This is a genomic window from Thermus sp. FJN-A, assembly GCF_054655095.1.
The window spans coordinates 1-105,533 of record NZ_BAAHSC010000215.1; the positions used below are offsets into that span (position 1 = coordinate 1).

Annotated in this window: 105 protein-coding genes, 4 tRNA genes, 1 rRNA gene and 1 pseudogene; 59 read left to right on the forward strand and 52 right to left on the reverse strand. The window is 68.6% G+C overall.

Annotated elements, in window-relative coordinates; translation table 11 throughout:
• Both ACYQ0J_RS12525 and ACYQ0J_RS12530 read left to right on the forward strand, forming a co-directional pair.
• Positions 1-225 (forward strand): 16S ribosomal RNA (locus ACYQ0J_RS12525); the annotation flags it as partial.
• A gap of 92 nt (positions 226-317) precedes the next feature.
• Positions 318-791, forward strand: a complete 474-nt coding sequence (locus ACYQ0J_RS12530) for an NUDIX hydrolase (RefSeq protein ID WP_460172443.1) — start codon at positions 318-320, stop codon at positions 789-791.
• 205 nt (positions 792-996) lie between these two features.
• Here ACYQ0J_RS12530 and ACYQ0J_RS12535 read toward each other — a convergent pair whose 3' ends face one another.
• The 8 genes from ACYQ0J_RS12535 to ACYQ0J_RS12570 form a co-directional block, all read right to left on the reverse strand.
• On the reverse strand, positions 997-4,335 hold the full coding sequence (locus tag ACYQ0J_RS12535; RefSeq protein ID WP_460172444.1) for an ATP-binding protein: 3,339 nt from the start codon (positions 4,333-4,335) through the stop codon (positions 997-999).
• A gap of 325 nt (positions 4,336-4,660) precedes the next feature.
• Positions 4,661-5,032 (reverse strand): cupin domain-containing protein, encoded by a 372-nt coding sequence (locus tag ACYQ0J_RS12540; protein ID WP_460172445.1) that lies wholly within the window; start codon positions 5,030-5,032, stop codon positions 4,661-4,663.
• A gap of 45 nt (positions 5,033-5,077) precedes the next feature.
• The gene (locus tag ACYQ0J_RS12545; protein ID WP_460172446.1) at positions 5,078-5,818 is read right to left on the reverse strand and encodes a cupin domain-containing protein; all 741 of its coding nucleotides are present in this window, start codon (positions 5,816-5,818) and stop codon (positions 5,078-5,080) included.
• 12 nt (positions 5,819-5,830) lie between these two features.
• Positions 5,831-6,349, reverse strand: coding sequence for an OsmC family protein (locus tag ACYQ0J_RS12550; protein ID WP_460172447.1), 519 nt, complete (start codon positions 6,347-6,349; stop codon positions 5,831-5,833).
• A gap of 135 nt (positions 6,350-6,484) precedes the next feature.
• Positions 6,485-7,435, reverse strand: coding sequence for a methylmalonyl Co-A mutase-associated GTPase MeaB (gene meaB, locus ACYQ0J_RS12555; protein ID WP_460172448.1), 951 nt, complete (start codon positions 7,433-7,435; stop codon positions 6,485-6,487).
• A gap of 32 nt (positions 7,436-7,467) precedes the next feature.
• Positions 7,468-7,842, reverse strand: a complete 375-nt coding sequence (locus ACYQ0J_RS12560) for a RidA family protein (RefSeq protein ID WP_460172449.1) — start codon at positions 7,840-7,842, stop codon at positions 7,468-7,470.
• A gap of 4 nt (positions 7,843-7,846) precedes the next feature.
• Positions 7,847-9,664, reverse strand: coding sequence for a protein kinase domain-containing protein (locus ACYQ0J_RS12565; RefSeq protein WP_460172450.1), 1,818 nt, complete (start codon positions 9,662-9,664; stop codon positions 7,847-7,849).
• A gap of 10 nt (positions 9,665-9,674) precedes the next feature.
• Positions 9,675-9,887 carry a transcriptional regulator gene (locus tag ACYQ0J_RS12570; RefSeq protein WP_460172451.1) on the reverse strand — a complete coding sequence of 71 codons (213 nt, stop codon included), beginning with the start codon at positions 9,885-9,887 and terminating at the stop codon, positions 9,675-9,677.
• Positions 9,888-9,975: 88 nt separating this feature from the next.
• On the opposite strand from ACYQ0J_RS12570, the gene murA reads away from it, so the two are divergent.
• Complete coding sequence (gene murA, locus ACYQ0J_RS12575) at positions 9,976-11,268, forward strand: UDP-N-acetylglucosamine 1-carboxyvinyltransferase (protein WP_460172452.1); 1,293 nt, start codon at positions 9,976-9,978, stop codon at positions 11,266-11,268.
• Positions 11,269-11,320: 52 nt separating this feature from the next.
• Here murA and ACYQ0J_RS12580 read toward each other — a convergent pair whose 3' ends face one another.
• Positions 11,321-11,764: a hypothetical protein gene (locus tag ACYQ0J_RS12580; RefSeq protein WP_460172453.1), complete on the reverse strand. Its 444-nt coding sequence runs from the start codon at positions 11,762-11,764 to the stop codon at positions 11,321-11,323.
• 92 nt (positions 11,765-11,856) lie between these two features.
• Between ACYQ0J_RS12580 and prfB the strand changes: the two genes are divergently transcribed.
• A protein-coding gene (gene prfB, locus ACYQ0J_RS12585; protein ID WP_460172454.1) for a peptide chain release factor 2 occupies positions 11,857-12,952 on the forward strand; the annotation gives its coding sequence in 2 pieces (ribosomal slippage) (positions 11,857-11,907 and positions 11,909-12,952; 1,095 coding nt in all).
• Between the two features lie 292 nt (positions 12,953-13,244).
• Here prfB and phoU read toward each other — a convergent pair.
• From phoU to ACYQ0J_RS12600, 3 genes are read right to left on the reverse strand one after another with little or no spacing between them, the layout of a single operon-like run.
• Complete coding sequence (gene phoU / locus ACYQ0J_RS12590) at positions 13,245-13,907, reverse strand: phosphate signaling complex protein PhoU (RefSeq protein ID WP_460172455.1); 663 nt, start codon at positions 13,905-13,907, stop codon at positions 13,245-13,247.
• A gap of 14 nt (positions 13,908-13,921) precedes the next feature.
• The gene (locus ACYQ0J_RS12595; protein ID WP_460172456.1) at positions 13,922-14,815 is read right to left on the reverse strand and encodes a sensor histidine kinase; all 894 of its coding nucleotides are present in this window, start codon (positions 14,813-14,815) and stop codon (positions 13,922-13,924) included.
• The gene (locus ACYQ0J_RS12600) at positions 14,812-15,483 is read right to left on the reverse strand and encodes a response regulator transcription factor (protein WP_460172457.1); all 672 of its coding nucleotides are present in this window, start codon (positions 15,481-15,483) and stop codon (positions 14,812-14,814) included. The genes ACYQ0J_RS12595 and ACYQ0J_RS12600 overlap by 4 nt, the downstream gene beginning before the upstream one ends.
• Before the next feature lie 89 nt (positions 15,484-15,572).
• Between ACYQ0J_RS12600 and ACYQ0J_RS12605 the strand changes: the two genes are divergently transcribed.
• Together ACYQ0J_RS12605 and guaB are read left to right on the forward strand one after the other, a co-directional pair.
• Positions 15,573-15,647 (forward strand) — tRNA-Val (locus ACYQ0J_RS12605).
• A 65-nt stretch (positions 15,648-15,712) separates the two neighbouring features.
• Positions 15,713-17,197, forward strand: a complete 1,485-nt coding sequence (gene guaB, locus ACYQ0J_RS12610) for an IMP dehydrogenase (RefSeq protein WP_460172458.1) — start codon at positions 15,713-15,715, stop codon at positions 17,195-17,197.
• Positions 17,198-17,229: 32 nt separating this feature from the next.
• Here the strand turns inward: guaB and ACYQ0J_RS12615 are convergent, their stop codons facing one another.
• Positions 17,230-17,460, reverse strand: coding sequence for a hypothetical protein (locus ACYQ0J_RS12615; RefSeq protein WP_460172459.1), 231 nt, complete (start codon positions 17,458-17,460; stop codon positions 17,230-17,232).
• 40 nt (positions 17,461-17,500) lie between these two features.
• Here ACYQ0J_RS12615 and ACYQ0J_RS12620 point away from each other — a divergent pair, with 40 nt between their 5' ends.
• The 3 genes from ACYQ0J_RS12620 to ACYQ0J_RS12630 all read left to right on the forward strand — a co-directional run bounded on the left by ACYQ0J_RS12620 (position 17,501) and on the right by ACYQ0J_RS12630 (position 23,150).
• Positions 17,501-17,962: a hypothetical protein gene (locus ACYQ0J_RS12620; protein WP_460172460.1), complete on the forward strand. Its 462-nt coding sequence runs from the start codon at positions 17,501-17,503 to the stop codon at positions 17,960-17,962.
• 113 nt (positions 17,963-18,075) lie between these two features.
• Complete coding sequence (locus ACYQ0J_RS12625; RefSeq protein WP_460172461.1) at positions 18,076-22,554, forward strand: glutamate synthase-related protein; 4,479 nt, start codon at positions 18,076-18,078, stop codon at positions 22,552-22,554.
• 44 nt (positions 22,555-22,598) lie between these two features.
• Positions 22,599-23,150 (forward strand): protoglobin domain-containing protein, encoded by a 552-nt coding sequence (locus ACYQ0J_RS12630; protein WP_460172462.1) that lies wholly within the window; start codon positions 22,599-22,601, stop codon positions 23,148-23,150.
• On the opposite strand, the gene dnaB is transcribed toward ACYQ0J_RS12630, so the two are convergent.
• Positions 23,147-24,499: a replicative DNA helicase gene (dnaB, locus tag ACYQ0J_RS12635; RefSeq protein ID WP_460172463.1), complete on the reverse strand. Its 1,353-nt coding sequence runs from the start codon at positions 24,497-24,499 to the stop codon at positions 23,147-23,149. The genes ACYQ0J_RS12630 and dnaB overlap by 4 nt on opposite strands.
• 108 nt (positions 24,500-24,607) lie before the next feature.
• Here dnaB and ACYQ0J_RS12640 point away from each other — a divergent pair, with 108 nt between their 5' ends.
• A complete protein-coding gene (locus ACYQ0J_RS12640; protein ID WP_460172464.1) occupies positions 24,608-26,212 on the forward strand; it encodes a lytic transglycosylase domain-containing protein in 1,605 nt (534 codons plus the stop codon).
• On the opposite strand, the gene ACYQ0J_RS12645 is transcribed toward ACYQ0J_RS12640, so the two are convergent.
• The 18 genes from ACYQ0J_RS12645 to dnaK form a co-directional block, all read right to left on the reverse strand.
• On the reverse strand, positions 26,202-27,365 hold the full coding sequence (locus tag ACYQ0J_RS12645; RefSeq protein WP_460172465.1) for a cation:proton antiporter: 1,164 nt from the start codon (positions 27,363-27,365) through the stop codon (positions 26,202-26,204). The two genes, ACYQ0J_RS12640 and ACYQ0J_RS12645, sit on opposite strands and share 11 nt — an antisense overlap.
• Positions 27,365-27,817 (reverse strand): CBS domain-containing protein, encoded by a 453-nt coding sequence (locus ACYQ0J_RS12650; RefSeq protein WP_460172466.1) that lies wholly within the window; start codon positions 27,815-27,817, stop codon positions 27,365-27,367. Before ACYQ0J_RS12650 ends, ACYQ0J_RS12645 begins: the two co-directional genes overlap by 1 nt.
• A 10-nt stretch (positions 27,818-27,827) precedes the next feature.
• Positions 27,828-28,460, reverse strand: coding sequence for a rhomboid family intramembrane serine protease (locus tag ACYQ0J_RS12655; protein ID WP_460172467.1), 633 nt, complete (start codon positions 28,458-28,460; stop codon positions 27,828-27,830).
• Positions 28,461-29,291: an SDH family Clp fold serine proteinase gene (locus tag ACYQ0J_RS12660; RefSeq protein WP_460172468.1), complete on the reverse strand. Its 831-nt coding sequence runs from the start codon at positions 29,289-29,291 to the stop codon at positions 28,461-28,463.
• A gap of 19 nt (positions 29,292-29,310) precedes the next feature.
• The gene (locus tag ACYQ0J_RS12665) at positions 29,311-30,459 is read right to left on the reverse strand and encodes a cation:proton antiporter (RefSeq protein ID WP_460172547.1); all 1,149 of its coding nucleotides are present in this window, start codon (positions 30,457-30,459) and stop codon (positions 29,311-29,313) included.
• A complete protein-coding gene (locus ACYQ0J_RS12670; protein WP_460172469.1) occupies positions 30,459-30,932 on the reverse strand; it encodes a cation:proton antiporter regulatory subunit in 474 nt (157 codons plus the stop codon). Before ACYQ0J_RS12670 ends, ACYQ0J_RS12665 begins: the two co-directional genes overlap by 1 nt.
• Positions 30,929-31,348, reverse strand: coding sequence for a phosphate-starvation-inducible PsiE family protein (locus tag ACYQ0J_RS12675; protein WP_460172470.1), 420 nt, complete (start codon positions 31,346-31,348; stop codon positions 30,929-30,931). Before ACYQ0J_RS12675 ends, ACYQ0J_RS12670 begins: the two co-directional genes overlap by 4 nt.
• A gap of 1 nt (position 31,349) precedes the next feature.
• The gene (locus tag ACYQ0J_RS12680; protein WP_460172471.1) at positions 31,350-31,796 is read right to left on the reverse strand and encodes a DUF1931 family protein; all 447 of its coding nucleotides are present in this window, start codon (positions 31,794-31,796) and stop codon (positions 31,350-31,352) included.
• Between the two features lie 43 nt (positions 31,797-31,839).
• Complete coding sequence (locus ACYQ0J_RS12685) at positions 31,840-32,253, reverse strand: Hsp20/alpha crystallin family protein (protein WP_460172472.1); 414 nt, start codon at positions 32,251-32,253, stop codon at positions 31,840-31,842.
• Positions 32,254-32,338: 85 nt separating this feature from the next.
• Entirely contained in the window at positions 32,339-33,025 is a 687-nt protein-coding gene (locus ACYQ0J_RS12690) for a heat-stable protein (RefSeq protein ID WP_460172473.1), read from the reverse strand.
• A gap of 11 nt (positions 33,026-33,036) precedes the next feature.
• Positions 33,037-33,453, reverse strand: a complete 417-nt coding sequence (locus ACYQ0J_RS12695; RefSeq protein WP_460172474.1) for an Hsp20/alpha crystallin family protein — start codon at positions 33,451-33,453, stop codon at positions 33,037-33,039.
• Between the two features lie 15 nt (positions 33,454-33,468).
• Positions 33,469-34,653, reverse strand: coding sequence for a VLRF1 family aeRF1-type release factor (locus ACYQ0J_RS12700; RefSeq protein WP_460172475.1), 1,185 nt, complete (start codon positions 34,651-34,653; stop codon positions 33,469-33,471).
• Entirely contained in the window at positions 34,650-35,039 is a 390-nt protein-coding gene (locus ACYQ0J_RS12705) for a ferritin family protein (RefSeq protein ID WP_460172476.1), read from the reverse strand. The genes ACYQ0J_RS12700 and ACYQ0J_RS12705 overlap by 4 nt, the downstream gene beginning before the upstream one ends.
• A gap of 12 nt (positions 35,040-35,051) precedes the next feature.
• A complete protein-coding gene (gene clpB, locus ACYQ0J_RS12710; protein ID WP_460172477.1) occupies positions 35,052-37,616 on the reverse strand; it encodes an ATP-dependent chaperone ClpB in 2,565 nt (854 codons plus the stop codon).
• A 160-nt stretch (positions 37,617-37,776) separates the two neighbouring features.
• Complete coding sequence (locus ACYQ0J_RS12715) at positions 37,777-38,013, reverse strand: chaperone modulator CbpM (RefSeq protein ID WP_460172478.1); 237 nt, start codon at positions 38,011-38,013, stop codon at positions 37,777-37,779.
• Positions 38,000-38,839 (reverse strand): DnaJ C-terminal domain-containing protein, encoded by an 840-nt coding sequence (locus tag ACYQ0J_RS12720; protein ID WP_460172479.1) that lies wholly within the window; start codon positions 38,837-38,839, stop codon positions 38,000-38,002. Before ACYQ0J_RS12720 ends, ACYQ0J_RS12715 begins: the two co-directional genes overlap by 14 nt.
• Before the next feature lie 3 nt (positions 38,840-38,842).
• Positions 38,843-39,385 (reverse strand): nucleotide exchange factor GrpE, encoded by a 543-nt coding sequence (gprE, locus tag ACYQ0J_RS12725; RefSeq protein WP_460172480.1) that lies wholly within the window; start codon positions 39,383-39,385, stop codon positions 38,843-38,845.
• A gap of 20 nt (positions 39,386-39,405) precedes the next feature.
• Positions 39,406-41,256, reverse strand: coding sequence for a molecular chaperone DnaK (dnaK, locus tag ACYQ0J_RS12730; RefSeq protein ID WP_460172481.1), 1,851 nt, complete (start codon positions 41,254-41,256; stop codon positions 39,406-39,408).
• Between the two features lie 125 nt (positions 41,257-41,381).
• On the opposite strand from dnaK, the gene ftsH reads away from it, so the two are divergent.
• Positions 41,382-43,259: an ATP-dependent zinc metalloprotease FtsH gene (ftsH, locus tag ACYQ0J_RS12735; RefSeq protein ID WP_460172482.1), complete on the forward strand. Its 1,878-nt coding sequence runs from the start codon at positions 41,382-41,384 to the stop codon at positions 43,257-43,259.
• Positions 43,260-43,312: 53 nt separating this feature from the next.
• Here the strand turns inward: ftsH and ACYQ0J_RS12740 are convergent, their stop codons facing one another.
• The 4 genes from ACYQ0J_RS12740 to ACYQ0J_RS12755 all read right to left on the reverse strand — a co-directional run bounded on the left by ACYQ0J_RS12740 (position 43,313) and on the right by ACYQ0J_RS12755 (position 46,055).
• Positions 43,313-43,606 carry an HU family DNA-binding protein gene (locus ACYQ0J_RS12740; protein WP_460172483.1) on the reverse strand — a complete coding sequence of 98 codons (294 nt, stop codon included), beginning with the start codon at positions 43,604-43,606 and terminating at the stop codon, positions 43,313-43,315.
• Positions 43,607-43,728: 122 nt separating this feature from the next.
• Complete coding sequence (locus ACYQ0J_RS12745) at positions 43,729-44,364, reverse strand: lysophospholipid acyltransferase family protein (protein ID WP_460172484.1); 636 nt, start codon at positions 44,362-44,364, stop codon at positions 43,729-43,731.
• A 10-nt stretch (positions 44,365-44,374) separates the two neighbouring features.
• On the reverse strand, positions 44,375-45,058 hold the full coding sequence (locus ACYQ0J_RS12750; protein WP_460172485.1) for an endonuclease V: 684 nt from the start codon (positions 45,056-45,058) through the stop codon (positions 44,375-44,377).
• A gap of 127 nt (positions 45,059-45,185) precedes the next feature.
• The gene (locus ACYQ0J_RS12755; RefSeq protein WP_460172486.1) at positions 45,186-46,055 is read right to left on the reverse strand and encodes an SIS domain-containing protein; all 870 of its coding nucleotides are present in this window, start codon (positions 46,053-46,055) and stop codon (positions 45,186-45,188) included.
• A gap of 19 nt (positions 46,056-46,074) precedes the next feature.
• On the opposite strand from ACYQ0J_RS12755, the gene ACYQ0J_RS12760 reads away from it, so the two are divergent.
• From ACYQ0J_RS12760 to ACYQ0J_RS12805, 10 genes are all read left to right on the forward strand, one after another.
• A complete protein-coding gene (locus ACYQ0J_RS12760) occupies positions 46,075-46,875 on the forward strand; it encodes a class I mannose-6-phosphate isomerase (protein ID WP_460172487.1) in 801 nt (266 codons plus the stop codon).
• A gap of 126 nt (positions 46,876-47,001) precedes the next feature.
• Positions 47,002-49,140, forward strand: a complete 2,139-nt coding sequence (locus ACYQ0J_RS12765) for an alpha-amylase family glycosyl hydrolase (RefSeq protein WP_460172488.1) — start codon at positions 47,002-47,004, stop codon at positions 49,138-49,140.
• A 33-nt stretch (positions 49,141-49,173) separates the two neighbouring features.
• Positions 49,174-50,463, forward strand: a complete 1,290-nt coding sequence (gene aroA, locus ACYQ0J_RS12770; protein ID WP_460172489.1) for a 3-phosphoshikimate 1-carboxyvinyltransferase — start codon at positions 49,174-49,176, stop codon at positions 50,461-50,463.
• Entirely contained in the window at positions 50,448-51,074 is a 627-nt protein-coding gene (cmk, locus tag ACYQ0J_RS12775) for a (d)CMP kinase (RefSeq protein WP_460172490.1), read from the forward strand. Before aroA ends, cmk begins: the two co-directional genes overlap by 16 nt.
• A 2-nt stretch (positions 51,075-51,076) precedes the next feature.
• Complete coding sequence (locus tag ACYQ0J_RS12780) at positions 51,077-51,850, forward strand: CDP-alcohol phosphatidyltransferase family protein (protein WP_460172491.1); 774 nt, start codon at positions 51,077-51,079, stop codon at positions 51,848-51,850.
• Positions 51,814-52,224, forward strand: coding sequence for an NUDIX domain-containing protein (locus ACYQ0J_RS12785; protein ID WP_460172492.1), 411 nt, complete (start codon positions 51,814-51,816; stop codon positions 52,222-52,224). Before ACYQ0J_RS12780 ends, ACYQ0J_RS12785 begins: the two co-directional genes overlap by 37 nt.
• Complete coding sequence (gene tmpR, locus ACYQ0J_RS12790; RefSeq protein WP_460172493.1) at positions 52,221-52,925, forward strand: bifunctional dihydropteridine reductase/dihydrofolate reductase TmpR; 705 nt, start codon at positions 52,221-52,223, stop codon at positions 52,923-52,925. The genes ACYQ0J_RS12785 and tmpR overlap by 4 nt, the downstream gene beginning before the upstream one ends.
• A 27-nt stretch (positions 52,926-52,952) precedes the next feature.
• Positions 52,953-53,189 (forward strand): YlcI/YnfO family protein, encoded by a 237-nt coding sequence (locus ACYQ0J_RS12795; protein WP_460172494.1) that lies wholly within the window; start codon positions 52,953-52,955, stop codon positions 53,187-53,189.
• Entirely contained in the window at positions 53,173-53,592 is a 420-nt protein-coding gene (locus ACYQ0J_RS12800) for a PIN domain-containing protein (protein WP_460172495.1), read from the forward strand. The genes ACYQ0J_RS12795 and ACYQ0J_RS12800 overlap by 17 nt, the downstream gene beginning before the upstream one ends.
• A 12-nt stretch (positions 53,593-53,604) precedes the next feature.
• Positions 53,605-54,582: a DHH family phosphoesterase gene (locus ACYQ0J_RS12805; protein ID WP_460172496.1), complete on the forward strand. Its 978-nt coding sequence runs from the start codon at positions 53,605-53,607 to the stop codon at positions 54,580-54,582.
• Positions 54,583-54,673: 91 nt separating this feature from the next.
• Here ACYQ0J_RS12805 and ACYQ0J_RS12810 read toward each other — a convergent pair whose 3' ends face one another.
• Together ACYQ0J_RS12810 and ACYQ0J_RS12815 are read right to left on the reverse strand one after the other, a co-directional pair.
• The gene (locus ACYQ0J_RS12810) at positions 54,674-55,894 is read right to left on the reverse strand and encodes a 2,3-bisphosphoglycerate-independent phosphoglycerate mutase (protein ID WP_460172497.1); all 1,221 of its coding nucleotides are present in this window, start codon (positions 55,892-55,894) and stop codon (positions 54,674-54,676) included.
• 48 nt (positions 55,895-55,942) lie between these two features.
• Entirely contained in the window at positions 55,943-57,460 is a 1,518-nt protein-coding gene (locus ACYQ0J_RS12815; protein ID WP_460172498.1) for a S8 family serine peptidase, read from the reverse strand.
• Positions 57,461-57,533: 73 nt separating this feature from the next.
• Between ACYQ0J_RS12815 and proS the strand changes: the two genes are divergently transcribed.
• Together proS and ACYQ0J_RS12825 are read left to right on the forward strand one after the other, a co-directional pair.
• Positions 57,534-58,967 (forward strand): proline--tRNA ligase, encoded by a 1,434-nt coding sequence (gene proS, locus ACYQ0J_RS12820; protein WP_460172499.1) that lies wholly within the window; start codon positions 57,534-57,536, stop codon positions 58,965-58,967.
• A 120-nt stretch (positions 58,968-59,087) separates the two neighbouring features.
• Positions 59,088-60,824 carry a GNAT family N-acetyltransferase gene (locus ACYQ0J_RS12825; protein WP_460172500.1) on the forward strand — a complete coding sequence of 579 codons (1,737 nt, stop codon included), beginning with the start codon at positions 59,088-59,090 and terminating at the stop codon, positions 60,822-60,824.
• Here the strand turns inward: ACYQ0J_RS12825 and ACYQ0J_RS12830 are convergent.
• A complete protein-coding gene (locus ACYQ0J_RS12830) occupies positions 60,790-61,155 on the reverse strand; it encodes an ASCH domain-containing protein (RefSeq protein ID WP_460172501.1) in 366 nt (121 codons plus the stop codon). The two genes, ACYQ0J_RS12825 and ACYQ0J_RS12830, sit on opposite strands and share 35 nt — an antisense overlap.
• Positions 61,156-61,170: 15 nt before the next feature.
• Here ACYQ0J_RS12830 and nth point away from each other — a divergent pair, with 15 nt between their 5' ends.
• From nth to ACYQ0J_RS12850, 4 genes are all read left to right on the forward strand, one after another.
• Positions 61,171-61,833 (forward strand): endonuclease III, encoded by a 663-nt coding sequence (nth, locus tag ACYQ0J_RS12835; RefSeq protein ID WP_460172502.1) that lies wholly within the window; start codon positions 61,171-61,173, stop codon positions 61,831-61,833.
• A 27-nt stretch (positions 61,834-61,860) separates the two neighbouring features.
• A complete protein-coding gene (locus ACYQ0J_RS12840; RefSeq protein WP_460172503.1) occupies positions 61,861-63,018 on the forward strand; it encodes an MFS transporter in 1,158 nt (385 codons plus the stop codon).
• A 29-nt stretch (positions 63,019-63,047) separates the two neighbouring features.
• A complete protein-coding gene (locus ACYQ0J_RS12845) occupies positions 63,048-64,262 on the forward strand; it encodes a molybdopterin molybdotransferase MoeA (protein WP_460172504.1) in 1,215 nt (404 codons plus the stop codon).
• A gap of 74 nt (positions 64,263-64,336) precedes the next feature.
• A complete protein-coding gene (locus ACYQ0J_RS12850; protein ID WP_460172505.1) occupies positions 64,337-65,875 on the forward strand; it encodes a DEAD/DEAH box helicase in 1,539 nt (512 codons plus the stop codon).
• Positions 65,876-65,898: 23 nt separating this feature from the next.
• On the opposite strand, the gene ACYQ0J_RS12855 is transcribed toward ACYQ0J_RS12850, so the two are convergent.
• Positions 65,899-66,108 carry a type II toxin-antitoxin system HicB family antitoxin gene (locus ACYQ0J_RS12855; RefSeq protein WP_460172506.1) on the reverse strand — a complete coding sequence of 70 codons (210 nt, stop codon included), beginning with the start codon at positions 66,106-66,108 and terminating at the stop codon, positions 65,899-65,901.
• Between the two features lie 170 nt (positions 66,109-66,278).
• A tRNA-Arg gene (locus tag ACYQ0J_RS12860) sits at positions 66,279-66,355 on the reverse strand.
• A gap of 166 nt (positions 66,356-66,521) precedes the next feature.
• Between ACYQ0J_RS12860 and tkt the strand changes: the two genes are divergently transcribed.
• From tkt to ACYQ0J_RS12900, 8 genes are read left to right on the forward strand one after another with little or no spacing between them, the layout of a single operon-like run.
• Complete coding sequence (tkt, locus tag ACYQ0J_RS12865) at positions 66,522-68,477, forward strand: transketolase (RefSeq protein WP_460172507.1); 1,956 nt, start codon at positions 66,522-66,524, stop codon at positions 68,475-68,477.
• Positions 68,474-69,163, forward strand: coding sequence for a 2-phosphosulfolactate phosphatase (locus tag ACYQ0J_RS12870; RefSeq protein ID WP_460172508.1), 690 nt, complete (start codon positions 68,474-68,476; stop codon positions 69,161-69,163). The genes tkt and ACYQ0J_RS12870 overlap by 4 nt, the downstream gene beginning before the upstream one ends.
• Before the next feature lie 9 nt (positions 69,164-69,172).
• A complete protein-coding gene (locus tag ACYQ0J_RS12875; protein WP_460172509.1) occupies positions 69,173-69,982 on the forward strand; it encodes a class II fructose-bisphosphate aldolase in 810 nt (269 codons plus the stop codon).
• Positions 69,967-70,722: an HAD-IA family hydrolase gene (locus tag ACYQ0J_RS12880; RefSeq protein WP_460172510.1), complete on the forward strand. Its 756-nt coding sequence runs from the start codon at positions 69,967-69,969 to the stop codon at positions 70,720-70,722. Before ACYQ0J_RS12875 ends, ACYQ0J_RS12880 begins: the two co-directional genes overlap by 16 nt.
• The gene (locus tag ACYQ0J_RS12885; protein ID WP_460172511.1) at positions 70,707-71,015 is read left to right on the forward strand and encodes a Dabb family protein; all 309 of its coding nucleotides are present in this window, start codon (positions 70,707-70,709) and stop codon (positions 71,013-71,015) included. The genes ACYQ0J_RS12880 and ACYQ0J_RS12885 overlap by 16 nt, the downstream gene beginning before the upstream one ends.
• Positions 71,003-71,275 carry an annexin VII gene (locus tag ACYQ0J_RS12890; protein ID WP_460172512.1) on the forward strand — a complete coding sequence of 91 codons (273 nt, stop codon included), beginning with the start codon at positions 71,003-71,005 and terminating at the stop codon, positions 71,273-71,275. The genes ACYQ0J_RS12885 and ACYQ0J_RS12890 overlap by 13 nt, the downstream gene beginning before the upstream one ends.
• 9 nt (positions 71,276-71,284) lie before the next feature.
• Positions 71,285-71,554: a hypothetical protein gene (locus ACYQ0J_RS12895; protein ID WP_460172513.1), complete on the forward strand. Its 270-nt coding sequence runs from the start codon at positions 71,285-71,287 to the stop codon at positions 71,552-71,554.
• A gap of 4 nt (positions 71,555-71,558) precedes the next feature.
• The gene (locus ACYQ0J_RS12900) at positions 71,559-71,999 is read left to right on the forward strand and encodes a phosphate-starvation-inducible PsiE family protein (RefSeq protein ID WP_460172514.1); all 441 of its coding nucleotides are present in this window, start codon (positions 71,559-71,561) and stop codon (positions 71,997-71,999) included.
• Here the strand turns inward: ACYQ0J_RS12900 and ACYQ0J_RS12905 are convergent.
• A complete protein-coding gene (locus ACYQ0J_RS12905) occupies positions 71,977-72,882 on the reverse strand; it encodes a LysR family transcriptional regulator (RefSeq protein ID WP_460172515.1) in 906 nt (301 codons plus the stop codon). The genes ACYQ0J_RS12900 and ACYQ0J_RS12905 overlap by 23 nt on opposite strands.
• 70 nt (positions 72,883-72,952) lie before the next feature.
• On the opposite strand from ACYQ0J_RS12905, the gene glpX reads away from it, so the two are divergent.
• From glpX to fba, 7 genes are read left to right on the forward strand one after another with little or no spacing between them, the layout of a single operon-like run.
• Positions 72,953-73,927 (forward strand): class II fructose-bisphosphatase, encoded by a 975-nt coding sequence (glpX, locus tag ACYQ0J_RS12910; RefSeq protein ID WP_460172516.1) that lies wholly within the window; start codon positions 72,953-72,955, stop codon positions 73,925-73,927.
• 14 nt (positions 73,928-73,941) lie between these two features.
• The gene (locus tag ACYQ0J_RS12915; RefSeq protein WP_460172517.1) at positions 73,942-75,387 is read left to right on the forward strand and encodes a form I ribulose bisphosphate carboxylase large subunit; all 1,446 of its coding nucleotides are present in this window, start codon (positions 73,942-73,944) and stop codon (positions 75,385-75,387) included.
• A gap of 13 nt (positions 75,388-75,400) precedes the next feature.
• Positions 75,401-75,832 carry a ribulose bisphosphate carboxylase small subunit gene (locus ACYQ0J_RS12920; RefSeq protein ID WP_460172518.1) on the forward strand — a complete coding sequence of 144 codons (432 nt, stop codon included), beginning with the start codon at positions 75,401-75,403 and terminating at the stop codon, positions 75,830-75,832.
• A 59-nt stretch (positions 75,833-75,891) separates the two neighbouring features.
• Complete coding sequence (locus ACYQ0J_RS12925) at positions 75,892-76,785, forward strand: AAA family ATPase (RefSeq protein WP_460172519.1); 894 nt, start codon at positions 75,892-75,894, stop codon at positions 76,783-76,785.
• 7 nt (positions 76,786-76,792) lie between these two features.
• A complete protein-coding gene (locus tag ACYQ0J_RS12930) occupies positions 76,793-77,740 on the forward strand; it encodes a phosphoribulokinase (RefSeq protein WP_460172520.1) in 948 nt (315 codons plus the stop codon).
• A 9-nt stretch (positions 77,741-77,749) separates the two neighbouring features.
• Positions 77,750-78,418 carry a ribulose-phosphate 3-epimerase gene (gene rpe / locus ACYQ0J_RS12935; RefSeq protein ID WP_460172521.1) on the forward strand — a complete coding sequence of 223 codons (669 nt, stop codon included), beginning with the start codon at positions 77,750-77,752 and terminating at the stop codon, positions 78,416-78,418.
• Positions 78,399-79,322, forward strand: a complete 924-nt coding sequence (gene fba / locus ACYQ0J_RS12940) for a class II fructose-1,6-bisphosphate aldolase (protein ID WP_460172522.1) — start codon at positions 78,399-78,401, stop codon at positions 79,320-79,322. The genes rpe and fba overlap by 20 nt, the downstream gene beginning before the upstream one ends.
• A 43-nt stretch (positions 79,323-79,365) precedes the next feature.
• On the opposite strand, the gene ACYQ0J_RS12945 is transcribed toward fba, so the two are convergent.
• Positions 79,366-79,442, reverse strand: a tRNA-Pro gene (locus tag ACYQ0J_RS12945).
• Between the two features lie 56 nt (positions 79,443-79,498).
• Between ACYQ0J_RS12945 and ACYQ0J_RS12950 the strand changes: the two genes are divergently transcribed.
• Genes ACYQ0J_RS12950 through ACYQ0J_RS12970 form a run of 5 tightly spaced genes read left to right on the forward strand, consistent with a single transcriptional unit; the run spans position 79,499 to position 84,945 of the window.
• On the forward strand, positions 79,499-79,816 hold the full coding sequence (locus ACYQ0J_RS12950; protein ID WP_460172523.1) for a cupin domain-containing protein: 318 nt from the start codon (positions 79,499-79,501) through the stop codon (positions 79,814-79,816).
• A gap of 42 nt (positions 79,817-79,858) precedes the next feature.
• Positions 79,859-82,024 carry an ATP-binding protein gene (locus ACYQ0J_RS12955; RefSeq protein WP_460172524.1) on the forward strand — a complete coding sequence of 722 codons (2,166 nt, stop codon included), beginning with the start codon at positions 79,859-79,861 and terminating at the stop codon, positions 82,022-82,024.
• Positions 82,025-82,029: 5 nt separating this feature from the next.
• Positions 82,030-82,395 (forward strand): response regulator transcription factor, encoded by a 366-nt coding sequence (locus ACYQ0J_RS12960; protein ID WP_460172525.1) that lies wholly within the window; start codon positions 82,030-82,032, stop codon positions 82,393-82,395.
• Positions 82,379-83,518, forward strand: a complete 1,140-nt coding sequence (locus tag ACYQ0J_RS12965) for a HEAT repeat domain-containing protein (RefSeq protein ID WP_460172526.1) — start codon at positions 82,379-82,381, stop codon at positions 83,516-83,518. Before ACYQ0J_RS12960 ends, ACYQ0J_RS12965 begins: the two co-directional genes overlap by 17 nt.
• Positions 83,515-84,945 carry a glycosyltransferase family 2 protein gene (locus tag ACYQ0J_RS12970; RefSeq protein ID WP_460172527.1) on the forward strand — a complete coding sequence of 477 codons (1,431 nt, stop codon included), beginning with the start codon at positions 83,515-83,517 and terminating at the stop codon, positions 84,943-84,945. Before ACYQ0J_RS12965 ends, ACYQ0J_RS12970 begins: the two co-directional genes overlap by 4 nt.
• On the opposite strand, the gene ACYQ0J_RS12975 is transcribed toward ACYQ0J_RS12970, so the two are convergent.
• On the reverse strand, positions 84,907-86,079 hold the full coding sequence (locus ACYQ0J_RS12975; protein ID WP_460172528.1) for an MFS transporter: 1,173 nt from the start codon (positions 86,077-86,079) through the stop codon (positions 84,907-84,909). The two genes, ACYQ0J_RS12970 and ACYQ0J_RS12975, sit on opposite strands and share 39 nt — an antisense overlap.
• 36 nt (positions 86,080-86,115) lie before the next feature.
• Here ACYQ0J_RS12975 and ACYQ0J_RS12980 point away from each other — a divergent pair, with 36 nt between their 5' ends.
• The 4 genes from ACYQ0J_RS12980 to ACYQ0J_RS12995 are packed head-to-tail and all read left to right on the forward strand — an operon-like array spanning position 86,116 to position 89,881.
• A complete protein-coding gene (locus ACYQ0J_RS12980; RefSeq protein ID WP_460172529.1) occupies positions 86,116-86,970 on the forward strand; it encodes an NAD(P)H-dependent flavin oxidoreductase in 855 nt (284 codons plus the stop codon).
• Positions 86,971-87,027: 57 nt separating this feature from the next.
• Positions 87,028-88,731: an FAD-dependent oxidoreductase gene (locus ACYQ0J_RS12985; RefSeq protein WP_460172530.1), complete on the forward strand. Its 1,704-nt coding sequence runs from the start codon at positions 87,028-87,030 to the stop codon at positions 88,729-88,731.
• Between the two features lie 9 nt (positions 88,732-88,740).
• The gene (locus tag ACYQ0J_RS12990; protein ID WP_460172531.1) at positions 88,741-89,235 is read left to right on the forward strand and encodes a type 1 glutamine amidotransferase family protein; all 495 of its coding nucleotides are present in this window, start codon (positions 88,741-88,743) and stop codon (positions 89,233-89,235) included.
• A gap of 25 nt (positions 89,236-89,260) precedes the next feature.
• The gene (locus ACYQ0J_RS12995) at positions 89,261-89,881 is read left to right on the forward strand and encodes a TetR/AcrR family transcriptional regulator (protein WP_460172532.1); all 621 of its coding nucleotides are present in this window, start codon (positions 89,261-89,263) and stop codon (positions 89,879-89,881) included.
• On the opposite strand, the gene uvrA is transcribed toward ACYQ0J_RS12995, so the two are convergent.
• A complete protein-coding gene (gene uvrA / locus ACYQ0J_RS13000; RefSeq protein WP_460172533.1) occupies positions 89,878-92,736 on the reverse strand; it encodes an excinuclease ABC subunit UvrA in 2,859 nt (952 codons plus the stop codon). The genes ACYQ0J_RS12995 and uvrA overlap by 4 nt on opposite strands.
• A 78-nt stretch (positions 92,737-92,814) precedes the next feature.
• Between uvrA and ACYQ0J_RS13005 the strand changes: the two genes are divergently transcribed.
• Complete coding sequence (locus ACYQ0J_RS13005; RefSeq protein WP_460172534.1) at positions 92,815-93,846, forward strand: SIS domain-containing protein; 1,032 nt, start codon at positions 92,815-92,817, stop codon at positions 93,844-93,846.
• A gap of 70 nt (positions 93,847-93,916) precedes the next feature.
• Here the strand turns inward: ACYQ0J_RS13005 and ACYQ0J_RS13010 are convergent, their stop codons facing one another.
• Together ACYQ0J_RS13010 and ACYQ0J_RS13015 are read right to left on the reverse strand one after the other, a co-directional pair.
• Positions 93,917-94,246 (reverse strand): tRNA-binding protein, encoded by a 330-nt coding sequence (locus ACYQ0J_RS13010; protein WP_460172535.1) that lies wholly within the window; start codon positions 94,244-94,246, stop codon positions 93,917-93,919.
• 46 nt (positions 94,247-94,292) lie between these two features.
• A tRNA-Ile gene (locus ACYQ0J_RS13015) sits at positions 94,293-94,369 on the reverse strand.
• Positions 94,370-94,456: 87 nt separating this feature from the next.
• Between ACYQ0J_RS13015 and ACYQ0J_RS13020 the strand changes: the two genes are divergently transcribed.
• Both ACYQ0J_RS13020 and ACYQ0J_RS13025 read left to right on the forward strand, forming a co-directional pair.
• Positions 94,457-94,648, forward strand: a complete 192-nt coding sequence (locus ACYQ0J_RS13020) for a YgaP family membrane protein (protein WP_460172536.1) — start codon at positions 94,457-94,459, stop codon at positions 94,646-94,648.
• Complete coding sequence (locus ACYQ0J_RS13025; RefSeq protein ID WP_460172537.1) at positions 94,645-95,169, forward strand: DUF402 domain-containing protein; 525 nt, start codon at positions 94,645-94,647, stop codon at positions 95,167-95,169. The genes ACYQ0J_RS13020 and ACYQ0J_RS13025 overlap by 4 nt, the downstream gene beginning before the upstream one ends.
• Here ACYQ0J_RS13025 and ACYQ0J_RS13030 read toward each other — a convergent pair.
• The 4 genes from ACYQ0J_RS13030 to ACYQ0J_RS13045 form a co-directional block, all read right to left on the reverse strand.
• Positions 95,166-96,185 (reverse strand): hypothetical protein, encoded by a 1,020-nt coding sequence (locus ACYQ0J_RS13030; protein WP_460172538.1) that lies wholly within the window; start codon positions 96,183-96,185, stop codon positions 95,166-95,168. The genes ACYQ0J_RS13025 and ACYQ0J_RS13030 overlap by 4 nt on opposite strands.
• A 7-nt stretch (positions 96,186-96,192) precedes the next feature.
• Positions 96,193-96,741 (reverse strand): LabA-like NYN domain-containing protein, encoded by a 549-nt coding sequence (locus ACYQ0J_RS13035; protein WP_460172539.1) that lies wholly within the window; start codon positions 96,739-96,741, stop codon positions 96,193-96,195.
• Positions 96,742-96,789: 48 nt separating this feature from the next.
• Positions 96,790-97,797, reverse strand: coding sequence for an NAD(P)/FAD-dependent oxidoreductase (locus ACYQ0J_RS13040; protein WP_460172540.1), 1,008 nt, complete (start codon positions 97,795-97,797; stop codon positions 96,790-96,792).
• Positions 97,798-97,876: 79 nt separating this feature from the next.
• Complete coding sequence (locus ACYQ0J_RS13045) at positions 97,877-98,908, reverse strand: zinc-binding dehydrogenase (RefSeq protein WP_460172541.1); 1,032 nt, start codon at positions 98,906-98,908, stop codon at positions 97,877-97,879.
• A 131-nt stretch (positions 98,909-99,039) separates the two neighbouring features.
• Between ACYQ0J_RS13045 and ACYQ0J_RS13050 the strand changes: the two genes are divergently transcribed.
• From ACYQ0J_RS13050 to ACYQ0J_RS13070, 5 genes are all read left to right on the forward strand, one after another.
• A complete protein-coding gene (locus ACYQ0J_RS13050) occupies positions 99,040-100,788 on the forward strand; it encodes an ABC transporter substrate-binding protein (RefSeq protein WP_460172542.1) in 1,749 nt (582 codons plus the stop codon).
• A 53-nt stretch (positions 100,789-100,841) separates the two neighbouring features.
• Positions 100,842-101,825: an ABC transporter permease gene (locus tag ACYQ0J_RS13055; protein WP_460172543.1), complete on the forward strand. Its 984-nt coding sequence runs from the start codon at positions 100,842-100,844 to the stop codon at positions 101,823-101,825.
• Positions 101,826-101,835: 10 nt separating this feature from the next.
• Positions 101,836-103,188, forward strand: coding sequence for an ABC transporter permease (locus tag ACYQ0J_RS13060; RefSeq protein WP_460172544.1), 1,353 nt, complete (start codon positions 101,836-101,838; stop codon positions 103,186-103,188).
• Between the two features lie 72 nt (positions 103,189-103,260).
• On the forward strand, positions 103,261-104,280 hold the full coding sequence (locus ACYQ0J_RS13065; protein ID WP_460172545.1) for an ABC transporter ATP-binding protein: 1,020 nt from the start codon (positions 103,261-103,263) through the stop codon (positions 104,278-104,280).
• Entirely contained in the window at positions 104,277-105,260 is a 984-nt protein-coding gene (locus ACYQ0J_RS13070; RefSeq protein WP_460172546.1) for an ABC transporter ATP-binding protein, read from the forward strand. Before ACYQ0J_RS13065 ends, ACYQ0J_RS13070 begins: the two co-directional genes overlap by 4 nt.
• A 50-nt stretch (positions 105,261-105,310) precedes the next feature.
• Here the strand turns inward: ACYQ0J_RS13070 and ACYQ0J_RS13075 are convergent.
• Positions 105,311-105,533 (reverse strand): annotated as a pseudogene (locus ACYQ0J_RS13075) (transposase); the annotation flags it as partial.

The window sequence follows — 105,533 nt, forward strand, 5'->3', positions numbered from 1 at the left end:
CTGCAACCCGACCCCATGAAGCCGGAATCGCTAGTAATCGCGGATCAGCCATGCCGCGGTGAATACGTTCCCGGGCCTTGTACACACCGCCCGTCACGCCATGGGAGCGGGTTCTACCCGAAGTCGCCGGGAGCCTTTGGGCAGGCGCCGAGGGTAGGGCTCGTGACTGGGGCGAAGTCGTAACAAGGTAGCTGTACCGGAAGGTGCGGCTGGATCACCTCCTTTCTAAGGAGCTGAAAGCCCTGCTCTCCCCTTTTCAGGTCCTTGGGGGCGCCTTCGGGCGCCCTTTTTTGTTGCCGGGGGGTGAACCGGGCCAGGTGCGGAGGAAGCGGCAGGTTCGTGTGGCGAGGAAACGGGTGGTCTCCGCGGGGGGTGTGGTCTTGCGCGGGGAGGCCCCTGAGGTGCTGGTGGTTTCCCTGAAGGGGGGGCGGGTGGTCACCCTGCCCAAGGGCCAGGTGGAGCCCGGGGAGCGCTACCCCGAGACCGCGGTGCGGGAGGTGCGGGAGGAAACCGGGGTGGAGGCGGCGGTGCTCTCCCCTTTGGGCAAGGTGCGCTACTACTTCACGGTGCGGGACGAGGACGGGCCCGTGACCGTGAGCAAGGAAGTGCACTACTTCCTCATGGCCTACCGCGGGGGTGAGCCCAAACCCCAGCTCTCCGAGGTGGAGGCCGCTTTCTTCCTCCCTGCTCCCGAGGCCTTGGAGCGCCTTTCCTATGCCAACGAGCGGGAGATGCTCCTGAAGGCCCTGGCCCGCTGGCGGCCGCCTCGGATGGGGTCGGCATCACCCTGAGCCCACACGCCCGGTAGAGCATCGCCGGGGTCGACCTCCCCGCAGGGCTTGCTAGGAGGGCGGGGGCCAAAGCGTCAACGCCCGGAGCGAAGCTAACCGCGAGCGGTTCCAGCTCAATCCTGGCGACAGGGTTCAGGGCTGTATCTTTCGGGATATTGGGTTGGATGTCGCCTCGGATCTCGGGTTGCTCGCTGAGCCCATTTATTCATCCCGGCCGCAGGGCGGCCAGCAGGCGCTGAGCTTTCTGGCGGCAGGCCTGCCTCCCGGGGAGCTCGGATTGACTCAAGAGCACCAGCGCCAGGTCATAAGCGTGCCCCAGCGACTGAAAGACGACCTCGGCTTGAGCGTAAGCAGAATGCGCTTCTGCAAGCTCACCTCGGGCAGCCCATACCCGGCCCTCCACCCACCTCGCCTGGGCCAGACCGGGTTGGTTCCCGAAGGCTTCGGCGAGCTTTTGAGCCTTCTGTGCGTAGGCCATGGCGTTCTCGTGCTCGCCCTTCTCGAGCAGGAAGGCAGCCAGGGCGGGGTAAAACTGCACGCTGCAGACCGGGCAGAGGGCGCCCTCGGCCTCCAGGCCTAGGCCCGCTTGGGCCAGGCGCGCGGCCCGCGGGCGGTCCCGGGCTTCCAGCCGGTTCCACAACCCGGCGGCATAAAGGCGCATTAGGCAATGGTCGCGCACAGCGGCTTCTCGGGCGGCCTCGAGACCCCGCTCCACCGCATGCCAGCCGGCTTCCAACTCCCCCCGTGCGGTGTGCAATAGGGCTTTGCGGGCCAAGGTGTAGGCTTCTCCAGCCGGGGAACCGATCTTGTGGTGAAGCTCGAGGGCGTGCTCCAGGTGTCGCGTAGCCTCCTGGAGGTTGGTGCGCAGAAACTCCATGCTCCCCAGTGCGTAGTGGCATACCGCCAGGCAGCGCAGGTTGCCCATGGCTTGGGCTTGCTCCTGCACCTGGCCGATGAAGCGTTGGGCTTGCTGATAGGGGTCTTCGCCATAGAGGTGGTACTCCCACAAGCACAGGTGGGCATCGGTGGCCAAGGCCACGTCAGGCGACCAGCCAGCCAGCCCGCGCTTGAGCTCGTAGCGCAAGCCTTCCTCCCAGCGGCCAAGGGGCAGGTAAGAGAGGGCGAGTAGCTCGTAGGCCTGCTGGACCTCCACCATGGAGCCCTGGGCCTCGGCGAGATGCAAAGCCTCGTGGGCTTCGGCGGCAGCCTGCTCGAGTTCGTGCCCGTGCCAGTGGTAGAGGGCCTGCACCAGCAGGAGCCGGGCGCGCTCCAGCGGGTCGGGGCCGGTGCGGGCCTGGGCCTGCCCCAGGTAGCCGGCGGCGCCGTCCATGTCGGTGGCAAGGATAGCGGTGAGGGCCAACTTGCGGTAGAGCGCGGCTGGGGCCGGTGCGCCCACGAGGGCTTCGCGGTAGGCGGCCAGGGCCTGCTTCACGTCGCCAGTAGCCCGGTGCGCGTCGCCAATCCGCTCCCACGCCTGCGCCTGTACTTGGCCGGTGGGCCCCAGCTGCAGCGCTTCGCGGTAGCGCTCGATGGCAGCGGGGTGATCGTAGACCGCAGCAGCCCGCTCGCCCGCTTTAAAGAGGTACGCCAGCGCCTGCTCGGCCTGGCCAGCCTGGCGGTAGTGGTGGGCCAGGGCCTCGGTGTGGGGCGCAAGGTCAGCGCGGTAGGCGGCCTCGAGCGCCCGTGCCACCTCCCCGTGCAACGCCGCCCGGCGGGCCAACGAGAGCCCTTGGTAAAGGGCCTCGCGGTAGAGGGGGTGCCGGAAGCGATAGATTGAGCCCTGCTCGAGGAACAACTTGGCGGCCAGCGCTTCGTCCAGGAGGTCGGCCAGCCCCGACCCTACCGCCGCCTCAAGCACGGCGCATGTGACCTCTCGGCCTACCACCGCAGCTAGTTGGAGTAAATGCAAGGTCGGAGGGCTTAGGCGCAGGAGCCGCCCGGAGAGCAGCGTGGTCAGCGAGGGGGGTAGGGGTAGTGGCCCCGGAATGGCCAGCTCCCAGTCCCCCCCGGTGCGGCTCAACTGGCCCCCTTGCTCGAGCTGGTGAACGATTTCAAGGGCGAACAACGGGTTGCCTTCTGAAAGCCGGTAGACCTCCTGTGCCAGGGCGGGAGCCACGTTTGCGCCGAGCCGGTGGGCCAGGAGCTCGCGGTGTTCGCCCTCGGCTAGGGGGGTCAGGCACAGGTGCACCAGGCCGTGGCGTTCGAGGCTTTGGACGAGTTCGAGCAGGGCGTGGGGCGGCTCGGGCTCGCTGCGCCAGATGCCCAGCAGCAGCACGGGGCAGTTGGCGGTCTGCCGGGCTAGGTAGTGAAACAGGCGCAGGGTACCCTCATCGGCGTCGTGCAGATCGTCAAAGGCCAACACCATCGGGCTGTGCACCGCCCGCTGGGCCAGGAAGCGCCAGATGGCGGCGAAAAGCATCCCCTGGGCGGCTAGGGGGTCGCTGGATAAGATGGGGGCGGTGTCGGGTGGTAGCTCAGGAATGTGAGCACGCAGCTCGGCGGGAAGAAGCTCTGCGTCCTGGGGATATAGGCGCACCATCTGCCGTAAAATCTCCACGAAGGGACCGTAAGGAAGTTGGCTTTCGGCAGCGTATGCGTTGGCCAGAAAAGCCTGGTAACCCTTCTGGCGGGCCAACTTGAGGACCTCCTGGCCCAGCCGCGTCTTGCCTATGCCAGGGGGTCCTTCGAGGCCTACCACGGTCCCCCGCCCTAGGGAGAGCTGGCCCAGGGCTTGTTTCACTTGGGCCAGCTCGCCTTCTCTTCCCACCAAGGGTTGGAGCGGCCAGAGGGGGGCTGGAAACTCCTGGGGGGGAGGGGCTGGAGGGACTGCTAAGAGCCGCCTGTACAGGGCCTCAGTTTCCCGGGAAGGCTCCGCGCCCAATTCCTCGCCAAGGGCCTGTCGGCATCGGCGGTACTGGCGTTCTAGCCCGGTTCGGCTACCTTGGAGCGCATATGCCTGCATTAACCCTCGGTGGGCCTCCTCCTGGGCGGGGTCCAGTTCCAGCGCTGCGCGGAAAGCCTCGGTGGCTTCTTGGGCTTGGCCCTGGGCCAGACGCCCTTGCCCCAGGGCTAGGAGCAGGGAGATCTGGAGTTCTTGCAGGGCTTCCCGGCGTTCCTGGGTCCAATCCTCGTAGCGGTCTGTGGGGAGCAACTCGCTGTAAGCGGCGACGGCTTGTTCCACCAGGTCAATCCGTCCCAGGGCCAACGCTTCCTTGGCCTGGGTTACGAAGGCCTCGAGGTCGGTGCTCACCCCACCTGGGGCTTGCAGGACCAGGACTTCGTCTCGGAATGCCAGAAGTTCCTCGGGGGGAAGGCCGGGGTTCACCGAGGCTAAAGCGGCCCGGACTTGGTGTACGGCTTTGTAGAGCTGGCTGAGGGCGGCAGGTGGGGACAGGTCGGGCCAGAGGATCTCCAAGGCCTGGTCTCGTGGCATGCGGTGGTCCTTCTGCAGGGCCAAGAGCTTCATGAGGCTGCGGGCCTTGCGCCGCTCAAAGGCCCCTTCGGCCAGCTGGAGCCCCCCGACCCGGACCGCAAACCCCCCCAACAGCTGCAACTCTATCGCCACTGGCGACGGGGTCATGAGCCTGACCTTCCTCTTAGGCTAGCCCCTGCATTCCCCTCCGCCCGGGTGTAGGTCACAAAGGAGGCTGAGTGGCCCTCAGAGCAACCCCTAGGCTACGCGGGGCCGGCCCTGGCGAGTGCCTTTCCATGGCTTTCGGTTTTCCGCCTACCTGTTCATGGGGGCCGATAACCGGAACTGCCTGGAGTAGAAGCGGCAAGGGGATAACCTACTTGCCGCGGGAAGATCGCGCAACTGAGGCCCTATCGCGTGCGTAGGGCCTCAGGCGACCGGGTTACGTAACGAACACCTATTCCTCGGGTCGCAGGACGGCATCTGCGAGCTCGATCAAGACGTTTGCTTCCTCGCCGACAACCCAAGCATCGTGTCCAGGCTGGATGATCGCCACATCTCCGGGACCGAATTCCATCTCGGTGCCGTCATCCATGCGGACCCGCTGACGCCCGGCGAGAAAGATCTTCACGTGGAAGCGCTGGCAGCTTTCTCCCCCAACGATCGGCTTGACGTGCTTGGACCATTGCCAGCCGGGCTCGAGGGTTAAGCGGTAGAAGGTCAGCCCCCCGACCCTGACCACCTCGATCTTGCCCTTCTCAAATGGCCGCCGCGTTTCGTCTGGGGTATCGAAGCTCTTGCCGGTAATCTTTTCCGCTTGGTATGGCATGGGCCTCCTCCCAGGTTTTACCCAAGCAACCCCCCGTGGGGGCGGCTAGCGGGTGATGGTGAGTACAGCGCCCTTGGGCAGCAGGAAGGTCACCGCGATTACCGCCCTGCTGGAACCGGGGTTGCCCACCACGGCGTACTCGCCAGGGAACTCCGCCCAACTCTCTCCGGGTTTGTAGGCCTTCTCGCCCCCCTTCTCCCGCACCACCATGCTGCCCTCCACCACCGTGGCGTAGCCCACGCCGCCGTGGGTGTGCTCGGGGGTCCAGGCCCCAGGGGCGAACTCCAGCACCACCTGGATCACATCGAACTCGGCGGGGAGCTTTACGTTCTCAAAGCGGCTCTGGTAGAGCGCGGTCGGCCCAGGCGGAAGGGTTTGTCCGGCGGTGGCGGTGGGCACCACCAGGGTGAGGGCGGCGCCTTTGGGGAGCAGGAAGGAGACGAAGAGCCGGGCCTTGGCCTGGGTGGCGTTGCCCACCTCGGCGGCGGTGCCAGGGTGCTCGGTCCAGGTCTCCCCGGCCCTGTAGGTGGTGGCCTTGCCCTGCTCCCTCACGGTCATGGTGCCCTCCAGCACGCTGATATAGCCCACGCCCCCGTGGGTGTGCAGGGGGGTCCAGGCCCCGGGCGCGAAGTCCAGGAAGAACTGCACCAGGTCAAAGCGGTGGGCGTCGGCGAAGGTGTGGGAGGCCAGCGCCTTGGGCCCCGGCGGGAGCTGCTGCGCCTGGGCCAGGACCAGGACTAGGCCGAAGAGCCCGCCCCAGAGCGCCTTGCTGAGTTTTCCTACCATAGAACCCCTCCTTTAGCCCTCGAGGATCACCTTCACCGGCACCGGGTTGCGGATGATGTCCAGCACCGGCGAGGTCTTCTGCACGTAGTCGCACAGCTCAACGAGCTTCTCCCTGGGGGCATCGGCCTTGCACCGGTAGCGCACCGTTATGCCCTCGTAGCCGGGGCGAACCTTGTCGGAGAGTCCCAAGAAGCCCCGCAGATCCACATCGCCTTCCAGGTCGAACTCCAAGGCCTCCACCCGGATTCCCTGCGCGGCGGCGTTGTAGATGAAGCCCACCGCCAGGCAGGAGGCCAGGGCGTGCAGCACCGCCTCCACCGCGTTGGGGCCCTTGTTGGTCCCCAGCAGCACGGGGGGCTCATCGCCCTCGAGGGTGAAAGGGGTGGTCCTCGAGATGTCCTCCTGCGCCGCGCCGTAGAAGCCCTGGATGCGGGTCTTGGCGTGGCCCCCGGAGACCCAGTCGGTGTGGGCACGGAAGCGGAAACGGGCCAGGTCAGGGTCGGCCTGGATGGCCTGAACGGTGGCCACCATTTGGTCTACATCTACCCCGTTGAGCATCTGCATGTTCTCCTCCTCCGGTGGGGCCAGCCTTTCTACCCCACCGGGTGTAGTGTGCAAAAGACATCCTTCCCGGGGCCTTCCCGCGATCTTCCCAGGGCTTGGGGTCTAGGGGGAGAAGGGCTCCCGGGTCAGGAGGGAGAGGGCGGCCTCCTCCGGGGAAAGCTCGCCCCGGGCTACCCGGGCCACCAGGTCGCCGGCGGCCTGGGTTCGCCTGCGCCCCCATTCCTGGATGACGCTTTCCACCTCAAACCTGGCCCGTTCCAGGCGGTGGGCCTCCAGGAGGCCGTGCTTCAGGAGATGTTCGTGGTGGGCCTCGAGGCCCGCAAAAAGCGCCTCCACCCCTTCCCCCGTGGCCGCCACCGTGGGGTAGATGGGGGGGCGCCAGCCCCCCGGGCGAGGAGGGGAGAGCTCCAGGGCGCTCTTCAGCTCCTGGACGATCCTCTCCCCGCCCGGGAGGTCAAACTTGTTGACGGCGAAGAGGTCGGCGATCTCCATGACCCCGGCCTTGAAGGCCTGGACGGCATCCCCCGCAGCCGGGGTGAGGACGAGGAGGGTGGTGTCCGCCACCCGGGCGATGTCCACCTCGCTTTGGCCCACCCCCACGGTCTCCACGAAGATGCGGTGGAAGCCGAAGGCTTCCAGAAGGCTTAAGGCGGCCACCGTGGCCCCGGCGAGCCCTCCCAGAGCCCCCCTGGAGGCCAGGGAGCGGATGTAGACCCCGGGGTCCTGGTGGTGGCGCATCATGCGGATGCGGTCCCCCAGGATGGCCCCGCCCGTGAAGGGGCTCGAGGGGTCCACGGCCAAAACCCCCACCCGCTCCCCCCGCCTCCTCGCCTCCAGGATCAGGCGGTCGGTGAGGGTGCTTTTGCCCGCCCCCGGGCTTCCCGTGACGCCCACCACCTTGGCTTGGCCGCGGCCTCTCACCCGCTGCAAGAGCGCCTGGCCCAGGGGGTGGCCCGACTCCACCAGGGTTAAGGCGCGGGCCAGGGCCCGAACATCCCCTTCCCAAAAGCGGGCCTCCAGGTCCTTGAGGGTGCTTTCCGCCACCTCGGCCATGGGGGTATTCTACGCTTTTTCGCCCCCCTGCCTTAATCCGCCAGGGCGATGCAGGCCACCTCCACCCCCACGCCCCGGGGCAGGGCCTTCACCGCCACCGTGGCCCGGGCGGGGTAGGGGGGGTGGAAGTAGCGGGCATACACCTCGTTGAAGGCGGAGAAGTCCCCCATGTCCGCGAGAAAGCAGGTGGTCTGCACCACGCGGTGGAGGCCGGAGCCCGCGGCCTCGAGGACGGCCTTTAGATTTTCCATCACCTGCTCCGTCTGGGCGCGGATATCCCCTTCCACCAGGGTGCCGTCGGGGCGCAGGGGGATCTGCCCGGAGACGAAGACCAACCCCCCCGCCCGCACCGCCTGGGCGTAGGGGCCCACGGCCTTGGGGGCCTTTTCCGTGTGGATGGCTTCCATGGCCTCATCCTACGCCAAAGCGGAAGAGCTTCCCCGAGAGGTTCACCACCAGAACCTCCCCCGGCAGGGGCAAGGGGGGTACCTGCACCGCCCCCAGGCCCGTGGCCTCAAAAACCACCTGGCCCCGCCGGTCCACGGCCAGGAAGCGGCCTTCCTCCGTGGCCACGTACACGTGCCCCGCCGCGTAGGAGAGCCCCGCGGTCACCTTCCCCACCTCGAGGCTCCAAACCTCCTCCCCCGTGGCCTGGTCCAGGGCCCGCAGGACCCCGTCCCAGCCCGCCACGTAGACCCGCTCCTCGTCCAGGGCCAGCCCTCCCCAGACCTCCCCCTCCAGGGCGGTGTTCCAGAGGGTGTCCCGGCCAAGGGGGTCAAAGGCGTAGACCTCCCCCTCCCAGGTGGGGATGAAGAGCACCCCCCGGTAGGCGGCCACGGGGGCGTGCACGGGGCCTGTCTTGACCTTGTAGCGCAGGGCGCCCGAATCCGGGTCCAGGGCGTAAAGCCAGCCGTCCTCCGAGCCCAGGAAGAGGAGGCCCCGGTAAAAGGTGGGGCTGGCGGAGAGGTGCCCCCCGGCGCGGAACTGGAAGAGGGGCCTATCCCCCGCGAAGGCGTAGAGGACCCCGTTCCGGCTGGCCACGTAGACCCGGTGGCCCAGCACCAGGGGGCTCGCGGTGATCTCGGCCCCGGTCTCGGCGCTCCACTCCAAGAAGCGGCCCCGGAAGCGGCGCACCTTGCCGTCCCAGCTTCCCACGTACACCCCGCCCCGCGCCACCGGGGGGGCCGTCACCTCGTCGGGGAGGCTTTCCCGGCGCACCTCCCCCGAGAGGAGGTCCACCTCCACCAGGCTCCGCCCCACCCCCAGGTAGACCCGCCCCCCCGCGTAGACCATCTCCCCGGGCCAGGCCGCCTCCCCCTCGAGGTCCAGCCGCCCCTTCAGGGCGAGCCGCCTGGGATCCGGGGCCAGGGGGTAGTGGCCGCTGCGGCTGTTCCCCGCCCTGGGGGTGGCCAGGCGCAGGGTCCGAACCTCCTCTAGGGTGGCCTTGAAGAGGCCTGGATGGGAGGGCCGTTCCTCGGGGTGCTTGGCCAAAAGCCCCATCACGGCTTCCCCTACGCTTTTGGGGACGGCGGGGTTCAGGGCCTCGGGGGGCTTGGGGGGTTCGTAGACGTGCTGGAAGAGGACCGCCTGGTCGTTTTCCCCCTCGAAGGGGGGTCTGCCGGTGAGGGTGCGGTAGAGGACCGCCCCCAGGCTGTAGAGGTCGGCCTTGGGGGTCAAGGGGAGGCCCTTGGCCTGCTCCGGGGCCATGTAGGTGGGGGTGCCTAGGGTGTAGCCCGTGCGGGTGAGGTGGCGGCTCTCCTGCAGGAGGTAGGCCAGGCCGAAGTCCATCACCTTGGGGTATCCCTCCTTGGTGAGGAGGATGTTCTTGGGGGTGAGGTCCCGGTGGAGGATGCCCTGGGCGTGCAGGTGGGCCAAGGCCTCCATCACCTGGATGGCGGCCTCCAGGATGCGCTCCCCCTCGGGGCCCTCCTCGTAGGGGCCCAGGCGGTCAAAGGTCCCTCCCTCCACCAGCTCCATGACGAAGTAGGGCCGCCCCTCCTCCTCCCCCAGGTCCAGCACCTGAACGATGCCCGGGTGGGAGAGGCGGGAGAGGGCCCGCACCTCCAGGAAGAACCGCTCCCTCTCGGGGGGTAAGGCCCGGGGGTGGAGGAGCTTCACCGCCACCTTGCGCCCCAGGCGCTCGTCCACCGCCCGCCACACCTCCGCCGTGCCCCCTGAGCCCAGGAGGGCCTCGAGGCGGTACCGCCCGGCCAGGACCACGCCGGCCATTCTAAGCCGCTCAGGCTTCCGGCTCCAGCTGCTTCAGGAGTTCGGCCAACTCCTCCTTGCCCGTCTCCAGCTCGCGCACGATCTTGGCGATGGCCAGGCGCACCACCTCCGACTTGGACACCAGCCGCTCGGGGCTGGAGAGGGCGTAGGCCGCCCGGGTGAGGAGGGCGTCCTGTTCCTCGGAGATGACCACCTGTAGCCGCTTTTTTTCCTTCTTGGGCATACCGCTCCTTGGCAGGTAGTGTAGCAGAGGGCGCATCGCCTTGACAATGTGAATTCTACTGGATATCCTCACCTTGAGTAAGGTGTGTATGATGCTCACGGACTCGGGGAAGGGGAGGAGGATCCTGCGGATTGAAGGGGGCTTCCCCTTGTCCGGGGAACTCCGGGTCTACCCGGCCAAGAACGCCGCCTTGCCCATCCTGGCGGCAAGCCTCCTCACCCCTGAGCCCATCACCCTCCTGGAGGTGCCGAGGCTTAGGGACGTGGAGGTGATGCTGGAACTCCTCGCCCACCTGGGCACCCTCTACGCCTGGGAGGGCCGGGCCTTGCACCTCCACACCCCCGAGATCAAGAGCACCCACGCCCCCTACGAGCTGGTGGGGCAGATGCGGGCCAGCTTCATCGTCTGGGGAGCCCTCCTCGCCCGGGTGGGGGAGGGGCGGATCTCCTTGCCCGGGGGGTGTGCCTTTGGGGCCCGGCCCGTGGACCAGCACGTGAAGGCCCTGAGGGCCCTGGGGGCCGAGGTGGTGGAGGAGGAGGGCACCTTCTACGCGAGGAGGACGCGCCCCTTGGCGGGCCGGGTGGTCTTTGACCTGCCCACGGTGGGGGGAACGGAACAGGCCATGCTGGCCGTGGCCCTGGGGGGGGAGGCCACCTTGGTCCAGGCGGCCATGGAGCCCGAGGTGGAGGACCTGGGCCGCTTCCTGCAGATGCTGGGGGTAGAGGTCCGGGGTCTGGGCGGCGCTGTTCTGCACGTGCGGGGGGCCAAGCGGCTGGGCGGGGGCACCTACCGCATCATCCCCGACCGCATAGAGGCGGGCACGTACCTCCTGGCGGCGGCGGCCACCCGGGGGGCCATCACCCTCCGGGAGGTGCGCCCGGACCACTTGGACGCCCTCTTGGACAAGTTGCGGCAGTCGGGGCACCGCCTCGAGGTGGGCGAGGACTGGGTGCGCTTCACCGCAACCCCGCGTCCCGAGCCCGTCCAGGTGGAGGCCCGGGAGTACCCGGGGTTTCCCACGGACCTGCAGCCCATCGTCAGCGCCTACCTGGCCACGGTGCCGGGGCAGAGCGCCGTCAGCGACCGGGTCTACCCCGACCGCTTTACCCACGTGGGGGAACTGGCCCGCATGGGGGCCGAACTCTACCTGCGGGACCGCACCCTCCTCATCCACGGCAAGCCCCTCCGCGGGGCCCAGGTGAAGGCCCTGGACATCCGCGCCGGGGGGGCCTTGGTGGTGGCCGCCCTGAGCGCCGAGGGGGTTACGGAGATTGAGGGCGTCTACTTCCTGGAGCGGGGGTACGAGCACCTGGAAGAGCGCCTCGCCCTGCTGGGGGCTAGGGTGGGCGTGGAGGAGGTCCAGCTGGCCGCCGCCGACTGAGTACCCCATTGGCCGAAGCCCCCATGCTGGCTTGGGCCAGCATGGGGCGGCGTTAGAAGGGGCGCAAGGCCTCGGGGAAGCGGAAGTAGAGGCGGTTCCGGGCAAGCTCGGGGCTATAGAGGCTTTCCACGTACCCCGCAAGCTGCAAAGCCTCCAGCACTTCTTGGGCCGCCTCCCGGTCTCCTCCCAAGCGGGCGGCGAGGAAGGCCAGGGCCTCCTCCTCCTCGTCCCCTTCGCCCACGAACTCCCGGTACTCCTGGTCCAGGGCCCGCATCAGGGCCCTGAGGTCCAAAGGCCTGGCCGTGAAGTACCAAAGGCCCTTCTCCCCGGGGAGGAAGTGGGCGTAGCCCTGGGCCTCCAAGGCCTGGGCGAGGCGCACGGCCTCGGGGGGATCGTAGCCCTGCTTCTGCAAAAGGGTCACCAGGTCTTCCCGTTTCCCGGGAAGGCCCTGGGGGTGAGCCGCCCGCAGGTTCTGGGCCAGTTCCTTGGGATCCATAGCCACCTCCCATATACAATCATAAAAGATGAGCGTATTGATATCAAGTTCGCTTGCTTTTCCCTTGGCGGGTGGGGTACACTAAAAGCGGTATGGACCTGGACCTGCTCGTGAAGCGATTGGAAAGCCTCCGGGGGTATCTTTGACATCCCCGGTAAGGAAGCCCGTTTAGAGGAACTGGACAAGCGCCTGGAAAACCCCGCCCTCTGGCAGAACCCGGAGGAGGCCAAGAGGGTGAGCCAGGAGGCCACCCGCCTCCGGCGCACCGTGACCACCTTCCGCTCCTTGGAGGGCGACCTCCAGGGCCTTTTGGAGCTCTGGCAGGAGTTTCCTGCCGAGGCGCGGGAGGCCCTTCGCCCCGAGCTGGAGGAGGCCGCCCGGAAGCTGGAGGAACTCTACCACGAGACCCTCCTTTCCTTCCCCCACGCGGAGAAGAACGCTATCCTCACCATTCAGCCCGGGGCTGGGGGCACGGAGGCCTGCGACTGGGCGGAGATGCTCCTCCGCATGTACACCCGCTTCGCCGAGCGCCAGGGCTTCCAGGTGGAGGTGGTGGACATCACCCCCGGTGCGGAAGCCGGCATTGACTACGCCCAGATCCTCGTTCGGGGGGAGAACGCCTACGGCCTCCTCTCCCCCGAGGCGGGGGTCCACCGCCTGGTGCGCCCCTCCCCCTTTGATGCCTCCGGCAGGCGCCACACCTCCTTCGCCGGGGTGGAGGTGATGCCCGAGGTGGACGACACCGTGGAGGTGGTCATCCGCCCCGAGGATCTGCGCGTTGACGTGTTCCGCTCCCAGGGGCACGGGGGGCAGGGGGTGAACACCACCGACTCGGCGGTGCGCATCGTCCACTTGCCCACGGGCATCACCGTCACCTGCCAGACCACCCGGAGCCAGATCAAGAACAAGGAACTGGCCATGAAGGTGCTCCGCTCCAGGCTCTTTGAGCTGGAGTGGAAGAAGAAGCAGGAGGAGCTGCAGAAGCTCCGGGGGGAGGTGCGGCCCATCGAGTGGGGAAGCCAGATCCGTAGCTACGTCCTGGACAAGCAGTACGTAAAGGACCACCGCACGGGCCTCATGCGCTTTGACCCCCAGAACGTTTTGGACGGGGACCTGCTGGACCTCATCTGGGCTGGGCTGGAATGGAAGGCGGGCCGCCGCCAGGCGGTGGAGGCGGAGGCGGAGTAGGCCGTGAGGCCCTCCCGGGTCTGGTTTGTTCAGGCCGCGCTGGGCCCGTCCAAGGCGCGGCGCACAAGGGCCCGTATCCTTGTCCCTTCCTCAAGGGTGAGCTGGGTGAGGGCAAAGGCCACGGGCCAGAGGACCCCCTGCCTTAGCGTAAGCTCCGAAGCCTCAGCCCGGACCAAAGCGTGGAGCCCTAGGAAAAGGGAGCGGTCTGGCTCGGGCCATGCCTCTACTTCCGCCAGAACGGCGTCCTCCCCCTGGGCTGTCTTTCCCTCTTGGGTGGGCCTGGGGCGCCCCATCAGTAGACGTCCTCCGGGGCCTTATAGGTTTCCCCGGTGAGCCAGTAGATGACCCGTTCGGCCACGTTCTCCAGGTGGTCCCCAAGCCTTTCGTAGCTCCGGGCCACCCGCATGAGGGTGAGGGCCTTGGTGATGGTCCTTGGGTCTTCCATCATGTAGGTGATGAGCTCCCGGGTGACCTCCTCGTAGAGGCCGTCCACCTGGTCGTCCATCTCCAGGACCTTGCGGGCCAAGGCGGCGTCCCGCTCCGCAACGGCCTTGGCCAGGGTGTCCATCATTTCCAGAAGCCTGCGGCCCATCTCCGGCAGGGTCACGTAGCGCTTCAAGGGGGGTTCCTTGGCCAGGAGGAGGGCGTCCTCGGCCACGTGCATGGCGTAGTCCCCCGCGCGCTCCAGGTCGGTGAGGGCCTTGATGACGGTGAAGATGAGGCGGAGGTCGGAGGCCACGGGCTGGTGGCGGGCGATGAGGGCGATGGCCTCGTTCTCCACCTTGAGCTCCAGGGCGTCCACCTCCTTGTCCTTGGCGATAACCCCTTCGGCCTTGGCGCCGTTGCTGCCCACCAGGGCCTCCGTGGCCTCCTGGGTCATCTCCCGCACCAGGGAGAGCATGCGCAGGCTTTCTTCCACCAGGTGGTTTAGGGCTCGGTCCAGGGCTTCGCGCATAAACGCCTCCTCGTTCAGTCTAGGGGAAAGTGGACGCCGAAAACGTTCTCCGGCGCCTCCCGCCGGGCGTAGGCCTCCCCCCCCAGGCCCCGGGCCAGGCGGCGCACCAGGTAGAGGCCCAGGCCCTGCCCGGTTCCCCCTTGGAATCCCCGGTGTCGGGGGAGGAAGAGGGCCTGGTAGTCGGGGAGTTCTGGCCCCCGGTCCCGCACCTCCAGGTGGAGCCGGTTGGCCTCCGTCCGGGAGAGGAGGCGGATGGGGTCGTGACCGTACTTGAGAGCGTTGTCCAGGAGGTTGAGGAGGATTTGGAAGAGGGCCTCGGGGTCGGTGTGGAGGGTGTGGGGGAGGTGGACCTCCACCTTTCGGCCCTGGAGCCTTTCCTGGAGGAGGCGCTCCAGGCGAGGCCAGAGATCTTCCAGGGCCAGGGTGCGCCGGGGGCCCGGCTGGGTGAGGGAGAGGTCCTTCACCAGGCGGGCCAGGCGGGCCACCTCCCCCTTGAGGAGGTCCAGGACCTCCTTTTCCTGCGGCGTCCTGGGGGTGAGGGCCTCGAGGAGGGGGGCCATGCCGGCAAGGGGGGTGCGGAACTCGTGGGCCAGGACCTGGGTGGCCTCCTCCAGGGCCTCGAGGCGCCGGTGGGTTTCCGTCTCGTCCCACAGGTAGAGCCTTCCGGGGAGGGCCCGGGCCCGGAGGAGGCGGCCCCGCACCTCCAGGGTGCGCTCCCCCCCGTGGAGGGCCAGGGCCTCGAGGCGGTGGTCCCTGAGGGCCAGAAGCAGGGGGCGGCCCACCACCTTTTCCCGGCTCACCTCCAAAAGCTCCGCCGCCTTGGGGTTCAGGTAGACCACCCGCCTATCCTGGTGGCACACCAAGCCCTCCAGGGCCTCCTCCCAGGCTTCGGCCAAAACCTCCTTCACCCCTCCCCCTTGAAGCGGTACCCCAGGCCCCGTACGGTTTCCAGGAAGCGGGGGGCCTTGGGGTCCTCCCCAAGTTTCTCCCTGAGTTGCAGTACGTGCTGGTCCACGGTCCTGGGGGTGCCCAGGTAGTCCTGGCCCCAGACGGCCTCCAGGAGTTCCTCCCGGGTGTAGACCCGCCCCGGGCGGGCCGCCAGGAAGGCCAGGAGTTCAAACTCCCGCCGGGTTAAGGGGAGGGGCTTGCCCTCCAGGACGGCCTCCATGCGCTCCAGGTCCAGGAGGAGGGGGCCCCTTTTCAGCACCTTGCGCTTGCCCGCCCGGCGCAGGAGGGCCTCGAGGCGGGCCAGGAGTTCCTCGGTGGCGAAGGGCTTCACCAGGTAGTCGTCGGCTCCCCGGGCCAGGCCCTCCACCCGGTCGCGGACCTCGGCCCTGGCGGTGAGCATGAGGACGGGAAGCTCGGCGTAGGGGCCTTGGCGTAAGCGCTCCAGAAAACTTGTCCCGGGCTCGCCGGGGAGCATCCAGTCCAGGAGGACCACCTCGGCCTCCTGGAGGAGGGGCCAGGCCTCCTCGGCCGTGGGGGCCTCGAGGACCCGGTGCCCGGCCCGCTCCAGGGCCAGCCGCACCCCGAGCCGCACCGCGGGTTCGTCTTCCACCAGGAGCACCGTGGCCACGCCTTCAGTCTAGCCTGGGGCCTGTCAGAGAACGGTCAAGCCTTTGCTTGACAGGCTTCCTCCGGGCGTGCTACCCTTCAAAAGGCCGGGGGCGGCTAGCTCAGCGGAAGAGCGCTCGCCTCACACGCGAGAGGTCGTAGGTTCAAGTCCTACGCCGCCCACCAGAAAGGCCCCCACCCCTAGGGGTGGGGGTTTCCTTTTCCCCCCTGGACCGTATACCCTGGGGAACATGTACGAGGGGAAGATCCTCTACGAAGGCCTCACCTTTGACGACGTCCTCCTGCTACCCGGCTACTCCGAGGTCCTGCCCAAGGAGGTTTCCGTCAAGACCCGGCTCACCAAGCGCCTCACCCTGAACATCCCCATCCTCTCCGCGGCCATGGACACGGTCACCGAGGCGGATATGGCCATCGCCATGGCCCGGGAGGGGGGCCTTGGGGTCATCCACAAGAACCTTTCCATAGAGGCCCAGGCGGCCATGGTGCGCAAGGTGAAGCGCTCCGAGGCGGGGATGATCCAAGACCCCGTGACCTTGCCCCCCACGGCTACCCTGGAGGACGCGGAGCGGCTCATGCGGGAGTACCGCATCGGGGGCCTGCCCGTGGTGGACCTCTACGGGCGGCTGCTGGGCCTGGTGACGAACCGCGACCTGCGCTTTGAGCGGGACCTCAAGCGCCCCGTCACCGAGGTCATGACCCCCTTCGCCCGCCTGATCACCGCTCCCCCGGGCACCACCCTCGAGGAGGCCGAGGAGATCCTGCGCCGCCACAAGGTGGAGAAGCTCCCCCTGGTGGACGAATCGGGAAGGCTCCGGGGGCTTCTCACCCTGAAGGACATCGTCAAGCGCAAGCAGTACCCCAACGCGGCCAAGGACTCCCTGGGGCGCCTCCTGGTGGGGGCGGCGGTGGGGGCGAGCAAGGATCTCCCCGAAAGGGCCCAGGCCCTGGCGGAGGCCGGGGTGGACGTCTTGGTCCTGGACTCGGCCCACGGCCACTCCAAGGGAATTCTGGAGGCCCTCACCTACCTGAAGGAGACCTTCGCCGAGAAGGTGGAGGTCATCGCCGGGAACGTGGCCACCCGGGAGGGGGCCAGGGCCCTGGCGGAGCGGGGGGCGGATGCGGTGAAGGTGGGGATCGGCCCCGGCTCCATCTGCACCACCCGGGTGGTGACGGGGGTGGGGGTGCCGCAGATCTCCGCCATCCTGGAGGCGGTGGCCGGGGTCCAGGACCTGGACGTGCCCGTCATCGCCGACGGGGGGGTGAAGTACACCGGGGACGTGGCCAAGGCCTTGGCCGCCGGGGCCCACACGGTGATGCTGGGGAGCATGCTGGCGGGCACCGACGAGGCTCCAGGGGAGGAGGTGCTCAAGGACGGGCGCCGGTACAAGCTCTACCGGGGGATGGGCTCCCTGGGGGCCATGAAGCAGGGCTCCGCCGACCGCTACTTCCAAGACCCCGGCAAGGGCGGGGAGACCGAGGCCAAGAAGCTGGTGCCCGAGGGCATAGAGGGCATGGTGCCCTACAAGGGCCCCGTGGCCGACGTCCTCTACCAGATCGTGGGGGGCTTGAGGAGCGCCATGGGCTACGTGGGGGCCCGGGACATCGAGGAGTTCCGCCGGAAGGCCCGCTTCGTGCGCATGACCATGGCCGGGCTCATTGAGAGCCACCCCCACGACGTGGTGGTCATCAAGGAGGCCCCCAACTACTCCCGCTGAGGGCTTGGCCGCCCGGCGGGTTCCCGGGGCCCTCAGTCTTCAAAGAGCTTGGCGAAGGCCTCCCCGCCCCCCCGCTTGCGGGCTAGGCGGTAGGTGCCTTCCTTTTCCTCCAGCTTCCCCTCCTGCACCAGGGCCTTCAGGGTGTCCTCCAGCTCCTTCTTGGAGAAGGCCTCGCCCTCCTCGTCCAGGTAGCGCTGGATGTCCTTGAAGGTGGCGAAGCGCAGGGCCTCCACGGCCCGCATGACCCAGCCCTTCCGATCCATGGCACCATCCTACCCCGCTTCCCGTGGCATCCTCGTACCCGTGGACCCCTACCGGGAGTACCAGGACTATGTGGTGGCCTCGAGGCTCCTCATCGCCCTCGGCCTTTCCCGGGAAATCCTTTCCCTGGCCCAGTACGCCAGGCTCCGCCTCCGCCGCCTGGACTTGGTGCGGCAAGGGCGCTTCGCCTTCCTGGAAAGCCTGGACGAGCGCCTGCGCTTGGGCTTTTGGACCAACCCCTTGCGGATGTGGGACTTCCTGCGGCGGGCGGGTAGCACCCCCTACCTGGACTCCCCCCTGGCCTTCGAGGCCCTCCTCTTCTCCGAGGAAAGGGCCCGCCTCCGCTACCCCGGGCAGGCGGGGGAGTACTACCTGGGCTTTCTCCCCCTGCCCACCCTCCTCATGGACCCCGTGGCCTTTGAGGAGGTCTTGAGGGCCCAGGAGCGGAGGGCGGAGGCCCTGCCCCTTTTCCTCAACGCCTTCCACCGGGTTCCCGGGCCCTAAGTGCCTTTCTTCCCGAGCTCCTTGACCCTATCCCCCGGGGGGTGTATAATCCGGGGAACGACGCGCATATCTTTGCCTACACCAAACCCCGAGTGCCAAGAAGGAGCCCCGAGATGACCTGGAAGGAAGCCTACCCGGATATCCCCCTAGGCCAGGATGCCTGCGGCATCATCGCCATGGCGGAAAAGAGCGGCAAGCCCTCCCACCGCATCGTGCGGAGAACCCTGGAGAGCCTGTACCGCATGGCCCACCGGGCGGGGGCCATCCGGGGAGAGGGGGACGGGACGGGAATCCAGACCGACATCCCCCGGGAGCTATGGGCCCGTTTTCTGGAGGAGGCGGGGCTTGAGCCGGAATTGGCCTTTAACCCCCGCTTCTTCGTGGGCCACTTCTTCCTGCCCAAAAGCGAGGAGGGGCGCCTGGAGGAGTTCTTCGCCTTCCTGAAGGGGGAGGGGCAGCGCTTAGGGGTGCGGCCCGTCCACTTCCGCCGGGGAGAGGTGGTGAGCGAGGTCCTGGGCCCGGTGGGGCGCCGCACCGAGCCCATCTTTCTCCAGGTGGCGGGCCTCGCCCCGGACGGGGATGGCCCCCTCTGGGAGCTGGGCCTGCGCCTGGAGGCGAGGTTCCCCGTTCACGTGGTCTCCCTCTCCACCTCCAGCGTGGTCTACAAGGTGCGGGGCGCGGCGGAACTCCTCAAGCGCTACTACCCCGAGCTCTCCCGCCCGGAGTTTAAAAGCACCATCGCCTTGGGCCACAACCGCTACTCCACCAACACCCTTTCCACCTTCGAACAGGTCCAACCCTTCGGCCTCCTGGGCCATAACGGCGAAATCAACACCATTGAGCGCCTGCGGCGGGAGATGGATTACCTGGGCATCCCCCGCACCGGGGGCTCGGACTCCCAGGACCTGAACCGCATGCTGGAGGGGCTCATCTACCGCTACGGCCTCACCCTGCCCGAGGCCATGGACCTGGTCTTTCCCCCGGTCCTGGGGGAGGTGAAGGGGCTTTCCCCTGAACTCCAGGACCTCTACCTGGCCCTGCGCCAGCGCTTCGGGCCCCTGGCCCAGGGGCCTGCCGCCATCGTGAGCCGCCACCGGGACGAGGCGGTCTTCGCCACGGACGCCATGGGCTTAAGGCCCCTCTGGCAGTTTGAGACCCCTTACGAGATCGTCTTCTCCTCGGAGCGGGGGGTCTTCAGCGCCGAGGAGTTCGTCTCCGAGCCCAAGCCCCTCGCCCCGGGGGAGAAGGTCTACCTGCGCCTCACCCCGGAAGGGGCCCGGGTGCTTCCCTTTGACCGGCACCAGCGCCTGGTCTTGGAGCGGGTGGCCGCCCGCACCCCCGTGGAGGGGTACCGGGTGCACCTCCAGGGCCCCATCCGCCAGGCCCCGCCCCCGGTGGCCGGGGGCGGGGAGGTGGAGGTGGAGGAGCGCCCCGCCCCGCCCCCCTTGGGGCTGGAGCGGGCCTACGGTTGGGACCGCTGGGATGCCGCCTACCTCGAGGCCCTGGCCAAGACCGGGAACGAGCCCATCGGCTCCCTGGGCTACGACGGCCCCCTGGCCGCCCTCAACCCGGAGAAGCCCAACCTCTCCGAGTTCTTCAAGGAGACGGTGGCCGTGGTGACCAACCCGGCCATTGACCGGGAGCGGGAGGTGGAGCACTTCTCCACCCGCACCCTCCTGGGCCGCCGCCCCCTGCCCGATGGCCGGGGCGGGGGGAGGGTGGAGGAACTCCTCCTGCCCCTCGTCCTGGAGGGCGACCGGGGCTTGGCGGAAAGCTTCGGCACCCTCACCCTCGCCGAGGTGCGGGAGCGCTTCAAAACGGAGACCCTCATCCCCCAGTTCACGGTGGAGGAGGGGCTTTTAGCGGGGCTCAAGCGCCTGGAGGAGGAGGCGGTGCGGGCGGTGGAGGAGGGGGCGGAGGTCCTCATCCTCTCCGACCGGGAGGCCTTCCACGGGGGGGTTTGGATTGACATCGGCCTGGCGGTGGCCGCGGTGAACCGGGCCCTCCTGAAGCGGGACGCCGAGGGGGTGGCCCTCAGGCGGCGCACCTCGGTCCTGGTCCACTCGGGGGGCGTGCGGAACCTCCACGACGTGGCCTTCCTCCTGGGCCTGGGGGTGGAGGCGGTGGCCCCCTGGCTTTTGGAGGAGAAGGCCCGCGCCCTGGAGGGGAGGAAGGGGGTGGCGGGGGTCCTCGAGGCCCTGCGGAAGGGCCTGGAAAAGGTCATCTCCACCATGGGCATCCACGAGCTCCGGGGCTACGGCAAAATCTTCAGCGCCATCGGCCTCAAGCCCGAGCTCGCCGATTACTTCGGCACCCGAAACTTCCTGGGCTCCGAGCAAGGGGGCTATGGCTTTTTGGAGCTGGAGCGCACCCTCTTGGAGCGGGAGGGGTTCCTCAGGGCCGAAAAGGTGCTGCCCGCCAAGGACTTCCGCTTTAACCCCCGGATCTACAAGGCGGCCCAGGAGGTGGCCGGGGGCCAGGCCCCCTACGCCCACTTCCAGGAGAAGGTGCGCTCCTTGGAGCGGGAAAGCCCCGTGGCGGCCAGGCAGCTTTTGGAGGTCCGCTTCCCCGAGCGGAGCGGGGTCTTGCCGGAAGAGGTGGACCTCTCCGTGGGGGCCCACTCCCTCCCCTTCGTCATCAGCGCCATGAGCTTCGGCTCCCAAGGGGAGGCCTCTTTTAGGGCCTACGTGGAGGCGGCCAAGCGGCTCAACATGCTCTGCATCAACGGGGAAGGCGGGGAGATCCCCGACATGCTGGGCAAGTACACCCACTGGCGGGGCCAGCAGGTGGCCTCGGGCCGCTTCGGGGTCCACGCCTACATGCTGAACTCCGCCAGCGTCATTGAGATCAAGATCGGCCAGGGGGCCAAGCCCGGGGAGGGGGGGCACCTGCCGGGGAAGAAGGTCTCCCCCAAGGTGGCGGCCGCCCGGAACGCGGTGCCCGGGGTGGACCTCATCAGCCCCTCCAACAACCACGACCTCTACTCCATCGAGGACCTGGCCCAGCTCATTGAGGAGCTGAAGACGGTGAACCCCAAGGCCCTGGTGTCGGTGAAGGTTCCCGTGATCCCCGGCATCGGCACCATCGCCGTGGGCATCGCCAAGGCGGGGGCGGACGTCATCACCCTTTCCGGCTTTGAGGGGGGGACGGGGGCGGCCAGGCTCCACGCCCTCAAGTACGCGGGGCTTCCCGTGGAGATCGGGGTGCGCCGGGCCCACCGGGCCTTGGTGCGGGCGGGGCTTCGGGACAAGGTGGAGATCTGGGCCGACGGCGGCCTCAAGACCGCCTACGACGTGCTCCGCATGGTGCTTTTGGGGGCGGACCGGGTAGGGATGGCCACCATGGCCATGGTGGCCATCGGCTGCACCATCTGCCGGGGGTGCCAGCTGGACACCTGCCACGTGGGCATCACCACCCAGATAGAGACCCTGGAGGAGGCCTTGGCCCACGGCCTGAAGCGCTTCGTACCCCAGGATGTGGACCGGGCGGTGGAGCACCTCACCCGGTTCTTCGAGGCCAAGGCCGAGGCCTTGCGGGAGCTGGTGGCCGCCCTCGGGGCCCGCTCGCTCCGGGAGCTCCGCGGCCGTTCCGACCTCCTTTACCAGCGGGACCACCTGGAGGCCTTGGACCTGGCCTACTTCTTCCAGCCCGTGGAGGAGCCGGACTGGCTTAAGGACACCGCGGCCCACGTGCTGAGGAAGCCCCTAAACCAGCTCACCCGCACCATCACCGAGGTGGTGATGGGCGCCTATGCGGAAGGGGGGAGGAGGCTCCTCTTCCAGGAGGGCCCCGTGGACTCCACCGACCGGGCCCTGGGGGCCCACCTGGCGGGGGAGATCGCAAGGAGGCGGCTCTACGGCAAGGGGTTTGACGCGGAGGTGGAGCTCCGCTTTGACGCGGGGAGCGTGGCCGGGAATGGCCTCGCCGCCTTCAACCTGGAGGGCATGAAGGTGGTGGTGGAAGGGGGCGCCCAGGACGGGGTGGCCAAGAGTGCCTTTGGCGGCATGGTGGCCGTGCTCAAGGGCCGGAACCCCTACGGGGCCTATGTGGACGGCTCCGTGGGCAAGAGCTTCGCCTACGGGGCTATCGGCGGCCTCCTCATCGTGGAGGGCATGGCGGACAGCCGCTTCTGCATCCGCCTCTCCGGGGCCGACGTGGTCCTGGGCGGGGAGCCCGAGCGCCCCCTCAGGGACGACCTCGGCAACCTGGCCGCCCGGGCCCAGGCCAAGGGCTTCGCCTTTGAGTACATGACGAGGGGGCGGGCCCTGGTCCTGGGGGACCCCGGGCCTTGGATCTGCTCCGGCATGACCGGGGGACGGGTCTACCTGCGCCACTGGCCGGAGATGGGCCTCACCGAGGAGGCCATGCGCCGCCGCCTGGCCAAGGGGGCCAAGGTGGCGGTGAAGCCCCTGGACGCCCGGGGGGTGGAGGACGTGCGGGAGCTCCTTTCCGCCTACGTGCAGGTCCTTCGGGAGGCCAAGCGGGAGGAGAAGGCGAGGAGGCTGGAGGGGCTCTTGGAGAACCCGGTGGAGCACTTCCGCATGGTGGAGCCCGTGAACCAGCAGGTGGACCAAGGGGTGAGCACGGAGTAAGGGCCTTCTAGACGGCCCCGGGGTTTCGGCGGTACATTTGTCCCGTGGACCCCGGGGCTTTGCTCTCCCTCCTCAAGCGGCGTACCGGTTTCACCGAGACCCATGCCCTGCTCCTTAAGAGGCTGGGGGAGGTCATGGTGCCCATCGCCCCCGAGGTGGCCTTGGCCTTTTACGACTACCTGGGGCGGGATCCGGAGCTGGCGGAGATCCTCCATGCGGTGCCGGGGAGGGTGGAGCGGCTTTACGGGACCTTCGCCCGGTGGTACGGGGAGCTCTTCGCCGGCACCTACGACCGCGCCTACGCGGAGAGGCGCCGGCGCATCGGCCTGGTGCACGCCAGGCTCGGCATCGGCCCCCGGGCCATGATCCCCGCCATGGGCATCGTCCAGGAGCTTTCCCTGGAGCACCTGCGCACCGCCTTGCGGGGCTCGGAGGTCTTCAGCGCGGTGGAGGCCTTTGAGAAGATCGTGGCCCTAGAGATCGGCCTCATTGAGGAGAGCTACCTCGAGGCCCTCTCCCTGGGCCTCTCCTTGGGCCACCAGGACCTGGGGCGGGCGCTTGCCGAGGGGGCGGCGGCCCTCCTTTCCCAGACCTAGGGCTCCTTGGCCAGGTCGTTGAAGCGCACGTGCTGGGCGTGGAACTGGAGCTCCACGGTGCCCGTGGGCCCGTTCCTCTGCTTGCCCACGATGATCTCCGCGATCCCGGCCTTTTCCGAGTGGGGGTTATAGTACTCGTCCCGGTAGATGAACATGACCAGGTCAGCGTCCTGCTCGATGGAGCCCGACTCCCTTAAGTCCGAGAGCATGGGGCGCTTGTTGGGCCGGGCCTCCACCGCCCGGGAAAGCTGGCTCAAGGCCACCACCGGGACCTCCAGCTCTCGGGCCAGGGCCTTGAGCCCTCGGGAGATGGCGGCGATCTCCTGCTGCCGGTTTTCCCCCTGTCTGCCCCCCCCGGGCCCGGACATGAGCTGCAGGTAGTCTATGATAATGAGCCCCACGCGGTTTTGGTTTTTGAGCCTGCGGGCCCGAGCCCTGAGCTCTAAAAGGGTCAGGTCGGGGGTGTCGTCGATGAAGATGGGGGCCTCGGAGAGGCGTCCCGCCACGTCCACCAGCCGGGAAAAGTCCCGGTCCGTGAGCTGGCCCAGGCGCACCCGGTTCATGTCGATGCGGGCCTCGGAGCACATCAGGCGCAGGGTGAGCTGGGCCGCGGGCATCTCCAGGGAGTAGATGCCCACCCCCACCCCCTCCTTCAGGGCCGCGTGCTGGGCGATGGTGAGGGCGAAGGCGGTCTTGCCCATGGCGGGGCGGGCGGCGATGATGTTCAAGGAGCCCGGGGACAAGGTGCCGATGAGCTGGTCCAGCTCCCTAAACCCCGTGCGCACCCCGGCCACCTCTCCCTTTTTCTGGAAGAGGGCCTCGATGTGCTCGAAGGTCTCCTGGACCAGATCCCGCATGGCCCGGGCCTCGGCCTCCGTTTGGGTGAGGGCCACCTCCAGGATCTTCTTGCCCGCCGTGTCCAGGATCTCGTCCAGGCTCCCCGCCTCCTCGTAGGCGAGGCGCATGGCCTCCCCGGCGGCCTGGATGAGCCTGCGCAGGGTCCACTTCTCCGCCACGATGCGGGCGTAGTGCTCCGCGTAGGCGGCGGTGGGGGTGGCTTCGGAAAGCTGGACCAGGTAGCTCACCCCCCCCACCACCTCCAGCTCCCCCCGGCGGGAAAGCTCCTCGGCGAGGGTCACCAGGTCCACGGGGCGCCCCCCAGCCCTCAGGGCCTGCATGGCGGTGTAGATCTTGCGGTGGGCCTCGGCGTAGAAGGCCTCGGGGGTGGGAAGAAGGCCTTCCAAGTCGTCCAGGACGTCGGAGTCCAGGAGAACGGACCCCAGCACGCTCTGTTCCGCCTCGAGGCTGTGGGGGGGAATACGGCCTTCCGGATACCCAAGGGAACCCATAAGCCCTACCAGGCTACGCCCAACCCCCCTCCCGGCGCCAGGGGACTTTCCTCGAGGGAAGCTTTGTCTTCTTGGGGAGTTCTCAGGGGGCTCTGGTAGGGTAGGGCTGTGCGCTGGCTCCTCCTTTTCCTGCTGGTGGGCTGCCGGGCGCAACCCCTGGCCGAGCCTTACGCCCACCTGGAAGGGGGCCCCCTGGAGGCGGTGCGCCAGGTGGCCTTGGGGGGCGAGGGGTACGCGAGGCTCCTCGCGGGCTGGCTCCTGGTGGACAAGGAGGAAATCCCCTTGGCGGAGCGGGCGGAGTACGCCTGGCGCTACGCCCTCTTCCTGGAGGGGGTGAGGGCCTTTGAGCCGGGCTGGGGGGCGGAGACGGCCTGGCGGGTGGCGGCCCCCCTTCTGGAGGCGGCCGGGGACCCCAGGGCCTTCTCCTCCTGGGCTAGGCTCCTCCCCGGGGAGGAGGCCGTCCAAGCCCTCCTCCGCCTGGGCCAGGGGGAAAGGCTTTGGGAGGCCCTCTTCCGGGGCCGGGCTTACGAGGCCCTCCTAAAGGCCCTTCCCGAGGGGGAAAGGCCCGACCTCCGCGCCCAGGCCCTTTTCCGCCTGGGGCGGCACGGGGAGGCCCTTCCCCACTACCGGGCCTGGGCCGAGGGGGACCCCAGGGGGTTTCTGGGCCTGGGCTACGCCCTTTGGCGGCTGGGGCGGCGGGAGGAGGCCCTGCAAGCCTTTGCCCGCTACGACCACCCGGAAAGCCGCCTCGCCCAAGGCCGCCTCCTGGAGGCCATGGGGAGGCTGGAGGAAGCCCTTTCCCGCTACCTGGAGAGCACCCCGGAGGGGCTCTGGCGGGCCACGGGGCTTCTGGAGCGCCTAGGGCGGAAGCGGGAGGCCCTGGGGCTTTACCTGAGGCTGGCCCGCACGGATAGCCCCCAGGCGGACGACGCCGCCCTGAGGGCCTACGGGCTGGCGGGGGAGCTGGGTTTGGCGGAGGCGCGGGAGGAGGCCTACCGCCTCCTCCAGGGAGGGCTTGGCCTCCTCGTGGGGAAAACCCCGCCCCCTCCGGCCCCGGCCCCCCCGGCCTCCCTACCCCCCGAGGCCTCCCTGGTGGAGGCCCTGGTGGGGGCGGGCAAGGAGGCCTGGGCCCGGGGGGAGGTGCGTTACGCCCTCTGGACCCGTCCCCAGGACTGGCCCGCCCTGGTGCCTTTCCTCTACCGCCTGGGGGCCTATAGGGAGGGGATCCGGGCCGCCTGGCCCAGCGCCCTCGCCTACCCGAGGGCCTACCGGGCGTGGGTGGAGGCTTACGCCAGGGGAGAGGGCCTGGACCCCGACCTGCTCTTCGCCCTCCTCCACGTGGAAAGCCGCTTTGACCCCCTGGCGGTGAGCCCCACCGGGGCCTTGGGCCTGGCCCAGTTCCTCAGGAGCACCTGGGCGGACGTGGCCCGGATGCTGGGGGAGCCCCCCGCCGACCCCTTTGACCCCGAGGCCAGCATCCGCTACGCCGCCCGCTACCTCGCCTGGCTTACGGAGCGGTGCGCCGCCTTTTCCGGGATGGAGCAACTGGCCTGTGCCCTCACCGCCTACAACGGGGGCATCGGCTATACCCTGCGGGGGGTGGAGCGGAAGGGGGGGCTTTACCCCTTCCTCCGCTTCCAGGAGCGGGACGAGCCGCGGGAATACCTGAGCAAGGTGCTTTCCGCCTACGCCGCCTACAAGGCTATCCCTTAGCCGGCCTCGAGCCCTTCTCCGTCCAGGCGATGAGGGGTTTGAGGGCGAAGGGGGCGAAGAGGGTGGTGAAGACCACCATGAAGAGGACGATGGCGTACTCCTCCTCGTTCACCGCCCCCGCGGCCAGGCCCAGGGCGGCCACGATGAGCCCCACCTCCCCCCGGGGGGCCATGCCCGTGCCCACGGTGAGGGCGCTCCGCACCCCCTGGGTGAGGGCGCCCAGGAAGCCGCCCAGCACCTTGCCCAGGATGGCGATGACCGTCACCACGCTACCCGCGAGGAGCACCGCAGGGCTCGCCAGGGCCGCAAGCTCCAGCCTGACCCCCACCATGGCGAAGAAAATGGGGGCGAGGAAGCTCTCAATGGCGAAGACGGGCTCCTCGAGGCGGTACTTCTCCCGCACCTCGGAGAGGAGCATCCCCCCCAAGAAGGCCCCCACGATGGGGGCGAGGCCGATGCTGGCCGCCAGGGCGGCCATGCCCACTCCCAGGGCCAGGGCGAAGCCCAGGGGGCTTCCCACCGGGAGCCTTTCCAAGGGCAGGCGGGCCACCAGGGTGGAGAGGAGGACGGCCGCGGCCACGAAGGCCACGGAGAGGAGGACGAGCTGGAGGATGGCCCCCGTCTCCACCTGGCCCGTCTTGGCCACGCCGTTGACCACCGCCAGGACGATGAGGCCCAGCACGTCGTCGATGACCGCGGCCCCCAGGATGATGCGGGCGTAGGGCCGGGAGAGGACGCCTAGCTCCTGCAATACCCGGGCGGTGATGCCCACGCTGGTGGCCACGAGGGCGGTGCCCAAGAAGAGGGCGGGCAGGGTGGCGAAGCCGATCTGAAGCCCGTAGAAGTACCCCCCGAGGAAGGGGAAGGCCACCCCTAGGACCGCCACCAAGAAGGCCTCCTTGCCCACGGCCAGGATGTCCCTAAGCCGGGTTTCCAGGCCCACCATGAAGAGGAGGAAGATGGCTCCGAGCTCCGCCAAGAACTCCAGGATCTCCCCCTCGTGCACCAGGCCCAGGAGGGCGGGCCCCATCAGGATCCCGGCCAGGACCTCCCCGATGACCACGGGCTGGTTGAGGCGCTTGAAGAGGTAGGCCATCACCTGGGCGGCCAGGAGGAGGTAGAAGACCTCGAGGATGTGCCCGGCCCCGTGCATCAACCCCTCCTTAGGATGAGTTTTAGGAAATCGCTCCGGGTGAGGATGCCCACCACGCGGTTGCCCTGGTCCACCACGGGCAGGTGGCGGACCTCGGAGGTGAGGAGGGCTTCCAGGGCCTTGCCCACGGGGTCCTCCGGGTGCAGGCGGGGGATATCCGTGCGCATGACGGCCTTGACCGGGGTCTTTTGGTAACGGCGATAGATGCTTTCCAGGAAATCCCCGTCCACCCACTCTCCGAAGAGCTGCAGAGCCTCCACGTCCGAGAAGGGCACGTTCTCCGGGTGGGGTAGGAGTTCCTCCACCTGGAGAAGCCCGAGGAGGCAACCCTCCTTGTCCACCACGGGAAGGCTACCGTAGCGCTTTTCCAATATGCGCTGGGCGGCTTCCTCCAAGGTGGCCTCGGGCCCAATGGTGTCGGGGTTCTTGGTCATCAGATCGGCTACCTTCATGGGCCAAAGTCTACCAGCGCCGCCATCTTGGGGCCAAGCGGGGGGCCAGGAGAACCCCGAAGAGGAAACCCCCCAGGTGGGCCCACCAGGCCACGCCGGGTAGCCCCAGGAGCCCCTGCAGGAGCTGGAGCAAGGCCCAGTAGCCCAGGTAAACGGCGGCGGGGAAGGTGAGGAAGAGGGGGAAGACGAGAAAGACCACGGAGACCACGTAGGCCCGGGGGAAGAAGGCGTAGTAGGCTCCTAAGACCGCGGAGACCGCCCCGCTTGCCCCGATCATGGGCGTAAAGGAGGAGGGCATGAAAAACCCTTGGGCCAGGGCCGCGGCCACCCCTCCCAGAAGGTAGAAGAGGAGGAAGCGCCCGTGGCCCATGCGGTCCTCCACGTTGTCCCCGAAGACCCATAGGAACCACATATTAGAAAGCAAATGAAAAAGACCCCCGTGGAGGAACATGCTGGTGAGGAGGCGGTGCGCCTGGCCCACGGGGTCCTGGAAGAAGAGGGCAGGGACGAAGCCGTAGGCCTGGACCACCTCCTCGGGGCCGGCGGCGAACTCCAAGAAGAAGGCCAAGGCATTGGCCAGGACCAGGCCCTTGACCACGTAGGCGGGCCGCCTGGCCCGGTTCAGGTCGTAAAGGGGGAACACCTAGCGCCCTCCGGGTTCCTGGCGGTAGGGCAGGGGAACGTACTGCACGCTGGGTTTCCCGCCCTGGGCTTGCGGGTAGAGGTCCATGAGCTCGTAGACCTCGAGGGGCATGTCGGTGCTCACGGGCAGGCCCATCTCCCGGGCCTGGGCCACGTCGATGGGGTAGTCGTGGGTCCAGGTGCCCTGGGAGAGGAGGGTGGCCACCTCCTCCGCCTTCTCCTCGGGCATGCGCTTCTTGAGGAGGTTCTTGACCGTGGCCTTCACCTGCCTGAGGGCCTTTTCCGCCACGTCGGCGAGGATGAGGGTCTGGTCGTCGATCTCCGAAAGGGGCTTCCTCTCCAGGACCTTGAGGATGCTCGCCGCCGGGTACTGGCCGAGCTGGGGGTCCACGGGGCCAAGGACGGCGTTTTCGTCCATGACGATCTCGTCCGCGGCCAAGGCGATGAGGGTGCCCCCCGACATGGCGTAGTGGGGCACGAAGACCGTGACCTTGGCCGGGTGGCGGAGGAGGGCCTCGGCGATCTGCTCCGCCGCCAGCACCAGCCCGCCGGGGGTGTGGAGGATGAGGTCTATGGGCACGCTCTTGTCCGTGAGGCGGATGGCCCGGAGCACCTGCTCGGAGTCGTCGATGTTGATGTAGCGGCTGATGGGGATCCCCAGGAAGCTTACCGCCTCTTGCCGGTGGATGAGGGTGATGACCCGGCTCTTCCGTTTCCTTTCCAGCTCCGCCATCTTTCGGGCCCGGGCCCCCAGGAGCATCTGTTGCTGGAGGTAAGGGGTCAGGGCCGAGAGGATGAAGAAGAGCCAGAAGAGTTGGAAAAAGATCTCCATACTACCACCTCCTCCAGGGTCATTCTATAGTGCTCCTCCCGGTCCGCCTCGCCCTCTTCCCTGGGTGCTTCTCCGGGAAGAGGGTCTGGGCGATCTCGGGGGCGTAGCGGATGAGGAGCGCTCCCAAAGGGATGGAGACCAGAACCAAGAGGACGGCTACCTGGGCCACCAGGGGGTACCCCTGGTCCAGGGCCAAGGCCCCAAGGACCAGGTTGAACTCCCCCCGGGGCACCAGGTAAAGGGCGCTGTAGAGCCGCCGCTTCCGGCTGAGGCCGGCCCTCGCTCCGCCCAGGTGGTTCAGGGGAAGCTTCAAGAGGAGGCCAAAAAGGACAAGCCCTACCGCCAAGGGAGAGAGCCCCTGAAGCAGGCCCAAGGCCTTTGCGCCAACTACGAGGAAGAAGAGGGCCATTCCCAGGTCCCGCACCGGGGCGAGGAGGCGCTCAAACCGCTCCCTCAGGCCGAGCCCTCCTGCAATGACCCCGGCGAGGAAGGCCCCCACGGCCGCGGAGGCCTCCAAGCTCTGGAAGAGGAGGGCAGAGCCCATGGCGAAGGCGGCCCCAAGGAGGAGGATGATCTCGTCGGAGAAACCCTCCATGAAGCGGGCGAGCCCCGGGCCTAGGAAGCGGGCGAAGAGGAGGTAGGCGAGGGCCAGGGCCACCCCCCCGAGGAAGCCCGTGGGTCCCTGGCCCCCCAGGAGGGCCAGGAGGAGGGCCACCAGGAAGTCCTGTAGCACCGAGACCCCCAGCACCACCTCGCTTTCCGGGTTGGCCGCCCGGCGCAGGTCGATGATGAGCTTGGCGATGACGGTGGTGGAGCTCCCGTAGATGACCCCCGCAAGCAGGAGGGCCCCCCTCCAGTCCAGCCCGGCGAGGAGGCCCAGGAGAAAGCCCAAGGGCAAGGCCAGGGCGTCGTAGAAACCCGCCCTTAGGGCTTTCCCCGAGAGGCCCCGGAGCCGGTCGGGACCGAACTCCAACCCCACGGAAAAGAGGAGGAGGAGGAGGCCCAAGGAGGGGAGGGGTTCCAGCGCCTCCACGGGGAGCCACCCTCCCACCAGAAGCCCCGCGAGGAGGTAAACGGGTAGTGGCGGGAAGCCCAGGCGGTGCACCAGGGCCGCTCCCAGGGCTAGAACCCCTGCGGCCAGGGCCAAAGCCTCCATCGAGGGGTGTATCACAGGCTCCTCTCCAAGGCTTCCACCGCCTCCCGCGTTCCCGCCACCACCAGGGTGTCCCCCACCTCCAGGACCACGTCCGGGCCGGGATGGGGGATGAGGGGGGCCCCGGGCCGGTCCACCGCGAGGAGGTGGGCTCCCGGGGGCAGGGCCAGGTCCCCGACCCTCTTCCCTACAAGCCTGGAGCCGGGGAGGACCTTGACCCACTCGATCACCTTGGCCCCCAGCTTGCTCCGCGTGTCCCCCACCGCCTCAGGGTGGAAGAGGACCCCGGCCAGGATGGCCCCAAGCTCCCGGGCCTCCTCGTCGGTGAGGTCCAGGGCTGCGGTGGGCTCGTCCTCTTCCCCGGCCTCAAAGTACTGGAGTTCCCGCTTTCCCGAGCTGTGGACCACGATCACGATGCGGTCCCCGCTCCCCATCGTGATGGTGAACTTCCGCCCCACGCCCGGCAGCACCACCTCCTCTACCTTCATCTCTGCCTCCTGGGAGAAAACTGCACGGCCAGGGTGCGGCCCGCCACCAGGGCCAGGATGCCCAGGGTCCAGAAGAAGAGGTCCAGCCCCGAGAGTTTCTCCGCGAAGAGGAGGAGGAGAAGCTCCCGTAGGGCCAGGGCCACCCCGATCTCCAGCAGGACCTCGAGCCGCACCCGTTCCAGCTCAAAGTACTCCACGAACACCCGCACCAGCTCCAGGACGATCACCAGACTGAGGACGTTGGTGACGAGCTCCTTGAGGCCCAGGCGCACCGTGGGCTCGGTGAGGGTGAGGCCGAGCTCCAAGAAGGTCCGCCCCGCCCCCACGAAGAGCCCCACGAGCAGGGCCACCACCACCAGGTTGAAGACCAGGCGGGTGGCCCTCCGGTATAGGGACAGGAGAAGGTCCTGGGTCATGCTAAAGGAGGAGGTTGAAGACCCGCTCGGCCCGCTCGTGGTGCTCGGTCTGGGGGTTTTTAAGGGCGGGGTCTAGCTCCTTGAGCACCCGGGCGTAGGCCACCACCAAGGCCCCAGCCAGCTCGGGCAGGAGGTTCTGTACGTCTTCCGTGACCTCCAGATCCAGAGGGGGCAGGGCGGCTAGGGCTTCCAGCACGGGTTTAAGCTCCAGGGCCACGTCCATCTTGCGGAACTCTTGCAGGGTTTCCTGCAGGCCCTTGGGGATGGGCAGGTCCGGCTCCATGATGAGGTCCCGGCCGTTGTACTTGGCATGGCGCTCGGCCACCACCAGGAGGTCGTAGAGCTTGCCCCGGAGGAAGTCCGAAAGGCGTTTGAGGTCGTCTTTGTCCACGTCCAGCCCCGCCGCCAGGCGGAAGAGCCTTTCAAACTCGGCGATTTTCATGAGCATAGCCGCTCACCTCCCCTTAGGGCCAAAGGGGTGCGGGGGGCACCTAGCCCTCTTGCACGGGGATTTTGACCGGGGGCTCCTGGGGGCGCGCCTCCCGCAGGATCTTGACCTCCAACACCCCTTTGACCAGGCGGGCCTCTATCCCTTCCTTCTTGGCGTCCTTGGGCAGGAGGTAGGCCCTGTAGACCCTGCCGTAGACGATTTCCGCCAGGTGCTTGGTCCGCTTCTCCTCCCGCTTTTCCCCTTCGATGACGAGCTGGTCCCCCTCCAGGCGCACCTCCAGGTTTTCCGGCCCCAGGCCGGGCACCTCCACCCGGAGGAGGTAGTGGTCCTCGCGCTCCTGGAGTTCGGAAAGGGGCTCCAAAACCTCGCCCGTGTCCTTGAAGGCCTTCTCCAGAGCCTCCTCAAAGGCCTTGCGCACCCGGTTTTTGCCAAAAGGCCAGAGTTTCTCCAGCATATTTCGCCTCCTTCCAAGGTTCAGCCCTTCGGGCTTGGGGCTGTCTCGGACCCCGGGTAGCCCCAGGGGGGCTACCCGGGGGCGCTTAGCGTACGTTCCCCGTCTCCAGCTTCCTGGCCCTCAGGTCCAGGAGGCTGTATTCGCCCTCGGAGAGGTCCCCCGGGACCACCACCCAGCTCGCCCCCAGCATCTCGTGCTTCTGGCCCTTGCCGGCCACGAGGGCCAGGAGGGGGTTGTGGGTCTTGATGAGGTGGGCCACCTCGTGGGAGCCCTGCTCGTTCAGGCCCTTGTGGTAGGGCATGGTGTGGAAGAGGAAGATCTTGGGGTAGTCCTTGAGGTCCCAAAGGGCCTTCAGGTGGTACTCCGCCACCCAGGCGGGGTAGCGGAGGGCTTCGTGCTCCTCGGGCTCGCCGTCATCGGTGATCTCCCCGCCCATGCCCGCCACCAGGTAAGGGCCCCTCCAGAAGGTGAAGGTCTCGTGGACGTTCCGCATGGCGGGGTGGACCAGCTCCACGTTGGCCGCTTCCCTTAGGTACTCCCAGATGGGGGCATCCTGGGGCCCGGGGATGTAGGCGGTGGGCAGATGCGCCTCGGCGAGGATGCGGAAGAAGGCGGCATAGTCCCGGCTTTTCGCCGTCTTGGGCATGAGGTTGCCGATGAGGGCCATGGCGTCCGCCCCGGTGTCGGGGGCCACCTTGACCAGCTTCTCCAGGGCCTCGAGGTCCCCCATGGGGTTGGAAGTGGCCAGGATGTACCGCACCGTGCGCCGCATACCTCACCTCCTCATCCTTCCACCTGCACCTGGATCCGCTTGGGCTTGGTCTCCTCCGCCCGCGGGATCAGGAGGTGCAAGACCCCGTGGCGGAAGCGGGCCTGCACCCGGGAAAGGTCAAAGGTGCTGGGCACGTTGAAGCTCCGGGCGAAGGCGCCGTAGGAACCTTCCAGGCGGTGGTAGACCACCCCCTCCTTCTTCTCCAAGGGGCGCTCCGCCTTCAGGGAGAGCACTCCCTCCTCGGCCACCACCTCCACCTTCGCGGGCTCCACCCCGGGCAGGTAGACCAGGATGTGGAGCCCCTCCCCGTCCTCCATCACGTCCACCGGGGGCGCATACACCCTGGGCCCCTGCTGCGGGGTGGCGAAGGCCCGCGAAAGCCTTTCCTGCAACTCCTCCAGCTCCTTGAAGGGGTCAAACCGGATCACGCTGCCTCACCTCCTTTACCACCTCAAGAGCGCGGCCATCCCCCCGCGCTCTAGAAGCCTTCTTTCCGCCTCCCCCCGGACGAACTCCAGCTTGGTGGCGTAGCCCTCGGCGAGCTCGGGGAGAACGATGGCCAAAGGCTTGCTCTCCGGCCTCTCGCAGGCGGCCAGGGCCTGGGCCTCTTCGGCAAAGTAGAACTCCTGGCAGGCGTAGACCCCCTGGTCCAGGTGCCACGGGAGGACCCAGAGTTCCACCCGGCCCTCCTGGACCCGGGAGAGCACCTCGGGGCCGAAGGCCGCCTTGGGGTAGGCCTCCTCCAGCTCTTTGAGGAGCTTCACCTCCTCCTGCCGCTCCACCTCCTCCAGGACCGGCTCCAGGCGCTTCAGCACCTCGCCGGGTGTAACCCCGGGGTGGGGGAGGGAGGGCAGGAGGGCCACCACCCTTTCCTTCAGGCGCATGGGCAGGTAGCCCTGGAAGAGCTTGGTGTGCTCCTCGGGGCCCATGAGGATAACCCGGGTGAACCCCCTGGTCTCCCAAAGCCTTTCCAACTCGTGGGCCAGGGTCTTGTAGAACCGCTCCTCCCAGGCGGCCAGGCGCTTGGCGAAGAGGTCCTGGCCTGCCCCGCCCCGGGAGATCCCGGCCAGGTTGAAGCGGCGGCCGGGGGCGTCCAGGCTGAGGCGGCGCCAGGCCTCGGTGTCCAGGGCCAGGAAGGCGTCCTGCACCTCCTGGGCTTCTCCCATAAAGATCTCAAAGACCCGCCAGCGCTCCTGGTCCACGTAGACCACCCCGTAGCGCTCGTACTCGTCCAGGGCGTAGACCAAGGGGAGGAGGAAGGGTTCCCCGTAATGGGCCAAGACCCCGTCGGTGAGGAGGCGGCTTTCCCTCTCGTCCAGGAAGGCGGTCTTCACCGCGCTCACCAGGGGGAGCTCCACCTGCAGGGGGTAAAGCTCCAGGTGCTTGGCGTCGGCGAAGAGGGCCAGGGTTTTGGCCTGGACGACCTCGTGCTTCAAAAGCTCCAGGACCCTTTCCGCCAGGGCCTCGGGCACCTCGAGGGCCTTCATGGCGTCCTTGGCCCGGAGGGCGTAGGCCCGGTTGGCGTTTTCCGGCTTGGCGGGGTTTACGTCCAGGTAAAGGGAAAGCGTGGGGACGGAAAGGTGGGCCAGACTTTCCTTGATGCGCCGGACCTCTTCCTTGCCGATCATAGGTTACCTCCCGTAAGGGCCACCACCTTGCGCACCGCCTCTTGGTTGAGCCTTTCCTCCTGGCCAATACGGGTGAAGAGGGCCTCGAGCTCGGGGTCGGGGAAAGTGCTCTCCAGGTAGTAGGCCCGGTCAAACCCCTCCTCGGAGAGGAGCCGGACCAGGGCCTCCCAACCCTCCTCCTCCGCCTTGGGGGAGGAGGGGAGGGGGGCCTTGAGGCGGCGGAGGGCCTCGGCGATGGCCTCCGCGTGGGCCCGCTCCCTTTGGGCCACCTCCTGGAGGAGGGCCTTCAGGTGCGGGTAGGGCACCTTTTCTGCCGCCCGCTCGGCCCGTAGGGCGTCCAGAAGCTCGTCCTGGTAGGCCTTCTTGAGCACCTCCACCACGTCCATACCTCCTCCTCTCTAGGCCTCTATGCGCTGGGCGGCGCGGAAGATGAGGCCTGTGGGCCCCGCGTCCACCACCACCCCCTCGCCCTCCTTGACCTCCCCGGAGAGGATCTTCTGGGCGAGGGGGGTTTCCAGCTCCCGCTGGATGACCCGCTTTAGGGGCCTCGCCCCAAAGACCGGGTCATAGCCCCGCTCCGCCAGGAAGTCCTTGGCGGCCTCCGTGAGCTCCAGGGCGATGCGCTTCTCGGCGAGGCGGGCCCGGAGGTAGGAGAGCTGGATCTCCACGATCTGGCGGATCTGCTCCTTGGTGAGGGGCCGGAAGACCACGATCTCGTCCAGGCGGTTCAGGAACTCGGGGCGGAAGTGTTGCTGCAAGACCCTGAAAACCTCGTCCCGGATCCGCTCGTAGGGCCAGCCCTTCTGGATACCCTCCAGGATCAGGGGGCTTCCCAGGTTGGAGGTGAGGATGACCACCGTGTTGCGGAAGTCCACGGTGCGGCCGTGGGAGTCGGTGAGGCGGCCATCGTCCAGGATCTGCAGGAGGATGTTGAAGACGTCGGGGTGGGCCTTCTCGATCTCGTCAAAGAGGATGACGGTGTACGGGCGCCGCCGCACCGCCTCGGTGAGCTGCCCCCCCTCCTCGTAGCCCACGTAGCCCGGCGGGGCCCCGATGAGGCGGCTTACGGCGTGCTTCTCCATGTACTCCGTCATGTCGATGCGCACCATGGCCTCTTCGGTGTCGAAGAGGGTGGCCGCGAGGGTCTTGGCGAGCTCCGTCTTCCCCACCCCCGTGGGCCCCAGGAAGAGGAAGCTCCCGATGGGGCGGTTGGGGTCCTTAAGCCCCGCCCTCGCCCGGCGTATGGCGTCGGCCACGGCCCTTATGGCCTCGTCCTGCCCCACCACCCGCTTGTGGAGCTCCTCCTCAAGCCTTAAGAGCTTCTCCCTTTCCCCTTCCAAAAGCTTCGCCACGGGGATCCCGGTCCAGCGGGAGACGATCTCGGCGATGTCCTCCTCCGTGACCTCCAGGCGCACGAAGCGGGCGCCCTTGAGCTTCTCGGAGAGGGCCTCCACCTCGGCCTCCAGCCTGGGAAGCTCCCCATAGCGGAGCTCGGCGGCCCGGTTCAGGTCGTACTGGCGCTCGGCCAGCTCAATCTGCCGCCGCACCTCGTCCAGGCGGTGCTGGGCCTCGCGGAGCTTCCTCAGGACCTCCCTTTCCCCCTCCCACTCCGCCCGGAGCTTGGCGATCTCCTCCGTGAGCTTGGCGATCTCCGCCTCAATGGCCTTGAGGCGCTCCTGGGAGTCGGGGTCCTTCTCCTTCCTCAGGGCCTCCCGTTCGATCTCCAGCTGGAGCTTCTTGCGCTCCAGGGCGTCGATCTCCTCGGGGGCGCTTTCCAGGGCCATGCGCAGGCGGGCCGCCGCCTCGTCAATCAGGTCGATGGCCTTGTCGGGGAGGCGCCTTTCCGTGATGTAGCGGTGGGAGAGGACGGCCGCCGCCACGATGGCGGGGTCGGAGATGCGCACCCCGTGGTGGACCTCGTACTTCTCCTTGAGGCCCCGGAGGATGGAGATGGTCTCCTCCACCGTGGGCTCGTCCACATAGACGGGCTGGAAGCGCCTTTCCAGGGCGGGGTCTTTCTCGATCTCCCGGTACTCGTCCAGGGTGGTGGCCCCGATGAGCCTGAGCTCCCCCCGGGCCAGGGCGGGCTTCAGCATGTTGCCCGCGTCCACGGCGCCTTCCGCCTTGCCCGCCCCCACCACGGTGTGGAGCTCATCTATAAAGAGGATGACCTCCCCTTGGCTTGCCACCACCTCCTGGATCACCGCCTTCAGGCGCTCCTCAAACTCGCCCCGGTACTTGGCCCCGGCGAGGAGCGACCCCATCTGCAAGGAGATGAGGCGCTTGCCCTTGAGGCCTTCGGGCACGTCCCCCTTGACGATGCGCTGGGCCAGGCCCTCCACGATGGCGGTCTTGCCCACCCCGGGCTCCCCGATGAGCACGGGGTTGTTCTTGGTGCGCCGGAGGAGGATCTGGATGACCCGCCTGATCTCCTCGTCCCGGCCGATCACGGGGTCCAGCTTGCCCTCGGCGGCGAGCCGCGTGAGGTCGATGCCGTACTGCTCCAAGGCGTTGTAGGTGCTTTCCGCGTGTTCCGTCTGCACGCTCTTACCTCCTCTCAGTTCCTTTAGGGCGGTCTTCAGGGCCTCCAGGCTCGGAAGCCCCGGGGTAGCCTCGGCCAGGGCCAAAACCAGCGTGTCCACCGCCACAAAGCGATCCTTCAGCTCCTCCATCAGGGCCTCGGCCCGGTTCAAGGCCCCGGAGAGGCGGCCCGTGAGGTACTGCCCCCCCTCGGCCCCCTCCACCTGGGGCAGGCGGGAAAGCTCCCGTTCCTGGAGCTCCTTTAGCCCCTTGGGGTCGGCCCCCGCCTTCTCCAAGAGCCGCCAGGCGAGGCCCCCCTCGTCCCGGAGGAGCACGGCCCACAGGTGGGGCAGGTCCATGGCCTGGTGTTTTAGCTTCCGGGCCAGGACCTGGGCCTGGGCTAGGGCTTCACGGGCGGCTTGGGTCCACCGGTCCAGGTTCATACCCCTTCCTCCAGCTAGTTAAAGCATATCACTTGATAGCGTTATTGTCAAGACACTTGAGATAAACAGCTACATTGAGGGGGGAAGAACGCGCTAGGCGGGGAGGAGAAGGCGCTTCAGCTCCAGTTTAGCGGGGAAGGCTGGGGAGGAATGTCCCGGATCAGCGGCGCTCCAGGATCTCCACCACCAGGGCGGCCCCGATCAGATTGGCCCCGAGGTCGCGCCGGATGCGCTCGGCCTGGGCCATGCGCAAGAGGTCCCGTTCCCGGAAGTACCAGGTTCCGCCCACCTCCAAAGGTTCCACGAAGCCGATCTCCACGTAGCCCCGCACGGCGGCCAAGGAGAGGCCGTAGTCCGCCACGGCCTCGAGGGAAAGCCATTCGCTACGCGCGAGCATGGTGAGCCTCCGCCAGCTTCCTCCAGAGGGCTTCTTCCTCGGGGGTCAGGCGCTCCGGGATGGTGAGGCGGACTTCCAGGTAGAGGTCCCCCCGGCCCGAAGGCCCCGGGAAGCCCTTGCCCTTTAGCCTCAGCTTCCTCCCCGCCTGGGTCCTGGGGGGGATGGTGACCTCCACCGGGCCCTCGAGGGTCTGGGCCCGCACCTTCCCCCCCACCACGGCGATGGGGGCGGGAACGTCCAGGGTGGCGTAAAGGTCCTGGCCCTCCAAGCGGAAGACGGGGTGGGGGAGGAGCCTTACCGTGAGGAGCAGGTCCCCGGGAGGTTCCCCGGGACCCCCCATGCCCGCAAGGCGCAGGACGCTTCCCTCCCTTGTCCCCGGGGGGATCCTCACGGATACCCGCCTCCCCCCCACCTCCAGGACCTTTTCGCCCCCGTGGAAGGCCTCCTCCAGGGTCAGAAAGAGCTCGGCCTGGAGGTCGCGGCCCCGGCGGGGGCGGGCCCTGTGGCCCCGCCTCCCGAAGAGCCCTTCCCCGAAGAGTTCCTGGAAGAAGTCGGAGAAGTCTTCCACGTCAAAGCCGGAGAAGTCGTAGCCCCCAGGAGGCGGTGGAGGCGGGGCCTCGGTGGTGCCGTAGGTGTCGTAGATCCGGCGCTTCTCAGGGTCGGAGAGGACGGCGTAGGCCTCGTTGATCTCCTTGAACCGCTCCTCGGCCCCGGGGCTTTTGTTGACGTCAGGATGGTACTGGCGGGCCAGGCGCTTGTAGGCCCTTTTGATCTCCTCCTGCGTGGCGTTCCTGGGCACCCCCAGGATGGCGTAGTAGTCCTTCATGGCCTATTCTAAGCCCGCTTCCTCCGGGCTCTTCTCCCCTCCCACCGCCACCCGGGCCGGGCGCACCAGGGCCTCTCCCAGACGGAAGCCCCGCTGGAAGACCTTGGCCACCTTGCCGGGTTCCCCAGGGAGGAGGCCGATGGCCTCGTGGTACCGGGGGTCGAAGGCCTGGCCCTCCCCGGGTACTTCCTCCACCCCGAGGCCCGCCAGGATGCGGAAGAAGCCGTCCCGCACCGCCCTCACCCCCTGGAGGATGCTTTCGGGGTTGGCCTCGGCAAACTCCAGGGCCCGGTCCAGGTCGTCCAGGACGGGAAGGAGGGCCCTAAGCGCCCGCAGGACGCCCTCCCGTTCCCGCGCCTTGAGTTCCTCCTCCGTGCGCTTGCGGTAGTTGTCAAAGTCGGCAAGGAGGCGCAGGTACCGGTCCTTGAAGGCGCTTAGCTCCTCCTCGGCGGCCTTCAAGCGCTCCTCCAGGGCCAGGGCCTCCTGGGCCACCGCCTGGAGGTCCTGCTCCAGCTCGGTTCGAATGTCTTCCCGCTCTTCTGCCATGGTGCCTCTCGGGGGTCTTCTCACTCGGCGGGCTTGTAGTCGGCGTCAATCACGTCGTCCGGTCCCTTGCCCGAGGCGGTGGCCGTGGCTCCCCGCTCGTAGGCCTCCACCGCCTTGAGGAGCTCCTCCGTGGCCGCCTTCAGCTCGGGGTCGGAGGCGTCCTTCTCCACCAGCTCCTTGGCCCGCGCTACCGCAGCCTCGAGGCGGGCCCTGGCCTCGGGGGTCCCCTGCTTCTCCTGCAGGACCCGCTCCGCCTGGATGCGGGCGGTGTCCAGGGTGTTCTTGAGCTCCGCGTGCTCCTTGCGGCGGCGGTCCTCCTCCGCGTGGCGCTTGGCCTCCTCGATCATCCGCTGGATCTCCTCCTCGGAAAGGGTGGTGGTGTTCTGGATGGTGATGGAGGCCTCCCTTCCCGTGGACTTCTCCCTGGCGGTCACGTGGAGGATGCCGTTGGCGTCAATGTCGAAGCAGACCTCGATCTGGGGGACGCCCGCGGGCATGGGGGGGATGCCCTCGAGGCGGAAGCGGCCTAGGCTCTTGTTGTCTTGGGCCATGGGACGCTCCCCCTGGAGCACGTGGATCTCCACCGCGGTCTGGTTGTGCTCGGCGGTGGTGAAGATCTCGCACTTGCGGGTGGGGATGGTGGTGTTCCGGGGGATGAGGACGGTCATGACCCCGCCCTTGGTCTCCACCCCCAGGGAGAGGGGGGTCACGTCCAGGAGGACCACGTCCCGCACCTCGCCCATCAGGACCCCGGCCTGGATGGCGGCCCCCATGGCCACCACCTCGTCGGGGTTCACGGAGCGGTTGGGCTCCTTGCCCAAAAGCTCCTTCACCACCCGCTGCACCGCGGGCACCCGGGTGGCCCCGCCCACGAGGATCACCTCGTCAATCTGATGGGGGCTGAGCCCCGCGTCCTTAAGGGCCTGCTCCACCGGGCCCCGCAGGCGCTTCAGGAGGGGCTCGATGAGCTCCTCCAGCTTGGCCCGGGTGAGCTTCTTCTCCAGGTGGAGGGGCGTCTTGCTGGCGGGGTCCAGGGCGATGAAGGGGAGGCTGATGGTGGTCTCCAGGGTGCTGGAGAGCTCAATCTTGGCCTTCTCCGCCGCCTCAATGAGGCGTTGGAGGGCCTGCCGGTCCGCCTTCAGGTCCACCCCGTACTCCCGCTTGAACTCCTCGGCCAGCCAGTTCACGATGGCGTGGTCCATGTCGGACCCGCCCAGGTGGGTGTCCCCGGAGGTGGCCTTCACCTCGAAGACCCCCTCCCCGATCTCCAGCACCGTCACGTCGAAGGTCCCGCCGCCCAGGTCAAAGACGAGGACGGTCTCGTTCCCCTTCTTGTCCAGCCCGTAGGCGAGGGCGGCGGCGGTGGGCTCGTTGATGATGCGCAAGACCTCCAGCCCCGCGATCCTCCCGGCGTTGGCCGTGGCCTCCCGCTGGGCGTTGTTGAAGTAGGCGGGCACGGTGATCACCGCCTTGGTGATCTTCTCCCCGAGCTTCTTGGAGGCGTCCTCCACCAGCTTGCGGAGGACCATGGCGCTGATCTCCTCCGGGGTGTAGAGCTTCCCCTTGACCTCCACCCTCACCCCTCCGTCGGGCCCGGGGACCACCTTGTAGGGCACCCGCTTGGCCTCTTCCTGGACCTCCTCAAAGCGGCGGCCGATGAAGCGCTTGATCTCAAAGATGGTGCCCTCGGGGTTTAAGACCGCCTGGCGCTTGGCCATGCGGCCCACCAGGGTCTCCCCGTCGCGGAAGGCCACCACGCTGGGGGTGGTGCGCTCCCCCTCGGCGTTCTCCAACACCACGGGCTTGCCGCCCTCCAGGACAGCGATCACGCTGTTGGTGGTACCCAGGTCAATGCCTACTGCCTTCGCCATGGCCTCACCTCTCGCCCCAAGCATAAACCAGGCGATATGGGCACGTCAAGAGAATTGAGCCTGGTTATGTCATGGTGCCCTGGGCTACCCGGAACCCCGGCCCGGCGTGTACCCTAAGGAGAGACATGCCCCGGCTTCCGTTGAACTTCCTGGTATTTGTCCTGGGCTTGCTCCTTCTGGCCTGGGCCTTCAGCCTCGCGGGCACCACGGGGAGCCCCGGCGGGGTCGTCAACTACACCACCTTCCTCGAGGACCTCCAGGCGGGCAGGGTCAAGGAGGTGGTGGTGCGGTCCGGGGAGACCCGCATCCAGGGAACCCTGGAGGATGGATCCAGCTTCACCACCTACGCGGCGGGCCCCCTGGCCAACGAGACCCTGGAGGCCTGGACCAAGCGGGGGGTGAGCGTGCGGGTGGAACCCCCCCCGGGCCAAAGCCCCCTGGGCTTCCTCTGGCCCCTTCTCTTGGTAGGCCTCCTCATCGGGGCCCTCTTCTACTTCTCCCGCAGCGGGCGTGCCGGCCCCTCGGACTCCGCCTTCAGCTTCACCAAGAGCCGGGCCAAGGTGCTCACCGAAGCCCCCAAGGTGACCTTCAAGGACGTGGCCGGGGCCGAGGAGGCCAAGGAGGAGCTTAAGGAGATCGTGGAGTTCCTGAAAAACCCCAGCCGCTTCCACGAGATGGGGGCCAGGATCCCCAAGGGGGTTCTCCTGGTGGGCCCGCCCGGGGTGGGCAAGACCCACATCGCCCGGGCGGTGGCCGGGGAGGCCAAGGTGCCCTTCATCACCGCAAGCGGCTCCGACTTCGTGGAGATGTTCGTGGGGGTGGGGGCGGCCCGGGTGCGGGACCTCTTTGAGACCGCCAAGCGCCACGCCCCCTGCATCGTCTTCATAGACGAGATTGACGCCGTGGGCCGCCGCCGGGGCGGGGGCGTGGGGGGCGGCAACGACGAGCGGGAACAGACCCTGAACCAGCTCCTGGTGGAGATGGACGGGTTCGAGAAGGACTCCACCATCATCGTCATGGCCGCCACCAACCGCCCCGACGTCCTGGACCCGGCCCTCTTGCGCCCGGGGCGTTTTGACCGCCAGGTGGCCATAGACGCCCCGGATGTGCGGGGCCGGGAGCAGATCCTGCGCATCCACGCCCGGGGCAAGCCCCTGGCGGAGGACGTGGACCTGGCCCTCCTGGCCAAGCGCACCCCCGGCTTCGTGGGGGCGGACCTGGAGAACCTCCTGAACGAGGCCGCCCTCCTGGCGGCCCGGGAGGGGCGGAAGAAGATCACCATGAAGGACCTGGAGGAGGCGGCCGACCGGGTGATGATGGGCCCGGCCAAGAAGAGCCTGGTCCTCACCCCCCGCGACCGCAGGATCACCGCCTACCACGAGGCGGGGCACGCCTTGGCCGCCCACTTCCTGGAGCACGCCGACGGGGTGCACAAGGTGACCATCGTGCCCCGGGGGCGGGCCTTGGGCTTCATGATGCCCAGGCGGGAGGACATGCTCCACTGGAGCCGGAACCGTCTCCTGGACCAGATCGCCGTGGCCCTGGCGGGGCGGGCGGCGGAGGAGCTGGTCTTTGAGGACGTGACCACGGGGGCGGAAAACGACTTCCGCCAGGCCACGGAGCTGGCCCGGCGCATGATCACCGAGTGGGGCATGCACCCCGAGTTTGGCCCCGTGGCCTACGCCCTGAGGGAGGACACCTACCTGGGGGGCTACGACGTGCGCCAGTACTCGGAGGAGACGGCCCGGCGCATTGACGAGGCGGTGCGCCGCCTCATTGAGGAGCAGTACGGGCGGGTGAAGGCCCTGCTCCTGGAGAGGCGGGAGGCCCTGGAACGGGTGGCCGAGACCCTCCTGGAGCGGGAAACCCTCACCGCGGAGGAGTTCCAGAGGGTGGTGGAGGGCCTGCCCCTGGAGGAGGAGAAGGTTCAGGAACGGGAGGAACGGGAGGCGCCCCGGGTGGTGCCCAAGATTAAGCCGGGAGGGGCCCTGGGCGGGGCCTAGGGCCCCAAAGGAATAACCTGGGGAGGGCCTCCTCCCCAGGGGAAGGGAATACCTTACTTCTTGACCTTTTCCTTGAGGGCCTTGCCGGGCTTGAAGGCCGGGTACTGGGTGGCCGGGATCTTGATCTTCTCCTTGGTGCCGGGCTTCACGCCGGTGCGGGCCTTGCGCTTGCGCACCTCGAAGGTGCCGAAGCCCGTGAGCTGCACCTTGTTGCCCCCGGAGAGGGCCTCCTCCACCTTGGAGAGAAAGGCATCCACCGCCGCCTTCACGTCCTTCTTCTTGAGGCCCGTGGCGCCCGCCACCTGGTCTACCAGATCCGCTTTCGTGACCGTTTTCTTTGCTGCCATTCTTCACCTCCCTCGTCTTTTCCCTTCCGCAGGGACTATATCACGCCTAAAGCCATGCCCGCAATACCCGGAGCCATTTCTAGCACTATATATAGCAATATGTGATAACGAAAGCATTGGCTCTAGCGGTACCGGGGGGGGAGAAGTTCCCGTACCCGAGCCTCTATATCCCGGGTAAGGGTTTCCAGCTCCTGGTGGGAGATCTTGGTGACCCTTGGAACGGGAATGGGCTCGCCGTAAATGACGCGGATGGGCCTACGCAGGCGGAAGAGTTTCCGCCCCACGGGCCAGGCCTGGTCCGTGCCCACCACGGCCACGGGCACCACGGGGCTACCGGTGCGCAGGGCGATGGCCGCCACCCCGGTTTTGAAGGGCTGGAGCCTGCCCGTGCGGCTCCTGGTGCCCTCGGGGAAGATGCCGAAGGCCATGCCCCGCTCCAGGGCGCGGATGGCGCTTTTGACGGCGGAGAGGTCGCTTTGCCCCCGCTCCACGGGAATGGCGTAGAGCCGGGGCAAAAGCCACGAGAGGAAGGGCAGGCGGAAGACGTCGGCCCGGGCCAGGAAGCTCACGGGCCGCCTGACCCCGGCCCCCACGGCGATGGGGTCCAGGATGGAGAGGTGGTTGCTGGCCAGGATGACCGGGCCTTCCGCGGGCACGCGTTCCGCCCCCTCCACCCGGTAGCCGAAGAGGAGGGTAAGGAGAAACCGGGCCAAGAACCAGCAGGCCCGGTAGACGGGGTTGGGCCGGTGCGCTTCCACGGCCTCCAGTTTACGGGTCCACCTGGGCCAGGGCCTTGCCCGCCTCGAGGTGGGCCAGGCGCAGGGGCTCGGGGAGGCGGAACCGGGTGGGAAGGGCCTTCACGAAGGCCAGGGCCTCCTCCAGGCCCACCCGGTGCCCGGGGGAGACGTAGAGGGGCCTGACCCCGGTGCGGCTCCGGTAGGCGTAGCCCAGGGGGAGGCCCTGGGGGGAAAGGAGGCGCACGGCGCTCCCCGCCGCCTCGGGGAGGGGGGCTTCCGGGCGGCCGAAGAGGAGGCTTTTGGCCACGCCCACGCTGGGAAGGTCCAGGTGGACCCCCAGGTGGCTGGCGATGCCCAGGCCCCTGGGGTGGGCGATCCCCTGGCCGTCCACCAGGAGGACCTCCGGGGCCTCGGGGAGCTTTCCTAAGGCTTCCAGGTAGGCGGGGGCCTCGCGGAAGGAGAGGAGGCCTGGGATGTAGGGGAAAAGCGCCTCCTCCGGCACCTTCCCCCGGCTTACAAAAAGGGGGCCCCGTTCCAGGTGGTAAAGGACGGCCACGGCCACAAGGGGCTTTCCCTTTTTGTGGGAGGCGTCCAAGGCGGCCAGGAGCTTAACTCCTTCCAGGCTTCCTTCCCGCACCACCTGGGTGGCCAGGGCCTTTTGCAGGGCGAAGGCCTCCTCCAGGCTTTGGGGTCTGGGAAAGGGGGGGATCCGCAAAGGCCTCCTCCTAAACTTTAAACTTCGGCCCACCTCCGTTTTGGGTCTGCGCTCTATGCCATCCAAAATCCGGCACCCGGGCCTTTTACCGGGGACCCATGCTGGCTTAGGCCGGCATGGGGTGGTATCAGGTGGCCTCCCGGAGGCGCTCCAGCACCTCGGGGTCGGAGGGGTCCACCCCGTAGAGGAGGGCCAGGTAGTAGGCGGTCCAGGCCAGGCGGTACCAGAGGGCCATGGCCTGCGCCAGACGGCTCCCCTCGGGGGCGGGCACCTCGGCGATGGCGTCCACCCGGGTTTCCAGGATCTCCTTGGCCAGCCGCACCCCTTCCCCTTCCCCCAGGAGGACGGCGGCCAGGGGGTCCCCCTGCTCGTGGCGGGCCTCGAGGGCCGTCAGGAAAAACTCCAGGGCGCTGAAGGGCGGGGTCAGGGAGAGGCTTTTGCCGATGCGGGCGAAGAGGCTCTGGGCGGCCCCCTCTAGGGGGCGGAAGAAGGGGGCGTAGAAGAGGGGAAGCCGCTCCAAGAGGGTATAGGCCAGGAACTTGGCGGGGTTCTCCTCCAGGGGGATCTCCGGGGAGAGGCGTCGCCTTTCCAAAAGCAGGGCCTCGTCCACCTCCTTCAAGGCCTCCTCCCGGCCTGTGGCCAAAAGGAGAAAGCGCAGGTAGCGGTAGGGGCTTAAGGGGCTTGGGGGAAGGTAAAGCCCCCCTTCCCGGAAGCCCACCCGGACCACCCGCACCCGCTCCGTTTCCGCCACCAGGGCCAAGGCCGCCGCCTCCCCCAGGTCGTACCCCCCTTCCAAGACGAAGAGGGTGCCCTCCTCCGTCCAGTCGGGGAGGCCCGAGAGCTCCGCGGCGAACCAGCCTTCCCCGTAGCCCAAGGCGGCGTGGGGCCCGGGGTAGGCCTCCGTGGGCACCGGCCCCGATCCCGGGAGGTCGCGGAGCTCCAGGGCCAGGCCCCGGCGGTCGGCCAGGTAGGTTTCCTCGCGGTCCAGGTCGCGCATACCCCTTATGCTAATCCCCGTGCGCCTCTACGTGCCCAAACCGGTGGCCCGCGTCTGGGGAGGGGCGGCCCTTGGCTTTGGCCCGGGCATCGGGGAGGTGTGGCTGGCGGAGGAACCCCTTTTGGTGAAGCTTCTGGACCCCAAGGCGTGGCTTTCCGTCCAAGTCCACCCGCCCCACGCCTACGCCCTAAGGGTGGAAGGGCAGCCCGGTAAGTACGAGGCCTGGTACGTCCTTTCCCCCGGGGAGATCGTCTACGGGTTTCGCCGCCCGGTGAGCCGGGAGGAGGTGCGGGAGCGGGCCCAGGCGGGTACCCTGGGCGAGGTTCTGCACCGGGTGCCGGTGGAGCGGGGCCAGGTGGTCTACCTGCCCGCGGGGGTGGTCCACGCCCTGGGGCCGGGGACGCGGGTCTACGAGGTCCAGACCCCTTCGGACCTCACCTACCGCCTCTACGACTACGGCCGTCCCCGGGAGCTCCACCTGGAGAAGGCCCTGGAGGTGGCCACCCTCGAGCCCACCCCCATCCCCCAGGCCTCCCCCAGGCCCACGCCGGGCGGGGAGGAGCTCCTTTCCACCCCCTACTTCCGCCTCTACCGCTACCCGCTTCGGGGCAGGCTGGCCTTGAGGCCCGAAACCCCCTTGGTCCTCACCCTCCTGGAGGGGGAGGCCCGCCTGGAGGGGCAGGTCCTAAAGCCCTTCGCCACCTTTCTCCTGGAAGCCGGGGAGGAAGGGGTCCTGGAAGGGGAGGGGCTTCTCCTGGGGGCGGCTAAGTGCCCCGCCGAGGCGGAAGCCCCAAAAGGCATGCCCGCAGAGGTGGGCTGAGGATCGGGTGTGGCGCAGTCAAGGGGGGGGCGCTTAGGGCCACCCCGTGCGGGCATGGGCCAGGGCGCCCTTGCCATCCGCTCCGGGATGGGGTAGCGTGGAAGCGCTTCTAGGTTGGGAGGAGGCATGCGGCGAATCCTGGCGCTATCGGTAGTTCTCGGCTTGGCCCTGGGGGTGCCCGTCACCTTCCGCTACACCCCACCCTCCGGGCTGGAGGTGCGGACGGTGAGCCTCAGGGGCTCGTTCAACGGCTGGGGCGAAACCCCCATGCGGCGGGAGAACGGCTCCTGGGCGGTCACCGTGGACCTCGAGCCCGGCGAGCACCAGTACAAGTTCTTCATCAACGGCCAGTGGCCCAAGGACATGTGCCACGACCCCACCTTCGGCACCCCGAAGGTGGACCCCACGGCCGCGGGTTGCGTGGACGACGGCTTCGGCGGCCAGAACGCCCTGATCCTGGTCCAGGCCCCGGCCCCCCCGGCCCCGGGCGGGCCGGTGGCCCTGGAGTTCGCCCACGACCCGGGGGAGGCCCGCTACCTCTCCCTGGCCGACGGCAGGCTCTCCGTTCGCTTCAGCGCGGGCGAGGGGGCGGTGGCCAAGGCCTGGGTGGAGGTGGGGGAGGAGAAGATCCCCATGCACCGCCAGCTCTCCTTCCCGGGGACCGAGGTGTGGCGCGCCGCGGTGGCCCCCGGGATAAGGGCGTACCGCATCGGGCTCCAGACCACCGACGGCCGGGAGGAGCGCTTCGGTCCCTTTACCCCCCCGGAGCACCCCTTTGCCGAGGTGCCCTGGGTGGGGGAAGGGGTGGGCTACCAGATCTTCCCCGAGCGCTTCTTTAACGGCGATCCGAGCAACGACGCCCTGGCCCTGGAGAGCGACGAGTACCGGTTCAACGGGGTCTGGCAGCGCTCAGGGGGGATGGGGCCCCACCTCTCGGCTTGGACCGATCCGCCGAGCGCGCACCACTGCTGCCACCAGTACTTCGGCGGCGACCTGGCGGGCGTGCTGGCCAAGCTTCCCCACCTCGAGGCCCTGGGGGTCAGCCTGATCTACTTCAACCCCCTCTTTGACTCGGGTTCGGCTCACGGCTACGACACCCACGACTACCTCAAGGTCTCGCCCAAGTTCGGCGACAAGGCGCTCCTGAAGAAGCTTTTGGAGGAGGCCCACCGCCGTGGGATGCGGGTCATCTACGATTTCGTGCCCAACCACACCGGCCTGGGCTTCTGGGCCTTCCAGGACGTGGTCAGGCGGGGCCCGGCCTCCCCTTACTGGAACTGGTACTTCGTCAAGCGCTGGCCCTTCACGCCGGGCGACGGCCAGGCCTACGAGGGCTGGTGGGGCCTGGGCAGCCTGCCCAAGCTCAACACCGCCAACCCCGGGGTGAGGCGTTACCTCATGGAGGTGGCCAAGTACTGGCTGCGCTTTGGCTTTGACGGCGTGCGCGTGGACGTGCCCGGAGACCTCTTGGACGCCCACGGGTTCATCAAGGAGTTGCGGGCCGAGCTCAAGCGGATCAAGCCGGAGGCCTACTTGGTGGGCGAGATCTGGCAGCGGGATGCCACCTGGCTTCAAGGGGACGAGTTTGACTCGCTGATGAACTACGCCATCGGCCGGGATATCCTGCTGCGTTTCGCCAAGGGGGGTAGCCTGGCCCTCTACAACGGGGGGCGGGCCTTGGCCGACCTTTCCCGGGTCTACGCCCTCTACCCGGAGGCCGTGGCCGGCATGGGCTTCAACCTCATCAGCTCCCACGACACCGCGCGGCTCCTCACCGAGGTGGGGGGTGGGGGCCTCCGGGATACCCCAAGCCCGGAGGCCCGCGCCCGGCAGCGGTTGGCCGCGGCCATGCTCTACGCCCTCCCCGGGGTCCCGGTGACCTTCCAAGGGGATGAGTGCGGCTTTACCGGGGAGAGGCCCGCAGAGCCCCCGCATGAGCTCAACCGTTACCCCATCCAGTGGGAACGCTGCCACGCGGATACCCTGGCCTTTTACCAGGAACTGGCCGGGCTGCGCCGGGAGCTTGCGGCCCTGAGGAGCGCGGTTTTCCGGGGGTATCTGGGCGAGGGGCACCTGCTGGCCTTCTTCCGCGGGGAACCGGGGGAGGGCGAGGTGCTGGCCGCGTTCAACAACGGCACCGAGGCCGGCTCGCTGCGGCTACCCCCTGGGGGCTGGCGGGATCCCCGCGAGGGGCGCACCTACCGGAACGAGGTGGGAATCCCCCCCCTTGGCTTCCGCTACCTGGTCCGGCAGGGCCTCCCTTGACCAAAACCCCTTCCCGCCCCAAGACTAGGGGGCATGGACCGGCCCTTTTTGGACCTCGCCCCGTGCGGCCCCTTGCGGGGGGTTTTGCGGGTTCCCGGGGACAAGTCCGTGACCCACCGGGGCCTGATGCTCTTGGCCCTGGCCGAAGGGGAGGGGAGGCTCTTCCACCCCCTGAAGGCGGGGGACACCCTCTCCACGGCCCGGGTCCTTAGGGCCTTGGGGGCGGAGATCCAGGAGGAGGGCCCCCACTTCCGGGTGCGGGGCCGGGGGCTTCGCCTGGAGGAGCCCGAGGACGTCCTGGACTGCGGCAACGCCGGCACCCTCATGCGCCTCCTCCTGGGCCTTTTGGCGGGGCAGGAGGGGCTTTTCGCCGTGCTCACGGGGGATGCCTCCCTGAGGCGCCGCCCCATGGGCCGGGTGGTGGCCCCCCTCAGGGCCATGGGGGCCCAGGTGGAGGGGCGGCAGGGGGGGACCAGGGCCCCCCTCGCCGTGCGGGGCCAGGGCTTAAAGGGGATCCGCTACACCCTCCCCGTGCCCAGCGCCCAGGTAAAGAGCGCCTTGCTCCTGGCGGGGCTCTTCGCCGAGGGGGTGACGGAGGTGGTGGAACCCGTGCCCACCCGGGACCACACGGAAAGGCTCTTCCGCCACTTCGGCCTGCCCTTGGCGGTGGAGGAAGGGCGGGTGCGCACCTGGAAGACGGCGCCTTTCCCCGCGCGGGACCTTGTCGTTCCCGGGGATTTCTCCAGCGCGGCCTTCTTCCTGGTGGCCGCCCTCCTCGTCCCCGGCTCCGAGGTCACCGTGGAGGGGGTGGGGTTGAACCCCACCCGGACGGGCCTCCTTCAGGTGCTGAGGGAGATGGGGGCGGAGCTCGTGTGGGAGGTCCTCGAGGGGGAGGCGGGGGAGCCCGTGGGGTGGGTGCGGGCCCGCTTTAGCCCCTTGAGGGGGGTGGCCGTGGACCCCGGCCTCATCCCCCTCATGGTGGACGAGGTGCCCGCCTTGGCCGCCGCCGCCGCCTGGGCGGAAGGGGAGACCTTTATCCCCGGCCTCGCTGAGCTCAGGGTGAAGGAATCCGACCGGGTTTCGGCCATCGCAAGGAACCTCCGGGCCTTGGGGGTGGAGGTGGAGGAGGGCCCTGACTGGCTCAGGATCCGGGGGGGCGGGGTCAGGGGGGGCGAGGTGGAGCCCTTCCACGACCACCGCATCGCCATGGCCTTCGCCGTGGCGGGCCTGCCCGTGGGGGTGAGGGTGTGGGAACCCGAGTGGGCGGAGATCTCCTACCCGGGCTTCTTCCGGGACCTCTTGGCCCTATGCGCGGCATCGTGACCATTGATGGTCCCTCGGCCTCGGGGAAAAGCTCCGTGGCCAGGCGGGTGGCCGAGGCCCTGGGCGTGCCCTACCTCTCCAGCGGCCTCCTCTACCGGGCGGCGGCCCTTTTGGCCCTGAGGGCGGGGGTGGACCCGGAGGACGCCGGAGGGCTTCTGGCCCTCCTGGAGCGTTTCCAGGTCCACCTTCTGCCCGGGGTCCAGGGGAACCGGGTGCTGGTGGGGGGGGAGGACCTCACCCCCTTCCTGCACACCCCTGAGGTGGACCGCATCGTCTCCCAGGTGGCCCGCCACCCCGGGGTGCGGGCCTGGGTGAACGCCCGCCTCAAGGAGGTGCCCCCGCCCTTCGTGGCCGAGGGAAGGGACATGGGCACCCAGGTCTTCCCCGAGGCGCCCCACAAGTTTTACCTCACGGCGAGCCCCGAGGTGCGGGCCGCAAGGCGGGCCCAAGAAAGGCCCCAGGCCTACGAGGAGGTGCTCCGGGACCTCCTCCAGCGGGATGAGCAGGACAAGGCCCAAAGCGCCCCCGCCCCGGACGCCCTGGTCCTGGACACCGGGGGGATGACCCTGGAAGAGGTGGTGGCCTGGATCCTCGTCCACCTCAGGGACTAGCCATGGTGCCCGGGGCCAAGGAAAGACCCGTCCAGGAGTTTTTGAACCTCGCCCTCTTCCGCCCCTTGGCCCACCTGGTGGTGCGCCTCCTCCTCCCGAGCGCCTTAAGGCCCCACCACCTGGTCCTCCTCCACACCCTCTTGGTCCTCCTCGCCGCCTGGCTCATCGCCGGGGGAAGCGACCTCTGGGCCGCCCTCCTCCTCCAGGCCAAGACCGTCTTGGATAACGCGGACGGCCAGCTCGCCCGCCTGAGGGGGGAGGCCACGGAGCTTGGGCGCTATCTGGACACCGAGCTGGACCTTCTGGGTAACCTGGCCCTCTTTCTGGCCCTCGCCTGGCGCACGGGGGAGGCGGAAAAGGCCCTGCTCGCCTTCCTGGTCTTCACCCTGGCCCAGTCCTACGACTTCAACCTGGAGAGGCTTTACCGGGAAGCCCGGGGCCTCCCCGGGCCCCAAGAGGCCCGGGACCCCGATACCCCTCTCCTCCGCCTTCTCCGGGGGGTCTACCGCCTCCTCTTCCTGCCCCAGGACCGGGGGATCCGGGCCTTGGAGGGCTTTTTGGTGCGGCGGCTCCGCCTGGACCCGGGGCGCTTCTGGGACGAGGCCGCCTTGGCGGGGGTGGTGAACCTGGGGCTCACCACCCAGCTTTTCTTCCTGGGGGTCTTCCTCCTCTTCCACCAGCCTGCGGCCTACCTCACCTTCGTCCTCCTGCAGGCCTTGTATCTTGGGTTTTGGTACCTATGGAGGATCGCCCGCAGTATCCCATCCCCACGGTAGGGGCCCTGGTGGAACAGGGGGGCCGGGTGCTTCTCGTGCGCACCGCCAAGTGGCGGGGGCTATGGGGGGTGCCCGGGGGGAAGGTGGCCTGGGGGGAGGCCTTGGAGGAGGCCCTGAGGCGGGAGTTTTGGGAGGAGGTGGGGCTTAGGCTTTCGGACGTCCGCTTCGCCCTGGTGCAGGAGGCCCGCTTTAGCCCCGAGTTCCACCGGCCCATCCACATGCTCCTCTTCAACTACTTCGCCAAGGCGGAAGGGGAGGTGAGGGCGAACGGGGAGATCTTGGACTGGGCCTGGGTGGTGCCGGAAGCGGGGCTAGACTACCCCTTGAACACCTTTACCCGGGCCCTTTTGGCCCTTTACCTGGAGGGGAGATGAGGGTCGCCCTGGTCACGGGAAGCGCCAAGGGCATCGGCCGGGCCATCCTCCTCGCCCTGGCCAAGGAGGGCTTCCACGTGGCCGTCCACTACCGCACCTCGGAGGGCCTGGCCGAGGCCACCCGCCTGGAGGCCGAGGCCTTGGGGGTGAAGGCCATCAAGGTGCGGGCCGACCTCACCCGGGAGGAGGAGGTGGCCTCCTTGGTGGAGGAGGTGCGCTACCACCTGGGCGGGGTGGGGGTTTTGGTCAACAACGTGGGGGACTACCTCTACAAGCCCATAGAGGAGGTGACCCTCGAGGAGTGGCGTTGGATTCTGGACACCAACCTCACCGCCACCTTCCTGGTTACGCAGCGGGTCCTCCCCCTCATGGTGGCGCAGGGCTTCGGCCGCATCGTGAACCTGGGATACGCCGGGGCGGGGAACCTGCTCGCCAGGCCCCACATCACCCCCTACGCCATCGCCAAGACGGGGGTGGTCCTCTACACCAAGGCCATCGCCAAGCGCTTCGCCCCGTCGGGGATCACCGCCAACGTGGTGGCCCCGGGGGTGGCGGAAAACTCGGTCTCCAAGCCCCTCCACGAGATCCCCATGGGCCGGCTTGCCCTTCTGGACGAGGTGGCCAAGGCGGTCCTCTTCTTCGTCAGGGAGCCCTACCTCACGGGGCAGGTCCTGGAGGTGGCGGGGGGGTGGAACCTTTAGCCCATCATGATGTGCCAAACTAGGGCCATGGACCGGAACCTCACCCTGAGGCTTCCCGAGGACCTGGTGCGCCGGGCCCGGGAGGAGGCGCTCCGCAGGGGAAAGAGCCTCAATGCCTTCGTGGAGGCCCTTTTGCGGGAGGCCGTGGGGGGCGAGGAGGGCGAGGCGCTTGCCCGGCCGCTGTCCTGGATGCGCCGGGGTCTCTACCGGACCGGAGGCAAGCCCTTGCCCCCCCGGGAGGAGCGGCATGCCCGTGGGGCTTGAGTTTGTGGACACCAACGTCCTGGTCTATGCCTACGACCTTTCCTCGCCGGAGAAAAGGGCGCGGGCCCTTGCCCTTCTGGAGCACCTCCTTTTGGAGCGGAGGCTGGCCCTCTCCCTGCAGGTGCTTCAGGAGTTCTATGTGGTGGTCACCCGCAAGATAGCCGAGCCCCTGGATGGGGGGACCGCCAGGCAAATCCTGGAAGACCTGGGAAAGGCCCGCCTGCACCTGCCCACCCTGGAGGATGTCCTGGCCGCATCCCTTCTTTCCGGGCAGTACCGCCTCGCCTTCTGGGACGCCATGGTCCTGCAAAGCGCCAGGGCCTTAGGGGCTAAGGTGGTTTGGAGCGAGGGTCTCCACCCCGCCGCTTACGGGGGGGTGCGGGTGAAAAACCCCTTCGCGTGATACCTTAGCTACGTGGACGGCAACGCCCCTGACCCCAAGTACTGGGAGAAGATGCGCCTGGTGGCCGAAGTCCTCAGGGCGGTGGAGGGCCCCATCTACATCGCCACCCACGTGGACCCGGATGGGGACGCCATCGGGAGCTCCTTAGGCCTCTACCGGGCCCTCAAGGCCCTGGGCAAGGACGCCCGCTGGGTGGCCGAGCCGCCCCGGTTCCTGCGCTTTTTGCCCCGGGAGGAGGAGTACTCGGACCCCGTGGAAAAGCTCCCCGCGGGGGCTACCCTGGTGGCCTTGGACAGCGCCGAGCCCTCGAGGGTGGTGGGGGTTCCCGTGGAGGGCTTCGTCATCAACATAGACCACCACGGCACCAACCCCCGCTTCGGCCACCTGGCGGTGGTGGACCCCTCCAAGGCGGCCACGGCCCAGATGGTGAAGGACCTCATTGACCTTTTGGGGGTGGAGTGGACGGCGGAGATCGCCACCCCCGTCCTCACGGGCATCCTCACCGACACCGGCAACTTCCGCTTCGCCAACACCACCCCGGAGGTCCTAAAGGTGGCGGCGGAACTCGTGGGCTACGGGGTGAAGCTCGCCGAGCTCACGGACCGCCTCCAATTCCGCCCGCCCTCCTACTTCCGGCTCATGGGGCAGGTCCTTTCCACGGTGGCCTTCCACTTTGGCGGGCTTCTCGTCACCGCCCACCTCCCCGAGGAGGCCAGGCGGGAGGAGGAGGACTCCGACGATTTCGTGGGCCTGATCCGCTACGTGGAGGGGAGCGTGGTCTCGGTTTTCCTGCGCAGGCGGGAGGAGGGGGTGAAGGTCTCCATCCGCTCCCGGGCCGGGGTTTCGGCCCAGAACATCGCCTTAAGGCTGGGCGGGGGCGGCCACGTTCCCGCCGCCGGGGCCACCCTGAAGGGGGTGGACCTGGACCGCGCCTATGAACTCGTCCTCGAGGCCGTGCAGGAGGAGCTCAGGCGGGCGGGGTACCTCTAGGGGGATTCCAGAGTAGGGGAGAGTGGGAGAGGAGGAGGGGAGCCACCTCCTCCCCCGGTTCCAGGAGGTGGTGGCGGATCATCTTCCCATTTTAAGCCCCGTACTTGAGGAGCCGCCCCGCGTGGGCAAGGAGAAGGGGCATGAGCTCCGCCCCCCGGAGGTGGCCGAGGCTACCCCTTAGGGCCTCGCCCTCCGTGAAGCGCCGGGCCTCGTCCCTCCTGAGGTGGGGGGCCTTCAGGAGGAGGGGCACGGGGTGCCAGGAGTGGGCCTTGAGGGCCGCGGGGGTGGAGTGGTCCCCGGTGATGGCGAGGACCTCGGGGCCCACGGAGAGGAGCTCGGGCAGGAGGGCGTCAAAGCGCTCAATCTCCCGAACCTTTCCCCAGAAGTCCCCGTCCTCCCCCTTGGCGTCCGTCTTCTTGAAGTGGAGGTAAAAGAAATCGTACCGGTCCCAGTTTTCCTTGAGGGCCTTGAGCTTCCCCTCGTGGGCATCCCCTTCCCCTTCCACGGGCAGGACCTCCATGCCCACCAGGGCGGCGAGCCCCTTGTACATGGGGTAGCTGGCGATGGCCGCGGCCTTGAGCCCGAAGACCTCCTCTAGGCTGGGGAAGCGGGGCTTTCGGGAAGCCCCCCGGAAGAGGGCCCCGTTCATGCGGGGCTCGTCCTTAAGGACCTCGCGGATCCTCTCCGAAAGCAGGTTGACGAGCCTGGCCGTCTTCTCCGAGGTCTCGTCCAAGGCCTGGGCCTTTAGGGGAGGTAGGCCCGGTTTTTGCGGGTCGGTGTCCGTCACCTTGTCCTCCAGGCCTTCCCCCCGCAGGACCACCAGGAAGCGGTGCTCGCTTTCCGTGTAGAAGTGGACCTCCACGTCCTCGAGGCGGGGAATGGCCGCCTTCAGCTTGGCCACCACCCTCTCGTTCTCCTCCGTGGAGGGCCTTCCCGCCCTTCGGTCCGCCACCTTCCCCTCTTGGTCTAAGGTGGCGAAGTTCCCCCTTAGGGCCACGTCCCCCTCGCGGAAGTCGGCCCCGAGGCCCAAGGCGCTCAAAGCCCCCCGGCCCACCACGTAGCGGAAGGGGTCGTAGCCGAAGAGGGCGAGGTGCCCGGGGCCGGAGCCCGGGGCAAGCCCCGGGTAGACGGGGGTGAGGAGGCCCAGGGCGCTTGCCTCTGCCAGGCGGTCCAGGTTCGGGGTCTTGGCCGCCTCCAGCTCCGTGGGGCCCCCGGGTTCCAGGGGAAGCCCCCCCACGCCGTCTAGGACCACGAGGAGGATCTTGCTCGGGGTCTTCTGGGCGAGCTCCTTGAGAACGGGGAAGAGGTCCATGGCTAAAGTCTACCCCCGGGGCGCGGTGGCCCCGGGGGGCAGGAAGGGCTAACGGGTGGCGCGGTCGGCGTCCACCAGGCCGTGGCCGAAAAGCTGGCGGCTTCCGATATCCTCGGCGGTGGCCTTGAGGTGGGCCCGCACCTGCCCAGGCGTCCACTCGGGGTGCAGGGCCCGCACCAGGGCGGCCACCGCGGCCACATGGGGGCTCGCCATGGAGGTGCCCGCGAACCAGGCGTAGGCAGGGGTGGTTTCGTTCACGATGAAGGTGGAGAGGATCAGGTGGTACCGGTAGCCTGGGGGTCGTTCGTTCCGCGGGCGGGCGCACCAGGTGACGCCGTTTTCGTCCAGGCCGCAGTCACCCCCGGGGGCGGAGAGGTCCACCGCCGCCCCGTAGTTGGAGTAGAAGGCCAGCACGTCCTCCCCCGGCACAGCGTCCAGGGTCTCGCCCGTGGGGTAGGGGTATTGCCAGAGGGGCGTGGCGGTCCCCGTGGCGGAAACAGAGACGACCGTGGGCAGATCGGAGGGGATGTGGACCACGGGGCCGTTGGCGTTTTGGGCGCTGTTCCCGGCGGAGGCCACGATGACCGTCCCCATCCGGTTGGCGTACTTCATCACCCGGTCCCAGGCCACCATGGCGGCCACGTCCTCGCGGTTTTGCGTGTAGAGGGTACCCCCCAGGCTCATGTTGATGACCTGGTAGCCCCTTTGGGCAGCGTCCAGGATGGCCTGGAAGATGGGGCCGTCCCAGGCGCCCACGTCATCGTATTCTTCCCCGGTCTGGGGATCGGTGTAGTGGTAGCGGTCAAAGACCTTGTAGGCGGCGAGGCGCACCCCCGGGGCCACCCCCACCACGCGGCCCCCGCCGAAGGCCGCGGCCACGGTGCCGGAGACGTGGGTGCCGTGGGCCTCGTACATCACGTAAGGGGCGGGGGTGCAGAGGTTATCGGGGTCAAAGTTATCAAAGTCAATCCAGAGGCTGTACTTGGGGTAGCTGGGCGTGTTGTTGGGGCCGCCCGTTTCCCCGCAGTAGTTGGTGGCGGCGAAGTGGGTGATCTGGCCTGCCAGGTCCGGGTGGTTGTCCATGACCCCCGTGTCCAAGACGGCCACCGTGGCCCGGGCCTGGACCTCGAGGGGCACCCGGCTCCAGACCTCGGGTGCCTTGATGCGGCGGATGTCCCACTGGTACTTGTAGAGGCTGTCCGCCGCCGTGGGGGTCCCATAGGTGTCCTCCACCGGGACCCGCTCCGTCTTGGGGAGGCTGTAGCGGTGCTCCTTGCCCACGGAAAGCACCTCCGGGCGCCGGGCCAGGCGGTCTGCGGTGGCGGGATCGGCCAGGACCACCAAGGTGCCGATGGGCTCGAGGGCCTTCAGCACGCGGGCGCCTTCCCTTTCCACCTGGGCCCTGGCCCCGGGGGGCAGGGTCTCCGACTTGAAGACCACCAGGTAGCGCTCCGCCCCCCCGGCCCGCACCCCCTGGGTGGAGAGTCCGCTTGGGGTGGTTTGCTGGTTGCAGGCGAAAAGCCCCAGGGCCAGAATGGCCAAAATCCAACGCTTCAACGTGCCCATAAACACCTCCCTAGAGAATCCTGCCCCTCTAGTCTACAGCAAAGGGGGTTTCCGGCCAGTATGATGGGCGGGTATGGCGAAGGAGAAGGGCCTAACCCCCCAGAGCCAGGACTTCAGCGAGTGGTACCTCGAGGTCATCCAAAAGGCCGAGCTCGCCGACTACGGGCCCGTAAGGGGCACCATCGTGGTCCGCCCCTATGGGTATGCCCTCTGGGAGAATATCCAGAAGGAGCTGGACCGCATGTTCAAGGAAACGGGCCACCAGAACGCCTACTTCCCCCTCTTCATCCCCATGAGTTTCCTGAAGAAGGAGGCCGAGCACGTGGAGGGGTTTTCCCCCGAGCTTGCCGTGGTCACCCACGCTGGGGGGGAGGAGCTGGAAGAGCCCTTGGCGGTGCGGCCCACCTCGGAGACGGTGATCGGCTACATGTGGTCCAAGTGGATCAAAAGCTGGCGCGACCTGCCCCAGCTCTTGAACCAGTGGGGGAACGTGGTGCGCTGGGAGCTCCGCACAAGGCCTTTCCTCCGCACCAGCGAGTTTTTGTGGCAGGAGGGGCACACCGCCCACGCCTCCAGGGAGGAGGCGGAGGAGGAGGTGCGGAGGATGCTCTCCATCTACGCCCGCCTCGCCCGGGAGTACGCGGCCATCCCCGTGATTGAGGGCCTGAAGACCGAGAAGGAGAAGTTCGCCGGGGCCGTTTACACCACCACCATAGAGGCCATGATGCGGGATGGCAAGGCCCTCCAGTCCGGGACCAGCCACTACCTGGGGGAGAACTTCGCCCGCGCCTTTGACATCAAGTTCCAGGACAAGGACCTGGAGGTGAAGTACGTCCACACCACCAGCTGGGGCCTCTCCTGGCGCTTCATCGGGGCCATCATCATGACCCACGGGGACGACAAGGGCCTCATTCTTCCCCCAAGGCTTGCCCCCATCCAGGTGGTGGTCGTCCCCATCTACCGGGAGGAGAGCCGCGAAAGGGTGCTGGAGGCGGCCTTTGACCTCAAAAAGGCCCTTTCCCTCCGGGGCCTCCGGGTCCACCTGGACGACCGGGACCAGCACACCCCGGGGTACAAGTTCCACGAGTGGGAGCTTAAAGGGGTGCCCTTCCGGGTGGAGCTTGGGCCCAAGGACCTGGAGGGGGGCCAGGCGGTCCTGGCGAGCCGCCTCGGGGGCAAGGAGACCGTGCCCCTTTCCGCCCTGCCCGAGGTTCTGCCCGTAAAGCTAGACGCTTTCCACGAGGAGCTTTACCGGAGGGCCTTGGCCTTCCGGGAGGCCCACACCCGGAAGGTGGACACCTACGAGGCGTTCAAGGAAGCGGTTCAGGAAGGGTTCGCCCTGGCCTTCCACTGCGGGGACAAGGCCTGCGAGAAGCTCATCCAGGAGGAGACCACCGCCACCACCCGCTGCGTGCCCTTTGAGGCCGAGCCCGAGGAGGGTCTTTGCGTCCGTTGCGGGAAGCCTTCCGCCTACGGCAAGCGGGTGGTCTTCGCCAAGGCGTACTGAGGGGCTTGCCCCACCGGTTTTTGCGCCAGGGGGGAAAGCCGCCCTCTTCCCTCCGGGGTCTGACCCGGGTTAGGCCTCCCGCCCCCGGAGCGCCTCGAGGCGGGATACCATGGGGACGCCATGCAGGTCCTGGGCCGGAGGGTCTACTGGCGCTGGTACGGGGAGGTCCTCCTCTCCGGGGGCGTCCTCCTCAGGATGTCGGGGGACGCCGCCAAGTGGCTTCGGCCGGGGGATCGGGTGAAGCTCTACGCCGAGTTCAAGAAGCCCGTCCTCGGCTTTGACGAGTACGCCCTCGAGGGGGCCTTCCCCCTCTGGCCCCCCTTCGCCAAGACCCTGGAGCACGTGCGGGAAAACCCCTTAGGGGGCGAGGCCTACCGCTACCGCCTTAGGGTGCGGGAGGCCACCTACGAGGGGGATTACGAGGCCATCGCCGAGCTGGAGCAATTCCACTACGCCTCGGAGAAGGAGGTGGTGGCCCTCTGGGTCTGCACCCAGTGCCGGAAGACCATCCCCGCCAACGCCAAGCCCCTCTGCGGCTGCGGCGGGGAGGCAAGGCTCAAGGAGATCAAGGGCTCCACCCCGGCGAGCCGCTTCTTGGTGCTGGAACTCGCGGAGCGCCTTCCCTTTGAGCCCCGGATCCTGGGCTACCTGCGCCTGGACCCTCCCATCCCCCGCATGCACCGGAAGACCCCCGAGGGCCTGGAGCGGGATATCCGGGAGAAGATCTTTCCCCGGGACTGGTTCCACCCCACCTACGAGGGCGGGGCGGACTGGCAGAAGGCCCTGGACCGGGTGAGGACGGCCGCGGCCCGCATCGCCCGGGTGGTGGTCCACCCCGACTACCGCTCGGAGGGGTTTGGGGCGCTTCTGGTGCGCGTGGCCCTGGAGTGGGCGAAGGAGCGGGGGGCCCCCGAGGGCAGGCGGGAGAAGCACCTTGTCTACACCATCGCCCAGATGGCCCGCTACCACCCCTTCTTTGAGAAGGTGGGCTTCCGCTACCTCTTTGACACCGCCTCGGGAAGGCCCGTGCTCTTCTATCCCCTCACGGAGGAGGCCGAGGCCCACCTGGAGCGCTTCCTCCGGGAAGACCCCTACGCCCAGGCCCACGGGGGGAGGCTTTATAGGCCCCGGTTCGGGCGGGTCTCGGGGCTAGGGGGCCCCATCCGCCTGAGGGGCGTCCACAAGGCCTACCGGAGCCACCTGGACCTGGAGGGGCTTTCCCCGGAGGTGCAGGAGGCCCTGCTGGCCTTCGGGGTGCGGGCGCGGGTGGTGGAGCGGGCGGTGCTCCGGGGGGCGAGCCTGGAGATCCCCCCGGGAAGCCTGGTGGTCCTGGCGGGGGCGAGCGGGGCGGGGAAGACCACCCTCCTAAGGCTTCTCCTTGGGGAGGCGCCGGATGCCGGGGAGGTGGCCTTGCCCCCGGGAAGGCGGGTGGCCTACATCCCTGGGGAAAGGGAGGTGGACCTGGGGGAGGACCCCATCCTCGAGGCCGTTTACCGGAGGCTAAAGGACGTGGGGGCGGCCATAGAGGTGCTGAACCGGGTGGGGCTTTCCGATGCCGTGCTCTACCGGGCAAGGCCCAGGGAGCTTTCCACCGGGCAGAGGGAGCGCTTCCGGCTGGCCCTCCTCCTCGCGGAAAGGCCCGACCTCCTCCTCATAGACGAGTTCGCCGCCCACCTGGACGTGCCCACGGCGAGGCGGGTGGCCCTGGGCCTGGGGAAGCTCTGCCGGGAGGCGGGGATCACCCTGGTGGCCGCCACCCACCGGCCCGAGGTGGTGGCCGCCTTGGACCCGGACCTCCTGGTCTACGTGGGCTACGGGGGGCTCACCACCGTACCTCGGCGAGGTCCACGAACATGACCCGGCCCGGGCGCCGGGGGACCCAGAGGGGTTTCTCGTAACGGAAGGCGTTTTCCAGGACCCAGGCGTAGAGGGGAGCGCCCTCGGCGTAGGCCCGGAGAAAGGCCTCCTCCGCCCGGTGCTTCTCCTGGTGGGCAAGGAGCTCCTCCACGCTGAAAGGCCCCTCCACCCCCACGAGGTCCGCCTGGCCGATGAGCCTGCCCCCGGTGACGATGCCCAAGGGCCCCCGGTGGCGGGTTTTGCGCTTGCGGATCTCCCAGACCTTCCTCCCGTCCACGATGAGGCTGGCGTAGGGTTCCCGGACGATGAGGCCAAGCTTTGGTCTTTCCACTCCCCTCATTGTAGAGTGGGGGGCGTGGCGTGCCCTAAGGAAGGGCTAAAGGAGAAAAAGGCCCGGGCTCGGGAGGTTCTGAAGGCCCTCAAGGCCGCCTACCCCGGGGCCCGGACGGAGCTTAAGCACAATAGCCCCTTCCAGCTCCTCGTGGCCACGGTCCTCTCCGCCCAGGCCACGGATAAAAGCGTGAACGAGGCCACCCCGGCCCTTTTCGCCCGCTTTCCCGACGCCAAGGCCCTGGCGGAGGCCACCCCGGAGGAGGTGGAGCCCTACATCCGGAGGATCGGCCTCTACCGGAGCAAGGCGAAAAACCTCGTGGCCCTGGCCAGGAGGCTCGTGGAGGAGCACGGGGGGGAGGTGCCGCAGGATAAAAGGGCCCTCATGCGCCTTCCCGGGGTGGGGTGGAAGACGGCCACGGTGGTGCTGGGGGCGGCCTTCGGGGTGCCGGGGATCGCCGTGGACACCCACGTGGCCCGCCTCGCCCGGAGGCTGTGCTTCTCCCAAGCCAAGGCCCCGGAGAGGATCGGGGCCGATCTGGAGGGGCTTTTCCCCAAGGAGGACTGGGTTTTCGCCCACCACGCCCTGGTCCTCCACGGCCGCTACGTCTGCACCGCCAGGAAGCCCCGCTGCGGGGCGTGCGTCCTGGCGCCCTACTGCCCTAGCCGCCAGGCCTAGGGGGCCGGGCCGCTTTTGGAGAAACCCGTGGGGGAACGCCTTCCGCCCGCCTACCGCCTGGTCCTCGCCAGCTTCCTCTGGTCCTTCGGGGGGAACCTGGTCTACTTCTTCCTGAACTTCCACCTCGAGGCCCTGGGCTACTCCCGCCAGGCCATCGGCCTGGCCCAGGCCCTCCTCCTCTTCACCGGGGTGGTCTTCGCCTTGCCCTTGGCCTACCTGATCCCCCGGATGAGCTACCTAAAAAGCCTCCACCTGGCCTTCCTGCTGGCGATGGGTAGCGGGCTCTTGCTGGGCCTAGGGCTTCTCGTGTTTCCGGCCCTGGCCGGCTACGGCCTGGCCGGGGCCCTCCTGCAAGGGGCGGCCGCCCCCCTCATGGCCCGGCTGGTTCCCCCGGAGAGGCGGGTGGCCCTCTTCAGCCTCCAGGCGGCCCTCACCACGGCGAGCGGCTTCTTCTCCACCCTGCTCGCCGGCCTCCTCTCCGAGTGGGTGGGGGCGAGGTGGGTCCTCCTCTTCGCCCTGCCCTTTTTCCTCCTGGCGGTGCCCCTGGCCCTGGGCCTCCCGGAAGGGCAAGGGCAGGCGCCCCGGCTCCGGGGCCGCTTCGGGGTCTGGCTTAGGCTCCTCCTGCCCCAGGTGGTGATCGGGCTCGGGGCGGGGCTCGTCATCCCCTTTTTGAACCTCTTCCTCAAGGAGAAGTTCGGCCTCACCTACGGGGCCACGGGGCTCGTCTTCGCCTTCTCCTCCTTGGCCACGGGGCTCGCCATGCTGCTCCAGCCCCTTTTGGTGAGGCGGGTGGGGAAGCTCGGGGCCATCGTCTGGGTGCAGGCCCTCTCCCTCCCTTTTCTGGCCATCCTGGCCTGGGCCCCCTGGCTCCCCCTGGTCACCCTGGCCCTCCTGGTGCGGGGGGCCCTCATGAACGCGGCCGGGCCCGTGTACGCCGCCTTGGTGATGGACTACCTCCCCGACGAGGAAAGGCCCGGCTTCTTCCTGGTGGAGGGGGCGCTTTGGAGCCTGCTCTTCGCCCTGGGAAGCGCCCTTTCCGGGATGGCCCAGCAGGCCTTAGGGCTTCTGGCCTTCCACTACCTCTTCGCCTTCACCCTGGCCCTCTACACCCTGGGCATCGCCCTCTGGCCCTGGGCCTTTGGCCGCCTGCGGGCGGCTTACGCCGGGGAGGAAGGCCCTTCCTAAGGGCCCTGCCTTTGCCCTAGACTGGGCGCATGCGCACGAACCTCACGGTGGAGGAAGCCCTGGAGCTGGTTCTGGCCGAGGCCAAAGGGGAGCTTTCCGTGGAGGAGCTTCCTTTGCGGGAGGCCTACGGCCGCGTTCTGGCCGAGGACCTCGCCTCCCTGGTGGACCACCCGGACCAGGACGACACCGCCATAGACGGCTACGCCTGCCGGGCGGAGGACACCCTGGGGGCCTCCCCCGAGGCCCCGGTGCGCCTCAGGGTCATCGGCGAGGCCCCCGCGGGTAGGCCCTTCCCCGGCGAGGTGGGGCGGGGCGAGGCCGTGGCCGTCTACACCGGGGCCCCCATCCCCAAGGGGGCGGACGCGGTGGTGCGGGTGGAGGACACGAGGCGGGAAGGGGAATACGTCCTCCTCTTCGCCCCTGCCTCCCCCAAGGACATCCGCCCCAAAGGGGACGACCTCCGGCGGGGGGAGGTGTACTTAAGGCGGGGGGACCTCCTCACCCCGGGGAGGCTCGGCCTGGCGGCGGCCATGGGGCATGCCCGCCTAAAGGTATTCCGGAAGCCCCGGGTGGGGATCCTCTCCACGGGGGACGAGGTGGTGGAGCCGGGGGAGCTCCTGCCCTTTGGCGGGGTGTACAACTCCAACGCCTACAGCCTCCTGGGCCTGGTCCTCGAGGCGGGCGGGGAGCCCGTCCTCCTGGGCAAGGTCCCGGACGACCCGGAGGCGGTGCTTGGGCGGCTTGGGGAGGCGGGGCCTTTGGACCTCCTCCTCACCTCGGGGGGCGTGTCCATGGGGGAGTACGACGTGGTGCGCAAGGTGCTGGAGGAGAAGGGGGAGGTGGTCTTCTGGAAGGTGAAGCAACAGCCCGGGGGGCCCCTGCTCCTCGCCCGGTTGGGGGAGCTTCCCGTCTTGGGCCTGCCGGGCAACCCCGTTTCCAGCATGGTCACCTTCTTCCTCTACGGGAGGCCCTTCCTCTTCCGGCTCCTCCGGCGCACAGACCCCCCTTACGGGACCTTGAGGGCCCGGGCCCTCACCCCCTTCAAAGGGGCTTTGGGCAAGAAGGTGTTCCGCCGGGGCATCCTCGGCTTCGCGGGAGGGCTTGCGGTGCGCACCACGGGGAACCAGTCCAGCGGGGTCCTCCGCTCCATGGCCTTCGGCAACGCCCTCGTGGTCCTTCCCCCGGACCAAGACGCCCGGGAGGGGGAGGAGGTGGAGGTCATCCCCTTGACTTTCGTGCCCTAGTTCACTAAACTGGACAGGTTTACGGGCGCTACCCCCCTTTTCGGGCGCGGGTGGGGCCCGGGAAGCGAGTGAGAATGGAGTTCAAAGACTTTCCCCTGAAGGACGAGATCAAGGAGGCCCTGAAGCGGCGCGGCATCACCGCCCCTACCCCCATCCAGGCGGCGGCGTTGCCCTTGGCCCTGGAGGGCAAGGACCTCATCGGCCAGGCCCGCACGGGCACCGGCAAGACCCTGGCCTTCGCCCTGCCCATCGCCCAGGCCCTGGAGGGTTCCAGCGAGCGCGGGCGCGCCCCCCGGGCCCTGGTCCTCACCCCCACCCGGGAGCTGGCGCTCCAGGTTTCCGGGGAGCTCCAGGCGGTGGCTCCCCACCTGAAGGTGGTCACCGTCTACGGCGGCACCGGCTACGGCAAGCAAAAGGAGGAGCTCCTCCGGGGGGCCGACGTGGTGGTGGCCACCCCGGGCCGGGCCCTGGACTACCTGAAGCAGGGGGTTTTGCGCCTCTCCCAGGTGAGGATCGCGGTCTTGGACGAGGCCGACGAGATGCTCTCCATGGGCTTTGAGGAGGAGGTGGAGGCCATCCTTTCCGCCACGCCCCCCGAGCGCCAGACCCTCCTCTTCTCCGCCACCCTTCCCTCCTGGGCCCGGCGGCTCGCCGAGCGCTACATGCGCTCCCCCGTGGTCATCAACGTGGTGCGGGAGGAGGGGGTCACCTACCGAGAGGAGGCGGTGCCCGCGCCGGGGGATCGGCTGGCCCTCCTTTCCGACCTCCTCTACGTGAAGGCGCCCAAGCGGGCCATCGTCTTTACCCGCACCAAGGCGGAGACCGAGGAGGTGGCCACGGGGCTTCTGCGCCTGGGCCATGCGGCCAGGGCCATCCACGGGGACCTCTCCCAGACCGACCGGGAGCGGGTCATGCGGGCCTTCCGCGAGGGGGAGGTGCGGGTGCTGGTGGCCACGGACGTGGCCGCCCGGGGCCTGGACATCCCCGAGGTGGACCTGGTGGTGCACCACCGCCTTCCCGACAAGCCGGAAACCTACCAGCACCGCTCGGGGCGCACGGGCCGCGCGGGACGGGGGGGCGAGGTGGTGATCCTCTACGGGCCCCGGGAAAGGCGGGAGCTTTCCGAGCTGGAAAAGGCCGTGGGCCGCACCTTCAAGCGGGTGAACCCCCCCACCCCGGAGGAGGTCCTGGAGGCCAAGTGGCACCACCTCTTGGCCCGCCTGGCCCGGGTGCCGGAAAAGGACTACAAGCTCTACCTGGACTTCGCCGGGAGGCTCTTCGCCGAGGGAAGGGTGGAGGTGGTGGCGGCCCTCATGGCCCTCCTCTTGGGCGGGGCCCCCAAGGAGAAAAGCCTCCTCACCGGGGAGGAGGGGTGGCTTACCTTCAAGGCCACGGGCCCGAGGCTTTCCCTCCCCCGGCTCGTGGCCCTCTTGAAGGAGCAGGGCCTCGAGGTGGGCAAGATCGCCCAAGGGGAGGAGGCCTTCTACGTGGACCTCCGTCCCCAGGACCTGCCCCGGCTGGCCGAGGTGGGGGGGGTGAGGCTGGAGCGGGCCAAGCGGGTGGAGGCCCTGCCCGAGGCCGGCCCCCGCCGGGGCCGCCCGGTGCGGGCCTAGGTACCTCCCGGTAGGGGAGCGGCCTAAGCGGCGGGGCCAAGCTCCACCTCTAACGTGCGCACCTCGGGCACGCGTTCCGGGGTGGGCGGCTCGAAGTAGAGCTCCAGGGCCTCCTTGAGGTTCCGCAGGGCCTCTTCCTCAGTTTCGCCCTGAGAGGCCACGTCCACCTCGAGGCACTGCGCCACCCAGAGGTCTCCTTCCCGCCAGAGGTGGGCCGTGAAGCGCCGGGGCATGCCCCCATGATAACGCGTCCCTTCACTCCTCGAGGGCCACGCGGGCGTTCTGACGGTTCGGCTTCGGTTGACGTTGCGCCCACGAGGCCCTTGCCCTCCGGTGGGAAGACGATGAGGGCAAAAAAGCTTCCGCCCACGCTTCCGTGGGCGGAAGAGGGGCATTGGCTACTTGGTGCGCCCGGAGGGATTCGAACCCCCGGCCTAGGGCTTAGGAAGCCCCCGCTCTATCCTGCTGAGCTACGGGCGCCCACGCCCTTGGGATTGTAGCACCCCAAGAGGGCCCGAGGCAAGCCGCCCGAGGGGGTATAGTCTTCTCCTGGGGGTAAGGGAGCTTTTCATAAGCGTTCCTTTATCCCAAGGGGCCGGGGCCCCGCTTGTGCCAGGCTTCACGGCCCTTTACCCTGGAGGGAACCATGACCGAGACCAAGGACCTCACCGCCCTATCGGTGAACGCCATCCGCTTTCTGGCCGTGGATGCGGTGGAGAAGGCCAAGAGCGGCCACCCCGGGATGCCCATGGCCATGGCGCCCTTGGCCTACCTCCTCTACCGGGAGGTCATGCGCCACAACCCCCTGGACCCCACCTGGCCGGGCCGCGACCGCTTTGTCCTCTCCGCCGGGCACGGCTCCATGCTCCTCTACGCGGTCCTCCACCTCACGGGCTATGACCTGCCCCTGGAGGAGCTGAAAAGCTTCCGCCAGTGGGGCTCCAAGACCCCCGGCCACCCCGAGTACGGCCACACCCCGGGGGTGGAGGTGACCACGGGGCCTTTGGGGCAGGGGATCTCCACGGCCGTGGGGCTTGCCCTGGCGGAGCGGAAGCTCGCCGCCGAGTTCAACCGCCCGGGGCACACGGTGGTGGACCACTACACCTACGTCCTGGCCTCGGACGGGGACCTCATGGAGGGGGTGTCGGGGGAGGCCAGTTCCCTGGCGGGGCACTGGCGGCTTTCCAAGCTCATCGTCTTCTGGGACGACAACCGGATCTCCATCGACGGCCCCACGGACCTCGCCTTCACCGAGGACGTGCTCGCCCGCTACAAGGCCTACGGCTGGCAGACCTTGAGGGTGGAGGACGCCAACGACCTGGATGCCCTCCGCCACGCCATCAAGCTGGCCCAGCTGGACGAACGCCCCACCCTCATCGCCGTGAGGAGCCACATCGGCTACGGCTCCCCCAAGCAGGGCTCCCACAAGGCGCACGGGGAGCCCCTGGGGCCGGAGGCGGTGGAGGCCACCCGGAAGGCTCTCGGTTGGCCCTACGGCCCCTTTGAGGTGCCGGGGGAGGTCTACCGCCACATGGACATGCGGGAGAAGGGCAGGGCCTGGCAGGCGGCCTGGGAAGGGGCCTTAGCCGCCTACGCCCGGGAATACCCCGAGCTCCACGCCGAACTCCTCCGCCGGCTCAAGGGGGAACTCCCTTCCCTTCCCGAAGAGCCCCCATCCTTTGAGAAGCCCCTCGCCACCCGGGCGGCGAGCGGCAAGGCCCTGGACCTCATCGCCCCCCGCATGCCCGAACTCCTGGGGGGAAGCGCTGACCTGACCCCCTCCAACAACACCCAGGCCCAGGGAATGCAGGACTTCAGCCCCCAGAACCCCCTGGGCCGCTACCTGCACTTCGGGGTGCGGGAGCACGCCATGGGGGCCATCCTGAACGGGCTCAACCTGCACGGGGGCTACCGGGCCTACGGGGGCACCTTCCTGGTCTTCTCCGACTACATGCGCCCCGCCATCCGCCTGGCCGCCCTCATGGGCACCCCCACGGTCTTCGTCTTCACCCACGACTCCATCGCCCTCGGGGAGGACGGCCCCACCCACCAGCCCGTGGAGCACCTCATGTCCCTCAGGGCCATGCCGAACCTCTGGGTGATCCGGCCAGCCGACGCCTACGAGACCTTCTACGCCTGGCTCGTGGCCCTGAGGCGCAAGGAGGGGCCCACGGCCCTCGTCCTCACCCGCCAGGCGGTGCCCCTCCTCTCCCCGGAGAAGGCCAAGGGCCTCCTGCGGGGAGGCTACGTCCTGGAGGACGCCGAGGCGCCCCAGGGGGTCATCGTGGCCTCGGGGAGCGAGGTGCACCTGGCCCTTAGGGCCCAGGCCCTCCTCCGGGAAAGGGGGGTGCGGGTCCGGGTGGTGAGCCTCCCCTCCTTCGAGCTCTTCCAGGCCCAGCCCGAGGAATACCGCAAGGAGGTCCTCCCCCCCGGGCTTCCCGTGGTGGCGGTGGAGGCGGGGGCCAGTTTGGGCTGGGAACGGTACGCCCACAAGGTGGTGGGCCTGGACCGCTTCGGGGCCAGCGCCCCCTACCCGGAGGTCTACGGGCGCCTGGGGTTCACCCCCGAGCGGGTGGCGGAGGCTCTGGAAGCCCTGCTATGAGGTTTCAGGTCCACCCCCTGCCCACCGCCTCGGGCTACCCCGGCACGGCCATCGTGGTGGACGTGATCCGGGCCACCACCACCGCTGCCCTCTACCTGGCGCGGGGGGCCAGGGCCCTGGTCCTGGCCCCCGGGGTGGAGGCCGCCCGGCGCCTGCGGCAGCCCGGGGAGGTGCTGGCGGGGGAGGTGGGGGGGCTAAAGCCCCCGGGGTTTGACCTGGGGAACTCCCCCAGGGAGGTGGCGGGGGTGGAGGGGCGGGTGGTGGTCATGGCCACCACCAACGGCACCCGGGCGGCCCACGCCGTTCTAGGGGCGCGGCACGTGCTCCTCGGGGCCCTGCAGAACGCGCAGGCGGTGGCCGAGGCGGCCCGGGAACTGGGGGAGGAGGTGCACGTGGTCTGCGCGGGGAAGGAGGGGAAGGTGGCCCTGGACGACCTCTACGCGGCGGGGGTCATCGGCGGGCGGCTCCAGGCCCTGGGTTTTGCGCCCCGGGGGGAGATGGCCCACCTGGCCCTCTTCCTGGCGGAAAACCCTCCCTTGCCCGTGCTCAAGACCTCCGAGGCCGCCCGGGCCCTGGAGGCGGTGGGCCTGGGGGAGGACGTGGCCGTGTGCGCCCAGGTGGATGCCCACGGCACGGTGCCCCGCTTCCTGGGGATGCGGGGCGAGGGCATGGTCTTCGGCGCCTAGGGGGTGGGGATGCTGGCCACCTTGCGGGAGGTGATTCCGGAAAAGGGGCGGGCGGTGGGGGCCTTTGACGTGGTGGGCCTGGAGTGGGCCGAAGCGGTCCTGGAGGGGGCGGAGGCCCTGGGCCTGCCCGTGATCCTCAGCGTGGCCCCCCACCTGGGGGGGCCTCCCCTGAAGGCCCTGGCCCCGGGGCTCAGGGCCCTGGCCGAGGCGGCCAGGGTGCCCGTGGCCCTGCACCTGGACCACGGGGAGAGCCTGGAAGAGGTGGTGGAGGCCCTGAGGCTCGGCTTTACCAGCGTGATGTTGGACGGCAGCCACCTCCCCCTCGAGGCCAACGTGCACCTCACCCGCCAGGCCGTGACGGTGGCCCGGGCCTTTGGGGCCACGGTGGAGGGGGAGGTGGGGGCGGTGCCCGGCGGGTACGGGGAGGCGGTGGCCGAGGGCCCCTTGGCCTACACGGACCCGGAGGAGGCCAGGGCGTTCCTGGAGGCCACGGGGGTGGACGCCCTGGCGGTGAGCATCGGCACCCGGCACGGCCTGTACAAGGGGCCCGTGCGCCTAAATCTGCCCCTCCTGGAGGAGCTTTCCCGCCTTCCCGTTCCCCTGGTCCTCCACGGGGCCTCGGGCCTCTCCCCGGAGGCCTACCGGGCCCTGGTGGCGCGGGGCATCCGCAAGGTGAACCTCTTCGCCGACCTCTCCCTGGAGGCGGCCTCCCTGCTGAAGGGGGGGGAGGGGCGGGACTACCTCTCCCTGATGGCGGCCATGAAGGCGGGCCTTAAGGCCTTGGCCATGGACCGGATGCGCCTATGGTGGGGAAGCTGAAGGCCCTCCTCTTTGACCTGGACGGCACCCTGGCGGAGACGGAGGAACTCCATCGGGAGGCCTTCAACCGCACCTTCGCCCACTTCGGCCTCCCCCTCTACTGGGACCAGGACACCTACGCCCGCCTCCTGGAGACCACGGGGGGCAAGGAGCGGCTCCAGAGGGCCCTGGCGGAAACCCCGGAGGCCCCCAGGCTCACCTGGGAGGGGATCGCCGAGGTCCACCGCTACAAGACGGGGCTCTACCTGGAGCTCCTTCGCGCCTATGGGGTGGCCCTGCGCCCCGGGGTGCGGCGGCTTTTGGCCGAGGCCCGGGAGGCGGGGGTGGGGCTCGCCCTGGCCACCACCACGAGCCCGGAGAACGCCGAGGCCTTCCTGGAGGGCACGGGGCTTAAGGGCTGGTTCTCCTTGGTCTTGGCGGGGGACGTGGTGGCGCGGAAGAAGCCGGACCCCGGCATCTACCTCCTGGCCCGCGAGGCCTTGGGGCTTGCCCCCGGGGAAGGGGTGGTGGTGGAGGACTCCCGCAACGGCCTTCTGGCGGGCCTCGGGGCGGGGCTTCCCGTCCTCGTCACCCCGAGCCTGTACACCCTGGGCCAGGACTTCCGGGAGGCCCAGGCCCTGCTGCCCCACCTGGGGGAATGGGGGAACCCCGCCCCCGTCCTGCAGGGCCCCCGGGCGGGGGAGCGGGTGGTGGTGGACCTGGATTACGTGAGGGAGGTGCAAGCATGGTGGAGCACCTGATCGTGTTCAACGCCGAGGCCAGTCCCGAGGAGGTGCGGGAGATGGTGCGCAAGGCGCAGGAGGTCCTCCTCCAGATCCCCGGGGTTTGCGGCCTGCGCTACGGGGAGGCCCTCGCCCCGGGGGCCCGCTACCGCTACTGGCTCTCCGTCCTCTTTGAGGGGCCGGAGGTGGTGGCCTTCTACCGGGACCACCCCCTGCACGTGGCCTTCGCCGACCAGGTATTCCGCCCCATGGCCCAGGACCGGATCACCACGGACTACCTGGTGGTCACGGAGGTGCTATGCGGCACCTGACCTACGGGGAGGCGGAGCCCAAGGCCCTGAAGGTGCTGGTGGACGGGGTGGGGGAGGGGTTGGTCCTCGAGGGGGAGGGGGGCTACTACGCCCTCTACTACCTCTTTGGCCTCCAGGGGCGGAGGGCCCCAGACCCCGGGGAGACCCCGGACTGGGTGGAGGGCCCCGCCCCCTCCTGGGAGGGCTTCCGCCTCCCTTACGATCAGGCCCGCTGGCTGGAGGAAAACGGCTACATGTCCTTTGTCAACGAGTCCAAGTAGGAGGGAACCGTGGAGTACGACGAACTGCCCTACGGCGAGGCCAAGGCGCGGGCGGTCAAGGTCCTGGAGGACGGCTACGGGGACGCGGTGGTCCTGAAGGACGCCCACGGCTACTGGGTCCTTTACTACTTCTACGGCTTCCAGGCCCCGCCCCCCACCGCCCGGCCCCACTGGATGGAAGGTCCCTTGCCCGAGGAGGGCCAGGTGCGCCCCCCCTACGTCATGCGGCGCTTCCTGGAGGAACAGGGGGACTTCACCTACCTGAACGACGTAGACTGAGGGCGTGAAACGGGACGCCTTCCGGGTTCTCCAGGCCACGGAAACCGTCATCTACCTCTTCGCGGGCTTCTTGATCGCGGCCGGGGCGGCGGTCCTGCTCCTTTCCACCCTGGCGGAAGGGGTGCGCCACCTCCTGGAGGGGGACTACGCCGAGGTGGCCGTGGCCCTCCTGGACCGGGTGCTTTTGGCCTTGATGCTGGCGGAGATCCTCTACACCCTGCTCCGCTTCGCCCGGGAGGGGACCCTGGAGGCCACCCCCTTCCTGGTCATCGGCATCATCGCCGCGGTGAGGCGGGTCCTGGTGCTCACCGCCGAGGCGGTGGAGAAGTTTGACCTGGCCGACCCCGCCTTTATCGCCGTCTTGGCCGAGCTGGGCCTCCTGGCCCTCCTGGTGGTGGCCTTCGCCCTGGCCATCCGCCTGGTCAGGCCTTCAGGAGCTCAATGAGGGCCTGGGCCGCGGGGTTGGCCACCGCCTTGGGGTGGACCAGCCAGAAGTAGCGCCGTATCTCCCCCACGGGCTCGGCGAGCCTTAAAGCCCGCAGGTTCCCCACCTTCAGGTTGGGCTGGACCACCACCCGGCTCACGATCCCCACCCCCGCCCCGGCCAGCACCAGGCGCTTGGTGACCTCGTTGTTGTCGGTGTAGAAGATGGGGTTGAGCTCCAGGCCCGCCTGCTCGAAGGCCCGCTCCAAAGCCCGCCAGGTCATGGACCCGGGCTTGCGCACGATGAGGGTCTCCTCCTTGAGCCACCCCGGGGGGATGGTTTCCCGGTTGGCCCAGGGATGCTCCGGAGGGACGATGAGGACCAGCTCGTCCTCGTAGAAGAGGTGGCGCTCGTACCCCTCCCAGTGCTCTACCCCCTCCAGGACCGCGAACTCCACCTCCCCCATGCGCAGGCGCTCCGCCAGCCGCTCGGAGGAGCCGCTTTCCAGGTGCACCCGGACCCCGGGGTGGGCCTGGTGGAAGTCCTTCAGGAAGAGGGGGAGCACGTAGGTGGCCATGGTGGTGGCCGCGCCCAGGGTGACCTCCCCCAGCTCCAGCCGCCCCATGGCCTGGGAGATCCGCTGGAACTCTTCCAGGGCCTGCACCACCCTGCGGGCTTCGGGCAGGAGGGCCTGCCCCACCCGGGAGAGGACCAGGTGCCGCCCCTGGCGCTCAAAGAGGGGGTGGCCCACCTGCTCCTCCAAGGCCCGCAGGTACTGGCTCACTGCGGGCTGGGTGATGCCCAGGGCTAAGGCGGCCCGGCCCACCCCCCCCTCCTCCACCACCGTCACGAAGACCCGTAATGCGGCGGGGTTCGGCAGTTTAGCGTTCTTAGATATGAGCATGAGCTTATGGTATGGCCGAAAGCATATGATTGCAATAATAAAAATGCCCCCCTAAGGTAAGCGCATGGCTATGCCCACGCGCAACCTGGGGTTGGACCTCATGCGGGCCACCGAGGCCGCTGCCCTGGCCTCGGCCCGGTTTGTGGGCCGGGGGGATAAGGAGGGCGGGGACCGGGCCGCGGTGGAGGCCATGCGCCTTCTCCTCAACGCCTTGGAGTTCCGGGGAAGGGTGGTCATCGGGGAGGGGGAGAAGGACCAGGCCCCCATGCTCTTCAACGGGGAGGTGCTGGGCCAGGGGGAGGGGCCCCTTTGGGACCTGGCGGTGGACCCGGTGGAGGGCACCCGCCTCCTGGCCCTGGGGCGGTACGGGGCCATCAGCGTCATCGCCGCAGCCCCCGAGGGGGCCCTGTTCAACCCCGGGCCCGGTTTTTACGCGGCCAAGCTGGTGGTGGGTCCCGAGGCCCGGGAGGCCATAGACCTCCGGGCTTCCGTGGCGGAAAACCTCAAGGAGATCGCCCGGGCCCTCCGCAAGGAGGTGCGGGAGCTCACCGTGTTCGTCCTGGACAAACCCCGGCACGCCCGGCTCATAGAGGAGATCCGCCTGGCGGGGGCCCGCATCAGCCTGCAGACGGACGGGGACGTGGCGGGGGCCTTGGCCGCGGTGCTTCCCGACACGGGGGTGGACGTGCTCATGGGCACGGGGGGCACCCCGGAGGGGGTGATCGCCGCGGTGGCGGTCCGGGCCCTGGGGGGCGGGATGCAGATGCGCCTGGACCCCCAGAGTGAGGAAGAGCGTTGGAACCTGGTCCACGCTGGCTTTGACCTGGACAGGGTCTACACGTTAGCAGACCTTTGCCAAGCCGAGGACACCCATTTCGCCGCCACCGGCATCACCGATGGCCCCTTCCTGCGCGGGGTGCGCTACGGGCAGCACCGGGCCTGGACGGAGAGCCTGGTGATCCGGGGGGCCACGGGAACCCTGCGCAAGGTGGAGGCTTGGCACCGGCTTGAGAAGCTTCGGGGCATCAGCCCCGTGGCCTACTGAGGAGGTGTAGAGGAATGGCAACCCAGTACGCGGGCAAAGGCAAGTACAGCAAGGCCGGGGTCTTGGAGTACAAGGAGATGGGCTACTACGACCCCGATTACGAACCCAAGGACACCGACACCATCGCCCTCTTCCGCATCACCCCCCAGCCGGGCATTGAGCCGGAGGAGGCGGCGGCGGCGGTGGCGGGGGAGTCCTCCACCGCCACCTGGACCGTGGTCTGGACCGACCGCCTCACCTACCTGGACCGCTACCGGGCCAAGGCCTACCGGGTGGAGCCGGTGCCGGGGAATCCCGAACAGTACTTCGCCTGGATCGCCTATGACCTGGCCCTTTTTGAGGAAGGGTCCATCGCCAACATGACCTCCTCCATCATCGGCAACGTCTTCGGCTTCAAGGCCTTGCGGGCCTTGCGCCTCGAGGACCTCCGCATCCCGGTGGCCTACCTCAAGACCTTCAAGGGGGCCCCCCACGGCATCCCCGTGGAGCGGGACATGCTGAACAAGTACGGCCGGCCCCTCCTCGGGGCCACGGTGAAGCCCAAGCTGGGGCTTTCCGGCAGGAACTACGGGCGCGTGGTCTACGAGGCCTTGGCCGGCGGCCTGGACTTCACCAAGGACGACGAGAACATCAACTCCCAGGCCTTCATGCGCTGGCGGGACCGCTTCCTCTACGCCCAGGAGGCGGTGATGAAGGCGGAGGAGGTGACGGGGGAGCGCAAGGGCCACTACATGAACGTCACCGCCCCGGACATGGAGCAAGTCTATGAACGGGCGGAGTTCGCCAAGGAGATCGGCTCCATCATCATCATGGCGGACCTCACCATGGGCTACACCGCCCTCCAGAGCCTTTCCAACTGGTGCCACAAGAACGGCATGATCCTCCACCTGCACCGGGCCAGCCACGCCACCTTCACCCGGCAGAAGAACCACGGCATCAACTTCCGCGTGGTGGCCAAGTGGATGCGCATGCTGGGGGTGGACCACATCCACGCGGGCACGGCGGTGGGCAAGCTGGAGGGGGACCCCAACCTGGTCCGGGGGTACTACGACATCCTGCGGGAGCAGTACGTGAAGGCCGACCCTGTGAAGGGCATCTTCTTTGACCAGGACTGGGCCTACCTGCCCGCGGTGATGCCCGTGGCCTCGGGGGGCATCCATGCGGGGCAGATGCACCTGCTCCTCTCCCTCTTCGGGGATGACGTGGTCTTGCAGTTCGGGGGCGGCACCATCGGCCACCCCATGGGGATCCAGGCGGGGGCCACCGCCAACCGCGTGGCCCTCGAGGCCATGGTCAAGGCCAGGAACGAGGGGAGGGACATCCTGGCCGAGGGGCCCGAGATCCTCAAGAAGGCGGCCCAGCACTCCAAGGCCCTGGCCGCCGCCTTGGAGACCTGGGGGAGCGTCACCTTTGACTTCGCCTCCACCGACACCCCCGATGTCCTGCCCACCCCGAGCTAAGAGGAGGTAGCGCATGCGGATTACCCAAGGAACCTTTTCCTACCTGCCCGACCTTACCGACGAGGAGATCGAGGCCCAGATCCGCTACATCATCCAGAACGGCTGGGCGGTTTCCATTGAGTACACGGACGACCCCAGCCCCTACAACGTCTACTGGAACATGTGGGGCCTCCCCATGTTTGACCTGGAGGACCCCGCCCCGGCCATGTACGAGTTCCGGCAGTGCCGGGAGGCCTTCCCCAACCACTACATCCGCATCAACGGCTACGACCCCTCCCCCATGTGGCAGGCCCAGCGGGTCTCCTTCATCGCCCACAGGCCCCCGGTGGAGGAGCCCGGCTTCCGCCTGCACCGCCAGGTCTACTCCGACGGGCGCAGGCTCAAGTACACCCTCGAGGCCTACGCCACCATGAAGCCCGCCGGGGAACGGTACCGGGAGGAGTAAGCCCCACGTCCAGGGGTCCCGGCCTGGGCCGGGGCCCCTTGGCCCAAGGGAGGTGGCCCATGCCCGAAGCCCAAGAGCACAACCTGGCGGTGGTGAAGAACCCCGAGATCGAGGCGGTCCTGGAGGGGCTGGACCGGGAGCTGGTGGGCCTTAGGCCGGTGAAGCAGCGCATCCGCGAGATCGCCGCCTACCTCTCCGTGGACAAGCTCCGCCGGGAGCTCGGCCTCACCGCCGACCGGCCCACCCTGCACATGGCCTTCGTGGGGCCGCCCGGCACCGGGAAGACCACGGTGGCCCTGCGCATGGCCACCATCCTCCACAAGCTGGGTTACATCCGCCGCGACCACCTGGTGGTGGCGAGCCGCGACGACCTGGTGGGCCAGTACATCGGCCACACCGCCCCCAAGACCAAGGAGGTCTTGAAGCGGGCCATGGGGGGCGTCCTCTTCATCGACGAGGCCTACAGCCTCTACCGGGCGGAAAACGAACGGGACTACGGCCAGGAGACCATTGAGATCCTCCTTCAGGTCATGGAGAACCAGCGGGAGGACCTGGTGGTGATCCTGGCGGGTTACAAGGACCGCATGGAGGAGTTCTTCGCCCTGAACCCCGGCATGCGTTCCCGCATCGCCCACCACATTGAGTTTCCCCCCTATGCCCCGGAGGAGCTCTTCCAGATCGGCAAGATCATGCTGGAAAAGCAGGGATACCGCTTTGCGCCCGAGGCCGAGGTGGCCTTCCGGGAGTACCTGGAGAGGCGCATGCGCCTTCCCAACTTCGCCTTCGCCCGTAGCGTGCGCAACGCCCTGGACCGCTTCAAGCTGCGCCAGGCCTACCGGCTTTACCAGAAGGCGGGGCCCGTCACCCCTGAGGAGCTCATGACCATCGCGGCCGAGGACATCTACCAAAGCTCCGTCTTCAAGGAAGATAAGGAGGAGGAGGATGCCCCATAGGCCTTTTATGTTAGGCATCGCCGGCGACTCGGGAGCGGGCAAGACCACCATTTCCGGGGGCATTGCCCGGCTTTTGGGGACGGAGCGCACCACCAGCATCTGCGTGGACGACTACCACAAGTACGACCGCAAGCAGCGCAAGGAGCTGGGCATCACCCCCTTGAACCCCGAGTGCAACTACATGGACATCATGGAGCAGCACGTGCGCCTCCTGGCGGAGGGGGAGCCCATCCTGAAGCCCGTCTACAACCACTCCACGGGCACCTTTGACCCCCCGGTGTACGTCCCCGCCCCTAGGGCGGTGGAGGAGGACGGGCGCCTGGTGCCGCGGGTGGTGATCCTGGAGGGCCTCCTCACCCTCTACTCCCCCGCCCTCCGGGGTCGCTACCACCTCACGGTGTACCTGGACCCCGAGGAGGAGCTCAGGCGGGAGTGGAAGGTAAAGCGGGACGTGGCCAAGCGGGGCTACACCCCGGAGGAGGTCCTGGCGGACATAGAGCGGCGCATGCCCGATTCCCGGGCCTTCATCTGGCCGCAGAAGGAGCACGCGGACATCATCGTGCGCTTCTACCGCCCCCCGGGCTACGACCCGGAGAACCCCAGCACCCTGAACGTGCGCATCGCCCTGAAGCACACCCTTCCCCGCCTGGACCTTTCCGAGGTGCTCCACTCCGCCTACGAGGACGAGGCCCTGATCCGCCTGGAGACGCGGCGGGAGGCGGACATCCTGGACATCACGGGAAACGTGACCCCCGAGCAGGCCCAGGCCTTTGAGCGCATCATCTGGGAACACCTGGGGGACCACGCGGAGCACTTTGATCCCAGCCTGGTGGGTACCTTCTGGGACAAGGCGGGGCAGAGCTACCCCCTGGCCCTGACCCAGCTCATCATCGCCTACTATCTGGTTAAGATGCGGGAGCTGGCCATTGAGCGGGGACACCTGCGGGTGGCCTAGGGGGAAGGCATGCTGAAGTTCGCGCCCTCCATCCTCACGGCGGATCTGGCGAGGCTAGGGGAGGCCATTAGGGAGGCCGAGGCGGCCGGGGTGGACTGGATCCACCTGGACGTGATGGACGGGGTCTTCGTCCCCAACCTCACCTTCGGGCCCCTCCTGGTGGAGGCGGTCAGGCGGGTGACCTCCTTGCCCCTGGACGTGCACCTGATGATCGTGCATCCGGAGCGCTACCTGGAGGACTTCGCCCGGGCGGGGGCGGACGTGATCACCGTCCACTACGAGGCCACGCCCCACGCCCACCGGGCGGTGCAGAAGGTGAAGGAGCTGGGGAAGAAGGCGGGGCTGGCCATCAACCCCGCCACCCCCCTCGAGGCCTTTGAGCCCCTTCTGCCCGAGCTGGACCTGGCCCTCCTCATGAGCGTGAACCCGGGGTTTGGCGGGCAGCGCTACATCCCCACCGCCACCTCGAGGCTCAGGCGCCTCAAGGAGATGCGGGACCGGCTGAACCCCGCCTGCCTGATCCAGGTGGACGGGGGCGTGAACAAGGAGACGGTGGCCGAGGTCTACCGGGCGGGGGCGGACGTGGCCGTGGCGGGAAGCGCCCTCTTCAACCGGCGCCCGGTGGCGGAAAACCTGAAGGAGCTCAAGGAGGTGCTCTATGCCCTTGGTGGTGGGTAAGGAGGTTCTGGACAAGGCGCGGCGCGAGGGGTATGCGGTTCCTAGCTTCAACACCAACAACCTGGAGATCACGCAGGCCATCCTCGAGGTGGCCGAAGAGCTCAAGGCCCCGGTCTTCATCCAGGTCTCCGACGGGGCCCGCAAGTACGCGGGCATGGAGAACCTGGCCAACCTGGTGCGGGACATGGCGAGCCGGGTGCGGGTCCCCGTGGTCCTCCACCTGGACCACGGGGCCGACTTCAAGATGGTGATGCAGGCCCTCAGGGCAGGCTTCACCAGCGTGATGATCGACGCCAGCCACCACCCCTTCGCGGAAAACGTGGCCGAGACCAAGAAGGTGGTGGAGGCGGCCCACGCGGTGGGGGTGAGCGTGGAGGCGGAGCTGGGCCGCCTCCAGGGCATCGAGGACAACATCCAGGTCTCCGAGGCGGAGGCCTTTCTCACCGACCCGGAGGAGGCGGAGCGCTTCGTGGCCGAGACGGGGATAGACTACCTGGCCATCGCCATCGGCACCAGCCACGGGGCCTACAAGGGGAAGGGCCGCCCCTACATTGACCACAAGCGCCTGGAGGAGATCAGCAAGCGGGTTGCCCTGCCCTTGGTCCTCCACGGGGCGAGCGGTGTGCCCACCTGGCTCAAGGAAAGGCTCCTGGCCACGGGGGCGGAGCTCAAGGAGGCCACCGGCATCCACGACGAGGACATCAGGAAGGCCATCCCCAACGGCATCGCCAAGATCAACATCGACACCGACCTCCGCCTGGCCATGACCCTGGGCATCCGCGAGGTGGTGACGCAGAACCCCAAGGAGTTTGACCCCCGCAAGATCATCGGCAGGGGGCGGGATTACCTCAAGCAGGTGATCCGGGAAAAGTTTGAACTGATGGGCACCGTGGGCCGGGCCTAGCCTAAGGCAAGGAAGGCCCCCCGCCCCTGGGGCGGGGGGTTTTTGGTCGGGGAGGCCGGATTTGAACCGACGACCACACGCACCCCAAGCGTGTGCGCTACCAGGCTGCGCTACTCCCCGGCGCGCAAAGGTTAGTCTAGTGCCCTCGAGGGCCTCCGTCAAGTAGACTCGGGAACATGGACATCAAGGACGTGCGGCGCCTGGTCCAGTACAGCCCGGAGAAGCTGGCCAAGATCCCGGTGTTCCATTCCGAGCGCATGTTCTTTGACCTCTACGCCCTCCTCCCGGGGCAGGCCCAGAAGGTCCACGCCCACGAGGGCTCCGACAAGGTGTACTACGTGCTGGAGGGGGAGGTGGTGGTCCGGATCGGGGAAGAGGAGGCCCTGCTCGCCCCCGGCATGGCGGCCATGGCCCGGGCGGGGGAGCCCCACGGGGTGCGCAACGAGTCCGCAAGCCCCGCCCTCCTCCTGGTGGTCATGGCCCCCAAGCCCTGACCTTTCACGGGGCTTTCAAGCCCTTCCCCTAACCTAGGGAGGATGGTCCGTAGCCCCCCGGAAGACCTCGCCTTCCTGGCTGAGCTATTGCGCCGCTACCCCGTGCGCCTGGTCTACCGGGGGGCGGTGTTGCCGGAGGGCCCCCTCCGGGGGGAGAAGCTCTTGGAGGAGGGGGATCTGGCCCTCTACTGGGAGGGGGGCCGCCCCCCGAAGGAGGAGGCGCTCGCCACCTTCCGCCTCCTCCTTCGGGCCTTCCAGGAGGTCATGGCCTTAAGGGAGCGGGAGCTCGCCCTCCTAAAGGCCCAGGACGAGACCGCCAGGCTTCTCCGGCTTCTCCTCCACGAGATCAAAAACCCCCTCATGAGCGTGCTTGGAGCCCTGGAGCTCGCCCGGGAGACCGAGGGGCTCGCCCAGGAGGCCAAGGAGCTTCTGGAGATCGCGGAGAAGAGCGCCAGGCGTATTCAAGAGCTTTTGCAGAAGGCGCAGGAGTACCTGAGGCTGGGCCAAGGGGTGCGCCTCAAGAGCGAGCGGGTGGACCTCAAGGCCCTTGTGGGGCGGGCGGCGGAGGAGATTCGGCCCTTGGCCCGGAGGAAGGGCCTTTTCCTGCGCCTCACCCTGCCCCGGTCCGGGGCCTGGGTCTACGGGGACCCGGACTGGCTTTACCAGGCGGTGCTCAACGTGCTCCACAACGCGGTGAAGTACACCCCCGAGGGGGGGCGGGTCTCCCTCCGCCTGCTGGTGGGGCGGGAAAGGTACGGCATCGCCATCGCCGACACCGGCCCCGGGATTCCCAAGGAGGAGCAGGCCAAGGTCTTTGAACCCTTCTACCGGGCCTCCACCCGGGGGGAGGCGGAGGGGACGGGGCTGGGGCTTGCCTTGGTGAAGCGGGTCCTCGAGGCCCACGGGGGGGAGGTGCGCCTGAGGAGCCGCTTGGGCCGGGGGAGCACCTTCCTCCTCCTCCTGCCCAGGCCTAAGCCCGGGCAGCGGGCCCCCGTGGGGCGGCTCCTCCTCCTCGCGGTGGCCCTCATCGCCTTGGCCCGCCTCCCCCTCTTCCCGGCCCCCTTGGGTTCCAAGGCCTTCGGGGAGGTGCCGGCGGGGGAGGTGGTGCGGCTTAGGGGGTTGGAGCTCGCCTTTAGCCCGGACGCAAAGGGGGAGGCCCGGCGCTGGCGGAGCCTTTGGGGCGGGGGAGAGAGGGTGCGGGTGGCCCTGGAAGGCGGGGGGGTGGAGGCGGTGCGGGAGGCCCCCGTGCCCCTCTCCCTCGCCACCCCGGAGGGCGAGGTGCGGCCCACGGGCACCCATTTGCGCTTGAACCGGGCCGAGGGAAGCCGGCTTTCCCTCTACCGGGGCCAGGTGGCCCTGGGGGAAGAGCGCCTCCCTGCCGGGGAGGGGGCGGTGCTGGGCACGGGGGTGCGCCGCAAGCTCCTCCCCGCCCCCCTGGTGCGCCCGGTGGCCGGGGCCGAAGGGGAGGTGGTCTTCCGCCTCCTGGGGCCGGAGGGGGCCCGGGGCTTCCGGGTGGAGGTGCGAAGCGGCGACGCCCTCCTCCTCTCGGCCCCGGTGGAGGGGAACACCTTCCGCTACCTGCCCCAGGGGGACCGGGTGAGCCAGGTGCGGGCCTTTGCCCTGGACGAGGTGGGCCTCGAGGGCTACCCCTCGGACCCCGTGCCCTTCCGGGAGCGGTATAGCTTCTACCAGGGCAAGCGCCGCCTTCCCCAGGATCCCAAGGGGGCGGAGGCCTTCCTCAGGCGGGCGGTGGCCGCCTTCCCGGACGATGCCGAGGCCTTAGGGGAGCTCGGCTTCGCCCTCTACCTGCAGGGCCGCCACGGGGAGGCCAAGCCCCTTTACGAGAGGGCCTTGGCCCTCCTGGAAAGCCCCGACATCCGGGTGCGCCACGGGCGGCTCCTCTACCACATGGGCCGCTACGCCGAGGCGGAGGAGGACTACCGGAGGGTCCTGGCCCAAGACCCCGGCAACCTGGACGCCCGCTGGGGCCTGGCGGAGGTGGTCCTGGCCCTGGGCCGGGCCAAGGAGGCGGAGCTCCTCGCCCGGCAGGTGTTGGGCCTCAAGCCCGACTACCCCCTGGCCCGCTTCACCCTGGCCAAGGCCCTTTTGGAGCAGGGCAGGAAGGAGGAGGCGAAAAGGCTCTTACAGGAGGAGCTTCGGCGCCACCCGAACCCCGAGGTGGCGGCCCTCTTGGGGAAAATAGAATGAGCCGGATGGCCCGGGTTTTGGTGGTGGAGGACGACCCTGCCGTGGCCCAGGTGCTGGAGTTGGCCCTGAAGCGGGCGGGGTATGGCGTGCTCGTGGCCCGGGATTTCCTCTCGGGCAAGCGGGCCTTGGAGGAAGGGACGTACGAGGCCGTGGTCCTGGACCTGAACCTGCCCGGGGGCTTTGGCCTGGACCTCCTGCGCCACCTGCGGCAGGAGCTTGGGCGCTCCGTTCCCGTGGTGGTCCTTTCCGGGCTCAGGCAGGAGCACCACGTGCTGGAGGCCCTAAGGCTTGGGGCCCAGGACTACCTCACCAAGCCCTTCAGCCCCAAGGAGCTGGTCCTTCGCCTGGAGCGGCATGTGGCGGCGCGGTGAAGGGGTCTATGCCCTCATCGTGGCCTCGGTGGTGAGCCTCGAGGCCCTGGCCCTGGGCGGGCTGGTCCTGGTCTTCTCCGCCCGGCTTTGGGGGGCGGTGGGCTATGGCCCCGTGGCCTGGACCCTCTGGCAGAGCCTCGCCCTTACCGGCCTGGCCCTGGGGGTGCTCTCCGGCTATGTCCTCCTTTACCACACCTATACCGCCTGGAGGGAGGGCCGGGCCCGGGCCGCTTACCAGGCCTGGCTTGCCCGCTTCACGGAGGCCCTGTTGGAGGAGAAGGAGCCGCCCTCTCCTCCCTGGCCCGAGGAGGCGGTGGAGGCCCTTTTGGCCTTGCGGGAAAGCCTTAGGGGGGAGTACGGGGAACGGCTTTCCGCCTGGCTCCGGGAGGTCCTTCCCCGGTGGCGGCGGAGGCTTTTGGGCCGCTTCGCCTCCCGGGCCACCCGCCTCGAGGCCCTGGACGCCCTGGCCCAGGCCCGGCTGGCCGAGGCCTTGCCCCTGGTCCTCCCCTACCTCAGACACCCGGACCCCGTCCTCCGCCTGGCCGCGGCCCGGGCCGCCTCCCGGCTGGCCCCGAAGGAGGCGGCACTGGCCCTGGCCTCAGGCCTCCTGCAGGCCGCCTTGCCCCGGGGGGCCCTCTTGGAGGTGCTCCTCCTCCTGGAGGACCGGGCGGACCCCGTGGTGCGCCACTTCCTGGAGGAGGGGGGAGGGGAGGAGGCCTGGGCGGCCCTGGAGGCCTTGGGCAGGCTCAGGCTCTTGGGCCTGGCGGGGGAGGCGGAGCGCTTCCTCCACCACCCTGACCCCGAGCTTAGAGCGGCGGCCATGCGGGCCTTGGCCCGCCTCGGTTACGCCCCCGAGGGCCTTTGGGAGGTGGTCCTGGCCCACCTCCAGGCTCCCGAGGACTTCCTGCGCCTTCAGGCCGTGCGCCTCCTGCCCTTGGTGGGGGGAGAGGTGGCCCGGCGGGCCCTGTGGCGGGCCCTCTCCGACCCCTCCTTCTACGTGCGCCGGGGGGCGGCGGAGGCCTTAAGGTCCCTGGACCCCGGGCTCCTCCGCCAAGCGGCCCAGGCCCACCCCGACCCCTACGGCCGCGCCATGGCGGAACAGGTGTTGCGGAAGGAGACGTGAGCGCGCTGGCGTTCCTCCTTTTCACCTACCAGGTCTTTGTCCTCTTTTACTTTGCCACCCTCAACTTCCTGTACGCCCTCTTCGCCCTCTTCGGCATCCGCATGGTGGCCCGCTACGCCCGGGAGCTCTCCGAGCTCGCCCTCAAGGACCTCTTGGAGCGGGAGGCCTACCTGCCCGTGTCCATCCTGGTGCCCACCTACAACGAGGAGAAGACCATCGTGGCCTCGGTGCGCTCCTTCCTGAGCCTCCACTACCCGGAGTTTGAGGTGATCGTGGTGGCCGACGGCCCCAAGGACCGCACCCTGGAGGTCCTCAAGGAAGCCTTCCGCCTGGTGCCGGTGGAGGTGGCCTTCCGCAAGGCGGTGCCCACCAAGCCCATCCGGGCCATCTACCGCTCCCTCCTTCACCCCAACCTCCTCGTGGTGGACAAGGAAAACGGGGGCAAGGCCGACGCCTTGAACGCCGGGCTCAACCTGGCCCGCTACCCCCTTTTCTGCGGGGTGGATGCCGATAGCCTCCTGGACGCCCAGGCCCTCCTGCGGGCGAGCCGCCTCTTCCTGGAGGACGACCGGGTGCTGGCCGTGGGGGGGACGATAAGGCCCCTGAACGGGGCCAGGGTGCGGGGCGGGGTGGTGGAGACCCTAAGCCTCCCCCGGGGTTTTGTAGAGAAGATGCAGGTGATTGAGTACGCCCGGGCCTTCTTCCTGGGGCGCGCCGGGTGGAGCGCCATGAACGCCCTGCTCATCATCTCCGGGGCCTTTGGGGTTTTCCGCCGCCAGGAGGTCTTGCGGGTGGGCGGGTACCGCACGGACACCGTGGGGGAGGACATGGAGCTCGTGGTCCGCCTCCACCGCCGGGCCCGGGAGGAGGAAAGGGAGTACCGCATCCTCTACACCCCGGACCCCATCTGCTACACGGAGGTGCCCGCGGACTGGGCCACCCTGAGGCGCCAGCGCAACCGCTGGCACCGGGGGCTATGGGAGGTGCTCTGGCTCCACCGGGCCATGCTCTTCAACCCCCGGTACGGGCGCCTGGGCCTCGTGGCCACGCCCTACTTTTTCCTCTTTGAGGCCCTGGGTCCTGTGGTGGAGGTGGTGGGGTACGTGCTGCTTCCGGTTTTCTACGCCTTGGGGCTTTTGCACGCGGAGTTCGCCTTCCTTTTCCTCCTCCTGGCCGTGGGCTACGGCGTCCTCCTCTCGCAGCTTGGGGTGGGGATGGAGACCTTGCTCCTGAAGCGCTACCCCCGGCTACGCGACCGCCTCTGGCTCCTCCTCCTCAGCGTGGTGGAGGGGGCGGGCTACCGCCAGCTTTTGGCCTTGGAGCGCTTTTGGGCCACTTTCCAGGTGTGGCGCAAGCGGGGGGTGTGGGGGGAGATGCGGCGCAAGGGCCTAGCCTCTACCGAGGCGGAGGGCCACCAGCAGCCTTAGGCCCAAGGAGAGGAGGAGGGGCAGGTGGTAGGGGCTTGGCCCCAGGCCGAGCCCCGCCACGCCCCCGGCCAGGAGGCTACCCGCTAGCCCTCCCAGGCCCAGGGCCAACCAGAAAAGGGCCAGGTAGCCGTTCCGGGCCTCCTTGGGCGTCTGGGCTAGGGCGGCGTTGACCAAGGCGGTGCCCAGGCCGCTCCAGGCCAGGGCATCGGCGAGGGCGGAAAGCCAGATGGGCCAGGGGAACGCCTGGGATCCCAGGAGCCAGAGGCTGGGCATCAGGGCGGCCACCATCCCCGCGCGGAAAAGGACCACCCCGTGCCCCCTCTGGTCGGCCAACCGGCCCCACATGGGCCCGAAGACGAGGCCGCTTGTGGCTGAGATCACCGTCCAGAGGCCGATCTCGGTCATGGAGAGGCCGCCCACCCGCACGAAGTAGGGGATGACGAAGGGCCCCCCCACCATCACCGCCCCGTACCACAGGAAGACCAGCCCCAGGTACCGGCGGTAAGCCCCATCTTGCCAGGCCCGGAGGAGGGCCGCCCTGGCGGGGGGTGGGGGGGACTCGAGGGGCTCGGCCTGCAGGCGGAGGAGGAGGATGGAGGCGAGTCCCGCCGCCACGCCCAGAAGGAGGACCGCCTGGTAGCCGAGAGGGGAGGGGAGCCGGTCGGCCACCACGCCCCCCAGGAGGTTGCCCAGGGTGCCCACCAGGCCCAAGAGGGCGTTCCTTAGGCCGAAGTAGCGTCCCCGTTTTTCCTCGGGCACCAGGTCGGCCATCCAGGAGAGCCAAAGGACCCCAACGGGGGCCGCCAGGAGCTGGGAAGCCCCGGCGAAGAGGAGCAGGAAGGGCACCCTCAGGCCTTCCGGGAGGAAGGCGGCGAGCACGGCGGGCAGGAAGAGGAGGCGGGCCACCAGGTTTAGGCGCACCGCCAGGGCCTTGCGGCTTCCCCTTAGGAAGAGGGCCGAGGGGGCCAGAAGCTGGGCCAGAAAGGGTAAGGCGCCCAAAAGGGCCAGGGCCTGGGGCGAGGCCCCCAGGGCCAGGGCGTAGCCGGTAAGCATCACCCCGGTGCTCCAGTTGATGAAGAGGATGGCCAGGGTCCCTTCCCAGATGGAAAGCCTCAAGGAGCGCTCCGGTTCCACCCTCCGATTATCCTTGAACCCGGTAGAATTTGTGCCATGGAGACCGCCGTCACCCGCATGCTGGGTATCCGCTACCCCATCGTGGCCGCCCCCATGTTCCTGGTTTCCGGGGCCAGGCTCCTCCAGGCCGTGGCCGAGGCGGGCGGGATCGGGGTGATCCCGAGCCTAAACTTCCGCACCCACGCCGCCTTCCGGGAGTTCCTGGAGAACTTCCCGCAAGGGGTGCCCTTCGGGGTGAACCTCATCCTGAAGGATAACCCCCGCCTCGAGGAGGACCTCCAGGCGGTGGTGGAGCGAAGGGTGCCCCTGGTGGTCACCTCCCTGGGAGACCCCAGCCGGGTGGTGGAGCGGGTCAAGGCCTACGGCGGGGTGGTCTGGTGCGACGTGGTGGGCCTGCGCCACGGGAAGAAGGCGGTGGCCGCCGGGGCGGATGCCCTGGTGGCCGTGGCCTGTGGGGCCGGGGGGCACGCGGGGCCGGTGAGCCCCTTTGTCCTCGGGCCCTGGCTTCGGGAGGAGCTCGGGGTGCCGGTCCTCATCGCCGGGGGCATCGCCACGGGGCGGCAGCTCCTCGCCGCCTTGGCCCTGGGGGACGGGGCCTACATCGGCACCCGCTTCATCGCCACCCAGGAGTCGGAGGCCCCCCTGGCCTACAAGGAGGCCCTCCTCCGGGCCACCCCGGAGGACGTCCAGTACACCCCGGAGGTCACCGGGGTGCCCGCCAACTTCCTAAGGGAGTCCCTGGAGCGCTTCCGCCAGGCTGGGGGGAAGGCCTGGAAGGAGGTTTACTCCGCCGGGCACGGGGTGGCCTTCATCCGGGAGATCCCCTCCGCCAAGGAGGTGGTGGCCCGGCTTTGGGCCGAGTACCAGGAGGCCAAGCGGAACCTGCCCTAGGGCGGGTATCCTGGAGCAGACGGCCGGGGCTACCCCAGGGCCTTTCCTCGAGGGAACATGCGCGCGGGGTTGGCTTTGCTCCTGTTCTTGGGCCTTGCGGTGGCCCAGTACGACCTGGTGGTCTACGGGGCCACCCCCCAGGGGGTGGCGGCGGCGGTGGCGGGAGCCCAGGAGGGCCTGAAGGTGCTCCTCCTGGAGCCCGGGCCGGGCGTGGGGGGGGTGCTCACGCAAGGGTGGCTCGCCACCTTGGACCTGGCCAAGGACCGGGAGGGCCTGCTCCAAAGGGGGCTTTTCCTGGACTTCTACCGCCGCCTGGGGGGAGAGGCGTCCTTTGACGTGCGCCGGGCGGAGGAGGTCCTCCTCGCCCTGCTCCGGGAGGCGGGGGTGGAGCTTCGCCTCGAGGCCTCCCTGGACCGGGTGGAGGTGGAGGGGGGAAGCCTCACCCTTCTGGCCACGCCGGGGGGCACGTACCAGGCCCCCTACTTCGTGGACGCCAGCGACACCGCCGAGCTGGCCTTCCGCGCCGGGGCGGGCTTTACCTGGGGCCGCGAGGACACAGGGCTGGACGGGCGGAGCATGGCCGCCACCTTGGTCTTCCGCCTGGAGGGGGTGCCCTGGGGGGCGGTCTTCCTGGCCCTGAACTACGAGGGCCAGGTCCGGCGCACGGGGGCCGGGGCCTGGGGGAAGAGCGGCTGGGGTTTCGGGGACCTGGTACGGGGGTACGCGCCCTCGGACCCGGGCCGCTACGCCCTCAGGGGCTTGAACCTGAGCCGCCAGGATGACGGGAGCCTCCTGGTGAACGCCCTTCTCCTCTTCGGGGTGGAGGGGGATCCCCTGGGCCTGGAGCGGCTACGGCGGGAGGCGGCTTTGGAGGCGGAGCGGGTGGTGGCCTACCTGCGGGAGAAAGACCCCCTGGTCTTCGGCACCGCGCGTCTGGGCGGGGTAGCCCCCGCCCTTTACCTCCGGGAGACCCGCCACCTCAGGGCCCTTTACCGCCTGCGTGCGGAGGAGGTGCTCCTGGGGCGGAACTTCCCCGATGCCGTGGCCCTGGGGGGCTACCCCATGGACGGCCAGGCGTACTACCCGGGAGAGACCCCTTACCTTCTCGGTACCCCCGCCCCCTACGGGGTTCCCTTCCGCACCCTGGTGCCCCAGGAGGTCAAAAACCTCCTGGTGGTCTCCCAGGCCGCGGGCTTTGACAGCGTGGCCGCCTTCTCCGCCCGGGTGGTGCCCCTGCAGATGGCCTTGGGGGAGGCGGCGGGGGTGGCGGCGGCCCTCTTGCGCAGGGCCCCCCAGGCGGGCATCCTAAAGGTGCCCCTGGGCAGCTTCCAGGAGCTGGCCCAAAGTCCAAGCGGGATGGAGGCGCTCCGCAGGAGGCTTTTGCAGCGGGGCGCGCGCCTGGCTTCCCCGGAACGGGGAGGGGAGGCGGAAAGGCCCGGCTACCGGGAGGCGGTGGCCCTCCTCCGCCGGGGCCTTTTCGCCGGGCCCTATTACCTAAAGGGTTCCCTGGGCCTTTCCGACCCCATCCTTTTGGGGGACTTTCTGGCCAACCTGGAGCACTACTACCGGGCCAGGGGGCCGGAAGAGCGCCTGCGGGTGGTGCTCAAGGCCCGGGAGCTTTACCGGGAGGAGTTGCAAAAACCCCTGAGGCGCACCCTCTTGAACCAGCTCCTCCAGGCCCTAGGGGAGGCCAAGGTCCCCGGCGGGGAGGGGGTGGCCCGGGGGGAGGCGGCCCTCCTCCTGTACCGCCTTCTGCCATAATGGGCTAAGGTGCTGGGAATCCTGCTCCTCCCCGAGTTCTCCGAGCTGGAGGCGGCCTTGGGCCTCGAGGCGGCAAGGCGCCTGGAGTTTCCCGTCTACACCGTGGCCAAGGGGCGCAAGGGCATCCCGGCCCTGGCGGGGGCCATCTGGACCCCCACCTATGCCTTTCCCGCCGCCCCCCCGCCCCGGGCGCTTCTGGTCCCGGGGGCCAGGCGGCCTGGGCGCATGGCAAAGGACCCCACCTACCTGGCTTTCCTGGAGGAGGTGTGGGAGGGCTTGGAGGCGGTCTTCGTGGGCTATAACGGCCACCTCTTCCTGGCGGAGGCGGGGAGGCTCCCGCCGGTGGTGGCGGCGGGAGAGAAGGTGGCGGAGGCCTTGGCGGGGCGGGGCTACCGGGTGGTGGGGGAGCCCTTTCACCGGGAGGACAAGGTGTACACCACCACGGGGGGGCTCGCCCTCCTCAGGGCCTTGGAGGACTGGGCCCACAAAGCGGTTGTGCTCTGAGTTTAGACTGCCGTACACTGAGCCCATGACCGTCCGGGAATACCAGAAGAAGCGCCGCCGCGACCGCATCTTCCAGGCGGCCATGGCCCTTTTCCGCGAGCGGGGCTTTCAGGAAACCACCGCCACCGACATCGCCAAGGCCGCCCACGTGTCCCGGGGTACCTTCTTTAACTACTTTCCCTACAAGGAGGCGGTGCTCCTGGACTACGGCAGCCTCCTCCTCTCCCGCCTCAAGGAAGAGGTGCGGCGCCAGCTGGCCCAGGGGGCCGACCCCATCGCGGTTCTCCGGTTTATCTTTAAGGAACTCTCCGCGTACACCCAGGCGGAGAAGGACCTCCTCTTGCCCCTGCTCTACGAGCTCCTAAACCCCGACCCCCTGCGGGCCAAGGCCGCCTTCCAGGCCCTCCCCCTGGGGGATCTCATCGCTGAGGTGCTGCGGCCCTTGAAGGAAAAGGGCGTGGTGCGCCAGGACATGTCCTTGGAGCGCATGGGCCGGACCCTGGCCGACCTCTACTTCCTCTCCGCGCTGCGCTGGGCGGCCTATACCCCCCACCGCGACCTCGAGGGGGAACTGGAAAAGTCCTTGAGCCTGGCCTTGGAGGGCATCTTGAGCCGCGAGGCCAAGCCCAAGAGGGCGCGGGCCTAATCCGCGGCCACCTGGAGGCGTTCTGCGATCTCCGGGATCTTGGCCAGGAAGACCCCGGTGGGGCTTCCCGAGAGGGCCACGGCCTCCGGGGTGCCCTCGGCCACGATCTCCCCGCCCCTATCCCCCCCTTCCGGGCCCAGGTCGATGACCCAGTCCGCGGTCTTCACCACGTCCAGGTTGTGCTCAATCACCACCACCGTGTTCCCCGCGTCCACCAGGCGGTGGAGCACGTCTAGGAGCTTGGCCACATCGTCAAAGTGGAGCCCGGTGGTGGGTTCGTCCAGGATGTAGAGGGTGCGGCCCGTGGCCTTGCGCCCGAGCTCGGTGGCGAGCTTGATCCGCTGGGCCTCGCCCCCGGAGAGGGTGGGGGAAGGCTGGCCCAGACGCATGTACCCCAGGCCCACGTCCACCATGAGCTGGAGCTTGCGGGCGATGGTGGGAACGTTCTGGAAAAAGTCCAGGGCTTCCTCGGCGGTCATGTCCAGGACGTCGGCGATACTCTTGCCCCTAAGCTTCACCTCCAGGGTCTCCTTGTTGTAGCGCTTGCCCTTGCACACCTCGCAGGGCACGTAGAGGTCGGGCAGGAAGAGCATTTCGATCTTCACCGTGCCGTCCCCGCCGCAAGCCTCGCACCGCCCCCCTTTGACGTTGAAGGAGAAGCGTCCGGGGCCATAGCCCCGCTTCCTGGCCTCCGGCGTCTTGGCGAAGAGGTCGCGGATCTCGTCGAATATCCCCGTGTAGGTGGCGGGGTTGGAGCGGGGGGTGCGCCCGATGGGGGACTGGTCGATCTCGATGACCTTGTCCAGGTGTTCCAGGCCCTCTATGGCCGCAAAGGCCCCCGGGGTGGCCTTGGCCCGCATGAGCTTCTGGGCCAAGGCGGCGTAGAGGACATCGTGGATCAGGGTGCTCTTTCCGCTTCCCGAGGGGCCGGTCACGGCCACAAACCGGCCCAGGGGAACCCGCAGGGTCACGTTCTTCAGGTTGTGCTCCCGGGCCCCCTTGAGCACCAGCCACTTGCCGTTCCCCTTGCGGCGTTCCTTGGGGACGGGGATCCTCTTGTCCCCCCTGAGGTAGGCGGCGGTGAGGCTTTTCTCGCTTTTGAGGATCTCCTCCAGGGGCCCTTGGGCCACCACCTCCCCTCCGTGGATCCCCGCCCCGGGCCCCATGTCCACGATCCAGTCCGCGGCCCGCATGGTCTCCTCATCGTGTTCCACCACGATGAGGGTGTTGCCCAGGGCCTGGAGGCGCTTGAGCGTGGCGATGAGGCGCTGGTTGTCCCGGGGGTGGAGGCCGATGGAGGGCTCGTCCAGCACGTAAAGGACCCCGGTGAGGCCCGAGCCCACCTGGGTGGCCAGGCGGATCCGCTGGGCCTCCCCCCCGGAGAGGGTGTTGGCCGCCCGGTCCAGGGTGAGGTAGTCCAGGCCTACCCCCACCAGGAAGCCCAGGCGCTCCACGATCTCCCGCAGGATGGGCCTGGCGATCTGGGCCTGGAAGGGGGAGAGGTGCTCCTCGAGGTTTCGGAAGAACTCCAGGGCTTCCCGCACCGGCAGGGCGGAGACCTCGGCGATGTTCTTCCCCGCCACCCGCACCGAGAGTACCTCCTTCTTGTAACGGGTGCCGCCGCAGACCGGGCAGGGTTTGAGGGACATGAAGCCTTCCAGGACCTCCTTCACCCCCTCCGACTCCGCCTCCTGGTAGCGCTTCTCCAGCCAGGGGATGACCCCCTCGTAGTGCACCTCCACCCGGAAGGTCTCCTTTCCCCCGCGGCGGAAGACCACCTCAAAGGGCTCGGGGAGGCCGTAGAGCACCGCCCGCTGGGCCGCTTCCGAAAGCTCCCTGAAGGGGGTCTTCAGGTCAAAGCCCAGGTGCTCCGCCAGGGCCCGGAGCCGGTCCCAGAGGTAGCTCCTTCCCGTGTCCCGCCCCCTGGCCCAGGGCAGGATGGCCCCCTCGGCCAGGGAGAGCTCGGGGTTCACGATGAGCTCCGGGTCAAACTCCTGCTTGTAGCCGAGGCCCGAGCAGGCGGGGCAGGCCCCGTAGGGGGCGTTGAAGGAGAAGATGCGGGGTTCCAGCTCCTCTAGGACAGAACCGTGCTCGGGGCAGGCGAACTTCTCGGAGAGGAGCTCCTCCTCCCCGCTGTCCGGGTAGAGGACCCGCATGAGCCCCTCCCCCCGGAGGAGAGCGAGCTCCACCGCCTCGGCGATGCGGGGGCGCTCCTCCTCCTTGAGCACCACCCGGTCTATGACCAGGTCGATGTCGTGCTTTTCGTACTTCTCCAGGTTGAGGCCTTGCGCTTCTTCCAGGAGGTAGATGACCCCGTCCACCCGCACCCGGGCGTACCCCTCCTTGAGGAGCTGCTGGAAGAGCTTCCTGTACTCCCCCTTTCTCCCCCGCACCAGGGGGGCCATGAGGATGGCCCGGGTACCCGGGGGGCGCCCGAGGAGGCGGTCGGTGATCTCGCTGGCGGACTGCTTCTCTATGGGGCGGCCGCACTCGGGGCAGTAGGCGGTGCCCACGCGGGCGAAGAGGAGGCGCAGGTAGTCGTGGATCTCCGTCACCGTGCCCACGGTGGAGCGGGGGTTGTGGCTCGTGGTCTTCTGGTCAATGGAGATGGCGGGAGAAAGCCCCTCAATGCTCTCCACCTCGGGCTTGTCCATCACCCCCAGAAACTGCCGGGCGTAGCTGGAGAGGCTTTCCACGTAGCGCCTTTGCCCCTCCGCGTAAAGGGTATCGAAGGCCAGGGTGCTCTTCCCCGAGCCCGAAACCCCGGTGATGACGATGAACTTCCCCCGGGGGAGCTCCAGGCTCACGTTCTTCAGGTTGTGCTCCCTCGCGCCCCGGATGACGATGCGGTCCATCCGTGGAAGTATACCACCCTCCCCGGGGAAGGGGTAGGGGGGCAGGGGGTTCATGCCCGGGCGGGTTATCATGGCCCCATGGCCTCCTGGATGCGTCGGGAAGCAGAGGAAGCCCCCAAGGTGGTGGAGCGCCTCCTCCGGGAGAACGAGTCCGAGGTGAAAGGCCTCGCCGCCTTCCTGCGCCGCCGCCCCCCCGCCTTGGTGCTCACCGCCGCCCGGGGAAGCTCGGACCACGCGGCCCTCTTCGCCAAGTACCTCCTCGAGGCCCGCCTCCTCTGGCCCACCCTCTCCCTGGCCCCTTCCGTCCTCACCCTGTACCGGGCCTACCCCCGCCCCCCCTTCCCCTCCCTCCTCCTGGCCTACAGCCAAAGCGGGGAAAGCCCCGACGTGGTGGAGGCGGTGGAGGCCTACCGCCGCCAAGGGGTCCTCACCGTGGCCCTGGTGAACCGGGAGGAAAGCCCCTTGAGCCGGGCGGCGGAGGTGGTCCTGCCCCTGCACGCGGGGGAGGAGCGGGCGGTGGCCGCCACCAAGAGCTTTCTCGCCATGCTGGCCGCCACCCTTCACCTCCTCGCCCACCTGGGGCAGGAGGCCGGGCTGCGGGAGGCCCTCCCTGCCCTCCCCGAGGCCCTGGCCCGGGCCGTGGAGGCCGGGGGGGAGCTGGGCTACCTGGAGGATGCGGAGAATCTCTTCGTCCTGGGCCGGGGCTTCACCTACCCCGTGGCCCTCGAGGCCGCCCTCAAGCTTAAGGAGGTGGCCGCCCTGCACGCGGAGGGCTTCTCCGCCGCGGAGTTCCTCCACGGGCCCCAGGCCCTCCTGGAGGAGGGCTTCCCCGTATTGGCCCTGGTGCAAGGGGACGAGGCCGCCGAGGGCTTCCTCAAGACCCTGGAGGGGCTTAAGGCCAAGGGGGCGCACCTCCTGGTGCTCTCGCCGGAACCCGAGGCCCTGGCCCTGGCCCACACCCCCCTCGCCGTCCCCGTGTCCCTGGGGCCGGAGCTTACCCCCCTGTTGCTGGTCCAGGCCTTCTACCCCATGGCCGAGGCCCTGGGCCGGGCCCGGGGGCTGGACCCGGACCGGCCCCGCCACCTGGCCAAGGTGACCCGGACCCGCTAAGGCCACCCCCTGTGGGAATGGGTGGCACCACCGGGGCCTCCATGCTGGCTTGGGCCAGCATGGGGTGGTATTAGAAGACCTTTTCCCCCAGGGGGACTTCCCTCTCCGGGGCAAGGAGCACCACCCGCCCGGCCGCGTCCTTGGCCCCCAGCACCAGGACCTCCGAGGGAAACCCGGCGATCCAGCGGGTGCCCAGGTTCACCGCGCACACCACCAGGCGGCCCTGGAGGTCTTCCGGGGTGTAGAGGTCCGTGATCTGGGCCGAGGAGGTCTTGACCCCCAGGGGGCCTAGGTCCAACCAGAGCTTGTAGCTGGGCTTCCGCGCCTTCTCGTGGGGCTCGGCCTTCAGGATGCGTCCCACGCGGAGGTCCAGGACCTGAAAGGCTTGCAGGGCGTCCATGCTCCCATTTTCCCAAAGAAGGGGCCAAGCCTCCCCGGGGAAAGGCTGGTGGGCCGTGCAGGACTTGAACCTGCAACCAACCGGTTATGAGCCGGCCGCTCTGACCGATTGAGCTAACGGCCCACGCTGAGAGTTCATTCTAGCACAAAGTGCCCCTGGGGCCAAACGTCCCCGGGCAGGGTGGTATATGCTCTATGGCGGAGGTGGAACATGACGGTGAACGAAAGCACCACCGACCGGGTGATCCGCTTTATCCTGGCCCTGGTCCTCCTCTACTTCGCCTTCCAGTCGGCCTCGCCCTGGAACTGGATCCTGGGCATCCTGGGGGTGGTCCTCCTCTTCACGGCCGTCACCGGCTTCTGCGCCCTTTACAAGGTCTTGGGCATCAGCACCAAGCGGTGAGCTGGCCCCTTGCCCCCGGGGACGCCCTGCGGGTGGAGTTCTGGAAGTTTCCCGGGGAGGTCCTCCATTACCATTGGGAGGCCCGGGTGGTGGAGGTGCGGCCCGAGGGGGTGCTTACCCTCCTTCCCCAGGGCGGGACCTTCCACCACGTGGGCAAGGGCAAGGCGGTGGTCCTCGACCACGACGCCTACGTGGCCTTCTTTCCCGGAGCCTGGTACTCCGGGGGGCCCGACGTGCGGGAGGGGCGCGTCCTGGAGTACTACTGGAACGTCCAGACCCCGGCGGAGTGGAGGGGGTGGGGTTTCCGCCAGTACGACCTGGAGCTGGACGTGCGCTGCCGCGCCGACCACACCTGCCAGGTCTTTGACCGGGAGGAGTTTGCGGCCAAGCGCCCCCTCTACCCCAAGGCCTGGGTGGCGGCGGCGGAGGGGGCGGTGGAGGCCATCCTCCGCCACATGCGGGAAGGCCGCTGGCCGGTCCTGCCCCCGGGGGAACCCCTGCCGTGGATGCAGCGGATCTAGGGAAAGGGAAGGGGGACCGGGATTGACCCTTCCCCAAGGGCCCCGGGGCCCCAGGCCTTAAGGGGCCTCAGGGTGCGGCCCTCCAGGTGCCAGCGCCCTGCCAAGGCCACCTGGTAGAAGAGGCCCTTGAAGAACCCGTGGAAGCTGTCCTCCCAGGTTTCCAGGTTCTGCGCCCTGAGGGGGTAGTTGTGCCAGGCGGGGCCCAGGTAGTAGAGCCAGGGGTCCTCGAGGGGGCGCGTGTCCTGGGCGGGTAGGCCCAGGAGGGCGTTGAAGTAGCCCCGGAGGCGGCTCGCGGTGAAGAGGAGGTTGAGGTAAGGGTCCTCCAGGGCCCTCCTGGCCTCCGCCTCCTTCTTGGGGAAGGGCCTGGCGGGATCCCAGGCGCCGAAGCGGCGCAGGCGATCCTGCTGCTTCAGGGCGTCCTCCCAGCTCATCTGGGCCAGGCCCAGGGTGCGGCTCAGGGGGGCCTGGCCCTGGAGCTCGGCCAGCCCCTTGGCCAGGCTGTCCGCGGCCTCCCGGACGCTCCGGGAGAGCCCCAGGGCCTTGTCCCCCCCGAACTGTTCGTTGTCCACGATGGCCGCCAGCACCCCGGGGGGGAGGCGGAGCGCCCCGGCGGCGGCCCGGATTTCCCGGGCGTGGGGCAGGACGTGGTGGGGGGCTACGGGGAGGCCCTCCAGGCGCACCACGCCCCCCCGGAGGGCCTGGCCGATGGCCTGGGCCCAGCGCCGGGCGGCGAGGAGGGCCCCCCGGGCCTCGGGGTAGGCGGCCCGCTTGCCGGAAAGCTGGTTTCTGAGCTCGAGGCGCAAGAGGCGGTCGTAGGCCCGGGCGGCCTCCGCCCCCAGGAGGCGGTGGAGGCTGGCCTTATTGGCCAGGTGCAGGGCCACCAGGGACTCCCGCTCCTCCCTGGGGTAGGGCAGGAGGTCCCGCAGGCTGGGGGAAGGGGGGGGCGTGGGGGGAAGGGGGAGGGCCAGGAAAAAAAGGCCCGCCAGCAGCAGGACGAGCCAGGGGCCCGGGGGCATGGGGGCCTTAGGGCTGGGTGTCTTCCGCGGGGGCGGGGGCTACCTCCACCGTGGCCTCCACCGGATAGCCCGCGTAGGTGCGGCGGCCTCCCGGGGTCCTTTCCAGCACCTCCCGCCACTCGGGGAGGTTCAGGAAGCGGTCCGCCTGGTTCCTGAGCTCCAGGTCCGCAAGCTCATGGAGCCCCAGGAGGTGGATCTCCTTGCCCAGGGAACGCAAGGCGCTAAAGGTGTAGGCCAGCTCCCCGGCGCCGCTGGCCACGATGGCCCGGTCCCAGCGGGGGCTCGTGGTGAGGAGATCCGTGGCCATCACGGCCTCAAACCGGGGTTCCCCCCGGACCAGGCGGCTCCGCACGGTGTAGCCCATGAAGACCAGGGCGTCGATGAAGCGCTGCTGGCGTTCGTCCTCCGGGTCGGTGATGGGAACGTAATAGAAGGCGTTGTAGAGCTGCTCCGGGGTGGCGAACTGGGTGAGGACCCGCCGGTGGTCCACGTTCCAACCCAGGCGCTTGGCCGCTTGGTACATGTACGAACCATCAATGAAGAGGGCAACCCGCATATGCCCCCATCTTAGGACAAGGCCGGGCCCCGGGCTACCCCGGGAAGTTCAGGCGGGGGCTTTCTCCTCCGCCTTCTCCGAGGAGTGGCCGGGGTTGACCTTGAGGGCGGGGTTGGCGTAGGCGGCGGCGTGGTTGGCGGCGATGGCCGCCTCCCCGAAGCCCAGGACGATGAGGGGGAGCTTCCCCGGGTAGCTCACGATGTCCCCGCAGGCGTAGACCCCGGGGATGCTGGTGGCCATGGTGGTGTCCACCTTGATCCGGTTCTTTTCCAGCTCCAACCCCCAGTTGGCCAGGGGTCCCAGCTTGGTGAGGTAGCCGGCCAGGATCAGCACCGCGTCCACTTCCAGCTCGGCCTCCTCCTGGGTTTGGTTGTGGAAGACCACCGCCTTTCGTACCAGGCCATCCCCCTCGATCCTTCGCACCTCGTAGGGGGTGAGGACCTTGAGCCGCCCCGCCTCGTGGGCCTGCATCAGCTCCCGCACGCTGGCCTCGTGGGCCCGGAACTGGGGGCGGCGGTGGATGAGGGTGATCTCCTGGGCGGTGCCCAAGAGGTTCAAGGCCCAGTCCACGGCGCTGTCCCCCCCGCCCACGATGAGGACCCGCTTGCCCTGGAACTCCGCCTTGCTCTTCACCGCGTAGTAGACGCCCTTGCCCTCGAACTCCTTCTCCCCAGGGGCCCCTAGGCGCCTGGGTTCAAAGGCCCCCACCCCGGCGGCGATGATCACCGCCTTGGCGGTGAAGGTGTTTCCCGAGGAGGTGGTCACCTTGAACACCTCCCCCTCCTTCTCCAGGGTTTCCGCCCGCTCCCCCAGGTTGTACACCGGGTTAAAGGGGGCCACCTGCTCCACCAGGCCCCGCACCAGGTCCTTGGCGTAGACCTTGGGGAAGCCCGCCACGTCGTAAATGTACTTTTCCGGATATAGGGCCGATAGCTGCCCCCCGGGTTCGGGCAGGGGGTCTATGAAGCGGAAGGAGAGGCCCCGCATGCCCACATAGAACCCCGCGAAAAGACCCGCTGGCCCTGCGCCGATGATGATCACGTCCGTGTGCTCCATGAGCCCACCTCTCCCGGCATTCTACGCGCTCGCGCCTGTCCTCGAGGCGGTCTTTGGCAAAGGGACGAAGGCCCCGGGGCTAGTCCACGGCCAGCACCACCTTGCCGAACACGCGGCGCTCCTCCAGGAGGCGGTGCCCTTCGGCCGCCTCTTCCAGGGGGAGCACCTGTCCCACCACGGGCTTGAGCTTCCCCGCCTCCACGAAGCGCAAGATGGGGAAAAGGCGGCTTTTGGAGGCCATGGTGGAACCCAGGATAGAGAGTTGGCGGTAGAAGACGTGGGCGAAAGGCAGGGTGCCCTCGTACCCCGAGGAAGCTCCGGCGATGGCGATTTTTCCCCCGTTGGCCGTGGCCCGGATCACCCCCTCGAAGTAGAGGGCCCCGGTGTGGTCCACCACCTTGTCTGCGCCCTTGCCCCCTGTGAGGCGGCGCACTTCCTTGGGCCAGTCCGGGTGGGTGTAGTTCACCGTCTCGTCGGCCCCGAGGGCCTTTGCCCGGCGGAGCTTGTCCTCCGAGCCCGCCGTGGCGATGACCCTTGCCCCGAAGAGCTTGGCGATCTGGATGGCGGCCACGCTCACCCCGCTTCCAGCGGCCATCACCAGCACGTCGTCCCCCGGGCGCACCCCTAGCTTGTCCACCACCATCTGCCAGGCGGTGAGGAAGGTGAGGGGGATGGCGGCGGCCTCCTCAAAGGAGAGGTTCTTGGGCTTGGGGGCCAGGTTGGCCTCGGGCAGGACCACATACTCGGCGTAGGTGCCGTGCCGGTGCTCCCCCAGGATCTGGTAGCGGGGGCAGAGGTTGTCCTCCCCGGCCAGGCAGCGCTCGCAGTGGCCGCAGGAGAGCCCCGGATTCACCACCACCTCGTCCCCGGGGGCAAAGGCGGTGACCCCCGGGCCCACCGCCTCCACCACCCCGCTGGCATCGGCCCCCAGCACGTGGGGCAGGGGTAGCTTGGGGCTGGCCACGCCCTTGCGCACCCAGATGTCCAGGTGGTTCAGGGCGGCGGCCTTGACCCGGAGGCGCACCTCCTTGGGGCCGGGTTCTGGGGTGGGAACCTCGGCGATCCTCAGGACCTCTGGACCTCCCCTGGCTTCCATCACCACCGCTCTCATGCCGCCTCCTTATGGAGGGGATTTTTTCACGGCGGGGGCCTGGGGTCAAGCGCCAAGGGGGGGCACCCTTGACAAGGTCCAGAATGAGGGGGTACCCTGACCGCCGTAAGGCAGAAGAGGAGGCGACCCTTATGAGAAAAGCGTGGCTCGTTTTGGTTGGCGTTTTAGCCCTGGCCGGGGCGGCCAGCGCCCAGACCTTCGTCTGGCCGCAGAAGTGGACGGTGGCCAAGCCTTCCGAGGCAAAGCGGGGAGGGACGCTCAGGGCGGCGGTGATCTCGGACTACCGCACCTTCAACCCCTTCCTCACCGCGGAGGCGGGCAACATCCCCGCTACCATCTCCCCCTACGGCCTCGTCCGCCGCGACCCCACCACGGGGGACTGGATCCCCTACATGGCGGAGTCCTTCACCGTTAGCCCCAACAAGCTGGAGATCACCTTCAAGATCCGCCGGGGCATGAAGTGGTCCGACGGCAGGCCCATCACCGCGGACGACTGGATCACCACCTGGCGGATCCACACGGACAAGGCGGTGGGCTCCAACAGCTACGACTCCTTCTTCATCGACGGCAAGCCCATCACCCTGCGCAAGATAGACGACTACACCATCCGGTTCATCTACCCCAAGACCGACGCCGAGGCCTTCGCCGTCGCCAGCTTCACCCCCTGGCCCGCCCACGTCTTCGGCCCCGTCTACCAGAAGGAGGGGGCGGAGGGCATCAAGAAGATGTGGACCCTGAGCGAGAAGCCGGAGAACGTGGTTTCGGCGGGCCCTTGGCTCATCGAGAGTTACCGGCCCGGCGAGCGAGTGGTCCTGAAGCGGAACCCGGCCTTCGGGGAGTGGAACAAGGACGAGGCGGGGAACCCCCTCCCCTACCTGGACCGCTACGAGATCAAGATCGTCAAGGACACCAACGCCCAGCTGGCCGAGTTCCTGGCGGGGAACATCGACCTCATGGCCCCCTCCACCGTGGACCACATCTCCCAGATCCGCCAGGCCATCCAGCAGGGCCGCCTGGACGCCACCATCAAGGTGAACGCCTCGCCGGTGGCCAGCAGCCAGTTCATGGTCTTCAACTGGAACAAGGCCTCCGACCCCTTCAAGCAAGGCCTCTTCCGCTCCGATAAGTTCCGCCGGGCCATGAGCCACATCGTGAACCGCCAGGCGGTGATCGACATCGTCTACGGGGGCCTGGGCACGCCCATGTACTCCAGCGTCTACCCCGTGCTCACCCAGTGGGTGAACCCCAAGGTGCCCAAGTACGAGTACAACCCCCAGCAGGCGGCGAAGCTCCTGGCGGAGATGGGGTTCACCAAGAAGGACAAGGACGGCTACCTGGTGGACTCCCGGGGCCGTCGCTTGGAGTTCAACCTGGCCACCAACGCGGGCAACGCCCAGCGGGAGCAGATCGCCAAGCTCATCGTGGATGAGGCCAAGAAGGTGGGGGTGAAGGTCAACTTCCAGGCCATTGACTTCAACACCCTGGTGGGGCAGCTCCTCTCCTCCGGCCCCGACCGGCCCTTTGACGCCATCATCATCGGGCTTTCGGGGGGCGGCCTGGACTGGCCCTTCGGTTCCAACGTGGTGCCCTGCAAGGGGAACCTGCACATGTGGAACAAGTCCGGCCAGTGCCTGGACCCCCGGGAGACCCAGCTGGACGCCCTCTACTCCCGCGGCCGCACGGAGCTGGACTTCAAGAAGCGGGTGGAGATCGGCTACCGCATGCAGGAGATCGAGGCGGAGCTCCTTCCCGTCGTCTACATCGCCGGGCCCAACTACCACCCCGCCTGGAACAACCGCCTGGGGGGCGAGCACCCCGAGGCCATCATCTCCAGCATTTGGGGCCAGCGGGAGCTGGAGCTGACCTTCATCAAGAAGTAAGTAGGCTTTGGGGGTTCCCGGGGCCCAAGGCCCCGGGGCCTCTTTGGGGAGCCATGACCGCCTATATCCTCAAGCGCATCCTTTACCTCATCCCCACCTTTTTCGGGGCTACCTTCCTGGCCTTCCTCATCATCCAGATGGCCCCCGGGGACTACCTGACCCAGCTGGAGCTGGACCCCAAGGTGACCCCGGAGACCATCGCCCGGCTCCGGTCCCAGTTCGGCCTAGACCGGCCCGTGTACGAGCAGTACCTCCTTTGGATGAACAACCTCTTCCACCTCAACCTCGGCTACTCCTTCGCCTACCAGGCCCCGGTCCTCGAGGTCATCTGGCCCCGGGTGGTGAACTCCATGGTCATCGTGATCCCCTCCACCCTCCTCCTGTACCTGGTGGCCATCCCCATCGGGGTCTACGGGGCGGTGAGGCAGTACTCCTTGGGGGACCGCCTCCTCTCCCTTCTGGCCTACGTGGGCCTTTCCGTGCCCAGCTTCTTCCTGGCCCTCATCGCCATCTACGTGCTCCTGCAGATCAAGTTTCGCACCGGCACCCTGGTCTTCCCCGTGTCGGGCATGACCTCCAGCGGCTTTGAGCAGATGCCGCCTTTGCGCCAGCTCGCGGACATCGCCTGGCACGCGGTGGTGCCCGTCTTGGTGGCCACGGCCAACGACATCGCCGGGCTCTCCCGCCTCATGCGGGGGCAGATGCTGGAGGTCCTCTCCCAAGACTACATCCGCACCGCACGGGCCAAGGGGCTTTCCGAAAGGGTGGTGCTCTACAAGCACGCCTTCCGCAACGCGGTGATTCCCTTCGTGGCCACCTTGGGCGGCCTCCTTCCCAGCCTCATCTCCGGGGCGGGGTTCGTGGAGGTGGTCATGGCCTGGCCGGGCATCACCCCCTTTTTCCTGGACGCCATCGCCAACCAGGACCTCTACGTGATAGCGGGCTTTCTTACCGTGAGCCTGGTGCTCCTCATGATCGGCAACCTGATTTCTGACCTGCTTCTGGCCTGGGTGGACCCCAGGATCCGCTACGAGTAGGGGGGAGTCTGTGGCACGAGCGACCTCTTTGCGCACCAACCTGGTTTTGCAGCGCTTCCGCAAGCACCGCCTGGCGGTCTGGGGCGGGCGCATCCTGCTGGTGCTCTACCTGATGGCGGCCTTCGCGGGCTTTTTCAGCCCCTATGACCCCAACTACTACGAGCTTTATCCCCCGAAGGGGTATCACCCCCCCACCCCCATTCGCGTGGTGGACCCGGAGACGGGGAAGCTCACCCGGCCCTTTGTCTACGCCACCCGGCGGAGCATAGACCCCGTTTCCCTCCAGCCCCGCTATGAGGAGGACCCGAGCCAGGGCAAGTTTTACATCCGCTTCTTCGTGCGGACCCCCGAGCAGCCGTACACCCTCTTCAAGGTCTTCCGCTCGGATTTGCGCCTCTTTGGGGTGGATCCCCCGGGGCGTATCTTCCTCTTGGGCACCGATAACTTTGGCCGGGACCTCTTCAGCCGGATCGTGTACGGGGGCCAGGTGTCCTTGACCATCGGTATCCTCTCCGCCCTGGTTTCCTTTGTCCTGGGGCTTCTTCTGGGGGGCATCGCCGGCTACTTTTCCGGCCGCCCCTTCCGCCTCTCCCTTCCGCCCTCGGCCTGGAGGGGGTTAGGGGCCCTCTTCGGTCCCCTGAGCCTTCTCGCCTGGCTCGGGATTGGGGCGGGGACGGTCTACTTGGCCGTGGCGTTTGCCCGCCTGAGCCCGGGCCAAGATGTCTTCTCCTACCTGGTGGACGGGGTGGTGATCCTCCTGGGCGGGGGGGCGGTGGGGCTTATTCTCCGCCGGGTGTTCCGGGAGCCCATCCGACTGGACCCCGATGACCTCATCATGCGCACCGTGGAAATCATCGCGGCCATCCCCTCCCTTTTCCTCCTCATCTCCTTGCGGGCCGTCTTCCCCACCCGCATAGACCCCCTCCTCACCTTCTACCTGGTGGTGGGCCTTTTGGGTTTTATCGGCTGGGGCGGGCTGGCCCGGGTGGTGCGGGGCATCGTGCTCTCCGTGCGGGAGATGGACTACGTGCAGGCGGCCAGGGCCTTGGGGGCCTCGGACGGCCGCATCATCGCCCGGCACGTGCTCCCCGCCACGGCCAGCTACGTGATCGTGAGCCTTTCCCTTACCATCCCGGGCTTTATTCTGGGGGAGAGCGGCCTTTCCTTCTTGGGCCTTGGGGTGACGGAACCTTACACCAGCTGGGGGCTCCTCCTGCAGGCGGCCCAACAGGGGGGGTTTGCCTCCTTCACGGACAGGCCTTGGGTGCTCTGGCCTGGGTTTTTCATCTTCCTCTCCGTGCTGTCCTGGAACTTTCTGGGGGATGGCCTGCGGGATGCTCTGGATCCTCGGCGGAGGCAGTAGCCCCTTCTCTTTTAACCGGGTATGGCGTATAACGGGTGAGGTGTTTAGAGGGCAGTGCCCGAAGGAGTGCGCATGGACGAAAAGCGGCTGCTGGAGGTGAGGGACCTCAAGGTCCACTTCTTCACCGACGACGGGGTGGTGAAGGCGGTGGACGGGGTGTCCTTCCACGTGGACAAGGGGGAGACCCTGGCGGTGGTGGGGGAGTCGGGCTCTGGGAAGAGCGTGACGGCGCTTTCCATCATGCGGCTGATTCCCACTCCTCCGGGGCGGATCGTTGGGGGAGAGATTGTTTTTCGGGGCAAGGACGGGCAGGTGCGGGACCTCACCAAGCTCTCCGAGGCGGAGATGCGGCGGATCCGGGGGAACGACATCGCCATGATTTTCCAGGAGCCCATGACTTCTCTGAACCCGGTGTACACGGTGGGGGACCAGATTGCCGAGGCCATCATGCTGCACCAGGGGAAAAGCCGGAAGGAGGCCATGGAGCTGGCGGCCCACATGCTGGACCTGGTGGGGATTCCGGAGCCCAAGAAGCGGCTTAGCAACTATCCTCACCAGATGTCGGGGGGGATGCGGCAGCGGGTGATGATTGCCATGGCGCTTTCCTGCAATCCCTCGCTTCTCATTGCGGACGAGCCCACCACCGCCTTGGACGTGACCATACAGGCGCAGATTCTGGAGCTGATGAAGAAGCTTCAGGAGGAGATTGGGATGAGCATTCTCTTCATCACCCACAACCTGGGGGTGGTGGCGGAGATGGCGGACCGGGTGGTGGTGATGTACGCGGGCCGGGCGGTGGAGGAGGCGGACGTGGTGCCCCTCTTCAAGGAGCCCCTCCACCCCTACACCCGGGGTCTTTTGCACTCGGTGCCCCGGTTGGACCTGGCGGCGGAGCATAGGGAGCGGTTGGAGGCCATACCGGGGAACGTTCCCAACCCGCTTTACCTGCCTCCTGGGTGCGCCTTCCACCCGCGGTGCAAGCACTATGTGGAGGGGCTTTGCGACCGGGAGGTCCCCCCGCTGGAGGACACCGGGGACGGGCGGCAGGTGCGGTGCGTACGCTGGCGGGAGATCCGGGAGGTTCGGGCATGAACGGGAACCACACCCTCCTGGAGATCAAGGACCTAAAGAAGCACTTTCCCATCCGGGGCGGGGTGCTTTCCCGGGTGGTGGCGAGCGTCAAGGCGGTGGACGGGGTGTCCTTCGCCATAAGGAGGGGGGAGGTTTTGGGCCTGGTGGGGGAGTCGGGGAGCGGTAAGACCACGGTGGGCCGCACCCTGTTGCGCCTGATTGAGCCCACTGGGGGGCGGATTCTCTTTGAGGGGCAGGACATCACCGAGCTGCCGAGGGACAAGCTCAGGCCCTACCGCCGCCGCATGCAGATCATCTTCCAGGACCCTTTCAGTTCCCTGAACCCCCGCATGACCGTGGGGGACATAATCGCGGAGCCCCTCATCATCCACGGGATTGGCAAGACGCCCCAGGAGCGCACGGAGCGGGTGGCGGAGCTTTTGAAGCTTGTGGGGCTTTCGCCGGACCACATGCGCCGCTACCCCCACGAGTTCTCCGGGGGGCAGCGGCAGCGGATTGGGATTGCCCGGGCGCTGGCGGTGGCTCCGGACTTCATCGTGGCGGACGAGCCGGTTTCCGCCCTGGACGTGTCCATCCAGGCCCAGGTGGTGAACCTTCTCCAGGACCTGAAGGAGGAGCTGGGGCTCACCCTGCTCTTCATCGCCCACGATCTGGCGGTGGTGGAGTACATCTCCGACCGGGTGGCGGTGATGTACCTGGGGAAGGTGATGGAGATCGCCTCTTCGCGGGAGCTTTACCGCAACCCCAAGCACCCGTACACGGAGGCGCTCCTGTCCGCGGTGCCCATTCCCGACCCCACGGTGAAGCGGGAGAGGATCGTGCTCCAGGGGGACATCCCCTCGCCCATCAACCCGCCCTCGGGCTGCGTTTTCCGCACCCGGTGCCGCTATGCCCTCCCCGAGTGCGCCCACACCGTGCCCGAGCTCAAGGAGGTGGCCCCGGGGCACTACAAGGCCTGCATCCGGGACGATATCCTCTAACACCACCCCGGGCTGGCGCAAGCCAGCCTGGGGCCCCGCAGACTTGACCGCTATACTGCATAGAGCCCCAGGAAGCGGAGGGCGGAGAGGGGGTTGAAGGAGAAAGCCTCCAAGGCCGCCTTCTTCCCCTTAACCCCCTCCCGGTTTAGCCGCGAGACCAAAAACCCCCGCAGCACCGCCAGGACCCACGCCCCTCTCCCCCGCACTTGGCAAGCGTCCTCGCGAAAGAGAACGTCCCGCACCCAAAAGGACCGGTTCTCCACTTCCCAACGG

Excerpts from the sequence above, each read along its gene's own strand:
- ACYQ0J_RS12540 (WP_460172445.1), bottom strand. The coding sequence starts at position 5,032 with ATGCCATACCAAGCGGAAAAGATTACCGGCAAGAGCTTCGATACCCCA.
- ACYQ0J_RS12545 (WP_460172446.1), bottom strand. The coding sequence starts at position 5,818 with ATGGTAGGAAAACTCAGCAAGGCGCTCTGGGGCGGGCTCTTCGGCCTA.
- ACYQ0J_RS12550 (WP_460172447.1), bottom strand. The coding sequence starts at position 6,349 with ATGGTGGCCACCGTTCAGGCCATCCAGGCCGACCCTGACCTGGCCCGT.
- meaB (WP_460172448.1), bottom strand. The coding sequence starts at position 7,435 with ATGGCCGAGGTGGCGGAAAGCACCCTCAAGGACCTGGAGGCCCGCTTT.
- ACYQ0J_RS12560 (WP_460172449.1), bottom strand. The coding sequence starts at position 7,842 with ATGGAAGCCATCCACACGGAAAAGGCCCCCAAGGCCGTGGGCCCCTAC.
- ACYQ0J_RS12565 (WP_460172450.1), bottom strand. The coding sequence starts at position 9,664 with ATGGCCGGCGTGGTCCTGGCCGGGCGGTACCGCCTCGAGGCCCTCCTG.
- ACYQ0J_RS12570 (WP_460172451.1), bottom strand. The coding sequence starts at position 9,887 with ATGCCCAAGAAGGAAAAAAAGCGGCTACAGGTGGTCATCTCCGAGGAA.
- murA (WP_460172452.1), top strand. The coding sequence starts at position 9,976 with ATGATGCTCACGGACTCGGGGAAGGGGAGGAGGATCCTGCGGATTGAA.
- ACYQ0J_RS12580 (WP_460172453.1), bottom strand. The coding sequence starts at position 11,764 with ATGGATCCCAAGGAACTGGCCCAGAACCTGCGGGCGGCTCACCCCCAG.
- phoU (WP_460172455.1), bottom strand. The coding sequence starts at position 13,907 with ATGCGCGAAGCCCTGGACCGAGCCCTAAACCACCTGGTGGAAGAAAGC.
- guaB (WP_460172458.1), top strand. The coding sequence starts at position 15,713 with ATGTACGAGGGGAAGATCCTCTACGAAGGCCTCACCTTTGACGACGTC.
- ACYQ0J_RS12615 (WP_460172459.1), bottom strand. The coding sequence starts at position 17,460 with ATGGATCGGAAGGGCTGGGTCATGCGGGCCGTGGAGGCCCTGCGCTTC.
- ACYQ0J_RS12625 (WP_460172461.1), top strand. The coding sequence starts at position 18,076 with ATGACCTGGAAGGAAGCCTACCCGGATATCCCCCTAGGCCAGGATGCC.
- dnaB (WP_460172463.1), bottom strand. The coding sequence starts at position 24,499 with ATGGGTTCCCTTGGGTATCCGGAAGGCCGTATTCCCCCCCACAGCCTC.
- ACYQ0J_RS12645 (WP_460172465.1), bottom strand. The coding sequence starts at position 27,365 with ATGCACGGGGCCGGGCACATCCTCGAGGTCTTCTACCTCCTCCTGGCC.
- ACYQ0J_RS12650 (WP_460172466.1), bottom strand. The coding sequence starts at position 27,817 with ATGAAGGTAGCCGATCTGATGACCAAGAACCCCGACACCATTGGGCCC.
- ACYQ0J_RS12660 (WP_460172468.1), bottom strand. The coding sequence starts at position 29,291 with ATGGAGATCTTTTTCCAACTCTTCTGGCTCTTCTTCATCCTCTCGGCC.
- ACYQ0J_RS12670 (WP_460172469.1), bottom strand. The coding sequence starts at position 30,932 with ATGAAGGTAGAGGAGGTGGTGCTGCCGGGCGTGGGGCGGAAGTTCACC.
- ACYQ0J_RS12675 (WP_460172470.1), bottom strand. The coding sequence starts at position 31,348 with ATGACCCAGGACCTTCTCCTGTCCCTATACCGGAGGGCCACCCGCCTG.
- ACYQ0J_RS12680 (WP_460172471.1), bottom strand. The coding sequence starts at position 31,796 with ATGCTCATGAAAATCGCCGAGTTTGAAAGGCTCTTCCGCCTGGCGGCG.
- ACYQ0J_RS12685 (WP_460172472.1), bottom strand. The coding sequence starts at position 32,253 with ATGCTGGAGAAACTCTGGCCTTTTGGCAAAAACCGGGTGCGCAAGGCC.
- ACYQ0J_RS12690 (WP_460172473.1), bottom strand. The coding sequence starts at position 33,025 with ATGCGGCGCACGGTGCGGTACATCCTGGCCACTTCCAACCCCATGGGG.
- ACYQ0J_RS12700 (WP_460172475.1), bottom strand. The coding sequence starts at position 34,653 with ATGATCGGCAAGGAAGAGGTCCGGCGCATCAAGGAAAGTCTGGCCCAC.
- ACYQ0J_RS12705 (WP_460172476.1), bottom strand. The coding sequence starts at position 35,039 with ATGGACGTGGTGGAGGTGCTCAAGAAGGCCTACCAGGACGAGCTTCTG.
- clpB (WP_460172477.1), bottom strand. The coding sequence starts at position 37,616 with ATGAACCTGGACCGGTGGACCCAAGCCGCCCGTGAAGCCCTAGCCCAG.
- ACYQ0J_RS12715 (WP_460172478.1), bottom strand. The coding sequence starts at position 38,013 with ATGCTCGCGCGTAGCGAATGGCTTTCCCTCGAGGCCGTGGCGGACTAC.
- ACYQ0J_RS12720 (WP_460172479.1), bottom strand. The coding sequence starts at position 38,839 with ATGAAGGACTACTACGCCATCCTGGGGGTGCCCAGGAACGCCACGCAG.
- gprE (WP_460172480.1), bottom strand. The coding sequence starts at position 39,385 with ATGGCAGAAGAGCGGGAAGACATTCGAACCGAGCTGGAGCAGGACCTC.
- dnaK (WP_460172481.1), bottom strand. The coding sequence starts at position 41,256 with ATGGCGAAGGCAGTAGGCATTGACCTGGGTACCACCAACAGCGTGATC.
- ftsH (WP_460172482.1), top strand. The coding sequence starts at position 41,382 with ATGCCCCGGCTTCCGTTGAACTTCCTGGTATTTGTCCTGGGCTTGCTC.
- ACYQ0J_RS12740 (WP_460172483.1), bottom strand. The coding sequence starts at position 43,606 with ATGGCAGCAAAGAAAACGGTCACGAAAGCGGATCTGGTAGACCAGGTG.
- ACYQ0J_RS12755 (WP_460172486.1), bottom strand. The coding sequence starts at position 46,055 with ATGCGCGACCTGGACCGCGAGGAAACCTACCTGGCCGACCGCCGGGGC.
- ACYQ0J_RS12765 (WP_460172488.1), top strand. The coding sequence starts at position 47,002 with ATGCGGCGAATCCTGGCGCTATCGGTAGTTCTCGGCTTGGCCCTGGGG.
- aroA (WP_460172489.1), top strand. The coding sequence starts at position 49,174 with ATGGACCGGCCCTTTTTGGACCTCGCCCCGTGCGGCCCCTTGCGGGGG.
- cmk (WP_460172490.1), top strand. The coding sequence starts at position 50,448 with ATGCGCGGCATCGTGACCATTGATGGTCCCTCGGCCTCGGGGAAAAGC.
- ACYQ0J_RS12780 (WP_460172491.1), top strand. The coding sequence starts at position 51,077 with ATGGTGCCCGGGGCCAAGGAAAGACCCGTCCAGGAGTTTTTGAACCTC.
- ACYQ0J_RS12785 (WP_460172492.1), top strand. The coding sequence starts at position 51,814 with ATGGAGGATCGCCCGCAGTATCCCATCCCCACGGTAGGGGCCCTGGTG.
- tmpR (WP_460172493.1), top strand. The coding sequence starts at position 52,221 with ATGAGGGTCGCCCTGGTCACGGGAAGCGCCAAGGGCATCGGCCGGGCC.
- ACYQ0J_RS12795 (WP_460172494.1), top strand. The coding sequence starts at position 52,953 with ATGGACCGGAACCTCACCCTGAGGCTTCCCGAGGACCTGGTGCGCCGG.
- ACYQ0J_RS12800 (WP_460172495.1), top strand. The coding sequence starts at position 53,173 with ATGCCCGTGGGGCTTGAGTTTGTGGACACCAACGTCCTGGTCTATGCC.
- ACYQ0J_RS12810 (WP_460172497.1), bottom strand. The coding sequence starts at position 55,894 with ATGGACCTCTTCCCCGTTCTCAAGGAGCTCGCCCAGAAGACCCCGAGC.
- ACYQ0J_RS12815 (WP_460172498.1), bottom strand. The coding sequence starts at position 57,460 with ATGGGCACGTTGAAGCGTTGGATTTTGGCCATTCTGGCCCTGGGGCTT.
- proS (WP_460172499.1), top strand. The coding sequence starts at position 57,534 with ATGGCGAAGGAGAAGGGCCTAACCCCCCAGAGCCAGGACTTCAGCGAG.
- ACYQ0J_RS12825 (WP_460172500.1), top strand. The coding sequence starts at position 59,088 with ATGCAGGTCCTGGGCCGGAGGGTCTACTGGCGCTGGTACGGGGAGGTC.
- ACYQ0J_RS12845 (WP_460172504.1), top strand. The coding sequence starts at position 63,048 with ATGCGCACGAACCTCACGGTGGAGGAAGCCCTGGAGCTGGTTCTGGCC.
- ACYQ0J_RS12850 (WP_460172505.1), top strand. The coding sequence starts at position 64,337 with ATGGAGTTCAAAGACTTTCCCCTGAAGGACGAGATCAAGGAGGCCCTG.
- ACYQ0J_RS12855 (WP_460172506.1), bottom strand. The coding sequence starts at position 66,108 with ATGCCCCGGCGCTTCACGGCCCACCTCTGGCGGGAAGGAGACCTCTGG.
- tkt (WP_460172507.1), top strand. The coding sequence starts at position 66,522 with ATGACCGAGACCAAGGACCTCACCGCCCTATCGGTGAACGCCATCCGC.
- ACYQ0J_RS12870 (WP_460172508.1), top strand. The coding sequence starts at position 68,474 with ATGAGGTTTCAGGTCCACCCCCTGCCCACCGCCTCGGGCTACCCCGGC.
- ACYQ0J_RS12875 (WP_460172509.1), top strand. The coding sequence starts at position 69,173 with ATGCTGGCCACCTTGCGGGAGGTGATTCCGGAAAAGGGGCGGGCGGTG.
- ACYQ0J_RS12880 (WP_460172510.1), top strand. The coding sequence starts at position 69,967 with ATGGTGGGGAAGCTGAAGGCCCTCCTCTTTGACCTGGACGGCACCCTG.
- ACYQ0J_RS12885 (WP_460172511.1), top strand. The coding sequence starts at position 70,707 with ATGGTGGAGCACCTGATCGTGTTCAACGCCGAGGCCAGTCCCGAGGAG.
- ACYQ0J_RS12890 (WP_460172512.1), top strand. The coding sequence starts at position 71,003 with ATGCGGCACCTGACCTACGGGGAGGCGGAGCCCAAGGCCCTGAAGGTG.
- ACYQ0J_RS12905 (WP_460172515.1), bottom strand. The coding sequence starts at position 72,882 with ATGCTCATATCTAAGAACGCTAAACTGCCGAACCCCGCCGCATTACGG.
- glpX (WP_460172516.1), top strand. The coding sequence starts at position 72,953 with ATGCCCACGCGCAACCTGGGGTTGGACCTCATGCGGGCCACCGAGGCC.
- ACYQ0J_RS12915 (WP_460172517.1), top strand. The coding sequence starts at position 73,942 with ATGGCAACCCAGTACGCGGGCAAAGGCAAGTACAGCAAGGCCGGGGTC.
- ACYQ0J_RS12920 (WP_460172518.1), top strand. The coding sequence starts at position 75,401 with ATGCGGATTACCCAAGGAACCTTTTCCTACCTGCCCGACCTTACCGAC.
- ACYQ0J_RS12925 (WP_460172519.1), top strand. The coding sequence starts at position 75,892 with ATGCCCGAAGCCCAAGAGCACAACCTGGCGGTGGTGAAGAACCCCGAG.
- ACYQ0J_RS12930 (WP_460172520.1), top strand. The coding sequence starts at position 76,793 with ATGTTAGGCATCGCCGGCGACTCGGGAGCGGGCAAGACCACCATTTCC.
- rpe (WP_460172521.1), top strand. The coding sequence starts at position 77,750 with ATGCTGAAGTTCGCGCCCTCCATCCTCACGGCGGATCTGGCGAGGCTA.
- fba (WP_460172522.1), top strand. The coding sequence starts at position 78,399 with ATGCCCTTGGTGGTGGGTAAGGAGGTTCTGGACAAGGCGCGGCGCGAG.
- ACYQ0J_RS12950 (WP_460172523.1), top strand. The coding sequence starts at position 79,499 with ATGGACATCAAGGACGTGCGGCGCCTGGTCCAGTACAGCCCGGAGAAG.
- ACYQ0J_RS12955 (WP_460172524.1), top strand. The coding sequence starts at position 79,859 with ATGGTCCGTAGCCCCCCGGAAGACCTCGCCTTCCTGGCTGAGCTATTG.
- ACYQ0J_RS12960 (WP_460172525.1), top strand. The coding sequence starts at position 82,030 with ATGGCCCGGGTTTTGGTGGTGGAGGACGACCCTGCCGTGGCCCAGGTG.
- ACYQ0J_RS12965 (WP_460172526.1), top strand. The coding sequence starts at position 82,379 with ATGTGGCGGCGCGGTGAAGGGGTCTATGCCCTCATCGTGGCCTCGGTG.
- ACYQ0J_RS12980 (WP_460172529.1), top strand. The coding sequence starts at position 86,116 with ATGGAGACCGCCGTCACCCGCATGCTGGGTATCCGCTACCCCATCGTG.
- ACYQ0J_RS12985 (WP_460172530.1), top strand. The coding sequence starts at position 87,028 with ATGCGCGCGGGGTTGGCTTTGCTCCTGTTCTTGGGCCTTGCGGTGGCC.
- ACYQ0J_RS12995 (WP_460172532.1), top strand. The coding sequence starts at position 89,261 with ATGACCGTCCGGGAATACCAGAAGAAGCGCCGCCGCGACCGCATCTTC.
- uvrA (WP_460172533.1), bottom strand. The coding sequence starts at position 92,736 with ATGGACCGCATCGTCATCCGGGGCGCGAGGGAGCACAACCTGAAGAAC.
- ACYQ0J_RS13005 (WP_460172534.1), top strand. The coding sequence starts at position 92,815 with ATGGCCTCCTGGATGCGTCGGGAAGCAGAGGAAGCCCCCAAGGTGGTG.
- ACYQ0J_RS13010 (WP_460172535.1), bottom strand. The coding sequence starts at position 94,246 with ATGGACGCCCTGCAAGCCTTTCAGGTCCTGGACCTCCGCGTGGGACGC.
- ACYQ0J_RS13020 (WP_460172536.1), top strand. The coding sequence starts at position 94,457 with ATGACGGTGAACGAAAGCACCACCGACCGGGTGATCCGCTTTATCCTG.
- ACYQ0J_RS13030 (WP_460172538.1), bottom strand. The coding sequence starts at position 96,185 with ATGCCCCCGGGCCCCTGGCTCGTCCTGCTGCTGGCGGGCCTTTTTTTC.
- ACYQ0J_RS13035 (WP_460172539.1), bottom strand. The coding sequence starts at position 96,741 with ATGCGGGTTGCCCTCTTCATTGATGGTTCGTACATGTACCAAGCGGCC.
- ACYQ0J_RS13040 (WP_460172540.1), bottom strand. The coding sequence starts at position 97,797 with ATGGAGCACACGGACGTGATCATCATCGGCGCAGGGCCAGCGGGTCTT.
- ACYQ0J_RS13045 (WP_460172541.1), bottom strand. The coding sequence starts at position 98,908 with ATGAGAGCGGTGGTGATGGAAGCCAGGGGAGGTCCAGAGGTCCTGAGG.
- ACYQ0J_RS13050 (WP_460172542.1), top strand. The coding sequence starts at position 99,040 with ATGAGAAAAGCGTGGCTCGTTTTGGTTGGCGTTTTAGCCCTGGCCGGG.
- ACYQ0J_RS13055 (WP_460172543.1), top strand. The coding sequence starts at position 100,842 with ATGACCGCCTATATCCTCAAGCGCATCCTTTACCTCATCCCCACCTTT.
- ACYQ0J_RS13065 (WP_460172545.1), top strand. The coding sequence starts at position 103,261 with ATGGACGAAAAGCGGCTGCTGGAGGTGAGGGACCTCAAGGTCCACTTC.
- ACYQ0J_RS13070 (WP_460172546.1), top strand. The coding sequence starts at position 104,277 with ATGAACGGGAACCACACCCTCCTGGAGATCAAGGACCTAAAGAAGCAC.